Below are 115,343 nucleotides of genomic sequence, written 5' to 3'. Positions count from 1 at the left end.
CTGAGGACGCACGAGGGCGCCGCACGGCACGTCATGACCACGTACCGTCCGGCGCCCTCGTCGGATGTCGAGCGGGCCTACGCCTGCTTCTTGGACTTGTCGAGCACCATCACCAGGCCGGTGATCACCAGGAACAGCACCAGCGGAGCGGCCACGAACAGGCCGAGGGTCTCGACGACCTCCAGCTTGGGGGCCGGGTCGTCACCGTCGTCGCGGGTGAGCGCGAGCGCGGGGGACGACATGAGCAGCATCATCAGCGTCGTACCGGCCGCGACGGCGCCGGCGCGCAGGGCGTTCTTCTTGTCCACGGTGCAAAAGTAGCGAACGCCTAAACCGCACGCGCGCCCGGGGGTGCCGTACGGGCCCCGACCCGCTCCGCGAGCAGCCGCAGCAGGTCGTGCGCGCGGGGCGAGGCGGCCAGGTCCTCCAGGGCGAGCGGCTGGCCGTCCGGGCCCGCGACCGGCAGCCGCCAGTTGGGGTACTGGTCCCAGGTCCCCGGCAGGTTCTGCGGCCGGCGGTCCCCGACGGCGTCCGGCAGCCACACGCCCACCATCCGGGCCGGGGTGGCAGCCAGGAAGCGGTGGAAGGCCCGGATCTCGGTCGCCTCGTCGCCCGGCCCCTCCGGCAGGTACCCGAGCCGCTGGAGCAGGCCCAGCCACTCGGCGGTCTCGGCCGTGTCCCGGCTCCGCTCGCGCTCGAGGTCGCCGGAGAGCAGGCCGAGCCGGTGGCGCAGCGTCACGTGGTCGCCGGAGAGCCGGGCCGCGGTGGACGGCAGGTCGTGGGTGGTGGCGGTGGCCACGCAGTCGGCCCGCCACTCCTCCGGCGGCAGCGGCCGGCCGGTGCCGGTCCAGTCGCGCTCGAACCAGAGCACCGAGGTGCCCAGCACCCCGCGCCGGGCCAGCGCCTCCCGCACGCCCGGCTCGACGGTCCCGAGGTCCTCCCCCACGACCGCCGCCCCGGCCCGGTGGGCCTCCAGGACGAGGACGGCGAGCATCGCCTCGGCGTCGTAGCGGACGTACGTGCCCGCGGTCGGCTCCCCGCCCTGGGGCACCCACCACAGCCGGAACAGGCCCATGACGTGGTCGATCCGCAGCGCGCCCGCGTGCCGCAGCAGTTCGCGCAGCAGACCCCGGTACGGGGCGTAGCCCTCGGCGGCCAGGACGTCGGGGCGCCAGGGCGGCAGGCCCCAGTCCTGGCCGCGGGAGTTGAAGGCGTCGGGCGGGGCGCCCACCGACATGCCGGCCGCGAAGACGTGCTGCTGCGCCCAGGCGTCGGAGCCGTCCGGGTGGACGCCCACGGCGAGGTCGTGCACGAGGCCGATCGTCATCCCGGCCTGCCGGGCGGTGTCGGCCGCCTCGGCGAGCTGCCGGTCCGTCAGCCAGGCGAGCCAGCAGTGGAAGTCGACCCGGGCGGCCAGCTCCGCGTCGGCGCGGACCGCCGCCTCGGCGGTCCGCGGGTGGCGCAGCCGCTCCGGCCACTCGCGCCAGCGGTGCCCGTACCGCTCGGCGAGGGCCTGGTAGGTGGCGTGGTCCTCCAGGGCCCGGCCGCGCTCGGCCAGGAAGTCGCGGTAGGCGGCGCGGCGGCCGGGGCCGAGCTCGACCGCGTGGACCAGCTCCAGAGCGCGCCGCTTGGCCTCCCAGACCGCGTCCCGGTCGATCAGCGCGCCCTTGCGGAGGACCCGTTCGCGCAGTTCGGTCGCGTCCGCGAGGATCCGGTCGAGCTCCTCGCGGCGGGCCGGGTCGACGTACGGGTACTCGGGGACGTCCTCGACCCGCAGATGGACCGGGTCGGGGAAGCGGCGCGAGGAGGGGCGGTAGGGGGAGGGGTCGGTGGGTGCCCCGGGCACGGCCGCGTGCAGCGGGTTGACCTGCACGAACCCGGCGCCGTGCGTGCGGCCCGCCCAGTCGGCGAGCTCACGGAGGTCCCCGAGGTCGCCCATGCCCCAGGAGCGGGCCGACAGCAGCGAGTAGAGCTGGACGAGCAGTCCGTACGTCCGGCCGCCGGGGCCCGGCACGCGCGCGGGGGCCACGATCAGGGTGCTGGTGCCGCCGCGTCCGTCGGGGGCGTGGGCGGCGAGCCGGTGCACGCCGAGCGGGAGGCCGCTCCAGTCGGGCCCGGTGACGGTCCGCCCGTCCTCGGTGGTGACCGTGAGCCGGGTGCCGGGCGGCAGGTCGTACGGGAGCCCCGCGGGACCGTCCTCGGCCTCTGCCGCCCGGGACGCCGCCCGGCCGCGCGGCCGGTCCTTCGCCCCGCCCTGCCCCTCGTCGCACCAGTGGACGACGGTGGGGGGCAGCAGACGCTCCTCGGCGGCCCGTTCGGCGGCGTCGAGCGCGGCGGCGAGCGCCTCCGGCGTGGACGCGTCGACGTCCAGGGCGCGCAGGACCGCCACGACGGTGGCGTCGGGCACGTCGACCGTGACGCCCGCGGAGGGGGCGTACTCGGTGGCGACGCCGTGCAGGGCGGCGAGACGGGCCAGGGTCACGTCACACTCCTGGGGACTCCGAACCGCCGGCGGTGGCGCGGGCGGTGGGTTCGCTGGTCAAGGGCGCCGCCTCCATGAGGGACGGCTCGCTGGTGAGGGGCGCGGCATGGGCGAGGGGCGGCTCGCTGGTGAGCGGCGTTCCCTGTGCCGGAACCCGTATCGGATTCCTCAGGGCATGGCCTGCCCGTTTGCAGGCGTGGTCGGTGGCGGTCACGGGATCTCCCGGTTCGTCTCGACAGGTAAGACAGCAGGACAGCAGAGGGAGCCCTACCCATCGGTCCCCGTTTTACCGGTGGATTTTGGTGAAACCGTGCCACCTCGCCGAAAGACCGCCGGGCAAAGCAGACAGTTCGACCAGCCGCATTGACACTCCGTCGGCCCGGGTGGTGGGCTCGTAACCCGGTCGTGACCCACGTGATCCCAGGGGAGAGGAGTCCCGCGTTGGCTCTCGGGCACCTCGCGCGCAGGAAGCGGACCGCGACGGCCGTCGCCGCGGCGGTCATCGGCGGCCTCCTCGGCGGCGCCGCACCCGGCGTCGCGCACGCGGCACCCGGCACGCCGGTCCCTCCGGCCGCCTCGCCCCACCGGCAGCCCGCCGCCCTCCCCTCCGTGTGGCCCCGGCCGCAGTCCCTGACCAGCACGGGCCGGGCGGTGCCGCTCGGCTCCGAGGTGACGCTGCAGGCCGCTCCCGACGCCGATCCGTACGCGCTGACCGCCCTGCGCCAGGTCCTGGAGGCCGCCGGGGTGCGGACGGTGCACACGGCGCTGCCGGGCCGCGGCCCGCTGATCCGCCTGGGCGACACCGTCGAAACGGAAGCGGCGCTGCGCGCCCTGCGGGTCCCCGAGCGCGGTGATCTGCCGGACGGCGGCTACCGGCTCGCCACCGGCCGCCTCCAGGGCCGGGACACCGTCGTCCTCGACGGCGTCGGCACCGACGGACTCTTCCACGCCGTCCAGACACTCCGTCAACTCGCCGGCACGCACGGCGTGCTGCCGGGCGTGGTGGTGCGCGACTGGCCCGGCACCGCCGTGCGCGGCGTGACCGAGGGCTTCTACGGCCGTCCCTGGTCGTCCGCCGACCGGCTCGCCCAGCTCGACTTCCTCGGCCGCACCAAGCAGAACCGCTATCTCTACGCGCCCGGTGACGACCCCTACCGCCAGGCCCTGTGGCGCGAGCCCTACCCGGCGGCCGAGCGGGCCGCCTTCCGGGAGCTCGCCGCACGGGCCGCCGCCAACCACGTGACGCTCGCCTGGGCCGTGGCCCCCGCGCAGGCCATGTGCCTGTCCTCGGACGCCGACGTGCGGGCGCTCCAGGCCAAGATCGACGCCATGTGGGAGCTCGGCGTGCGCGCCTTCCAGCTCCAGTTCCAGGACGTCAGCTACAGCGAGTGGGGCTGCGACGGCTCCGCCGACGCCGACGCCTTCGGGCGCGGCCCCGAGGCCGCCGCCCGCGCGCACGCGCACGTGGCGAACGCCCTCGCCCGCCACCTCGCCCGGCGCCACCCCGGTGCGGCGCCGCTGTCGGTGATGCCGACGGAGTACTACCAGGACGGCGTCACCGACTACCGCACGGCGCTCGCCGGCGCGCTCGACCCCTGGGTGCAGGTCGCCTGGACCGGTGTCGGCGTGGTGCCGCGCACCATCACCGGGCGAGAACTGGCCGGGGCGCGCGAGGCGCTGCGCCACCCGCTGGTGACCATGGACAACTACCCGGTCAACGACTACGCCCAGGACCGGCTCTTCCTCGGCCCCGCGACCGGACGCGAACCGGCCGTGGCCGCCGGTTCGGCCGCGTTCCTCGCCAACGGCATGGAGCAGGCCGCGGCCTCCCGCATCCCGCTCTTCACCGCCGCCGACTTCGCCTGGAACCCCAAGGGCTACCGGCCCGACGAGTCGTGGCGGGCCGCCGTCGACGAGCTGGCCGGACCGGACCCGAAGGCCCGCGAGGCGCTGCGGGCGCTCGCCGGGAACGACGCCTCCTCGATCCTCGCCCCGAAGGCCGAGTCGGCTTATCTGAAGCCGCTCACGGCCGCCTTCTGGGCGAGCCGCACCGGCGCCGCCCCGGCCGTGCGGGAGAAGGCGGCGCGCGAGCTGCGGGCCGCGTTCACCGTGATGCGGCAGGCGCCGGACCGGCTGGAGGGCACGGCGGGCGGCGCGCTCGGCATGGAGGCGGGGCCGTGGCTCGACCGGCTCTCCCGGTACGGCGCGGCCGGCGAGACGGCCGTCGACATGCTGCTCGCCCAGGCGCGCGGGGACGGCGCCGCCGCCTGGCGGGCCCAGCTGGACCTGGAGCGGAGGCGTGCGGAGCTGCGGCCGCAGGACGTGACGGTCGGCAAGGAGGTCCTGGACGGCTTCCTCGCGCGGGCGGCCGCCGAGGCGGCGGCCTGGACGGGCGCCGACCGCGGCCGCGCCCCCGGCGAGCGGGCGGACGTGGCGGAGGACGCGTACACGGTCCGCCTGGAGCGTCCTCGGCCGGTGGAGACCGTGACCGTGATGACCGAGCCGGGCTCCGAGGGCGTCCTGGAGGCGTACGTGCCGGGCGAGGGTTGGCGGCGGCTCGGGCCGCTCGCCGCGTCCGGCTGGACGCAGGCCGACCTGAAGGGGCTGCGGGCGGACGCGCTGCGGATCGCGTGGAGCGGCGGCACGCCGCAGCGGGTGCGGTCGCTGGTGCCGTGGTTCGCCGACGAGCCGCGCGCGGGCCTGGAGCTGGCCCGCGCGGAGACGGACGCCGAGATCGGGGGCCCGGCCCAGCGGGTGGACGTGACCCTGGAGGGCCGGCGGGCCGCCGAGGTCCGCGGGCCGCTCGCCGCCCGGCCGCCGAAGGGGATCGCGGTGCGGCTGCCGAAGGAGGCCGTGGTGCCGCGGGGCGCGCGGACGACGGTGCCGATGGAGGTGTCGGTGGCGGCGGACGTGCCGGCCGGTTCGTACGCGGTCCCGGTTTCGTTCGCGGGCGAGGAGCGGGTCCTGACGGTCCGGGCCTTCCCGCGCACGGCGGGCCCCGACCTGGCCCGTACGGCCACGGCCTCGTCCTCCGGCGACGAGACGCCCGACTTCCCGGCCGCGCACGCCCTCGACGGCGACCCGGAGACCCGCTGGTCCTCGCCGCCGGCGGACGACGCCTGGTGGCAGATGGAGCTCGCCGAGCCGGCCCGGATAGGGCAGGTGGTGCTGCACTGGCAGGACGCCCACGCCTCCCGCTACCGCGTCCAGGTGTCCGCCGACGGCCGCACCTGGCGCACGGCCGCCACGGTCGAGGGGGGCCGCGGCGGGCGCGAGGCGGTCCGCATGGACGCGGCCGGCACCCGCTTCCTGCGCGTGCAGGGCGAGGAGCGGGCGACGGAGTACGGCTACTCGCTGTGGGCGGTGGAGACGTACGCGGTGGCGGAGCCGTCGCCGGGCGAACCCCGGGACGCGCGGGGCGACGCGCCCGAGGAGGAGCCGGGCGGACCGTCGCCCGACTCCCCGTAGCGACCCCCGGGGGCCCCGCAGCGGCTCCGGGGCACGTCCGGCCGACGCGCGGGGGCCCGGGAACGCGAAGGGCCCGGCTCACCCCGTCGTCACGGCCCCCTGCGGGTGGGGGGCGGTGGCGACCGAGTCGATCCGGGCCAGGACGTCGTCCGCGCCGTACGGCTGGAGGTAGGGCAGCCACCGCGGGTCGCGGTGGCCGGTTCCGATGATCCGCCAGGCCAGACCGGACGGCGGGGCGGGTTGGTGCCGCAGCCGCCAGCCCAGCTCGCGCAGGTGCCGGTCGGCCTTGACGTGGTTGCAGCGGCGGCAGGCGGCCACCACGTTCTCCCAGGCGTGCGTCCCCCCGCGGCTGCGCGGAATGACGTGGTCGACGCTGGTTGCGACGCCACCGCAGTACACGCAGCGTCCGCCGTCGCGGGCGAACAGGGCTCTGCGGGTCAGAGGAACGGGCCCCCGGTAGGGGACCCGCACGAACCGCTTCAGCCGCACCACACTGGGCGCGGCGATGACACGGCTCTCGCTGTGCAGGAAGGCGCCGGACTCCTCGAGGCAGAGGGCCTTGTTCTCCAGGACGAGGACGAGCGCGCGGCGGAGCGGTACGACGCCGAGCGGCTCGTACGACGCGTTGAGGACCAGGACGTGCGGCACGGATGCCTCCTATGACGCCGGCGGCGCGTGGCTCGCGCCGGGACGAAACTGCTCTCAGTCTCTCCTCATGCCTGGCCGGTGCGCCACCACGTGAGCGTCACGGCCCCTGGGTGTTCTCGACCACATCGGCACGCATCCGGGAGTCTTCCCCGGCCGCGGTCCGTCTCTCCCTCTGCACACGTCGACCGGGGTACCACCGGTCCCCCGTTAGTGTGGATGAATTGCGAACGCCTTCCTGGAGGTCCCCCGTGCTCCCCGTGTCCTGGTCCGCCGCCCCGCGCGCCGCCGACGACCCGACGCAAGTGCCGGTGACGCTCGACGAGGCGGCCGAGAAGGCCACGAACGCCGCCGGCTGGGTGGAGCAGAACTGGTCCACCTGGCTGAACACCGGGCTGAAGATCCTGCTCATCCTGGTCGTGGCGTTCACCCTGCGGATGCTGGTCAGGAAGGCGCTGACCAAGCTGATAGACCGGATGAACCGGTCGGCGCAGGCGGTGGAGGGCACGGCCCTGGGCGGTCTGCTGGTCAACGCCGAGCGGCGCCGGCAGCGCTCGGAGGCGATCGGCTCGGTGCTGCGGTCGGTGGCCTCGTTCCTCATCCTCGGCACGGCCGGGCTGATGATCCTGGGCGCCTTCAAGATCGACCTGGCGCCGCTGCTCGCCTCCGCCGGTGTGGCGGGCGTGGCGATCGGTTTCGGCGCCCGCAATCTCGTCACGGACTTCCTCTCGGGCGTCTTCATGATCCTGGAGGACCAGTACGGCGTGGGTGACTCGGTCGACGCTGGGGTGGCGTCCGGCGAGGTGATCGAGGTCGGCCTGCGGGTGACGAAGCTGCGCGGGGTGGACGGCGAGATCTGGTACGTCCGCAACGGCGAGATCAAGCGGATCGGCAACCTCAGCCAGGGCTGGGCGACGGCCGCGGTGGACGTGACGGTCCGCCCGACGGAGGACCTGGACCGGGTCCGCGAGGTGATCCTCGAGGCGACCGAGGCGATGTCCAAGGAAGAGCCGTGGAACGAGCGGCTGTGGGGCCCGGTGGAGGTCCTGGGCCTGACCGAGGTGCTGCTGGACTCGATGACGGTCAGGGTCTCGGCGAAGACGATGCCGGGCAAGAAGCTCGGCGTGGAGCGCGAGCTGCGCTGGCGCATCAAGCGGGCGCTCGACGCGGCGGGCATCCGTATCGTCGGCGGCGTCCCGGCCCCGGCGGACGAGTCGGCCGCCGACCCGACGGCCGGCATGGCCGCGCCGTCGGCCTTCGCCTCCCCGGCCTCGCCGCAGTCGGCGGCGGCCACGCCGCTGCCGAAGCCGGACCTGAACAAGTAGTCCCGTCGTCGCGACGCGAGGGGCGCCCCTGGTGAGGGGCGCCCCTCGCGTCGTACGGCCCGCCGAAGCGGGGGCGGCGGGCCGGTGTCTTCCCCCGAAGAAGGGCCGGGTCCGTGGCGGCCGGGCGGCGTCGCCGGGGAGGATGCCGTCCATGGCCGTCGACAAGGACCTTCTTCCCGCACGTGCCGCGCAGGCGGGCCCGTTCGCCTTCGCCGCCGGGGCGGCCGTCGGCGTGCTCGGCGGAATGATCGGGCTCGGCGGGGCGGAGTTCCGGCTGCCGCTGCTGATCGGTGTCTTCGGCTTCGCCGCGCTGTCCGCCGTGATCCTCAACAAGGCGATGAGCCTGGTGGTGGTGCTGGCCGCGCTGCCCGCCCGCACGGCGGCCGTCCCCGCCTCGGAACTGGCGGCGCACTGGCCCGTCGCGGTCAACCTGCTGGCGGGCAGCCTGGCGGGTGCCTGGGCGGGTGCGACCTGGGCGGTACGGATGCGGGGCGCGACCCTGTACAAGGTGCTGGCGGCGCTGATGGTGCTGATGGCGGGCGCCCTGGTCGCCACGCACAGCACCACGGCGGGCGCGCTCGCGCTGCCTGCGTGGGCGCGGGTGACGTGCGGGGTCGCGGCCGGCTTCGGCATCGGGGTGGTCGCGGCGATCATGGGCGTGGCCGGGGGCGAACTGCTGATCCCCACGATCGTGCTGCTGTTCGCGGTCGACGTGAAGACGGCGGGCAGCCTCTCCCTGCTGGTCTCCCTGCCGACCATGCTGGTGGCCTTCGCCCGCTACAGCCGCGACGGCAGCTTCGCGGTTCTGTCCACCCACCGCCGCTTCGCCGTGGTGATGACAGCCGGCTCGATCACCGGCGCGCTGGCGGGCGGCCTCCTCGTCGGCGTGGTCCCCGGCGCGGTGCTGGTCCCGGCCCTGGCGGTGGTCCTCCTGATCTCGGCGGTGAAGGTGGCCCGGCACGCCTGACCGCTGCGCGGGCTCGGGCCCGGCGGGCCCGCTCGTCACGCCCGCGACCGCCCCGCGCGACCGGGACCCGGGCGCCGCGCGGGGGCGTGAGCCGCGTAGTCGCCGTGCTCCTGGGTATTGACGGCCCGCTGACCTCCGTCTTACCTTCCTCCCAACCCAATAGGAAACTTTCCTAACAGTGCAGCTCGTCAGCGAGGCAGGTGGCGCGTCCATGGCCGGTACGACCCCGGGAACCCCAGGCACCCCCGGCACCCCCCGGGTGCTGCGGGCCATGAACGACCGGGCCGCGCTCGATCTGCTGCTCGCGCACGGGCCGCTGTCGCGCACCCGCATCGGGAAGCTCACCGGCCTGTCCAAGCCGACCGCCTCGCAGCTGCTCGCGCGCCTGGAGGCCGCCGGGCTCGTCGTCGCCACCGGCACCACCGAGGGGCGGCCCGGACCCAACGCGCAGTTGTACGCGGTCAATCCGCGGGCCGCCCACGCCGCCGGGCTCGACGTCAGCCCCGAGCGGATCCACGCGGCCGTCGCCGACATCACCGGCGAGGTGGTGGGCGAGTTCCGGCTGCCGACACCGGGGCGGGGCGCCGAGGACGTGGTGCGGCAGGTGGTCGACGCCCTCGACGGGGCCGTCAAGGACGCCGGGCTCGCCCTCGGAGACGTACACCGCCTGGTCATCGGCACCCCCGGCGCCTTCGACCCGGCGACCGGGCGGCTGCGCTACGCCTCCCACCTGCCCGGCTGGCACTCCCCCACCCTCCTCGAGGAGCTGGCCTTCGCCCTGCCGATGCCGTTCGAGTACGAGAACGACGTCAACCTCGTCGCCATCGCCGAACAGCGCCTGGGCGCCGCGAGCGGCCACGAGGACTTCGTCCTGCTGTGGAACGAGTCCGGCCTCGGGGCCGCCCTCGTCCTCGGCGGCCGGCTGCACCGCGGCTTCACCGGCGGCGCCGGGGAGGTCGGCTTCCTGCCCGTGCCCGGCACCCCGCTCGTCCGGCAGGTCGCCAAGGCCAACTCCGGCGGCTTCCAGGAGCTCGCCGGGGTGCAGTCCGTCCCCCGGATCGCCAAGGCCGTCGGGATCCGCACGGCCGAGCAGCCGTACGTGGAGGTCGCGGCCCGGCTGCTCACCGAGGCCGCCGAGCGCCACGCCGAGGACGAGCGCCACGCCCGCCTCCTCGACGCCTACGCGGAACGGCTCGCCACCGGGCTCGCCGCCCTCGTCGCCGTGCTCGACCCCGAACTGATCGTGCTGTCCGGCTCCGCGGTCACCTCCGGCGGCGAGCCGCTGCGCGCCCGCGTCCAGGCCCAGCTCGCCGATCTGGCCGCCTCCCGGCCCCGGCTCGTGCTCGCCGCCGTCGACCGGCACCCGGTGCTGCGCGGCGCGCTCGAATCCGCCCTCGCCGCCACCCGCGACGAGGTCTTCGACACCTCCCGATAGGCCCCGCCCGCTCCGCCGTCCTCCACCGTCCTCCGCCGTCCCGCCCGTCCCACCCGTCCCAGGGAGAACCCGTCATGCCCGCACGCCACCGCAGGCTCGCCGCCGCCGTCGCCGCGACCGCCTCCCTCGCCCTCTTCACCTCCGCCTGTACCGGCTCCGCGAACAACGGCGCGACCGACGACCCCGAGGCCGACACCCGGATCACCTTCTGGCACGGCTGGTCCGCGCCCTCGGAGGTGAAGGCCATCAACGACAGCGTCCGGCGCTTCGAGCAGGCGCACCCCAACATCAAGGTCGACGTCGTCGGCAACATCAACGACGACAAGCTCAACCAGGCGCTGCGCACCGGCGGTTCCAAGGGGCCCGACGTGGTGTCGTCCTTCACCACGTCCAACGTCGGCAAGTTCTGCTCCTCGGGCGCCTTCGCCGACCTCGGCCCCTTCATCGAGAAGTCGAAGCTGGACCTCGGGAAGATCATCCCGAAGACCCTGCTCGACTACACCCAGTTCGAGGGCAAGCGCTGCGCGATGCCGCTGCTCACCGACGCCTACGGCCTCTACTACAACAAGGACGCCTTCAAGAAGGCCGGCCTCGACCCCGAGAAGCCCCCGAGGACCTACTCCGAGCTCCTGGCCACCGCCAAGAGGCTCACGAAGACCAAGGGCCCCGGCTACGAGCAGCTCGGCTTCATGCCGAACTACCACGGCTACGAGACCACCACCGAGCACTACCTGGGCAGTTGGGGCCCCTCGTACTTCGACGCGAACGGGAAGTCCGCCGTCGCCACCGACCCGGCGTTCGCCGAGATGATGACCGTCCAGAAGAAGATGGTCGACGAGCTCGGCGGCTACGCGAAGCTGGAGAAGTACCGCACCACCTTCGGCGACGAGTGGGGCGCCAAGCACCCCTTCCACACCGGTCAGGTCGCCATGCAGCTCGACGGCGAGTGGCGGCTCGGCATGGCCACCGACGCCAAGGTGCCCTTCGAGATCGGCGTCGCCCCGATGCCCGTACCGGACGCGCGGGCCGCCGACTACGGCAAGGGCTTCCTGTCCGGCACGATCATGGGCATCGCCCCGCAGAGCCGGAAGCAGAACGCCGCCTGGGAGCTGGTCAAGTTCATGACCACGGACACCGAGGCCGTCGTCGCCTTCGCCAACGGCATCCGCAACGTGCCCTCCACCTTCGGGGCGCTGAAGTCCCCGAACCTGAAGTTCGACCCGCGCTTCAAGACCTTCCTCGACATCGCCCAGCACCCGAAGTCCAACACCCCGGCCGGCGCGGTCAACGGCGCGGCCTACCTCAACACGATCCAGGACTTCGCCCTCCAGTACGAGAAGGGCGCGGTGACCGACCTCAAGGCCGGTCTGGAGCGGACCGCACGGCAGATCGACACCGACATCGCCAAGGCGAAGTGACCGCATGGGCACGATCACTCTCCGGTCGAAGCGCCGCCGCGCGGCGCTTCGCACGGCGGCCTTCCTGTCGCCGTGGCTGATCGGCTTCGGCGTCTTCTTCGCCTACCCGATGGCCTCGACCGTCTACTTCTCCTTCACCCACTACGACGGCTTCGCCGACCCCACGTTCAACGGCCTGGACAACTGGACCTACGTCTTCTCCGACTACCCCATGTTCTGGCCCGCGCTGCGCAACACCCTGTGGCTGGTGGTCGTGATGGTGGCCTGCCGGGTCGCCTTCGGACTCGGCGTCGGCCTGCTCATCACGAAGATCAAGACGGGCGCCGGGGTCTTCCGCACCCTGTTCTACCTGCCCTATCTGGCCCCGCCGGTCGCGGCGACCCTCGCCTTCGTCTTCCTGCTCAACCCCGGCACCGGTCCGGTCAACTCGGTCCTCGAAGGGCTCGGCGTCCCCGCCCCCGCGTGGTTCAACGACGCCGCCTGGTCCAAGCCCGCGCTCACCATGCTCGCGGTGTGGGGCGTCGGCGACCTCATGGTCATCTTCATGGCCGCCCTGCTCGACGTGCCGAAGGAGCAGTACGAGGCCGCCGAGCTGGACGGCGCCTCGGCGCTCCAGCGCTTCCGCTACGTGACCCTGCCGAACATCTCGCCGATCGTGATGTTCGCCGTGGTCACCGGCGTCATCCAGGCCATGCAGTACTACACGCAGCCGCTGGTGGCCGGAAAGGTCGCCTCCGGTGTCATCGGCGGCTCCGGCCAGCAGTTCGAGCCCGGCTACCCGGACAAGTCCACGCTGACCCTGCCACAGCTCGTCTACAACCTCGGCTTCCAGCGCTTCGACTACGGCGCCGCCTGCGCCACCGCCCTCGTCCTCTTCGCCCTGGCCATGCTCTTCACCGGGCTGCTCATGCGCCGCCGCGGCGGTCTCGTCCAGGCAGGTGACTGACCCTTGAGCCAGGTACTCGACACCCCGAAGGCCCCGGCCGCCGCCCCCGTCCCCGGGCCGTCGCCCGCCGCCCGGGCCGCCCGCCGCAAGACGGTCCTGCACTGGATCGCGGTGCACTCGCTCGGCGTGGCCGCCGCCCTGTTCTTCGTGCTGCCGTTCGTCTTCGTGCTGCTCACCTCGCTCATGAGCGACCAGCAGGCACTCACCCGCGACCTCACCCCGGACACCTGGCAGTGGGGCAACTACGTCCGCGTCTTCGAGACGCCGGGCTTCCTCACCTGGTGGCGCAACACCCTGCTGTACGCGGGGCTCGGCACCGTCCTGACCGTGCTGTCCTCGATCCCCGTGGCGTACGCGCTGGCCAGGTTCCGCTTCCGCGGCAGCCGGCTCGCGCTGATGCTGGTCATCTCGATGATGATGCTGCCGCCGCAGGTGGTGATCATCCCGATGTACCTGTTCTGGGCCAAGCAGCTGGACCTGTCCGGCACGCTGTGGCCGCTGATCATCCCGATGGCCTTCGGCGACGCGTTCTCCATCTTCCTGCTCCGCCAGTTCCTGCTGACCATCCCGAACGAATACCTCGACGCGGCCCGCGTCGACGGCTGCGGCGAACTGCGCACGCTCGTGCGGATCGTCCTGCCCATGGCGAAGCCGGGCATCGCGGCCGTCGCGCTCTTCCAGTTCTTCGCCGCGTGGAACGACTACTTCGGGCCGCAGATCTACGCCTCCGAGAACCCGGCCGCGTGGACCCTGAGCTACGGCCTGGAGTCCTTCAAGGGCGCGCACCACACCGACTGGAATCTGACCATGGCCGCGACCGTCCTGGTCATGGCCCCCGTGATCCTCGTCTTCTTCTTCGCCCAGAAGGCATTCGTCGAGGGCGTCACACTGACCGGAGTGAAGGGCTGACTGATCGTATGAAGCTCGCTGTCGTGGGGGGCGGCTCCACCTACACCCCCGAACTGATCGACGGATTCGCGCGGCTGCGCGAGACCCTGCCCATCACCGAACTCGTCCTCGTCGACCCGGCCGCCGAACGGCTCGACCTGGTCGGCGGCCTCGCCCGGCGGATCTTCGCCCGGCAGGGCCACCCCGGGACCGTCGTCACCACCTCGGACCTCGACGCGGGCGTCGACGGCGCGGACGCCGTCCTGCTCCAGCTGCGCGTCGGCGGACAGGCCGCCCGGGAGCGGGACGAGACCTGGCCGCTGGAGTGCGGCTGCGTCGGCCAGGAGACCACCGGCGCCGGCGGCCTCGCCAAGGCACTGCGCACGGTCCCGGTGGTCCTGGACATCGCCGAGCGGGTCCGCCGGGCCAACCCGGACGCCTGGATCATCGACTTCACCAACCCCGTCGGCATCGTCACCCGGGCGCTGCTCCAGGCCGGCCACAAGGCCGTCGGCCTGTGCAACGTGGCCATCGGCTTCCAGCGGAAGTTCGCCGCCCTGCTCGGCGTGACCCCGGCCGACGTCCACCTCGACCACGTCGGACTCAACCACCTGACCTGGGAGACGGCCGTACGGCTCGGCGGCCCGGAGGGCGAGAACGCGCTGCCGCGGCTGCTGGCCGAGCACGGCGACGCCCTCGCCGACGACCTGCGGCTGCCGCGCTCCCTGATGGACCGGCTCGGTGTCGTCCCCTCGTACTACCTGCGCTACTTCTACGCGCACGACGCCGTCGTGGAGGAGCAGCGCACCAAACCGTCGCGCGCGGCCGAGGTCGCCGCGATGGAGAAGGAGCTCCTGGAGATGTACGGGGATCCGGCGCTCGACGAGAAGCCGGCGCTGCTGGCGAAGCGCGGGGGCGCCTTCTACTCGGAGGCGGCCGTGGACCTGGCGGCCTCCCTCCTCGGCGGGGGCGGATCGCCGTACCAGGTGGTGAACACGTACAACCGCGGCACGCTGCCGTTCCTGCCGGACGACGCCGTCATCGAGGTGCAGGCGGCGGTCGGCCGCGGCGGTGCCTCGCCGCTGCCGGTCGCGCCGCTCGACCCGCTGTACGCCGGGCTGATCGCGAACGTCACCGCGTACGAGGACCTGGCCCTGGAGGCGGCGCTGCGCGGCGGCCGCGACCGGGTGTTCAAGGCGCTGCTCGCGCACCCGCTGGTGGGGCAGTACGCGTACGCCGACGGGCTCACCGACCGGCTGATCGCCAACAACCGGGAGCACCTGGCGTGGGCGTGAACGGAGCGCTGCTGGCGATCGACGCCGGGAACAGCAAGACCGACGTCGCGGTCCTCTCCCCGGGCGGCCGCGTCCTGGGCGAGGCGCGCGGCGGCGGCTTCCAGCCGCCGGTGGTGGGAGTGGAGACGGCGGTCGACCGGCTCGCGGAGATCGTCGGCCGGGCGTGGGCGGCGGCCGGCGGCGCCGGGACACCACCCGGTTTCACCTATGTGGCGGCCTGTCTCGCCAACGCCGATCTGGCGGTGGAGGAGGAGGGGTTGAAGGCCGCCCTGGAGGCGCGCGGCTGGAGCCGTTCCGTCCTGGTCCGCAACGACACCTTCGCCATACTGCGGGCCGGGATCGACGAGCCGCGGGGCGTGGCCGTGGTGTGCGGGGCGGGGATCAACTGCGTCGGCATGACCCCGGACGGGCGGACCGCGCGCTTCCCGGCGATCGGGAAGATCTCCGGCGACTGGGGCGGCGGGGGCGGCCTGGCCGAGGAGGCGCTGTGGTGGGCCGCGCGCGCCGAGGACGGCCGGGGCGAGCCGACCGCGCTCGCCCGCACCCTGCCCGCACACTTCGGCCTTCCGACGATGCACGCGCTGATCGAGGCGCTGCACCTGGGGCGGATCCCGGCGGTGCGCAGGCACGAACTGGCGCCGGTGCTGTTCCGTACGGCCGCTGAGGGCGACCCGGTGGCCCGGGCGCTGGTCGACCGGCAGGCCGAGGAGGTCGTGGCCATGGCCTCGGTCGCGCTCGGGCGGCTCGGGCTGCTCGACGAGGCGGCGCCGGTGGTGCTCGGCGGCAGCGTGCTGGCCGCGCGGCACCCGCAGCTGGACGGCCGGATCGCCGAACTGCTCGCCGTGAAGGCGCCGAAGGCGCGGGTCCGGGTGGTGACCGCGCCGCCGGTGCTCGGCGCCGGGCTGCTCGCACTCGACGCGTGCGGCGAGGGGCCTGAGGCGGCGGCGCGGCTGCGGGAGCACTACGGGGCCTGAGCCGTCGGACGAGACGGGTGCGGGGCGTCCCTTCCGGGGCGCCCCGCACGCGTGTTCACCCGTTCGAGGACGTTCGGGGCGGAACCGATTCCGGCCGGGCGACGTATTCAGAGTGAAGGGGGTGGATGACGGGTTCGCCTGCGGAAGCGACGGAGGCATGGGGCACGATAGGAACAAGATCGCGTCATTTCCGGTGTGCGCGGCGGGCACTGCGGCCATACTGCTGGCCGGGTAGTCGTCCGCCGTCCCGCCGACAGGACGGGTCGACGTCTCAGACCGAGGGGGAGGTCACGTGACATACCCGCCGAACGCGCCCGCCGCCTCGGCGGCGCAGGGCACCGCCGGCGCGCCCGCGCGGCCGGTTTCCGGTGTGCCCGCGCAGCCGTCGGCGCCCGGGGCCGTTCCTACGCCCGCGGCGCCCGGCGCCTGGGCGGAGGGCCGGGAGATCCTGCGCCGGGCCGCCACGACCGAGCCCGGCCGGCTGCGGATCCTGGGGGCCGTGCTCGCCCTGCTCGTGGTCGCGTTCGGGGCCGTCACCGCCTTCGAGGTGGCCGACCGTGCCTCGTACGCGGACGACGTGGTCGGCCGCAGCCAGCCGCTGAGCGCCGACGCCGCCGACATCTACCGCTCGCTCGCCGACGCGGACGCCACCGCCGCGAGCGGCTTCCTGGCCGGGCCGCAGGAGTCCGCCCAGATCCGCAAGCGGTACACCGACGACATCACCACCGCCTCCCGACTGCTCGTCAGGGCCGCCGCCAGCACGGACGCCGACGGCGAGTCGGCCCGCGAGATCGCCACGCTGAGCGAGCACCTGCCGCGCTACACGGGCCTGATCGAGCGGGCCCGCGCCGCCAACCGTCAGGGCCTGCCGCTCGGCGGCGCCTATCTGCGCTACGCCAACCAGACGATGACGCAGGCGCTCCTGCCGGCCGCCGAGCGGCTGTACGCGGCGGAGACCGAGCGACTGCGCCAGGACGACGACGAGGCCCGCGCCTGGCCGTTCCTGTCGCTCGCCCTCGGGGTGCTGGCGCTGGCCGCCCTGGTGGTGGTCCAGCGCCGCAACTACGCGATGACCAACCGGGTCTTCAACCGCGGGCTGCTGGCCGCGACGGCGGCCTGTGTGACCGCCCTGCTGTGGCTGCTCGCCGGCCACGGCCTGGCCAGGGCCGGTCTGAACGACGCCCGGGAGCACGGCCAGGAGTCCCTGCAGGTGCTCAACGAGGCCCGGATCAGCTCCCTGAAGGCCCGCGCCAACGAGAACCTGACGGTGGTCGCGCGCGGCGCCGTCCTCACCGAGGACGGCAAGCAGGACAAGTACGAGGCCGACTACGCGAGCAGCGCGGCCGCCCTGACCGCCGCCCTGGACGACGCCCGGCGGCTCGCCGACGACGAGGCCGGCCGCGCCCCCCTGACGGAGGCCGCGGCCCGCACCGGTGAATGGCGCCAGCGCCACGGGCAGGCCCGGGAGCTGGACGACGCGGGCGACTTCACCGGCGCCATGAACCGGATCATCGGCAGCTCGCAGTCGACCGGCCAGTCCTTCGACCAGGTCGACGCGGCCCTCGGCCGGGCCCTGGCGCACGAACAGGACGAGTTCACCCGCGCCGCCGAGAACGGCCGGGACGCGCTGACCGGCCTGCCCCTGGGCGCGGCCGCGCTCGGCGTGCTGGCCGCGGCGGGCGCCGTGACGGGCATCAACCGCAGACTGTCGGAGTACCGGTGAGAGGGGGCGGGATGCCGGACGGCGTCGAGCGGACGAACGGTACGGGCCGGATGCCGGACCCGGTGCCGAAGGGCGCGCCACGCGCCCGGCGGCCCGCCGGACGGCTGCGGGGCTGGGGCGGTGTGGGGTCCATGGCCGTGGCCTGCGCGCTGACGGCCTCGCTCGCCCTGGTCGCGCTGCCGCGCACCGCCGCCGACGAGGGCGGGCGCGGCGGCGGTCCTGGCCCCGGCGTGGGCCGGGGCGTGCAGGTCAGCGCGGAGAGCGCCGAGACCTGCCGCACCCCCGAGGCGTCGCTGCGCCCGTCGGGCGCCGACGGCCCCTCGGTGACCCGCATCAAGAACCGCGGCAAGCTCGTGGTGGGCGTCGACCAGTCCAGCTACAAGTGGGGGTTCCGCACCCCGCCCACCGTCACCCGGCTGCCCGACGGCACGGTGAAGGAGGAGCCGGGCCGCCTGGAGGGCTTCGACATCGACCTGGCGAAGGCCATCGCCAAGGCGATCCTGGGCTCCGAGGACGCCGTCATCTTCCGCACGATCCCGACCAACCAGCGCATCGCCGCGCTGGAGAGCGGCAAGGTCGACCTCGTCGTGCGGACGATGACGATCAACTGCAAGCGCATCCAGCAGGTGGCCTTCTCCACCGCCTACTTCGAGGTGGGCCAGCAGGTCCTGGCCCCCAAGTCCTCGCCCGTCACCGGCTACGACACGTCGCTGAGCGGCAAGCGGGTGTGCACGGCCGAGGGCTCCACGGCCTACGAGGCCCTGGAGGAGAAGTCGTTCGGCGCCGTCTTCAAGGAGGCCGGCGACGGCACCAAGGACGACCCGGACCTGCTGACCGTGCCCAACCAGCTGGACTGTCTGGCCCGGCTCCAGATGGGCGAGGTCGACGCGGTCGTCACCGACAACGCGCTGGCCGCCGGGCAGGCCGCCCAGGACCCGGCCGTCGAGCTCAAGGGCAGCCGGTTCACCACCGAGTACTACGGGGTGGCGGTGAAGCTCGGCAACGACGACCTGGTCCGCCGGGTCAACCAGGTCCTGGTGCAGTACCGGCAGGGCCCGTGGCAGGCGGCGTACGCGAAGTGGCTGAAGGCGGACCTGCCCGGCATCGCCGGGCCGCCCGCCCCCACGTACAAGTAGAACGAGAGGTGATCGATGGGCGTCGCGGGACTCCCCGGGCCGGTGATGGACCGGGACGAGGTGGACCGTGCGCTGGCACGGCTCGGCGCGGAGCACAAGGCGGTCGAGGACTCGCTCCTCGCGCTCCAGGACCACGCCGGCCGGAGGCTGCTCGAAGGCGCCGAGCTGACCGGCACGACCCGGGACCGCTGGCAGGCCACCGAGCGGACGATCACCCTGCTGTGGACGTACTTCGACGCGTACACGGCCGCGCTGCACGACGCCCGTGAGGTGCGGTCCCGGCGGCGCTGGCCGGGCCGGGAGGAGCTGGCGGAGCTGACCGACCGGCTGCGCGGCGAGAGCGTGCACGTGTCGGGCGGGGCGAGCGAGCAGGCCCTGCTCGCCGAGCGGTTCACCCTCGACGGGCTCGTGCGGCGGATGAACGAGCTGTACGCGGCCTCGCTGGACGTGGTGGTCACCGCCGACGCCGTGTGGTCGGCGCTGCCCGCGCGGATAGACCTGCTCGCCGCCGAGCTGGGCCGGACGCGGTCGCTCGCGCACTCGGTCGGGGTGCGGCCCGGGGAGCATCCGGCCGGGGACGAGCTGGAGGCCATCACGGCCGAGCTGTCCGCGCTGCGCGCCCAGGTGGTGTCCGATCCGCTGGCCTTCTGGCGTCCCGCCGAGGGCAGTTCGGCCCCCGGCGGCGGGCGCCCGGACACCACGCGGTACGACACGGCGGCCCGCGCCCTGGAGGACGTCCGGCGGGAGATCGAGGCGGTGCTCCAGGTCCGGCAGGACTCGGAGGACCGGCTGCTGCGGCTGCGCGACGTGCTGTCGCGGGCGGACCGCACGCTCGCCGAGGCGCGGGCGGCCCGCGGCGAGGTCCTCGCGAAGATCGCCGCCTCGGAGGTGCCGGCCGTCAGCGGACCGCCGACGGCGCTCCAGGAGCGGCTGGCGACGGCCGCGGAGTACCGCAGGCACGCCCAGTGGCACCGGCTCTCCCCGCTCCTGGACGCCCTGGAGCAGGAGGCGGAGGACGAACTGCTGCGGGCCCGCGCGTCGTTGACGGCGGTGACCGCGCCGTTGGCGGTCCGCGCCGAGCTGCGCGGCCGGCTCGACGCGTACAAGGCGAAGGTGGCCCGGCTCGGCGCGGCCGAGGACCCGCTGCTGGTCGAGCGGTACGACACCGCCCGCCGGATGCTGTGGAGCGCCCCGTGCGATCTGCGGGCCGCCGAGCAGGCGGTGCTGCGCTACCAGCAGGCGGCGGCGGAGACACTGTCGGGACCGAGGGACGGCAGGGGGAGTCAGTGGTGAGCGGGGAGTCCGGAGTGAGCAGCTGTCAGCGTCCGTCGTGCGAGGGCTCGTACGAGGACATGGGAGGCGGCGAGCTGTACTGCGACACCTGCGGGCTCGCCCCCGTGGTGGCGCCCGGCGGCATGCTGCGGTCGACCCGTACGGGGGTGGCGGTGCCCGGCGCCGGCACGGCCGGGCGCGGGTCGCAGTCGGCCCGTTCCGCCTCGGCCGCCTCGTCGCGCACGTCCTCGCACGGGTCCTCGCGCTCGGCGCGTTCGGCGGCGTCCCGGCGTTCCGTCTCCGGGCGGCTCTCGCGCTCGCTGTCGGGGCAGAGCACGGCCCGTTCGGTGTCGGTGCGCAGCTCGGGTTCGAGCAGTGGCCAGTCCGGGCGGGGCCGGCTCGGCGCCGGTCTGGTGACGGTGCCGGAGGTGCCGCGGCCCGACCCGCGGGCCGCGGTGATGGCGAAGCCGGAGGTTCCCGAGAGGAAGCGATTCTGCTCGCGCTCGGACTGCGGCGCCCCGGTGGGCCGTTCGCGCGGCGACCGGCCGGGCCGCACGGAGGGCTTCTGCACCAAGTGCGGCCACCCGTACTCGTTCGTGCCCAAGCTGCGCGGCGGGGACGTGGTGCACGGCCAGTACGAGGTGGTGGGCTGTCTCGCCCACGGCGGACTCGGCTGGGTCTACCTCGCCGTCGACAAGGCGGTCTCGGACCGCTGGGTGGTGCTCAAGGGCCTGCTCGACACCGGTGACCAGGACGCCATGGCCGCGGCGATCTCCGAGCGCCGCTTCCTGGCGGAGATCGAGCACTCCAACATCGTCCGCATCTACAACTTCGTCGAGCACCTGGACCAGCGCACCGGCTCCCTGGACGGCTACATCGTCATGGAGTACGTCGGCGGCAAGTCCCTCAAGGAGATCGCCAACGAGCGCCGGACCCCCGACGGCCGGCGCGACCCGCTGCCCGTGGAGCAGGCGTGCGCCTACGGCATCGAGGCGCTGGAGGCCCTGGGGCACCTGCACAGCCGCAACCTGCTGTACTGCGACTTCAAGGTCGACAACGCGATCCAGACCGAGGACCAGCTGAAGCTGATCGACATGGGCGCGGTCCGGCGGATGGACGACGACGAGTCGGCGATCTACGGCACGGTCGGCTACCAGGCGCCGGAGGTGGCCGAGGTCGGCCCGTCGGTGGCGAGCGACCTGTACACGGTGGCGCGCACCCTGGCCGTGCTGACCTTCGACTTCCAGGGCTACACGAACGTGTTCGCGGACTCGCTGCCGGAGCCCGACGGCATCGAGGTCTTCCGTACGTACGAGTCGTTCTACCGCTTCCTGGTACGGGCCACCGACCCGGACCCGGCACGCCGCTTCGCCTCCGCCCAGGAGATGGCCGAGCAGCTGACCGGTGTGCTGCGGGAGGTCGTGGCGCTCCAGTCGGGCCGCCCGCGCCCCGCCCTGTCGACGCTCTTCGGTGCCGAGGTGCGGGTCACGGACACCGAGCTGTTCGCGGAGCTCAACGACGACGTGTCGGTCCTCGGGGCGCGCGAGGTCCGCCGCGGGCGCCGCAAGGCCCTGCCGGCGTCGGTGAGCGGGCGGGCCGGCAGCTTCCTGCGGATGCTCGACGTGCCGGCGACGGCGCTCGCGCTCCCGGTGCCGCGGGTCGATCCGGGCGACCCGAACGCCGGTTTCCTCGCCGGTCTGCTGGCGGCGGCCCCGGCCGAGCTGATCACCGCCCTGCACGCGGCGCCGGTCGCCTCGCTCGAACTGCGGCTGCGGGAGCTGCGGGCGCGGCTGGAGATGGGCGACCTGGGGGCCGCCGGGCAGGCGCTCGCCACCCTGGAGCAGGGGTACGGCGACGACTGGCGGGTGGTCTGGTACCGGGGCGTCACGTCCCTGATCGGCGGCGACCGGGAGAGCGCGGCGCTCTCCTTCGACGCGATCTACGACGCCTTTCCCGGCGAACCGGCGCCCAAGCTGGCGCTCGGCGTGTGCGCCGAGGTGCTCGGGCAGCTGGACAACGCGGCGGAGTACTACCGCCTGGTGTGGGCGACCGATCCGAGCTACGTCAGCGCGGCCTTCGGGCTCGCGCGGGTGCAGCTGGCGGCGGGCGACCGGGCGGGCGCGGTGCGCACCCTGGAGTCCGTGCCCGAGTCGTCCATCCACTACACGGCGGCCCGGGTCGCCGCCGTACGGGCCCGGCTGCGCCGGCGGCCCGCGAACGAGCCGCTGGGCGACGACCTGACCGCCGCCGCTGCGCAGGTCTCCGCGTTGCAGGGCTTCGGCCTCGACGCGGTGCGCCGCGAGCAGTTGTCCACGGAGGTGCTCGGCACGGCGCTGGACTGGGTGCTGTCCGGGAGCCCCGGCGGGGACCCGGCCGGCACGGTGCTGCTCGGCAGTGCACTGGACGAGCGCGGACTGCGCTTCGGCCTCGAGCGCTCGTACCGGGTGCTCGCCCGGCTCGCCCAGCGCGGCGAGGAGAGGATCGAACTGGTGGAGCGGGCCAACCGCTTCCGCCCCAGGACGTGGGTGTGAGTATGTCCCTGAAGCCCAAGGCCCCGCATCCCCTGGGCACGTGCCCCGAGTGCGCGGAGCCGCTGGAGTCCGGCGACCGGTTCTGCGGGGCGTGCGGATACGACCTGTCGGCCGCGGCCCCGCAGCCGGACCGCCCGACGGTGCCGATCGCGCTGCCCGTGGACTGGCCGGAGCCGCCTCCCCGGGACCCGGCCTCCCTCACGACGGCCACCCAGCACCCCGGCGAGCTGCCCGGCACCGACTCGGGCGGCCGCGACCTCCCGACGGTCCCGGTCCGCACGGACGAGGTCCCGGCGGAGCCGGTGGTTCCGGCGGAGCCGGTGGTTCCCGCGGAGCCGGTGGTTCCGGTGGAGCCGGTGGTTCCGGCGGAGCCGGTGGTCCCGGCCGCCTCGGCGGGGACGGCGGGCACCTCCGCCGGGGACGGGCACGGGCCCGGGGACTCGGACGAGGGCGCGAACCGGGACGGCGCTGAGGACGGGGACGGGGACTTCACCCTTCCCGCGCCCGATCCGCGCGCCGCGCTGCAGGCCCGGGGCCAGGCCCGGGAGACGGCCCCCGCCGCCGCGCCCGGAGACGCGCGGAAGGTGTGCGTCGCGTGCCGGACCGGGCGGGTGGACCGGGACGGGTACTGCGAGCACTGCGGCCACGCGCAGCCGCGCGAGCGGGACCACATGGAGGAGGAGCTGTCCTGCGTGGCCGCCGTGAGCGACCGCGGGCTGCGCCACCACCGCAACGAGGACTCCTTCGCCGTGGCGTCGGCCGCGCTGCCCGACGGCTCCCCCGCCGCGCTCGCCGTCGTCTGCGACGGCGTCTCCTCGGCGACCCGCCCCGACGAGGCGTCGGCCGCCGCCGCCTCCGCCGCGAGCGCCGCGCTGGTGGCGGCGCTGCCCCGCGGGACCCACCCGCAGCAGGCCATGCACGAGGCGATCGTCGCCGCCGCCGAGGCGGTCAACGCCCTCGCGGAGCCGGCCGGCGCCGACCGCGAGCACCAGAACGCCCCGGCCTGCACCATCGTCGGCTCGATCGTGGCCGGCGGGCTGCTGGTCGTCGGCTGGGTCGGCGACAGCCGTGCCTACTGGGTGCCGGACGACCGCACCTCGCCGCCCGCCCGTCTCACCGAGGACGACTCGTGGGCCGCGCAGATGGTCGCGGCGGGCCTGATGAACGAGGCGCAGGCGTACGCGGACGAGCGCGCCCACGCCATCACCGGCTGGCTGGGGGCCGACTCGTACGAACTGGAGCCGCACACCGCCGCGTTCAAGCCGGACCGGGCGGGCGTGGTCGTGGTGTGCACCGACGGCCTGTGGAACTACGCGGAGGGCGCGGACGACATGGCCCGGGTCCTGCCGGGGGACGCGTCCGCCCGTCCGCTGCACGGCGCCCAGGTGCTGGTGGGCCACGCCCTCGACGGCGGAGGGCACGACAACATCACGGTCGCGCTGCTGCCGTTCGCCGTTCCGTCCCCCGGGGCAGGATCCGCCTAGCCCGCGCTCCGCCGCCGCCCACGGACGGTCCCCCGCCCCCGACTTCCCTTCCCTCCCTCGTGAGCCGAGGAGCCGAATCACCCATGGCCAACTTCGCCAAGCCGACCGGGCCGCAGTTCTCTGTGGACGTGTACCAGAACGAGTACCTGCCGGAGGGCGGTCGGGACGTCAACGCGATCGTCACCGTGACCTCCAGCGGCGGCGGCACCGCCGGTGCGGCCCTGCCGGCCGCCGCCGGCTCCGCCGCGGTGGTCCTGATGCTCGACTGCTCCGGGTCGATGGAGTACCCCTCGTCCAAGATGCGCGGGGCGCGCGAGGCGGCCGCCGCCGCCATCGACACGCTGCACGACGGCACCTCCTTCGCGGTCGTGGCCGGCACCCACGTGGCGAAGGAGGTCTACCCCGGCAACGGCCGCCTCGCCGTCGCCGACGCGCGCACCCGTGCCGAGGCCAAGACCGCGCTGCGCCGCCTGAGCGCGGACGGCGGCACCGCCATCGGGACCTGGCTGCGCCTGGCCGACCGGCTGCTGTCCTCCGCCGACGCCCGCATCCGGCACGGCATCCTGCTCACCGACGGCCGCAACGAGCACGAGACCCCCGAGGCGCTGCGGGCCGCCCTGGACCACTGCTCCGGCCGCTTCACCTGCGACGCGCGCGGGGTGGGTACCGACTGGGACGTCGAGGAGGTCCGGGGCATCGCCTCGGCACTGCTCGGCACGGCCGACATCGTCGCCGATCCGGCCGGTCTCGCCGAGGACTTCACCTCGATGATGGAGAAGGCCATGGGCAAGGAGGTCGCGGACGTCGCGCTGCGCCTGTGGACCCCGGTCGGCGTGGAGATCGCCTTCGTGAAGCAGGTCGCCCCCACGGTCGAGGACCTGACGGGCCGGCGCACCGAGGCGGGCCCGCGCGCCGGGGACTACCCGACCGGTTCGTGGGGCGACGAGTCCCGCGACTACCACGTGTCGGTCCGGGTCCCGCAGGCCGCGGTCGGGCAGGAGATGCTGGCCGCCCGGGTCTCGCTGATCGTCCCCGACCCGGCGGGCGGCACGCCGACGACCCTGTCGCAGGGGCTGGTGCGGGCGGTGTGGACCGACGACATGGCGATGTCGACCTCCATCAACCCGCAGGTCGCGCACTACACGGGGCAGGCCGAGCTCGCCGACGTCATCCAGCAGGGCCTCGATGCCCGCAAATCGGGTGATTTCGACGGCGCGACGGCCAAACTCGGGCGCGCGGTGCAGCTGGCCGCGGCCTCCGGCAACGCCGATACCGCGAAACTCCTTTCGAAGGTGGTGGACGTGGTCGATGCCGCGACGGGTACTGTGCGGTTGAAGGCGAAGGTCGCGGAAGCGGACGAGATGACTCTCGAGACCCGCTCCACCAAGACCGTTCGCGTGAAGAAGTAAGCCGCGAAGAAGCAGCGCGTGATGACGTGACGAGAGGGGGAAGCACCGACATGCCGACCTGCCCGAACGGACACCAGTCGGTCTCCGACGACTGGTGCGAGGTCTGCGGCCACCGCATGGCGGCCGGGGCGGGTGCGCCGACGGGTGCCGTGCCGCCGCCTCCCCCGCCGCCGCCCGCGTACGGCTACCCCGGCCCCGGTGGCCCCGGCGCCCCGGCGCCGCCGCCGGGCGCTCCCGCCCCCGGGGGCTACGACCCCAACGCGACCGCGCAGGCCGAGCTGTGCCCCCAGTGCCGCACCCCGCGCGAGCACATGGCGCCGTTCTGCGAGGAGTGCCGCTGGAACTTCCTCACGAACACGGCGACCTCGTACACGCCGATCGCACCCCCGCACGCGCAGCCGGGTCCGGGCGGGGCGCCGCAGGGCCCGCCGCCCGGCCTGAACCTGCCGCCGGGCTTCCAGTCGCCGCCGCGACCCGCGCCGCCGCAGCAGCCCGACCCGTACGAGTACCAGGGCTCGCGGCCCTCGCAGGTGAACCGCCCGGCCGAGCCGCTGGGTGCCGACGCGACCCACCACCAGGGTCCGCCGCAGCGCCCGCCGATGGCCCCGCCGCAGGGGCAGCCCGGCCACCAGGCCCCTCCCGGCCACCAGGCACCCCCGGCCCACCAGCCGCCGCCCCCGGCTCCGCAGGGCTTCCACCAGGCACCGCCGCAGCCCGCACCGCCGCAGCCGCGCGCGGACGACGACTGGATGCTGCCGCCGCCCTCGGCGCCGCAGCCGCCGCCCCAGGCTCCGGCCCCCGGCCCGGACGGCCGGCACCCCGGCGCCCCGCCGAGCCCGCAGGGCCCGCACGGCCCCGGCCCGGCTCCGGCCCCGCAGGGCCCGCCGCAGCCCGGTCCGTCGCAGCCCGGCCCGCCGCAGCAGTTCCAGGAGCAGCCGCGGCCGCAGGCGAGCTGGACCGCGGTGATCGGTCCGGACCGCGACTACTTCATGGCGATGATGCAGCGCAGCGGCCCGGAGGCGTCGGGGCTCAACCTGCCCGCGTACTCCCCCGAGCAGCACGTGCCGCTCCAGGGCAGCCAGGTCAGCATCGGCCGCCGTCGCCACTCCACCGGCGAGTCGCCCGACATCGACCTGTCGGTGCCGCCGGAGGACCCGGGCGTCTCGCACCAGCACGCCGTGCTGGTGCAGCAGCCGGACGGTTCGTGGGCGGTGGTGGACCAGAACTCCACCAACGGCACCACGATCAACGGCTCGCCCGACCCGATCCAGCCCTACGTCCCGGTCCAGCTGCGGGACGGCGACCGGGTGCATGTCGGCGCCTGGACGACGATCACCGTCCGGCGCGGCTGACTCCGCGACGGCATCAGGGCTCCGGCAGGGGCCAGGCGTACGGCCCCGCGGGGTCGTCCAGCCAGGCCCACTGCCGGCCGCCGCTCACCGTCACCCCGAAGCGCTCGCGCTCCGGCCGCCCCTCGTGCTGCCAGAGCGCGAGCGCTTCGCGCGTGTCCAGGGCCTCCCCGGCCAGGCCGGTCAGGAACGCGAACCCCTCGTCCTCGCCCACCCGCCGCGGCAGCCCGGACGTGCGCCGGGGCGGGGCCGGGCGGGCGCCGCCGCCGCGCAGGGCGACGAAGTAGGCGGAGGTGGCCAGGAACCGCCCCTCCGCGTGGCCGGGGTCGCGGACGCCGAGCAGGAGCAGCCCGGTGGACAGCGGGGTGAGGACCCGGGCGCCGGGCCGGCACTGGCCGAGCCAGGAGTACGGGACGGAGCCCACCGCGCAGGTCGCCACGATCCGGTCGTACGGGGCGCGCTCGGGGCAGCCCCGGGCGCCGTCTCCGGTGACCACGGCGGGCCGGTGGCCGGCGGCGGCGAGATGGGCGCGGGCGGACTCGGCGATCTCCTCGTCCAGGTCGACGGTGGTGACGTGGTCGTCGCCGAGGCGGTGGCAGAGCAGGGCGGCGCCGTATCCGGTGCCGGCGCCGATCTCCAGGACGTCGTGGCCGTCGCGGACGTCGAGGGCCTGGAACATCCGGGCCATCAGGGAGGGCTGACTGGCGGAGGAGATCAGCTCGCCGTCCCGGACCCGGGTGGCGAGGGCGGTGTCCCGGTAGGCCCCGCTCAGCCAGCGGGCGCGGCGGGCCGGGTCGGGGTCGCCGGACCAGAGCCGTTCGTAGCCGCCGGGTCCGGCGACGTAGTAGGAGGGGACGAAGAGGTGGCGCGGCACGTGGGCGAAGGCGGCCTTCCAGGCGGGGTCGCCGAGGGCGCCGTACGCCTCGATCGCGCGCACCAGCGCCCGCCGCGCCCGCGCGCCCTCCTCGGCGAACGCGTCGTGCGGTGGGCCCATGGGTCCACTGTGCTGCGGACCGCCGTCCTCCGGCCACCGCTCGGGTCCGGTCGGCGGTCGCTCCTGGTGGCGGTCCCTCCCGGTGGCAGTCCCTCCTGGTGGCGGTCCCTTCCGGTGGCCGTCGCGGTGGCCCGGCGGTCGCTTCACGGTCAGGGGTCCTAGACCTCCGGTCCTCGGCCGGGGCATCTGAGACGATGGAACGGTGAACGAGATTCCGCGCGGCACGCTTCAGGAGCAGACCTTCTACGAGCAGGTGGGTGGCGAGGAGACCTTCCGTCGCCTGGTCCGCCGCTTCTACCAGGGAGTCGCCGAGGACCCGCTGCTGCGGCCGATGTACCCGGAGGAGGACCTGGGTCCGGCCGAGGAGCGGCTCGTGCTCTTCCTCATGCAGTACTGGGGCGGACCGCGCACCTACAGCGACCACCGCGGCCACCCCCGGCTGCGGATGCGGCACGCTCCGTTCACGGTCGACCGCGCGGCCCACGACGCGTGGCTGCGGCACATGCGGGCCGCGGTGGACGAGCTGGAGCTCGCGCCGGAGCACGAGCAGCAGCTCTGGCACTACATGACCTATGCCGCCGCCTCGATGATCAACACGGCGGACTGACCACCCGCTCCCGGACGAACACATTCCGGTGAGGGGACGCCGATTAACGGTCACGATCGCATCAAGGTCGATCCGAAAGCGGTTTCCAGACCCGATGCCCTCTGAAACCATCCTCTGAACGTTCGATCGTGAACGATCACGGTGTTCTCAGGGGGGAAACGGGTGACGGGCTTTGTACTCCTGCGGGTCAGGGCGCACCGCCTCCTCCTGTCCGCCGCCCTGCTCTCCGTCCTCCTGACCACCGCGGTCCTCGCCACCCTCGCCGCCTTCTCCGGCTCCATCGGCGACGCCGCCCTCCAGGGCACCCTGCGCGGCCGCTCCGCCCCCGCCGCCGCCCTCGTCGTCACCAGCCAGGTCCCGGCCGCCCAGCGGGCGAGCGCCGACGCCGCCGTCCGCGAGGGTGCCCGGCGCACCTTCGACGGCCTGCCCGTCACCCTGCGGAAGCTGGAGCGCTCCGGCACGTACGCGCTGCCCGGCGGTCCCGGGCCCGCCGACGCCCCCGGGAGCGAGCCGGACCTCACCCACTTCGCCGCCCTCGACCGCTCGCGGATCGCCCTGGCCTCGGGCTCCTGGCCGAAGGCGACCGGCCCGCGCGACCCGGTCGAGACCGCCCTGCCCGAAGAGGCCGCCAAGAGGCTCCGGATCACCCCGGGCACGGTCCTCGACCTCAGCGACCGGCTCGGCGGAAAGACGGTCAGGGCCCGGGTCACCGGCGTCTACCGCCCGCTCGACACCGCCGACCCGTACTGGCAGCTCGACCTGGTCGGCGGGCGCGGCGTGAAGACCGTCGTGTTCACCACCTACGGCCCGCTGCTCGCCGACCCCGCCGTCCTCGGCTCGGGCCGGTTCACCACCGGCGACACCGCCTGGCTCGGCACCGCCGACTTCACCGGCGTCACCACCGGCCGGATGGACGCCCTGCGCACCGCCGCCACCGAGGGGCCCCAGGCGATCGCCGCCGACACGGCCCGCTTCGGTGCCACCGTCACCGCCCGGACCTCCCTGCCCACCGTCCTGGAACAGACCGACCGGGCCCTGCTCGTCTCCCGCTCCACCCTCTCCATCGTGGCCGTGCAGCTGGTGCTGCTCGCCGCCTACGCCCTGCTGCTCGTCGCCCGGCTGCTGAGCTCCGAACGCTCCGGCGAGACCGAACTCCTGCGCGCCCGCGGCGCCTCCCGCCGCCGGATCGCCGCACTGGCCACCGTCGAGGCCCTGCTCCTGGCCCTGCCCGCCGCCGTCGTCGCCCCGCTGCTCGCCAGCCCGCTCACCCGGCTCTTCGCCGACCGGTCGGCGCTCGGCGCGCTCGGCCGGCTCGACACCGCTCCCCCGCTCACCGTCTGGCTGGTCGCCGCCGCGGTCGCCCTGTGCTGCGCCGCCGCCGTCGTCGCCCCCGCGTTCGCCGCCGGGGACGGCGGTGTCGTCACGCTGCGCCGGGGCCGCTCCGCCGCCCTGCCCGCGCCCGTACGGGCCGGCGCCGACGTGGCCCTGCTCCTCGTCGCCGGCGTCGCCTACTGGCAGCTCGACCGGCAGACCGGCGAGAGTGGCGGCGCGCTCGCCGGCGACCGCTCGGGCGACCTCGGCATCGACCCGCTCCTCGTGGCCGCGCCCGCCCTGGCCCTGCTCGCCGGCACCGTCCTGACGCTGCGTCTGCTGCCGCCCGCCGCCCGGCTGGCGGAGCGGCGAGCGGCCGGCGGCCGGGGACTGTCGGCGGCGCTGGCCGGCTGGCAGTTCAGCCGCCGCCCGCTGCGCGGCGCGGGCCCGGTGCTGCTGCTCGTCCTCGCCGTCGCCATGGGCATGCTGGCGATCGGACAGAGCGACTCCTGGGACCGCTCGCAGCGCGACCAGGCCGACTTCCGCACCGGTACGGACGTCCGCCTGCTCACCCCGGGCTCCGGCGAGTCCGCCGAACGGCTCGCGGACCTGCCCGGGGTGCGGCAGGCGGCGCCCGTGCACCGCACCACCACCGACGTCACCGGCCGACAGGCGACCGTCCTCGCCATGGACACCCGGAACGCCGCCGACGGCATCCGGTTCCGCCCCGACCTCGCCGACGGCACGCCCGCCGGGCACCTCGCCTCCGTCATGCCGAAGGCCGGACGCCCCGCGGGCCTCCCGCTCCCCGCCGGCACCCGCGCCCTCACCGTCGACCTGCGCGACACGGCACCGCCCGGGACGCCCGCCACCGAGGTCACCGCCCTCCTGGAGGACGCCTTCGGCGCCCCCTACCGCCGCCGGCTCGGCAGCCTGCCCGCCGACGGGCGCCCCCACCGGCTCACCGTGGCGCTGCCCGGGGCGGGCGACGGCAGCCGCTCCCCCGGTCCCTTCGGGCTGGCCGGTCTGGAGATCGGCGGCCGGGCCGAGGAGGGCCGCGGCGGGCCGCGCACCCTCACCGTCGAACGGATCGCCCCCGTCGGCGCCGACGGCCCCGGGCAGCCGTTCGACCTGCGCAGCGCCCTGAGCGCGTGGCGCAGCGCGTACACCCGGGAGCCCGCCGCCGGCGGCCGGCCCGAGGACGATCCGGTGAGCCGCCCGGCGACCGCCGGCTCCCCCTTCACCGTCTCCTTCCACGGCGGCTCCACGGAGGCGGGCCGCAGCGGCTCAGGCCGCTCCGGCGCCGACCCGTACCTGCTGACGCTGAGCGCCCCGCGCCCCGCCGCGGCGCAGCGGATCCCGGCGCTCGTGACCGAGGCGTTCGCCGGCGCCGCCCGGGCCAAGAAGGGCGACACCGTCGGCGTCACCCTCGGCGGGGTCACCCTCGACGTGGAGATCACCGCCGTCGTACGGGAGCTGCCGACCGCGGGGCCCGGCGCCCGGACCGTGACCGCGACGACACCCGCCGCCCTGCCCGAGGACGGCGGCGCGCTCCTCTTCGACCTGTTCACCGCCAACCGGGCCCTCGCCGCCTCCCGCACGGTCCTGACGCCCACCGAGTGGTGGCTGGCCACCGAACCCGGGCGGGCCGCCGAGGTCGCCGCCGCGCTGCGCGCCCGCCCCGACACCGACCCCGCGCAGGTCCTGGTACGGGACGAGGCCGCCGCCGACCTCCTCGGCGACCCGCTGGGCGCGGGCCCCCACTCCGCCCTGATGGCGGTCGCCGCGGCGGCGGCCGCGCTCGCCGCCGTCGGCTTCGCGGTCGGCTCGGCCGGTTCGCTGCGCGAGCGGTCCGCCGAGTTCGGGGTGCTGCGGGCCCTCGGCGCGCCGCGCCGCCGGCTGGCCCGGCTGATCGCCGCCGAGCAGGGCCTGCTCATCGGCATCGGCCTGCTCGTCGGCGTCGCGCTCGGCACCGTCCTGACCCGGGCGGTCGTGCCGCTCGTGGTGCTCACCGCCCAGGCCGACCGGCCCGTGCCCGACGTCCTGGTCCAGCTGCCCCTCGCCCACGTGGCGCTGCTGCTCGCCGGCGTCGCCGCCCTGCCGCTGCTGACCGTCGCCGCGATCGCGCTGCGCCGCACCGACCCGGCCGTCAGCCTGCGCACCCAGGGGGGCCACTGATGCCCGGCCCCCGCGCGCCGCAGCCGCCGACCACCCCCGCCCGCGGAAAGGCGAACGCCATGCCCCGCAAGCCCGCCCGCGCCGTGGCCCCCTGGGTCCGCACCCGGCTGCGGACCGCCCCGGGCGCGGCCCTCGCCTACGGCCTGCTCGTGCTGGTGACGGCCTTCCTCGCGGCGGCGCTGCCGCGGGCCGTCGACACGTACGAGACCGAGGGCCTGTGGCACGCCGTCGACTCCGCCGAACCGCGCCGCACCGCGCTGTCGCTGACCACCCGGGTCGAGGCCCACCTCGGCCCGGCGGCACAGGCCGCGCAGCTCACCCCGCAGAGGCTGCGCGCCACCCGGGACCGGCTGGTACCGCTGCTGCCCCCGCCGCTGCGCACCGATCCCGCGAACTCCGCGTACGGCGTGCACACGACGAAGCGGACACCCGGCCTCGACCCGTGGCTGCCGCAGCCCGACGGCCTGCCGCCCGAGCTCGTCCTCGACGCGCCGTCCGACCTGGCCGCCCACTCCACCCTCACGGCCGGCCGCCTGCCCGGAGCCGGTCCGGGCGGCGCCATGGAGGCGGCGGTCACCGCCAGGACCGCCGAGGCGCTGCGGCTGAAGGTGGGTTCCGTCGTCCACGTGCCCGGTACGGACGGCACGCCCGAGCCGATCACCGTCACCGGCATCGTCGAGCCCCGGGAAACAGCCAACGGCTACTGGGGGGTGGACCCGCTCCTGCACACCCCGCTCTTCTCCGCCAAGGGCACCTCGGAGATCAAGTGGTACTGGACGGCGAGCCTGCTCGTGGCGCCCGAGAGCGCACCCGGGCTGCTCACCACCCTCGGCGAACCCGAGCAGTACTGGCGGTTCGCGCCCGACGTCGGCCACCTCACCGCCCAGGACAGCGACCGCCTCGCCGCCGCCCTCGACTCGGCGGACAGCGGCCCCGGGCGGGTGAAGCTGCGCCAGGTCCTCGGTGACAACGGCGGCTTCACCACCGGCCTCGACGAGATCGTCACCGACTACGCCGGGATGCGCGACGCCATCGCCGCGGTCGTCGCCGTCGCCGCCTTCGGCATCGGAGCCGTCGCGGCCGTGGTGATCGTCATGACCGCCGGGCTGTTCACCGCCCGGCGCCACGCCGAACTCGCCCTGCTGCGTTCCCGCGGCGCCTCCCTGACCGGCATCGGCGGCCGGCTGCTCGGCGAGACCGGCGCGGTCGCCGTCCCGGCCGCCGTGCTCGGCCTGCTGCTCGCCCTGCCGGTGGCCGGCGCCGGTGCCCGCTTCTGGCCCGCCTGCGCGGCCGCCGCGGCCGTCGCCCTGCTCGCCTGGCTGGTCCTGCCGCTGCGCGCGGTCGTCCTGCACCGCCGGCCCCGGCTGCACGGCGGGCGCGAGGATGTGGTCTCCGCCCGGCCCTCCACCGGCCGCACGGTCGCCGAGCTCACCTTCCTCGTCCTCGCCGTCGGGGCGGTCACCGCGCTGCGCCGCCGCGGCACCGCCGACTCCGGTGACCACCTGGTGAGCGCCGCGCCCGTCCTGGTCGGCCTGATCGCCGCGTTCGTGCTCGTACGGCTGTATCCGCTGCCGCTGCGCTGGGCCGCCCGGCCGGCCCGCCGCATGCGCGGCGCGGTCGGCCCCCTCGCGCTCGCCCGGGCCGGACGCTCCTCGTCGACCGGCGCGCTGCCGCTGCTCGCGCTGCTGGTGGCGCTGACCACGGCCGCGTTCGGCGGCTCCGTGCTCACCGGCATCTCCGAGGCCCGCGACCGGGCGGCGCTCCTCGCGACCGGCGCGGACGCCCGGGTGCACCAGGAGCTGGAGATGACGCCGCTGCCCGCCGGAGTGGCCGAGACGGTACGGCGCTTTCCCGGCGTCGGCGAGGTGGCGCCGGTGCAGATCGAGTTCGGCCTCGAACTGCCCGACCACCAGGGCACCGTCGACAACGGCATGGGCGCGCCGCTGATCGGCGTCGAGCCCGCCTCGTACGCCCGGCTGGCGGCCCGCACCGGCTTCGGACCGTTCCCCGCCGGCCTGCTGGGGTCCACCGGCACCGGCGGGCCCGCCCACACCGGCGACAACACCCGGGTGCTGCCGGTGATCGCCTCGCCGCGGGTCGCCGAACGGCTGGGCCGGGCGCCCATCGAGATCACGGCGGCCGCCGGCCGGTTCCACGTGAAGGTGGTCGCCGTCCGCGCGGCCACACCGGCGCTGCCCGACAAGGACTTCCTCCTCGTCAACGGCGCCGACCTCACCAACCGGGCACCCACCGCGCTGCTCGTGAGCGAGCGTGCGCCCGGTGCCCTCGACGGGCCGGCGCTGCGCGCCGCGGTCACCGCGAAGGCCGGGGGCCTGCGGGTGGCGCTGTCGAAGGAGCAGCGGGCCGGCTACGTCGACTCGCCGATGCAGACCGGTGCCGAACGGATCTATCTCACCGCCCTCGGCGCGGGCGCCGGATACGCCGTCCTCGCGCTGATGCTCTCGCTGCTCCAGGCCGCGCCCGAACGCACCACGCTCCTCGCCCGGCTGCGCACCATGGGCCTGACCCGTCGGCAGGCCAGGCGGCTGCTCGGTCTGGAGGCGCTGCCGCAGGCGTTGCTCGCGGCGGTGGGCGGCGCGCTGGTCGGCTGGGCGACGATCCTGCTGCTGTCGCCGGGAGTCGACCTGGCGCGGCTCGCCCTGGGCGGGGCACCGGACGAGGCGATGGAGCTGGGGGCGGCGCTGCGGGCGGACGTCTGGTCGCTGGGGCTTCCGGCGGTCGCCGTGGTGCTGCTGGCGTCGGGGGCGGCCCTGGTGCAGGCGTGGTGGGCATCCCGCAGGGGCTCGATCAGGGAACTCAGGGCAGGAGACGCACGATGACGACGACCACGGGGACCACAGGGACCACGGGGACCACGGGGACCTCGGCGGCTTCCGGCAGCGGGGGCCGCGCGGGTGCCGGAGGCGCCAGTCTGGCGGAGCTGGAGCGGCGGGCCGCGGCCCGCCGCGACCGGCCCTCGTACGGCCACGACGCCCTGATCGCCTGCGACCGCCTGGTACGGATCTTCACCACGGACGGGGTCGAGGTGCAGGCCCTCCAGGGGCTGGACCTGCTGGTGAAGGAGGGCGAGCTGATGGCCCTGGTCGGGGCGTCCGGTTCCGGCAAGTCGACCCTGATGAACATCCTGGCCGGCCTCGACGTGCCGACCGCCGGCGCCGCGAAGGTCGCCGGCTGCGACCTGCTCGCCATGGACGGCAAGGCGCGGCTGCGCTACCGCCGCGAAGTGGTCGGCTTCGTCTGGCAGCAGACCGCCCGCAATCTGCTGCCGTATCTGACGGCCGCCCAGAACGTGGCCCTGCCCATGCAGTTGGCCGGTGGGAGGAAGAACAGGGCCGGGCGGGCCGAGGAGCTCCTGGCGATGCTCGGCATCTCCGAGATCCGCGACCGGCGCCCGCACCAGATGTCCGGCGGCCAGCAGCAGCGGGTGGCGATCGCCGTCGCCCTCGCCAACGACCCCTCGGTGCTGCTCGCCGACGAACCGACCGGCGAGCTGGACTCGGCCACCGGCGAGCAGGTCTTCGCGTCCTTCCGCCGCGCCAACGAGGAGCTGGGCACGACGATCGTCATCGTCACCCACGACCAGGCGGTCGCCTCCGAGGTCCGCCGCACGGTCGCCATCCGCGACGGCCGCACCTCCTCCGAGGTCCTGCGGCGCACCGAGGTGGACGCGGAGGGGCAGGAGTCGCTGGTGGCCCGGGAGTACGCGATGCTCGACCGGGCAGGGCGGCTGCAGCTGCCCGCGGAGTACACCGAGACGCTGGGCATGCGGCACCGGGTGGCGCTGGAGCTGGAGCGGGACCACATCGGGGTGTGGCCGGACGACGCGGACCCGGACGCGGGCGCCCGTACGGGGACGGGCACGGATCCCCACGGCGCCCGCTGAGCGGACGGCGGTCGGTGCGCGCCGCGGCCGGCGCCCGGGCGGGAAACCGCGCCGGAGCCGTACGCGTCCCCGTATCCGGGGGTGACGCATGAGGAAGTCTCTGGCGTGTCTCGGCGCGGTCGTGGTGCCCTCGGGGGCCGGTCTGCTGCTGCACCTGTGGGCGGGCTGGAGCATGCGCAGCCCCGTGCGCGTACCGACCCTCCTGGCGGTGCTCGCCGGCCTGGTCCTGACCGCCGTCGCCCTGCTCGCGCACAACGCGCTGTTCCGCGAGGGCGGCAGCATCGCCGCGGTGGTGCTGCTGGTGGCGGGTCTGGGCGCGGTGTGGGTGGAGGCCAGGGACTCCCGGGTCCGCGCCGAGGTCGTGACCTGCGAGATCACCGGCAAGGCGCGGGCGACGTACCACCCGACCTTCGGCGAGGGCGCCCCGAGCGACATGTGGCTGTACCACCATCCGCTCGACTGCCCCGGCGGCTACCCGTCGGAGTTCACCGCCGAGGAACGGATCGGCGAGGCGGGCAGGACGGTCCGCATCGCCTATGACCCGGCCCGTCGGATGGACCCGGTCCTGGAGAAGCACAACAAGCCCAGCGGGTCCCCGGTCGTCCCGTCGATCCTGCTCGCGCTGTCGGTGGTCGTCTCGGTCGTGACGATCGTCGGGGAGGGGTGGACCGACGTCGGCAGGCCGGGCGCATGAGCCCGGCAGCCGTGTTCCGGAGGCCGCACGTCTCGGGGAGACAGGCGAGGCGCGACTCGAGGTCCAGGTGCGGCCGGTGCGCCCCGCGCTCCCGCGCCGCCTCGGCGGCGGACCGTACGAGCGCGACGCCGAGCCCCCGGCGGCGCTGGTCGGGGCGGAGGGTCACGTCCCGCAGGAAGGCGTGCGCGCCGCCGTCACGGACGACCTGTCCCTGGCCGACGAGCCGGTCGCCGCGGCGCGCGGTGACAGGCGGCAGGCGGCAGACGGCAGGCGCCGGGCGAGCACCGGTCCGACGTCGGTGTCCGGTGGCCGGGCCGGGAAGCGCGGAGGATCCGGTCGGCTCGACGGCGGTGAGCCTGGCACCCGACGCCGGGCAGCGGCTCGACGGCGGTGAGCCAGGCGTCGACGCCGGGCAGCGGCTCGGCGGCGGGTGCCGGGGCCACGACGTTCGCGTGACCCCGGTCCGTCACCGGGCCGGGGCCCCCGGGCTGACCGTGAGCGACATCGGGGCGCTGCGCAGCGCGACCGAACCGTAGGGGGTGCGCAGCCGCAGCCAGGGGCCGGCGGCGAACAGCACCACCGGCAGGTCCTCGCCGGGAAGGTCCGGCAGGAAGCCGAGCGACTGGGCCGCGTGGACGGCCCGCAGCGGGAGGCCCGTGTCGGCCAGCGTGCGGGACCATATCTCGCGGCCGATGCGGTCGCGCTCGGCCCGGGTCCGCCGCTCCTCGGGCAGGGCCTCGTCGCGGGACCGGAACTCGGTCACCGCCGCGGCGACCGCGCTGCGCATCGCGGCGGCGGGCGGCAGCCCCGGGACCGGCTCCCAGCCGCCGCGCGGCGGCAGGAGGCCGGCCCAGGGCGGGCCGGTGACGGCGCCGGGCACGACCGCCTTGCCCGCCGACTCCTCGATGCCTTCGAGGAGCTCACCGGCGGACACCGTCACGTCCAGCGCCACCGCGTCGACGAGCCGCGCCGTGCGGATCGCCAGCACCTCGAACGACGGGGGCCGCCCGAAGACGGCGAGCGCGCCGCCCTCGCCCGCCTGGAGGCGGACGGCGGCGGCGCGGTCGTAGTGGAGCAGCCGGCGCAGGAAGGCGGCGAGGCCCGCCGCCTCCCTGGGGTCGGCGAAGTGCAGCGGCGCGATGGCGGTCATGGCGCGGACGTCATCCCGTCGTCGACGTACTCCTGGAGGAACGCCCGCTCCTCCTCGGTGATCCGGCGCGGGCGCTGCTCCTGGAGGTCGAAGGGCACGACGACCGTCGACGCCCGCACGTACGTCACGTCCGGGTCCTTGATCTCGTACGCGATCGTCAGCGACGCCGCGCCGATCTTCTTGACCCAGGACTCGACGGTCACCGGCTCGTGCCGGTGGACCAGCGGGCGCAGGTAGTCGATCTCGTGGCGGGCCACGACGGACCCGCCGGAGAACGACGGGCTCCCGTTCCCCGGCGCGAGCCGGAACATGAAGTCGATCCGCGCCTCCTCCAGATAGCGGAGGAAGACGACGTTGTTGACGTGCCCGAAGGCGTCCATGTCCGACCAGCGGAGGGGACAGGAGTAGATGTGTCGTGCCATGCGGCGGTCAGCCTCAGCCTCGGGTCAGCTTCTTGTAGGTGGCGCGGTGCGGACGGGTGGCGTCCGGGCCGAGCCGCTCGACCTTGTTCTTCTCGTACGACTCGAAGTTGCCCTCGAACCAGAACCACTTGGAGTCGCCCTCGTACGCCAGGATGTGCGTGGCGACCCGGTCGAGGAACCAGCGGTCGTGGGAGACGACCACGGCGCAGCCGGGGAAGTCGAGGAGCGCGTTCTCGAGCGAGGACAGGGTCTCGACGTCGAGGTCGTTGGTGGGCTCGTCGAGGAGCAGCAGGTTGCCGCCCTGCTTGAGGGTGAGCGCCAGGTTCAGGCGGTTGCGCTCACCGCCGGAGAGCACACCGGCCGGCTTCTGCTGGTCCGGGCCCTTGAAGCCGAACGCGGAGACGTAGGCGCGGGACGGCATCTCGACCTGGCCGACGTTGATGTAGTCCAGCTCGTCGGAGACGACGGCCCACAGCGTCTTCTTCGGGTCGATGTTGGCGCGGGTCTGGTCGACGTAGGAGATCTTGACGGTCTCGCCGACCCGGATGTCGCCGGAGTCCGGGGTCTCCAGGCCCTGGATCATCTTGAACAGCGTGGTCTTGCCGGCGCCGTTCGGGCCGATCACGCCGACGATGCCGTTGCGCGGGAGGGTGAAGGACAGGTCGTCGATGAGGACCTTGTCGCCGAAGGCCTTGGAGAGGTTGTTGACCTCGACGACGACCGAGCCCAGGCGCGGGCCCGGCGGGATCTGGATCTCCTCGAAGTCCAGCTTCCGCATCTTGTCGGCCTCGGCGGCCATCTCCTCGTAGCGGGCGAGGCGGGCCTTGGACTTGGCCTGGCGTCCCTTGGCGTTGGAGCGGACCCACTCCAGCTCTTCCTTGAGGCGCTTCTGGCGCTTCTCGTCCTTCTTGCCCTCGACCTTGAGGCGCTCGGACTTGCGCTGGAGGTACGTGGAGTAGTTGCCCTCGTACGGGATGGCGCGGCCGCGGTCGAGCTCCAGGATCCACTCGGCGACGTTGTCCAGGAAGTACCGGTCGTGGGTGATGGCCACGACGGTGCCCTTGTACTGGGCGAGGTGCTGCTCGAGCCAGTTCACCGACTCGGCGTCGAGGTGGTTGGTGGGCTCGTCGAGCAGCAGCAGGTCGGGGGCCTCGAGCAGGAGCTTGCAGAGGGCGACGCGGCGCTTCTCACCACCGGAGAGGTTGACGACCGGCCAGTCGCCGGGCGGGCAGCCCAGGGCGTCCATGGCCTGCTCCAGCTGGGCGTCGAGGTCCCAGGCGTTGGCGTGGTCCAGGTCGTCCTGGAGCTTGCCCATCTCCGCCATGAGCTCGTCGGTGTAGTTCGTGGCCATCTCCTCGGCGATGGCGTTGAACCGGTCGAGCTTGCCCTTGATCTCGGCGACGCCGTCCTCGACGTTCTCCAGGACGGTCTTGGACTCGTCGAGCTTCGGCTCCTGCATGAGGATGCCGACGGAGTAGCCGGGCGTGAGGAACGCGTCACCGTTGGAGGGCTGCTCCAGACCGGCCATGATCTTCAGCACGGTGGACTTACCGGCACCGTTCGGGCCGACCACACCGATCTTCGCACCGGGCAGGAAGCTCAGCGTCACGTCATCGAGGATGACCTTGTCGCCGTGCGCCTTGCGCGTCTTGCGCATGGTGTAGATGTACTCAGCCAAGAGAAACCGTCCGGCAAAGAGTGAGTGGGCAGATAGACCCCATCTTGCCTGACCGAGCCCCATCGGCGGAAACCAGTACCTGGGGGACCGCTTGACCTGGGCCTTGTGCGGCGTCGCGGTGACGGTCCGGTCACGTCCGGTGCCCAGCGGGTGCCGGACCCGCCTCCGGGAGGACGGGCGCGGGCAGCGGAACGGCCCCGCCGCGCGGTGCGCGACGGGGCCGTCCGGTGGGGCCGCCGCTCAGGGGCGGCCCCGGGGTGCTGCGGGTGCCTTACTGGCCGGCCGCCTTCTTCTTGCGGAGGAAGAACATCGCGCCGCCGCCGATCGCGACGAGCGCGACGGCGATGCCGGCGATCATCGGGGTGGCGTTGGAGCTACCGGTCTCGGCGAGGTCGCCGCCACCGGTGGTGGAGCCGGTGGTGCCGCCGGCGGTGGTGCCGCCGGTGGCCGGGCTCTGCGACGGGGCCGGGGTCTCGGACGGCTTCGGGCCGGGGGTGGAGGTCTTGCAGTCCAGGACGCCCTCGACGACCTTCTCGAAGCCGTTCGGGCCGGTGATCGTGTACTTGTACGCGGCGTCCTCGGCGACCGGGACGGTCACCGTCTTGGACTTGCCGGCGGCGATCGTGTGCTTCACGCCGCCCAGCTCGAAGACCCAGTCCTCGTCGCCCTTGTTGGAGACGGTGACGTCCACGCCGCCCTCGGCGCAGTTCTCCTTGAAGTCGACGGCCGGGACGGGGCCCTGCTTGGCCCAGGTGGCCTCGATCTGCGCGCTGACCGTGGACTCGCTGCTGCCGGCGAGGATCAGGGTCTGCTTGCGCTCCTTCGTGGTGCTGGCGAAGGCGCGGCCGATGGAGGCCTTGGTGGAGGCCTGCAGCTTCACCTTGGCGGAGCCGTCGCCGGCGCCGGCCGGCACGTCGAGGTAGATCTCGTCGCCGTCGTCGACGGAGGTGACGGCCTTGCCGTCCTTGTCGACGACCTTGACGCCCTCGGGGGCGCCGGGGACCAGGGAGACCTTGGTCGCGCCCTTGGCGGCGTTGGTGGTCACCTTGGCGGGGCCGAGACGGCTGCCCGACTTGCCGGCCAGGGAGGTCGGGGAGACCTCGAGGGAGGCCGTCGGCTCGGAGAGCTGCGGCGCCTTCTCGGCCTCGGCGAGGAGGTACTTGGTCAGCTTCTCCGCGTCGTCGTCCTGAGGCGTGGCCTCGACGTTGTCGGAGTAGTGCCAGATCGCCGCCTGGGTCGCCGCCGCGGCGGTGTCCTTGGTCAGGCTCTTGGCGTCGGCCTTCTTGGCCAGTGCGTCGAGGTCGTTCACCTCGGGGTACGAGTGCTGCAGGATCCAGCGGATCTTGCCGGCGTTCTTGTTGTCGTGGAGGGTCGACTCGTCCCAGCCGACCTCCTTGTACGTCGTGCCCGCCTCGGTACCGGTGAACAGGTCGATGCAGTACGCCTTGAGCGCACCGCCGCCCTTGACGTTGAGGTTGAAGAGACCGCCGTTGTAGGCCTCGATCTCTTCCTTGCCGTCATGCTTCACCTTGATGTCGATCTTGCCGACATCGACGAGCTGACCCAGCGTCGCGTCGACGCCGCCACCGTTGGTGGAGCTCTCGTCGGCCACCGCCGGGCCGGCGACGGCTATCGCGCCCGCCGCGACGAGGCCGGAGACCACGGTCGCGGCGGCAAGGCGGGCAACGCCGCGCCTCCGTACAGAAAACATGGATTTCCCCTCCGGGCAGGCTGCTCCGCGTCATCGATCGATACGCGTGGGGGGAGCACCCGCCAGCAGACTCACTGACCCACTGGAAGCAAGCGCCTCATGAGTACCCGGGAATCCTAGAGACGGGGAAGCCCCCCGTGTCCCGTCGTACGGTCTGATAACCATTCCGACTCGAAATCGTTATCAGCGGCAGTAGTTGAGCATAAAACCGCAGGTCACGGTATCGACAAATCCCCATGACCAACCGTCAGGAGACGGCTACGGCGGGCGATTGGGCTCCTTCCGCCGCAGGTGGCGGGGTCTGCCAGAGGTCCGGGGCCACCATATCCGGAGCGCGCTGTTCCGGTACGGGAGTCGAGGGGGCCGCCGCCGTGTCGGTGCCCTGGCGCACCGCACGGCGGAAGGCGGCCGTCCCCCGGGTCAGGTCGTGACCCACCGCCAGCGCGTCGACGTCCACGAAGGTCTTCCGGCGCCCGTCGTGCTCCTCCTCCCGCACCCTCAGCCGGCCGTGCACCACCAGCGGCTCCCCCACCGAGACCGAGGCCGCCAGATTCGCGCCCAGCGAGCGCCAGGCGGACACCGTGTAGAAGCTGGTCGCGCCGTCCGTCCACACCGCCCGCTCGCGGTCCCAGCGACGGGCCGTGACCGCGAAGCGGAAGCGGGCGACCCCGCCCGTCACCGTCTCCCGGAACTCCACGTTCGTCGCCACGTTCCCGACCAGGGTCACCAGCGTCTCGTTCATCTGCCCACTCCTCGGCTCGGCTTGCGTCCACGCTCTCGGCACTCTCGGTGCTCTCGGCGATCTCGGGATCCATGCTGGACCCGGCCGGAGAAACCCGCTGAAGCCTGTGGACACGCGGACGACTGTGGACAAGTCCGCCACCCGAACGAGTGATTCCGCCTCGCCCCCCGCCCCATCCCGCCCCCCCCTCCTCACCTCCCCCACTCCTCACCTCCCCCACTCCTCACCTCCCCCCTCCTCACCTCACCCGCGCGCCGCCCGTCCTCGCCGGACCGAAGCGCGTCCCGCCGAACCCGCCGGCGCCCATGCGCCCCGCCCCCGCGCGCCCGGCTCCGCCGCCCGCGATCCGGCTCACGACCCGCGTCGCGCCCGAGGCCGTCACGTACTGCTCGCGCACCTCCCGGTAGCGCATCAGCTCCGCCGCGATCGGGTCGAGCACCCGGGCCCGGCCGCAGGCCGCCGCCGCCTCGCGCAGCCTGCGTTCGGCCTCCTGCCCGTAACGCCGCGCCGGTCCCCGTACGGCCGCCGCACACGCCCACTCCACCAGCGGGCCGCCGACGATCCCGGTGACCATGATCAGCACCGGCGGCCACAGCAGCGGCTCCACGACGCCCGCGATCTGGCCCGCGAGCCACAGGGCGCCGAAGATCTGCAGGAAGGTCATCACCACCTGCGCGAGCACCGCCGCCGGCCACCACGCCGGACGGGGCGGCCGGGCGGCCGGGTCGCCCATGGTCGCCGTCAGTTCGTCCAGGGCCTCCGGAAGCCCTTCGGCCCCCCGCTGCGCCGCCTCGCGCACCGCCTGCGCCCACGGCACCGGCAGCCCGCGGGACGCCTCGTCGGCGACGATCCGCACCGCCTGCTCGACGCGTTGACGGGCAGTCAGCTCGTCCTCGACCGGGGCGTGGAGGCGCGGATCGGTGCTGCCGTGCGCGCGGATCCGCTCGTACCACCGGTAGAGCCGCAGCCACGGGGTCCCGCAGGCGCGGATGGCGCCCCGCCGCCAGACCCGTTCGGCGGCCTCGCCCGCCGCTCCGGCCCCGACCGCGACCGCGAGCCGGTCGGCGAACTCCTCGCGGGCCCGTTCGCCGAGCCCGGCCCGCCCGTCGGCCACGTACACCGGCCGCAGCCGGGCCGCGGCGGCGTCGATGTCGGCGGACAGCCGGCGTTCGGGCGCGGTGCGCTCCTGGACGAACCGGCCCAGCATCTCGCGCAGTTCCGGCACCCCTTCCCCGGTCAGGGCGGAGAGGGACAGGACCGTCGCGCCGGGCTCGCCGTGCTCGCCGAGCGCCACGCCGTCCTCGTCGAGGAGGCGGCGCAGGTCGTCGAGGACGAGGTCGGCGGCCTCGGTGCCGAGCCGGTCGATCTGGTTGAGCACGACGAAGGTGACCTCGGCGTGTCCGGCGAGCGGCCGCAGGTAGCGCTCGTGCAGGGCCGCGTCCGCGTACTTCTCCGGGTCCACCACCCAGATGACCGCGTCGACGAGGCCGAGCAGCCGGTCGACGGTGTCGCGGTGGGCGGTGACCGCCGAGTCGTGGTCGGGCAGGTCGACCAGGACGAGTCCCTGGAGGTCGGCGTCGGCCGCGCCGCCCGCGAGCGGCCTGCGGCGCAGCCGCCCGGGGATGCCGAGGCGGTCGAGGAGGCCGGCGGCGCCCTCGGACCAGGTCAGCGCGACCGGGGCGGCGGTGGTGGGGCGGCGCAGTCCGGTCTCGGAGACCGGAACGCCGGCGAGGGCGTTGAAGAGGGTCGACTTGCCGCTGCCGGTGGCGCCCGCGATGGCCACGACGGTGTGCCGGGCGGACAGCCGCTGCCGGGCGGCGGCCTCGTCGAGGACCCGGCCGGCCTCGGCGAGCGTCTCGCCCTCGACCCGCGTACGGGACAGGCCGACGAGTTCGTGCAGCGCGTCGAGCCGGGCGCGCAGGACGCCGCCGTAGGCCCCGCCGAGGGGTGGCAGGCCGTCGCCCTCCTCGTCCTCGGAGCCCGGCGCGCCGGCCGTGCCCGGGGCCGTGGCCGTACCTCGCTGGTCCCCGGGGGCGGCCCGGCCGGCCGCCCGCCGCGCGATCAGGCCGTCGTCCCAGCGACGGCCGCCGTCACCTTCGCCGCCACGATCGGGTCCGGGGGCGGGACCGGATACGGGAGCGGGACCGGGTCCGGGAGCGGGACCGGGTCCGGGAGCGGGACCGGATCCCCGGGCGGGATGCCCGTCAGGGGCGGGGGCGCCGGTGGCGGGGGCGCTGGTGGCGGCTCGGGCGGCCGGGTGCTCGGGGCGCTCGGGGGCCGCCGGACCGTCGGGCCGCGCCGGACCGGTCGGTGCCGCCGGATGGTGCGACTCCGTCGGTGAACGGGTCGGTTCCGCCGGCCCTACGGGGTCCGCCGGAGTGACCGGAGTGACTGGAGTGACCGGCGTTACGGGGGTGGCGGGGCTCGCCGGGGTCACGGGGCCGGCCGGGTTCCCCGGAGCCGCCGGTGTCACCGGGGCACCCGGAGTCCCCGGCCCCACCGGCGTGCCCGGACCCACGGAGTCCACTGCGTCCACTGCGTCACTTCTCCTTCTGCAGTAGCGAGAGCGCGGCGATCAGCTCGGCCTGCGGCTCGGGGGTCACGTCGAGGGCGTCGAGGGGGGCGAGACGCCGGTCGCGTTCGGTGTGCAGGGCGCGGTCGACGTACGCGGCGACCAGTTCGCCGCCCCTGTCCCGCAGGCGCAGGGCGCCCTGGGCGCCGAGGAGTTCGGCGAGCCGGTCGCCCGCGGCCCGGGTGCGGCGGCCGCCGAGGAGGACGGCGGCGAGGAGGGCGGTGAGCGTCTCGGTGTCGGGGTGGGAAGCCGCGGCGCCGCGCCTGGCCCCGCGCCCGGTGCCCCGCCCGGAATCCGGTCCGGAACCGACCCCGGAACCGGCCCCGGAGCCACCCGCGGCTCCTCGCCCGGCTCCCCGTCCGGTCCCCCGGGCCGGTCCGCCCGCGGCCGACAGGCGTTCCGAGTCCCGTACCTCCTCCTCGACCATCTCCTCCAGGACGCGCCGCCAGCGCCGTACGGTCATGGCGATCCGCTCGGCGGCGTCCCGGCTCTCGTCGGGCGCCCCCGGACCGACCCGCGCACCGCCGCCCGGCACGAGCGCGCCCGCGGCCGGCTCGCGGCGCCAGGCGTCCCGCACCCGCTCGTCGGCGGCGGCGACGGCGCACTGCACGAGCGCGGCCAGGGACTCGACGAGGGCGTCGAGGAGTTCGTCGGCGGTGCTGTCGCGCGGATAGCCGCGCCAGCGGGTCCGGGCGTCACCGGCGAGGACGGCGCCGCGCCGCACCAGCTCCCCGACCCGCCGCCCCTGTTCCTCGTACGCCGCCTCGACGGCCCCGCCCAGGCGTACGGCCGCGGCGTACTGGGCCGCGACCGCGCCGGCGAGCTCGGGCATGCGGGTGTCGAGGGAGTCGAGCACTCCGGAAGCGGTCCGGCCGACGGCCTGCTGACGGGCGGCCGGGTCCTGGGCGCAGTGGGCGAGCCAGGCGCGCAGCGGAGCCACGGCGTTGTCGGGCAGCAGCCCGCTGCCGCCGCCGGTGGACTCGGGCAGCTCGGGGATGGTGAACCGGGGCAGGTCCCCGAAGCCCGCCTTGTCGAGCAGCGCCTCGTACTGCCGGGAGACCTCGCCGATGACCTGGTGGGGCACGCGGTCGAGGACGGTGACGAGGGTGACGTCGTACTCCTTGGCGGTACGCAGGAGGTGCCAGGGGACCGCGTCGGCGTAGCGGGACGCGGTGGTGACCATGACCCAGATGTCGGCGGCACAGATCAACTCGGCGGCCAGGAGCCGGCTCTCGACGACGAGCGAGTCGATGTCGGGCGCGTCGAGGAGGGCGAGCCCGCGGGGCAGGGTGGCGGCCGTCTCGACCCGCAGGGCGTTGTCCTCCGGGGGCTCCTCGGCGGGGTGGTCGTCGTCCTGCTGGGGCAGCCAGACGCGGGTCAGCTGGGGCAGCACCCGCATCCCGGCGAACCAGTGGTGGTCCTCCGGGTGGCACACCAGGACCGGCGTGCGGGTGGTGGGTCTGAGCACCCCGGCCTCGCTGACACGCCGCCCCACGAGCGAGTTGACGAGGGTGGACTTCCCGGCTCCGGTGGACCCGCCGACGACCGCGAGCAGCGGCGCGTCGGGATCCTTCAGCCGCGGCACCAGGTAGTCGTCGAGCTGAGCGAGCAGCTCGGCCCGGGTCTGCCGGGCCCGCGGGGCGCCTGGGAGGGGGAGGGGAAGACGCACGGCGGCGACACAGTCGCGCAGGGCGGAGAGTGCGTCGATCAGCTGAGGCCGTTCGTCCAAGGTCACCACATGCGAAGAATGCCCAATTTTGGAGCCTTTTTGAAGCGTATTGACACCCTGCGCGCCGACCGAACGGATGTAGCCGGGGACCTCAGGCATAACGAGTGCACAACACCCGGCCCGAGTGGCGCGAAAAGCGCTGCGCGAATCGCACCTGCCTGCGATTATCGGACCGCTTCACCGAACCTCCACATCGTGCCACGCAGGTGAAGCACCCGGGCCAGGGCGACGGGAGCCCTATCCTTGACCCGGCCACATCGGCCCCCGTAGCTCAGCGGATAGAGCAGGTGCCTTCTAAGCACTTGGCCGCAGGTTCGAGTCCTGCCGGGGGCGCTCAGCGCCAGACCCTCCTTCGGGAGGGTCTTTTTACTGGTCAGGCGCGCTTCCCCCGCTCGCCGCAGGCCGCCGGGCACTCCCCCGGCAGTCGCGGGAGGTGTCCGGCGGGGCCCGGCTGGCCCCGGGTCCTCGCGGGTGGCCGCGGAGAAGACGCGGCGAGGCTCTCGGGCAGCCCGTGTCCGACCGGATGCCGTAGCGCATCCGGCTGCCCGATGCGCATCTTCAGGTCATCGCCCTCCCGTCGAAGCGGCGGCCTCCGGGGCGCCCGCAGCACCGGCGTGCCCGGGAGGTCCGCCCGGAGGCGGGCGCCGGCCGGCGGTCACGGCTCCGGGGCGAGGCGTTCGACCGCCACCAGGGCGGCGTCGTCGCCGAGGTGGCCGCCCGCGTGGGCCTCGAGGTCGGCCCGCAGGTGGGCGAGCAGGGCCGGCGGGTCGGCGTCGGTCCAGGCGGTGAGGCGCTCGGTCAGGGGGTAGAACGCGCCCGCGTGGTCGCGGGCCTCGACGACTCCGTCGGTGTAGAGGAGGAGCACGTCACCGACGTCGAAGGGAAAGGTCTCCACCGTCACCTCGGGCACGAGGAGGTCCGACAGGCCCAACGGCGGGCTCGCGTGGGCCGTTTCGAGCGGGATCACCCGTCCCCGCCGCAGGAGCAGCGGCGGCGGGTGGCCGCGGTTCACGAGTCGTACGACCGGCTCGTGGTCGGGGACGTCCAGCACCAGCGCGGTCACGAAGGCCTCGTGCGGGTCGTCGGCCGCCCGGCCGGCGCGGGAGCCCGTGCCCGCGCCCTCCGTCTCCTCCGCCGAGCCGACACCCTCCTCCAGGTGTCCGACGACCTCCGGCAGGTCGTGCTCGCGGCGGGCCGTGACCCGGAAGGCGCCCAGGACCAGCGACGCCTCGCTGATCGCGTCGAGGCCCTTGCCGCGGGCGTCCCCGATGAGCAGCCGCGTCCCGGTCGCCGTACGGGCCGCCGCGTACAGGTCACCGCCCATCTGCGCCTCCTCCTCGGCGGCCAGGTAGACCGAGGCGATGCGCAGCGGCCCCGTCCGGTCGGGGAGGGGGCGCAGGACGACGTTCTGGGCGGCCTCGGCGATGGAGCGCAGCCGCGTCACCCTGCTCTCGTCCTCCTCGCGCAGGTGCGCGAAGAAGGTCACGATGACCGAGATCAGGACGAGCGCGATGATCTGGTAGGTGTGGTTGAGGTCCGTGAGGCTCGTCCGCACGACCGCCACCACCGCCTGGGCGAGGACCGCGACCGCCCCCACGAAGGCCGTCATGCGCGGCCCGGCGAACGACGCCGTCACCGCCGGCGCGGCGATCAGGAACGGTCCCAGGTGCACCTCCGGCGGCGACAGGATGTCGACCACCGTGACCGTCGCGATCAGGCCGAAGGGCACGGCGAGCAGCGCTCCGCCGCCGCGCCGGGCGAGGCGGGGGAGGAAGGAGCGCCGGCGGGCATCCATGGACCAGGCATACCTCAGCTGACGGCGCCTGTCCTGTTGCCGGGCACCGCCCGGCCGCTCCGCCCGAGGGGAGCGGGCCTCACTCCGAGGTCGTGGCGAGGAGGATCTCGGCGGCCGAGGTCACGTTGTCCGCGCGGACGGCGCGGGCCATCGCCTCGCGGGCCAGGTCGGTCGGCGTGTGCGGAGGGACGACGAGGAGCGCGAAGTGGTCCTGGTCGCCTCGGGTGATCAGGACGGTGTCGTCGCCCACGGGGTACGAGTCCAGCCGCACGACCCGGTCGCCGACGACCAGGCGGGTGGGGACCTCCTCCCAGGCGTCGGTGTCCAGGCCGATCCTGGTGACCGGACCGATGTGGGCGGTGAGGGCCTCGATCAGGGCCGGCAGTTCGGCGGCGACGTGGCGGGAGCGCGGCCACCAGGCACCGTCGAGCACGCCCTCGCGGGAGTGGGTGGTGCGCAGGCGCAGGACGGCCGTCCCGGGGCGCACCGCGCGGTGGATCTCGTCGGGGAGGAGCCGGGAGGGAGGGGGGTCGACGGCTGCGGCCATGATCGGTTCGCCCTGTCTGTGCGGTGCGACGGCCCCGTGCGCAGCGTTCGTGACGCCGGAGCGGTCGGTTCGGCGCTCTGTCACCGTGCTTTCCGCTCTGCCACCGCGCTTCCCACCGTACTCCCCCGGCCCCCGGTGACCCGGTCTGAGCAGGGCGGACGCGCCGGATCAGGCCCCTGGCGGCGACCGGGGACGGCGAGGGCCTGCTCCCGCCCCGTAGCGGGGTAGACACATGATGTGAACACGACGTTCGACACTCCGCGCATCGTGCGGTTCCTCCGGGAAGCGGTCCGCGCGCAGGTCTGCCCCGGCGCCGCCTGGGCCGTCGGCGACGCCCGTGGCCCCGTGGCGGGCGGCGCCGTCGGGACCCACGACGGGGCGGGCGGGCTGCCCACCCGCCCCGACACGCTGTTCGACCTGGCGAGCCTCACCAAGGTGATCGCGGTGTGGCCGGTCGTCGGCACGCTCGTCGAGGACGGCAAGCTCCTGCTCGACGCGCCCCTGGGCTCCTTCTGGCCCGAGGCCGCCGGGCACCCGCTCGGCGACGTCACCCCGCTGCACCTGCTCACCCACACCGCCGGGCTGCCGCTGCGCGCCAACCTCCGCGCGCTGTACGGCACCGATCCGCAGGACGTACGGGACGGGGTGCTGCGCGAACCGCTGCGGCGGCGGCCGGGCGAGGCCGTCGAGTACACCGACCGGGCCGCGCTGGTCCTGGGCTATCTCGCCGAGCACCTCACCGGACTGCCGCTGGCGCGGCTCGCCGCGGACCGGGTGTGGGCGCCGCTGGGCATGACGGGGACCCGTTTCGGTCCGCTGCCGCCGGCGCTGGCCGCGCGCTGCGCGCCGACGGAGTACGACGAGGAGACCGGAGCCCATCTGCGCGGCACCGTGCACGACTTCTCCACCCGGCTGCTCGGCGGGGCCTGTGGCATCGCGGGCGCCTTCTCCACCGCCGGGGACCTGGGGCGCTTCCTGCGGCAGGTGCTCGCCCCGGTGCGGCCGCCGTTCGGGCCCGAGTGGGTGGCGGCGTCGCTGCGGGTCCGCACCGGCGAACTGGCCCCGGCCCGCGGGCTGTTCTGGCACCTGGCGCCCGGCACGGCGGTACGGGACGACGTCTGGGTGCACTACGGCTTCACCGGCACCGGCATGTGGGTCAGCCCCTCGCGGGGCCGCTGGGCGGTGCTGCTCACGAACAAGCTGTACTTCACGCGCGCCACCGGTCCCGTGACGGCGGTGCGCGACGCGTTCCGGGAAGCGGTGTTCGCCCCGTTGTGACCGGAAGCGGCCGGGCTCGTTGCACGCCGTAAACGATCGAGGGATGCGAGGAGGCGCGGCGATGGGAGACGAGCGGGCGGTGTTGGTCGAGGAGCCGGTCCGGGAACGGGACGAGCGGGCGACCGGCGAGGGCGGGGCGGGCGCGGCCGGGAGACCGGCGGCCGGGCGGCCGGGTGCGAGCGGCGGCGCGGTGCTGGGCGACGCCGCGGCCGTACGGCGGGCGGCGGAGGATCTGGAGGCGGGCTGCGCGGTGGTGCACGGCTTCGCGGCGATCTACGCGCTGACCGCCCGCCCGGACCGCGAGGTCGTCGCGCGGGTCCACCGGATGACGGGCCGCCCGGAGGGGCGGCCCGGCGGCGTCACCACCGTGCCGGACGCCCTCCCCGGCCTCTTCGACTGGACCCGGCTGCCGGCCGAGCTGCCGCGACGCCAGGTCAGGGCGCTGATGGAGGAGCTGTACGAGCTCGGCCCCTTCGGCTTCCGCGGACCCGCCGCGGACCGGCTGCCGCCCCATCTGACGTCCGGCCCGGACGGGATGAGGGCCGTTCAGGTGATCGCGCCCGGCCGGCACTGCCCGTCGAACGGCTTCCTCCACGCGGCCCTGGACCGGACCGGCGCGGAGTACCTGTTCATCACCTCGGCGAGCCGTTCGCGGCAGCTTCCGCACTGGCGGGCCGACGAGGCCGCCCGGGACTTCCGGCACGAGCCGTGGGTACGGATCCTGGCGCACGCCGACGAGTCCGCGGCGCGGCTGCGCCACCCGCACCACACGCCGGTGACGACGAGCATGATCTCGTTCGACCGTTCCGCCGGGTTCGGCCGGGCGGGGCTGCCGGCGCTCACCCTGGAGCGTCAGGGCTCCCTGTCGGCCGAGCACATCCGGTCCGTCGCGGCGAACCACGGCTTCGCGCTCGTCCTGGCCCCCGGGGCGCGGGGCCCCCGGCCCGACCCGCGCCCGTACGCACCGCCCGCGCCGTCCGTGCCGGGGCGCCGTTCCTGAGCGGGACCGCCCCGGTGACCGCCGTACGCGCCGTCCGTGCCGGGGCGCCGTTCCCGAGCCGGACCGCCCCCGTGACCGCCGTACGCGCCGTCGCGCCGTCAGTGCCGTACGAGTGCCACGCCGAGCCAGACGGCACCGAGGCCCGCGGCGATGCTGCCCGCGACGTTCGCCACCGCAAGGGCCCGCGCCCCGCCCTCGTACAGCTTCAGCGTCTCGTACGAGAAGGTGGAGTACGTGGTCAGGGCGCCGCACAGGCCCGTGCCGAGGAGCAGACCGGCCCGGGTCGAGGCCACGCCGGTCAGCAGGCCGAGGACGAAGGATCCGACGACGTTCACCAGGAAGGTGCCCCAGGGGAAGACCGTGTCGTGGCGGGCCCGCACCGCGCGGTCGGTGAGGTAGCGCAGGGGCGCGCCGACGGCGGCACCGGCGACGACGAGCAGCCAGTTCACTCCTGCGGCTCCCGGGCCCCGTACCGCACGGCCGCGCGGGTGGTCGCGACGGCCGCCCACACGGCGGCGAGCGCGAGGAGCGCGGTCGCCGCCAGGTAGAGCAGACCGCGCGCGGCGTCTCCGGCGGCGAGCAGCCGCTGGGTGTCGAGGGCGTAGGTGGAGAAGGTGGTGAAGCCACCGCACACCCCCGTCCCCAGGAAGGGCCGCAGCAGCGGATGGGGCGCGCCGAAGGTCTCGGTGGCGAGGACCATCAGGACGCCGAGGGCCGCGCAGCCGGTCGCGTTGACGGTGAGGACGGTCCAGGGGAACGCGCCGGCCGGCGTCGGCCAGACGAGGGTCGCGGCGTGGCGGAGGGTGGCCCCGAGGGCGCCGCCTGCGGCGACCGCTCCGACCGCCGGGAGCTGTGCGCGGAATCCCATGGCACCAGACTAGGGCGCGCCGGGCGCCCGGCCCTGGCGGGGACGGCCCTGATGGGACGGGGTGGGAAGCGAGGCGCACAGGCACGGACCCCGGCCTGGGGCATTAACCGGAGTCCGGCCCGTGCTGCCTCGCCCCGATGGTCCGGGCGCGGCGGCGCACGGGTCAAAGGCGGTCCGGCGAGTCTGTCAGATACCCCCCACGGGGATGGGGGCGGCGCGAGGGCCGGGACGCCGCGCGAGCGGGGGCGGGACCCCGGGGGCCGGGACGCCGCGCGAGCGGGGGCGGGGCCGGAGGCCGGAGCGGGGGCGAGCGGGGGCGTGGCCGGGGGGCGGTGGTCCGGCCACCATCCGGCGGCCCAGACGGGTGCCGGGTACACCTCGTGCCCACGGCGGCGACGCGCGACCGTGGAGGTGCAGCGGGAGGGAGCTGCTCAACCCGTAGGGCAGGAGTGTCGTGAGTACATCCGTCGCAACCAGGTTCAGGACCGTCACCGCGCACCGGGACGCGGCCGCCGATGACGTGTACGGCGAACTCTGCGCCGCGCTCTTCTCCGGTTTCCCGCGCCGCGACCAGCGGTTGAAGGCCGAGCAGTACCTGCGCGGTCTGCTGACCGCGCAGGGCCGCAAGTCGATCCGCAACATCGCCGCGCAGATCGGCGGCCCGGCCGCCGAGCAGAGCCTGCACCACTTCATCTCCAGCTCCACGTGGGACTGGCGGCCGATGCGGGCCGAACTCGCCCGCTACCTCCAGCAGAACAGCGCCCCGCAGGCCTGGGTGGTGCGGCCGATGCCGATACCGAAGGCCGGCCAGCACTCGGTCGGCGTCGACCGGCGCTTCGACCCCGAGCGGGGCCAGGTGTTCCGCGGGCAGCAGGCGTTCGGCGTCTGGTTCGCCGGCGAGGAGACCAGCGTCCCCGTCAACTGGCGTCTGTTCCTGCCCGATCCGTGGGTGAAGGACCGCACGCGGCGGGACCGGGCGGAGGTGCCCGAGGGCGCGGCCGAGGAGACCCTGGAGGAGTGCGCGGTCAACGCGGCCCTCGACACGGCCCGCTGGCCCGACGTGGCCCGCAAGCCGCTGCTGCTCGACATCCGCGGCGGCCCCGGCCGGTCGGCCCTGCACCGGCTCGCGCTCGCGGGCGTCCCGGTCGTCGCCCGGATCGGCACGGGCTGCCGGCTGACCGTCGCCGACCGCTCGCTGCCCGGCTTCGGCGCCGGACCGCTGACCGCGCTGCAGATCCTGGAGTCCCTCAAGGGGCTGCGCCGCCCGGTGAGCTGGGTGGACGCGGCCGCGGGGATGCGCACCTCGCGGACCTCCCTCGCCACCGCGGTCCGCGTCACCCTGCCCGTACCGGCGGGCGAGCGGCAGCGGCCGCTGCTCCTGCTGGGCGAGTGGGACGACCCCCGGCGCTCCCCGGCCCGGCTGTGGATCACGGACCTGACGGGCTCGTCGGTCGGTCCGCTGCTGCGGCTGACGAAGCTGTCGCGGCGGGTCGAGCGGGACTTCCGCGCGGTCGGTGAGGGCGCGGGCCTGCGGGACTTCGTCGGCCGCTCGTTCCGCGGCTGGCACCGGCACATCACGCTGGCCTCGGCGGCGCACGCGGCGACCGTCCTGGCCGCCGGGTGGGACACGCCGTACGGCTCCGTCCAGGACCGTTCGGCGAGCTGACCTCCTGTCCGCGCCCCGTTCCGCTGTCACGCGGGAACGGGGCTCCCCCCAGGACTGGGGCCCGGGAGTTGGGGCTTCCGGGCCCCGTACACACGTACGGGCACCGGTGGGACGCACACGCCGGTGGGACTCGGGGCTGCTTCGGCTCAGGCGCCGGTGGGACGTACACGCCGGTGGGACCCGGGCTCCGGTAGGACTCGGGCTCCGATGGGACCCGGGCGCCGCTGGGACGCACGCCCTGGCGGGCTCAGGCGCCGGCCGGGCGGTCCGCCGCCGTCGGGGCCGACGGGCGGGGTTCGCCCAGGGCGGCCCGGCGGCGGACGAGCACGTCACGGGTGCGCTGGAGGCGCAGCGCCAGCTGCACCTCCAGGACCTGGCCGGGCTTCTGCCACTCCGGGCCGAGGAGTTCGCCGATCCGCTCCAGGCGGCGCGAGACGGTGTTCGGGTGGACGTGCAGTGCCTCGGCGGCGTTGGTGGGGCTCGCGCCTGAGGCGAAGTACGCCTCCAGCGTGCGGGTCAGATCGGTGAACCGCTCGGCGTCGTAGTCCAGTACGGGGCCGATCGCCGACTCGATGAAGCCGTCCACGTCGTGGTCGTCCGAGAGCAGCAGCCCGAGGAAGCCGAGGTCGTCCACGGACGCGGCCGCGCCCGTGCCGCCGAGCGCGCTCATCGCGTCCAGGCAGCGCATGGCCTCCTGGTACGACCGGACCACGCTGTCCGGGCTCCAGCCGGGCCCGGCGGCCCCCACCGAGACCGGGTGGCCGAGCAACGGGGCGAGCTCCCCCGAGACGGCCTTCGCCGCGGCCGAGGCGTCCACCCCGGGCAGCAGCAGGACGATGCAGCCGCCCTGCACCGTCTTCAGGCCCCCCATGCGGTACGCGTACGAGGAGGCCCACACCACCGCGCGGCCCTGCTCCCCGCCCTCCGGCCGGGCGACGACGAGGACGTGCGGCTTGCGCAGGTCGATGCCGAGGCGGCGGGCGCGCTGGGCGATCTGCTGCGGGGCGTGCTGCGGTTCGGCGAGCAGGTCGTCGAGGAGCTCGTCGCGGACGGGGCCCTCGGCGACGGCGGTGGAACGCTGGATCAGGAGCAGGAAGGCGACGGCCTGGGCGGCCAGTTCGAGGAGCCGCTCGTCCTCGCCGGTGAGCGGGGTGGCCGCGCGGACGACGAGGACGCCCAGGTCCTCGGAACCGGCGATGACCGGCGCGACCCAGGTCCGCCCGTCGTCCGCGGGGCCCTCGCCCGCGCGGGGCTCGGGGACGCGGTCCTGGCCGTCCCGGCACTCGGCGTCGCCGCCGCCTCCGGTGAGCACGGGACGGCGGCCCGCGTGGGCGTCGAGCGACGCCTTGGCCACCGCCTCCTCGTCGAGTCCCGTGATCTCGCCGGTGGAGGCGAGCGTGCGGCCCCCGGGGTCGCGGATCACGACGCAGGCGTCGAGGGCGTCCCCGGCGGCCTTGGCCACGTTGCTCAGATCGCCGCCGGCCAGGATGAGGTTCATGATGCGGCGGTGTGCCTCGCCGATGTACCGCATGCGGGTGAGGGTGGTGCGGGCCCGGGAGCTGTCCCGTTCGAGTTCGGTGACCTCCGCGCGGGTCTGGTCGAGCAGTCCGGCCTTCTCGGTGGCGACGGCGGCCAGGTCGGCGAGGGAGGTGAGCAGCCCCAGCTCGCCCGCGGTGTACCGGCGGGGCCTGCGGTCGGCGCCGTAGAGCAGCCCGAGGACGGTGTCGCCCGCACGCAGCGGCACGACGACGACGGCCCGCAGGCCCTGGTCCCGGACGACCGTGTCGACGCCGGGCGTGTGGGCGAAGCGCTCGTCCACGAGGTAGTCCTCGGTCCACACGGGCGCGCCCAGGACGTGGACGAGCCCGCCGAGCCCTTCCTCCTCGAAGGCGCCGGGGCAGGCGGCCGGGCCGGTGCCGGTGCCGGTGAGGGCGCCGTCGGTGCCGTGGACGACCCGGACGCCGTGCGGGCCGCGCAGGGTGACGCAGGTCAGGTCGAGTCCGAGGAGCCGGCGGGCCCGGCGGGCGATGCTCCGGAGCAGCCCGTCGAGGTCGTACGGGAGGGTCAGGTCGCGGGCGGTGTCGGCGAGGGCGTCGAGGCCGGCCTCGCGCTGTTCGCGGCGGGCCAGGGAGCGCCGGACGCCGGTGGCGAGCTGAACGGCCCGTTCCAGAGCGGCGACTTCGGGTGCCGGCAGGCCCTCCGCACGGGCCCTGTCGAGGAGTTCGGCGAAACGCTCCTGTGGCGCCTGCTGGGCCAGCAGCTCCAGTACGGCGAGCGCGCCGGCGCCACCGCTCCCGTCCGCGCCCTGGTTGGACATCCTCAACTCCCGCTGCCGAGCAGAACCGGGTGCCGCTGTGGAAACCCGTACCGCTGGCCGAAACTAGAGCGGCCGTGGACGGCGGTCAACGGTGAGATCGACCACTTCGTTCCCGTCATCGCCGTTCCCTCTCCATACCGCCCCTTCGGCCCTTTCCGTCCCCTGCCGCCCGCGCCACCGCCGGCTCAGGCCGACGCGGCCGCGAAGGAGGGGACGGGCCGGGGAGTCCGCGACCAGGAGGCCGGGGTCTGGGGGTGGGGCTGCGCGTGGACCGGGGGCAGGGCGTGGGCGTGGGCCGGGGCGGCGGCCTGGGCGTAGGCATGGGCCTGGGCCGGCACGCGGGGCCGGGCGGTGTCCCGGACGGTCAGGAGCGTGCGGTGGAGGCGGCGCAGCCGCGCCGAGGGTTCGCGGCCTCCGTCCCGTTGGAGGGCCGCGCAGAGTCTGTGGAACGCCTCCAGGGCGTCGTCGGTGCGACCGGAGCGCAGCAGGGCCACCATGAACTGGGCGTGCAGCGACTCGTTGACGGGGTGCCGGGCGGCGAGCACCGCGAGCTCGGGCACCATCTCGGCGTGCCGGCCGAGGCCCAACTGGGCCTCCACCCACTGGTCGAGGACGCTGAGCCGGGACGCCTCCAGGCGCTCGATCTCCGCACGCAGCCGTGGCCCGGCGTCGACACCGGCGTACGGCTCGCCGCGCCAGAGGGCGAGGGCCTCGCCGAGGCGGAGCGCGGCGCGCGGCAGGTCACCCGCTTCCATGGCCCGGTATCCGGCGCCGGCCGCGCGCTCGAACTGCCAGACGTCGTGGGAGCCGCCGCCGGTGTCGAGGCGGTAGCCGCCGGACTGGGCGGCGAGCACGGTCTCGGCGGTGCGCCCGTCCCCGTTCCGCCCTCCGTCCCTGCCGCCGTCCCGGCCGCCGGGGAGGGCCGTGGCGATCAAGGACCGCAGGCCGAGGATGTGGGAGTGGAGTTCGGCGCGCGCTCCGCGCGGCGCACCGGACGGCCACACCTCCTCCATGAGGACGGAGACCGGGACGATCTGGTCGGCACCGGCGGCGAGCAGGGCGAGCAGTTGTCGCGGCGCGGCGGCGGTCGGGGTGACCGACACCCCGTTCTCGCGCACCGAAAGTCCCCCCAGGATCCGGACGTCCACCTTGCCCCCTCAGCATCTGCACGGGATGACCCTCGACGATTAGAAAAGAGACCGCCGTGCATGTCAATAAGAAACCGGGCGGTACGGAAAGACTGACCCTCGCGGACGGAAATATTGCCCGCTTTACCCCGGTTTGCGACCATCAAGGAAGCGTGAGGAGGGGGCGAAACGTACCCGGTGATCCAGTTACTGGACCCGCGGGTATGCTTTGGGGGTCGTTTTCGGGCAGCGGTGCGGGTGCCTTCTGGCCAGGGTCATCAACAAACCAGCACGGCGGTTTCTTTTGCGCTCCCATGATGCGCCGCCCGACCCGCGTACTCCAGGGGGCCCTCGGCCGGCCGGGCGAGACGGCGGGCCGCCGTGCGGCGGCCAGGGCCGAGGTGAGGGCAGGTCGTGGGGGTGTTGGGGGGCTTCGAGGGCGCGCGGGTGGGGTCGCGGGAGGGGTCGCGGGAGGGGTCGCGGGCGATGCCGGTGGGCACCGTCAGGAAACGACCTCTTCCGGGGTGACGCCGTCCGACGCGCCGAGGCCGAGGGCCCGGGCACCGCGGCCCGGCTCCAGGTCGAGCATGGTGAGCACCGACGGGACGACGATGCTGGGCAGTAAGTGGTGGTAGAGCGCCGACGCCCAGCGCTCCAGCGAGGACCGGTCGCCCTCCAGGGCGTGGGTCATCAGGTTCAGCCCCGCGTAGGCCCCCACGACGAGGGGGGCCACCTCCTCCGGGTCCGCGTGCGGCAGCAGTTCGCCGCGGTCCTTGGCCTCGTTGAGCAGGCGCAGGTTGATCTCGGTCCACTCCCGGTACGGGCCGCTGCGGTTGAGGTCGTGGGCGCCCTGGTCGAGGGTCAGCCGCACGCTGCCGCTCAGCACCCGGTCGCGGGTCAGCCGGTGCGCGAACACCATGCCGACGTCGACGAACTCCTGGACCTTGGAGATCTGCGGCGGCGCCGTGGGCACGACCGACACCTGGGCGTCGATCACCGCGTGCGCGAGGTCTTCCTTGGAGTCGAAGTGGAAGTACAGCGCGCCCTTGGTCACTTGGGCCAGCGCCAGGATGTCGGAGAGCTTGGCCGCCTCGTAGCCCCGCTCGTCGAAGACGGCGGCGGCCGCCTCCAGGATCGCCTTGCGGGTGCGGATCGCCCGATCCTGCTTCGCCATGGGAGTCACGTCCCTCTCATCGCCCGAACCGGCATCCCGGTGGCAGAAAACAAACCTAGGGGTACCTATTTTCCGGCAGCTGGAAGATACCCGAAGCCTTGTTCGCAGAGAACCCGCGCATCTCGCCGTCCCTCTCCACACTCCCCTGACCTGGCGCTTTGACACCACGCCCCCACACGAGAACGTCAGGTCGGGCGCCGGGCGGGACCTGACGCCCCGTCCGGAAGGCGGCCGATGTCACGCTGGGCGACGGGAAAACCGACCCGACGGTCGCGTCGCCGGAGGCGCGGCCCGACGGGAGCACCTCACCGGACCCGGCCCGGGACGACCGCCGGGCCCGGGCCGCCCCGGTCAGGCGGGGAGGACGGCCGAGGCGGTCAGCAGACCGAAGGAGGCCGTGATCAGCAGCGTGCGGACGCGGTGGAAACCGTTCCAGCGCTTCTCGAAGGCGGCCCGCACGGCGGCCGGCGGCTCGTCCGTCGACTCGGCGGCGGCGAGGGCCGTGTTGAGCGGGATGTTGCCGCCCAGGGTGACGAGGTGGTTCGCCACCGCGCACACCAGCCCGGCCGCGACCAGCCACGTCTGCGGGCCGGTCCGCCCGTCCACGGGCACGGCCAGGGCCGCCGCCGGGAAGGCGGCGACCCCGAGGAAGACGAGCAGGAACAGCGGCCTCGGCACGTACTCGTTGATCCGCCGCATGGCGCGGACGAACTCCTCGTCCGACAGCCGGGCCAGGGCCGGCATCACACCGGTTCGGAAGATCAGCATGAAGCCGGCGTAGAGCCCGGTGGAGACGACGGCGAGAGCGAGCAGCAGGGCGGCCATGGGCACCATGATGCCGATCAGCCGGCGTACGGGTCGGTGGAACCGCCCAGCCCGTCGGCCCGGCGGATCGCCTCCGCCAGCTCCTGTACGGACGCGGAGCGCGCCCGCTCCGCGAGGGCGCCCGCCCGCGCGGCGAGGCTCGACAGGGCGGGCGCGCCGGGCACCGAACCGCCGCGCAGCCGGTCGGCGAAGTAGGCCGCGATGGCCGTCAGCTGGAGGCTGTCGTGGCCGTCGCCCCAGATGGGGGCGGTCAGCGCGGCGGTGTCCGCCGCACCGGAACGCTCGTGCGGGGCACGGGTGGCCGGGTCGAGCCAGCGGACCGTGGCGGTGGCCACCCGCCCGCTCCTGCCGGGCCGCAGCTTGACCGCGTACAGCGCCGTCACCGTGTGCCCGGCGCCGATCTCGCCGCCGTCGACCCGGTCGTCGCGGAAGTCCTCGTCGGCGACCTCACGGTTCTCGTAGCCGATCAGCCGGAAGCTCTCCACGGTCCTCGGATCGAAGGCAACCTGTGCCTTGGCGTCGCGTGCGCGCAGCTCGACGTGGCCGGGCAGCTGGTCGACGAAGACCTTGCGGGCCTGGCCGGGGGTGGAGACGTACGTGGTGGACCCGTCGCCCTTGTCGGCGAGCTTCTCCATGAAGGCGTCGCCGTACTCGCTGCCGACGCCGACGCCGAAGAGCGTGATCCCGTACGCGCGGCGCTCCTTGTCGATCCGCTCCAGGATGCCCTCGGCGTCGGTGTCGCCGGTGTTGGCGAGGGCGTCGGAGAGGAGCACGACCCGGTTGGTGGCGCCCTTGCGGTGTCCTTCGACGGCGACGTCGTAGCCGGTGCGGACGCCCGCCTCGACGTTGGTGGAGGAGCTGGTGGCGAGGGCGTCGACGACGTCGTGGACCCGCGCGCGGTTGCCGCCGACCCGGGTCATGGGGAGTACGGTCTCGGCCTCGGAGCTGAAGGTGACGAGGGCGACCGAGTCGTCGTCGCGGAGGCGGTCGGCCAGCAGCCCGAGCGACTCCTTGACGAGGTCGAGCCTGCCCGGCTCGGCCATCGACCCGGAGACGTCGACGACGAACGTGAGGGCGGCGGGCGGGCGTTCGCCGTCGCTCGGCCGGGTCGCGAGCCCGATCCGCACCAGCGACCAGCCGGCGGCGTCCGAGCGGGCGCCGTCGACGGTGACGCTGAAGCCGTCGTCCTTCGGCCTCGGGTAGTCCGGCTTGAAGCTGTTGACGAACTCCTCGGGCCGTACGTCCGCCGGGTCGGGCAGCCGGCCCTCGGCGAGGGCGCGGCGGGCGTAGCCGTAGGAGGCGGTGTCGACGTCGAGGGCGAAGGTGGACAGCCGGTCGGGGGCCTCGGGCGCGCCGGGGGCCTTCGAGGCGGCCGGAGGCGGGGGGCGCGGCGCGGTCGGGCGCGGCGCGGTCGGGCGCGGCGCGGTCGGCGCTCGTACTGGTGTGGCTGCCGGAGCCGGCGCAGCCGGTGAGCAGCAGGACGCCGGCGAGCAGTCCCGCGCCGATCCTTCGCTTCATGAGCATCTCCCCGTAGAGGCATGGCACTTGTGAATGTGACGTCCGGGAGCCCCGGAAGGAGCAGACGAAGGGGTTGCGGAACGATCTCAATGCGGCAACGGCGGCGACGGCATGCCGTGGTGGCAGGGACTCGCCATCCTTGTCAACAGGGGTTGTCACCGTATGCGTTCGCATGCGTACATGGAGTGGCACATCGTTCGGGCGGGGGTGGTCACCGGTGGCAGAGACTGCGGGCTCCGTGATGCTGGCCCGTTCGGCGATGGGCCGGGCCGGGCCGGAGCTTCAGCGTCCGCCCGGGCGCCCCGTGCGGGGCACGCGGCGGGTCAGCGCCGCGCTCGCGGGGCTCGCCGCCTCGGCCCGGCACGAGTTGCTGACCTTCGACGATCCGGCCGCCTCCGTGTCGCATGCGATTCCCGAGCCGTTCCTGGAGCTGGCAGGAGCGTGCATGCGGGCGGCGGTGGAGCGGGCGAGCGAGGTGCGTCGCATCGTGCCGCGTCACGCCGTTCCGCATGTGGCGGACGCGGTGCGGGTGCCGGGGCGGGCGCGGGTCGCCGAGTCCATCCCGTTCAAGATGATCGTCGTCGACCGCACGGTCGCGGCGGTCCCCCTCGACCTGCGGCTCCACTACAACGGCCTCCTGCTCATCCGCGACCCGGTCGTGGTCGAGGCCCTGGTCCGCGCCCACCACGCCGCCTGGGACACCAGCCAGGAGCTGGCCGGCCTCACGCCCCCCTCCCCCGACCTCCCCCCACAACTCCGCCCGGTCCTCGAGGCCCTCCTCGCCGGCCTCACCGACGAGACCGCCGCCGCCCGCCTGGGCATGTCCCCGCGCACCTACAGCCGCCGGGTGGGCGAACTGATGTCGGCCCTGGGCGCGACGAGCCGCTTCCGCGCGGGGGCGGAAGCGGCTCGGAGGGGGTGGGTGTGAGGGGTCAGAAGCAGCCCGACCTGAGCGGGTGCGCATCCCACTCCGTTAAGCCGATCCCTTTCATCTTGTCGTCACACGCCGACGGCCGCTGCCGTCACCGCGCAGACCAAGGATGCGAGAAGGCAGACATCGGAAACCACGTCCGTCGTGATGCGCTTGGACAACACGTCGATCTTCGAGGAACGTCTTCCTGATCGAATGTGTGCTTCGACACGTTGGGCGCCGCGCTCGGCAGATCCAACGAAGCTGTCGATCAGCGAGCCGCCGAAGCCCACCGACCTGACTTCCTCGCCACTGGTGGTCACGATGACCAATGTTCCACCCTGCGTTCGCTCAGCACGAGCAGCAACTCCTACCGGGATGGAATGGGTAATCAGTGGATTGACAACTTGAATCCCATTCGAGGTCATGACAACCCGGGAACACCAGATGCGTCGCACCAAGGAAATCAAGGCGAAGCCGGCTGCCATCACCGCAAGTGCATCACCGTCGATCTCCCGTTTCGATCCGAGCGCTACCCACAGAATGAAGAGAAGAATGACGGAAGGAATGACGAGCGAGAGAATCCGGAAGGATTTTCGTTGCAGAGTTACGGGGCGTTCCACGCCCATTGCACCCCCATCGTTCGGCGTTGCAGGTGGCCACGAAGCCCACTGCCTCATGACCACCGCTGTCACACGACCCTAGCAACCTCCGGCATAGGATCCGAGACTTGCGTTACTCGCACCGCAGAAGGCGGTATTGAAAGCGGCGTTGAGCCCCATGTTTCCGTAGGTTGCGCCCCAATCGATGGCCCCCTTCGGATTGTTTACCGTCGTCCATGACTTCGGGCTGCCGCCGACCCCGCGCACTCCAGGGACCTTCGTCTTGATTGCCTGTGGGACTCTCGAAATGGCGTTGGCGCCGTACGCTTCAGCCCATGTCGCCGCACCGCCAACCGACCGTCCTACCCCGGCGGCTACGCCTCCTCCAACGGCAGTCCAGGCCAAGTCCTTCCCAAGGGCAGCAACATCCGCTTCACCGGTGAGTGCGTAGTCCACTCCGAACTTGCCAACCGCGATGACAGCACCAGCAGCGATGCAGGCACCGGCTGAAGCGATCACACAAATACCGAAGCCGACAACCGGAAGCACCCGGTTCTTCCACCCGTCCCAGGTGGCGAAGGTGTCATGGAACCACCCTTTGTCCTCCGCCTGGCTCTTCCGCGCCGCCTCCGCGGCCCGCCGCTCCGCCGCGCGCTTGTCCGCGGCCTTCCTCGCCGCCTCCACCTGCTTCGCGTCGTAGTGGTAGACCTTGTAATGCCGCGGGTTCGCCCGGTATGCCCTGTACTTGCGCTGGGAGTCCGCGTCCGTGCGGGCCGTCTGATGCCAGTCGTAGGAGCCGTTCTTCTTGGTGTAGTAGCCGGTGGTCATGCCCCGTTCCTTGGCCCAGTAGTAGTCCGCGACGCCGTTGCCGCCCACCGGGCCGTCCGGGCGGAGGCCCGTCGGGTCGGACTTGGTGACCGGAGAGTTGTGGGCGTAGCTGTAGGCGTTCATCTGAGCCGGGTCCTGGGGGTCCATGATCGGGTCGACCGAGATGAACTTGCCCAGAGACGGGTCGTACTCACGGGCTCCGACGTGGGTCAGGCCCGACTGGGTGTCGACCGTGCCGCCGACGAAGCCCTGGTCGCTCGGCCAGGTACCGGTCGACGCACTGCGGGCGTTGCCGTAGGGGTCGAGGCGACGGCGGGTGACGAGGCCGGTCGCGGCGGCGATGACGACGAGACCGGTGCCCTGATGGTCGGCACCCTGGAAGTACAGGTCGCCGTCGTCCTGGCGGACCGCGATCGTCTGGCCGGCGAAGGAGTAGTAGCGGGTGCCTTCGACGGCGGTACCGCCGGCCGGGAGCTTCAGTTCCATGCCGGGGAGGTAGAGCGTGGTGCCCGAGAGGTCCTGACGCACGACGCGGTTGCCGTCTGCGTCGTAGAGGAAGGTGGACACTCCGCCGCCCGGTTCGGTGATCTTGGCCGGCTTGCCCTCGGCGTTCCACTCCACCTTCTGGGTGTCCGTGCCGAAGGTGCGGGTGTCCGTGTTGCCGCTCTCGTCGTAGTGGTACGTGGACGTCCGCGGGCCGGCGGGGCCGGTCTCGGTGACCTTGGTGACGGCGTGCGGGCCGGCGGCCTCCTCTCCGTAGGTGAAGGTGCGGGTGGTGTCCTTCGACGCGTCGAGACCCGGGTCGTGCGTGACGTCCTTGGTCCGGTTGCCGATGGAGTCGGTGACGTAGGACTTCCAGTACGAGGCCGGGCCGCCGAGCGGGTTGGCGCCGGGCGCAGCGGCACAGGCCGCGGGGGCCTTGCCGTCCTGCGTACTGCCGACCGTGCCGGAGCCGGTCGCCGCGTCGCCGGTGGCCGCCGGAGTCCACGCCTCGGCGAGGCGCTGCCCGGCGTCGTAGGCGAAGCACTGTACGTCGGCGACGGCCTCGGCGGTGTCCGTGATGGACATGACGTTGCCGGACTGGTCGTAGGAGTAGGCGGTGGCCTTCGCCGGGCCGGTGACGCCCTCGATGTCGACGGTCGAGCCGATCAGCCGGTCGGTGCCCTTCTCGTACGTGAAGGACTGCTGGACCGTGCGGCCATTGCCATTCGACAGGACCAGGCCCTTGAGCTGCCCCGTGGGGGTGTACAGGGTGTCCTTGACGTAGCCGGACGTCGAGCTCATCGTGTCGGGCCGGCGCAGCTCGTCGTACGTGTAGGCGAACGTCTCGACAGGCAGCTTGCCCGCCGCCGGCATGGCCGTGCTGGTGACGTTGCCGTCGAGGCCGTACATGGTGGTGAAGGAGTACGTCCCCTGGAGCTTGCTGTCGACGCCTGCGGCGACGTAGTAGTCGGTCCGCTCGGGCCGGTAGAGCGCGTCACGGGTCTGGACATAGGTGGAGTAGGCCTCGACGCCGTTGACGTACCGGATGGAAGCCCAGGGCTGGCCCAGGTAGCCCGTGTTGTCGTACAGGTTCTCGGTCAGCCTTGTGCCGGTCCCCGCGTCGCCCTCCCAGGTGCCGGTCTCGCGGCCGAGGGCGTCATAGGTGATGGAGATCTTCTTCTCACGTGCGTCCAGGGTCCACTTGGGCCGGTCGAGGTTGTCGTACTCGGTGGTCGTGGTGCCCGCGTCCGGGTCCTGGACGGAGGTCTTGCGCCCGAGCTGGTCGTAGCCGTAGCGCCAGGTGTTGTTCTGGGAGTCGGTGACGGACTCCAGCTGGCCGCGCTTGGTGTATGTGTACCTGATGGTGTCGTACTGGGTGCCGGGGCCGACCGGCTCCGGCGACGTGGTGCGGTAGTGGCGAAGCTCCTTGACCCGCCCGTGGATGTCGTTGATGGTCGTCGTGGGTACACCGCCGACCGGCGGGTCTACGTGCACCGCAGTGCCGTCGTAGGCGGTGGTCGTGCGCCACTGCTCGACGCCGGCGACGAGGGAGATCTCGGCGGTGGTGCGGCCGAGGCCGTCGTACTCGTAGCGGGTCTGTGAACCGGTCAGCCCGTCGGCGACGAGGATCAGCTCGTCCGACGGCGCCTGCGCCGCGTTGTAGGTGGCGTTGGACTTCTTCGTCTTCCCCGTGCCGTCGTACCAGGTGTCGCTGACGAGGCTGGTGCCGCCGGCGCCCGGGCTCTGCGTCTGCCGTGGACGCAGCAGGCTGTCGTAGAGCTGGTAGGTGGCCTCGTACGATCCGTCGTTCCGCAGCGTTTCCGTCTTGACCGCGACCGGCTTGTCACGGTGGACGTTGTAGGAGTACTTGACGCTCGGGGTGGAGGTCTTGGCCCGGTTGGCGTGCCAGACCGAGATGAGCCGGCCGAGCGCGTCGTACGCCAGATCGGTGCGCTTCTTGTTGGGGTCGGTGACGCCGCTGGCCGCGCCCCAGGCGGGGGCGTAGTCGGTGACGGTGACGTGACCCAGCGCGTTGGTGACCGTGGTCCTGGTCAGCAGGCCGTTGGTGTCGGTGTAAGTGGTCCTGGTCGGCTTGAGGTCTGCGTCCTTGACCAGCGTCGGACGGCCGAAGCCGTCGACCTCGGTGGTGCTGGTGACTTGGTAGGTCGGAGTGGTCCCGTCGTGGGCGGTCAGCCGCTCGCTCTTGATGACGTCACCGGCGGTGTTGTACGTCGTCTTCTCGTCACTGACGACCTGCGTCCTGCGGTCCGGGGTGACGCCGCAGTGGACGGTGACGGTCTCCTTGCGGGAGACCTGGTCATAGACGTGCTGGGCCGGGACGTCGGCGTACGAGGGCCGGACGCACTTGTCGTCATCGGTGGTCGTGACGTCGCCGAAGTCGTCGGTGTGCTTCAGGCGGGTGCCGGGGACGGTGGTGTCGTAGGTCGGTACGGACTTGGTCTGGGTCCAGGTGTTGTCGGACTGCAGGTGGTAGACGCGGGTCGCGCCCGGAGCGACGACGGTGGCCTTGGTCGTGGCCCAGGTCTTCGTCTGGGTCGCGGTCTCCGTCTTCCACGGCTCGGTGATCGTCTTGGAGACCGCCTTGCCGCCGACGGCCAGGTCGTAGGCCTGCTCCTCGATCTCGACGCCGGTGAACTCCTTGCTGCCGGTGTACTCGACGCCGGTGGAGTCCTTCACCTTTTCGACACGGGTGCTCGTGGTGGTCCCGGGGAGCTTGTCGCCGTCGAGGCCCTGGAGATAGGTGTAGTCGGTGCGGGACCTCATGGTCTGGCCGTTGCCACCGGTGACGGTGACCTTTCCGTAGCCCTGCCACTGGCTCCAGGTCAGGTATTTCGGGTCGGTGATGCCGTTGGGCTCGGCGTACCGCCAGCCGGCGGGGCCCGCGTAGGCGTAGCGGGTGACGAGGTCGTCGCTGCCGCCCGTGCGGTCGGTGTCGGTGATCTGCTCGACGACGTACTTGTGGAACCAGTCCGTCTTGGCGTCGGCCGCGCCCGGCGGGGTCCAGATGACCGGGTAGCAGCGCTTGGTCGAGGACCCGGGCTGCGGCAGCGTGGTCGGCGTGCACTCGCGGGGCGCGTAGGTGATGTCTAGCTGCGCGCCGGTCTCGCTGGTCACGGTGGTGAGGCGGAAGCGGTAGAACGGGTCGGTGTTGTCGGTGTCGCTGTCGACCCGGTTCATCTTGGGCTCGCCACCGAACGTCACGGACGGCAGCGGGGCGGTGCCGCTGCCGGCCCGGCCCTCGTGGTCGATCTGGGACAGCCAGAGGGACTTGGTGGCGTCACCGTTGTCCGTGAAGAGGTGGGTGAACTTCCAGGAGTCGATGTCGTCGTACTCACCGGCGACCGCGCTGGTACTCATCTGCGTGGTGATTCCGGTGAGCCGCTTGGTCGTCCAGAAGGTTTGGGTGCTCTGTGCCAGGGTGCACTTGGTGTTGGCGGCGCAGTGCCGGTCGACCGGGGTATCGAGCCATCGTGCCGCGTTGGCCGTCGTGAACTTGGCCGGGGCGCAGTCGAACGTCGCGTCCGGAAGGCAGCGCTCGACGGTGGTGAAGACGACGCGCGCCGGAGCCTTGGTGGAGTAGACGGCGTTGTCGCGCTGACCGTAGTCGATGCGCTTGACGAAGCCGGCGCGGTGGTACGCGGTGCCGTTGACGTCCGTCTTGCCGTTCAGGGCGTAGTGGTTGGTCTCCGGCGTGTAGAAGTACGACCTGACGTCGCCGTGCCGGTCCTTGACGTAGTCGAGGTTCCATCGCCAAGCCTGCTTGCAGTGGGCGCTCGCGAAGGTGGCGTTGTAGCAGGGCTCGCCCGAGTCGTCACCGAAGACGGGTGCCGTCCAGGTGGACTGGGTCTCCTCCTTGCCCGTCGTCCAGCCGGGGAGCCGGTTCAGGCCGAAGTAGTACTCCGTACCGTCCGTCGTGGTGATCTTCCAGTACTCGCCGTCGTTGTCACCGTTGCCGGTGGCGTAGGTCGAACCGTTCAGCTTCTGGATCTTGGCGCCGTTGTCGTTGGCGAAGTACCAGCTGCCGTCCTTGTCGCTCTTGACGAGCGTGGACGACTGGCCGTTGAGCATGACGGTGGCGTTGTCGTACGCCCAGCACTGCTCGCCGGATCCGGTGTGGCCGTCGTCGGAGCAGGGTTTGTAGGAGCGCTCGATGTAGTCCGGCTCGTAGCCGAATCCTTCGCCGATCCAGGATCCCTGGTTGTTGGTGGCGGCGGTGCGGCCGTCGGCGGACTGGGACGAGTAGCCGAGCTCGATGTTGGGCGCGATGTCGCCGGGGGTCGGCACGGTGCGCAGCGGATACGACCAGGAGAAGCCGCCCGAGGAGTTGTTGACCGACCAGCTGGCGGAGGGTGCGAGCTGCGTGGCCTTGAAGTTGCCCTTCGCGGAGGAGGCCGTGGGCGTCAGCGCGTACACGACGGTCGTGGGGGCGTTCGCCGAGGTGGCGGTGACATCGGCGCTGACCGTGCGGGTTTGGGTGTCGTTGACGGCGGCGAGGGTCTTCGGGGCGGCCGTACAGTCCTTGCTGCCGGGTGCCGCCGTCAGGACGCAGGCGGGCAGCTGGACCAGGGTGAGCCGGGACCCGTAGGCGCCGCCGGCACCGTCGGCGAAGGCGGAGTAATCGAGGGACAACCGCACCGGTGCGGCGCTGGTTCCGGCGTCGGCGCGCGCGACGGTGAGAAGGGCGGCTCCGCCCCAGGGGGCCGCCTTGTCCCGGCCGAGGGAGGTGATCCTCACCTTGGCGGGAGCGGTGGCCGGCGGTGTGTGCTGCCCCGCGGCCGCGCGGTTCTTCGTAGTCGTGGGTGCGACGGTGACGGGCAGTCCGCCGATGCGGGTCTTGGCCGCCTGCTGGGCGGGGGCCTTCACCGTACGGCCGTCGGCTGCCTTCGCCCAGCCGGAGGCGGCGGACAACGTGACTTCGGCACTGGCTCGAGCAGGCCAGGAGACCTCGCCCAAGGTCTTGACCGCGGCCTTCCTGGCGGCGTCCGCGGGCAGGGGCTTGGCCTTCCCGGCGTGCTTGCCCTTTACGGGGTCAGGGTTCCTGGAGAACCCCGGGAGGCCGGCAGCCTCCGCCTGAGGTGTGACTGCTTGGGCGACGCCGCCCGAGAGGGCCAGCGTCAGGACGAGGACCATGCCGGACAACGCGCTTCTTGGCATGCGCGCGCCCAGCGGTCGACCGCTTTGGGGCATGACGAGACTCCGATGAGAGGTCGGAAGGAAGAAGGAAAAAGTGGTGGCGCCGAACGCCGAACCGGCCGGGCGATCTCCGAGGAGAGCCGCCCGGCCAGGCCGACCGAACTAGAGATTCGGTTCGGGCGTCACGTTGTTCAGCATCGAGATCACGGTCGGAGACAGCCCACCGGCGTAGGCCCGCACCTCGTCCACGGCGCCGGACAGGTACTGGCCGGCCTTCACCGAGCGACCCACCTGGAGCCCGCCGGGGGAGGCCCACCCGGCCGGGTCCTCAACGGTGACCTGAACCGGCTCACCGCCGTCCACGTAGAGCCGCAGGTTCCGCGTCACCGCGTCGTAGACGACCGCCAGGTGGTTGCCGCTGCCCGTCGCGGAGGGCAGGGCGTCAGCGTTCGCCAGCTCCGTTGTCTTGGCCGTGGCGCTGTCTCCGGCGGTCAGTGTGAGCTTGAAGCGCTTGGTCGCACCGTCGTAGCGGACCGCGAGCCGGTCGGTGTTCTGCCCCGGGAGGGACAGGATCGTCTGGGTCGTGGTGGAGTCGACGTTCGTCAACCGCACACGAGCCGCCACCGTGAAGCTCTTGTCGCCGCCCACGACCGGCGCGCTGGTGTACGCGTGGTCGTTGACGCCGTCAAGAACCACGTGGCCGTTGCCGGAGAGAGCCACCGGGTCGCGATGAGCAAGCCTGCGGTAGACCTTCGCCTCGTCGTACAGAGCCAACGGGGCGCCCGTGCTTTCGATGTTCGGCACCTTGCCGTCCACGGCGTCGGTCTCGAAGTCCCAATACGCCTTGCGTGCCGGCCGGACCGTCTGGAATTCGGCGATCTCACCGGTGGTCACGGGTCGGTTGTAGACCCGCACCTGGGACATGTCACCCGCGAAGGGGGCACCGTAGGTACCGTCAATCTTCGCCCGGCCGATCTGGAAGGCACCCGTCGCCGCCCATGAGGTGCTCCGCTCGGCCGTCGCGGTGGCCGTCGGAGTCGCCGGGTCACCGTCGTCCACGTACAACCGGAGCTGCGGCACGGCGGTGTACTTGGTGTCCAACACACCCGTCAGATGGACCCACTCGTCGACCGCGGCGGCGCCGGCGTCGACCCGGGCCGCGTAGCGGGTGTTTGCCGTGCCGTCCGCGTCGGGCGCGGAGAAGGCCCAGGACTTCGTGGCGGCGTCGTAGCCGAGCACGAAGCCGGCCTGGTCGGTGCCGTCCTGGCTGAGAACCGTCATGTCACGGTCGAGGGCCGCCGGCTTGACCCAGGCACTCACCGAGAAGCCCAGCGTCGTGTCGACGACGGAGGCGTCCTCCGCCGGAGCCTGCTCGTCGGCAGTGGTGAGGTAGGCGAGGGACGTACCGTCGAAGCGCGCCACCGGGTCGGACTTGCCGCCCCTGCCGGCCACCTGGAAGGTCACGCCCGTACCGGGGTGGGCAGGGGAGCTGCCCACCTCGTCGAGAGCCTCCGTGCTGCCTTCGGGGTCGGCGAGGCTCCACTGGGCGATCCGCCCGCTCGCGACCAGGAAGCTGTACGTCGTTCGCGCGCTCGTGTGCCCGGCACCGTCGACGGATTCGACCCACAGGGTGTGGCGTCCTGCCCAGGTCGGGGTCCACGTCAGCATCAGGCCGCTGAGGGCGACGCGCGTCGTGGGCGGGGCGTCGTCAAAGCTGTAGCGGAAGCTGGCCACGTCCTTGTCGGCGGGAGTGATCCTGAACACTCCCATGCCGCCGATGCCGTCGCGCCACTGGTTGTCGTCCTTGTACGGCGTGCCCGTGACGATCGGCCTGGCCGGGATGGTTGAGTCGCGCCGTACGACACAGCGGCCGGCACCGTTGGCGGAGCTCCAGGGCCCCCAGGCATCGCCGTCGAAGGCGCGGGCCTGCCAGGAGATCGTGGTGTTCTCTGGGATACCGGACACCCACTTGCCGGCCAGCGCGGTCATGCCGTCGGCGCCATACACGAAGGAGACGTCCGCGACGTTGTTGGCATGCTCGTTGTTCAGGTAGTAGATGTGGCTGGACGGCCGCCAGACACCCGTGCTGTCCGTGCCGTCGCCGTTCCAGTCACCCACGACCGGCTGGTCGCCGACGCTGCCGTAGTGGATCTCGTAGCTGTTACCACCGGCGCTGTTGAAATTGCGGATGTAGAAACGGCTGATCGCTCCGTAGTACATACCGACCGTGTCGAGGCCGTCGCCGTTCCAGTCACCCACCAGCGGGGTCATGCCGTCGGCGCCGTACACGAAGGAGACGTCCGCGACGCTGTTGGTGTGCTCGTTGTTCAGGTAGAACATGTGGCTGCTTGGGCGCCAGACGCCGACGGTGTCGACGCCGTCGCCGTTCCAGTCGCCCACGACCGGGAGGTCGCCCGCGCTTCCGAAGGCGAAGTCGATGTTGTCCGGACCCGCATTGTTGTCCCGCAGGGCGAAGGTCCGCGTTGCCGGGTCGTAGGTACCCAGGGTGTCGAGTCCGTCGCCGTTCCAGTCGCCGACGAGGACCTTCCTGCCCGTGGCGTCAAACGGGATCTGCGCGGTGTTGGGACCCGCGGTCGGCGTGGAGCGCTGGTAGACCATCTTCGTCGTCGGGTAGTACATGGCCGGACCCGTGGGCGCCGGCGGCGCGGTGACCTGGTGGGTGAAGTGCGTGCCCGCGTTCGGTGCCTTGTAGCCGGTCTCCGCGAAGTAGCTCTTCTCGACGTTGGCCGCGTCGCGGTAGAAGACCTGGTACTGCATCTTCACCGGGTCGCTGGACGTCGCCGTGTGATCGGGGTCCCTGGCCTCGGCGCGCAACTGCGGCAGGCCGTCCACGTAAGGCGCCTGAGCCGGGTCGGTGACGCACCTGCCCCCCGGTTCGAGCTCATGGTGGCGTTGGCGACCTGAAGCGGCGGCGTGTTGTAGGTGATCGACAGGTAGGCGTTGCCGCAGATGCGCTTCCATCCCGCGTACGCTGTCTCGTCACCGGCGCGCAGGCCGAAGGACATCGTGTTCCAGCCCCCGGCGGCCGCCGCGCGGACGTCGGTGAGGACCGCGCCGTTGCTGAAGTGGAGGTTCGCCTGGCTGCCGCAGGTGGTCGGCACGATCTTCTGGTTGACCCTCAGCAGCTGGTTGGTCCAGTCGTCGGAGGTGTTGGAGTAGTTGCTGGACTCCGTGACCGTGTAGTTGGCGCCGCCGACCCGGTACAGGTCGATCGGCTCGGCCCGGAAGTCGTTCCAGTAGACCTTCGCCACGCGGGCGGAGAAGGTGCTGCTGAGGATCTGCTTGCCCTTGTAGAAGCCCATGGGGAAGCTGAACAGCAGCCGGCGCACACCGATCCCCGAGCACGAGGCAGGTGTCTGGTCGACGGGGCAGAGGCCCACGCCCGCGTCGCCGGAGTACTTCCAGTCCTGCTCGTTCGGCATGCCCGACATCACGCCCGTCCAGGCGGTGGTGCCGGTGGTGCGTGGGGTCGGGTCGATGACGACCGGATAACCGGTGTTCTTGCCGCGCAGCAGTTTCAGGTCGGGCCTCAGGGTCAGCTTGCCCTTGGCGACGTCGATGCCCACCCTGGCCTTGCGGCCGCCGTCGGCCGCGTCGAGGGCGGGCCTCGGGTGTACGGCGCTCGGTCCGGTGTCCTGCGCGGCCGCGGCACGGGCCGGCGCGACGGGGGCGGCCGAGTCCCACATGGACGCGCTGCCCGACTCGAAGACGGTGCCGCCGACGGCGGAGTCGACGGCCTGGACAGCGCCACCCGGCGTCTCCTTGACGGTCAGCCCCTTCGTCGAGAGGCCGAGTTCCAGGGTGTCCAACTCCGGATTGGCGGCGGCCTCGGCCGTCTTGACGACGAAGTAGTGTGAGAAGCCCTCTATACCCGCGCGGACCACGAGGTCGACGCCGGGCAGCACCTCCGCGTAGGTCGCGGTGTCGGCCTCGACCTTCGGCGTCGGCAGCGCACCGCCGGGCCAGGTGAGGGCGTACTCTCGGCCGATCCGGCTCATCCGGGCGAACGGTCCGTTGCCGCCGCCGGAGAACTCCAGGTCTACGGTCGCGGCTTTCGGAGACCAGGTGCCGTCGCCGTTGTCGACGAGGGTGGCGTCGACGGGCACCCAGCCCTCACCTCGCCGCGTGCGCACAGGCTGGGTGTACTCGCGCGCGCTGAACGACCCGTCGGCGTTCGCGAAAACGTCACGCCGCTCATCACGGAGGCTGGTGACCTCGACGGCGTGACCGCTCTTCTTGGCGGCGGCCTTGGCGAGCTCCTCGCTGGGTGCCTCGCCGCTCTGCGCCGCGGCGGCGACGGCGCCCGCCCGCAGGACGGCGTCCGCCTGTTGTGCGGCGACGACCTCCTGCGCGGTGGCCGGCAAGACTGCAGTGCCGCCCGCGATGACAGCCGTCAGCGTCGTGATGACGGCCCCGTATGTCGCTCTGCGGCGACGTCTTCCCCACCCCATAAGGCCCCCCAGCCTCGTTGAACGTGCACACGGTTCGTGCACGCGACGAGGACGCTACCCAGGCTGCCGGAGGAGCGGTGGGGTGATCTTTTGAATCGAACCGGCAGATCTCTTTCGATTGGTGACATACAAGGCGGCGGCCGCTCACCTCCCCTCCTCCTCACATCGCGCACACAACCGGACGCAGAATGCCAGCTCAGAAGCCCGAAAAAGTCGACCTAGAGACAAAGTGGGGTGCCGATCAAGGGAAATGGCATGTGAACATCACGTGTTCGATTCTTGTACGACTTCGTCAAGTCGTTGGAGATCAGGACACGATGTCCTTCCGCGCGAAGCCCCGGAACGCCAGCGCGAACAGCACCAGGGCGTAGGTCACCGAGATCGCCGTGCCCTTGGCCATGCCCGACCATTCCAGGTGGGGCTGGAGGGCGTCCGCCCAGGCGAACTGCCAGTGGGCCGGGAGGAAGGCGCGCCAGTCGCCGAGGGCGGTGACCGCGTCCAGGACGTTGCCGATGATGGTGAGGCCGACGGCGCCGCCGACCGCGCCGAGGGGAGCGTCGGTGCGGGTGGAGAGCCAGAAGGCGAGGCCCGCCGTGACGAGTTGGGAGACGAAGACGAAGGCGACCACCAGGGCCAGGCGGGGCAGGGCCTCCGCAGCCGGGAGGGAGCCCCCGGTGGGGAGTTGCAGGGGGCCCCAGCCGTAGGCGACCGTGCCGGCGGCCAGGGCGACCAGCGGGAGCAGCAGCATGGCGGCGGCGCTGAAGGCGAGGGCCACCGCGAGCTTGGACCACAGGAGTCTGGCGCGGGGGACGGGTGAGGCGAGCAGGTAGCGCAGGGACGACCAGCCGGCCTCCGAGGCGACCGTGTCCCCGCAGAACAGGGCCACCGGGATGACCAGGAGGAAGCCCGCCGAGACGAAGAGGCAGGTCGCGGCGAAATTGGCTCCGGAGGCGGTCGCCGTGTCCATGAGGGTGATCCGGCCGTTGCGCGCTCCGTCCGGGGAGCCGCCGATGGCGAAGGCGACGATCAGGACGAAGGGCAGCGCGGCCAGGATCAGGCCCATCACCAGCGTCCGGCGGCGCTTCAGCTGGCGTACGGCCTCCACCCGCAGCGGCAGGGTGCGCCCTGGCGCGTATCCGGGAGCGGCTGCGGTGGCGGCGGCGGTCATGCGGTCTCTCCGATCAGGGTCAGGAACGCGTCCTCCAGGCGGCGGTGCGGGCCCACCCCGGTCACCGGCACGTCGAGGCGGACCAGTTCGCCGATCAGGGCGGTGGGCCCGGCCACTCCGGCGGCGTCGAGACGGACCAGCAGGCCGCCGTCCACGCGTACCGCGCCGAGCTTCTCCACCACCGCGTCAGGCACCGGGCCGCCGAGGGTGACGAGCAGGGTGTCGCCGGAGCCGGTGATCTCCGCGACCGGGCCGGCCTGGACCAGACGGCCCCGGTCCATCACCACGAGGTGGGTGCAGGACTGTTCGACCTCGGCGAGCAGATGGCTGGAGACGATGACGGTCCGGCCGCCGGCCGCGTAACGGATCATCACCTCCCGCATCTCACGGATCTGCGGCGGATCGAGGCCGTTCGTCGGCTCGTCCAGGATCAGCAGGTCCGGCAGGCCGAGCGTGGCCTGGGCGAGGGCGAGCCGCTGCCGCATGCCCTGGGAGTAGGTGCGGACGGCGCGCTCCAGGGCGCCGCCCAGGTTGGCGATCCGCAGTGCCTCGTCGAGGTGGGCGTCCTCGGCCGGGCGGCCGGTCGCCTTCCAGTACAGCTCCAGGTTCTCCCGTCCCGACAGGTGCGGCAGGAAGCCCGCGCCCTCGACGAAGGCGCCGACCCGGGAGAGCACCGGCGCGCCCGGGCGGATCGCCTGTCCAAAGACCCTGATCTCGCCCTCGTCGGGGGTGATCAGGCCCATCAGCATGCGCAGCGTGGTGGTCTTGCCGGCGCCGTTGGGTCCGAGCAGTCCGAGGACCTGCCCCTGTTCCACGCGGAAGGACAGGTCGCGGACGCTGTAGCGGTCACCGCCCTTGTACTTCTTGGTCAGGCCGGTGATCTGGAGCGGGACGTCCGCGAGGGCGGGGTCGGGGGCCGGGGCGGCCGTCCGGCGCCGGGCGGTGAGCAGCAGCCCCGCCGCGACGACCGCGCCCGCCGCCGGCAGGCCCCACACCCACCACGGCAGCCCCGCCGCCTGGGTCGTCACGGCCGGCGCGGTCGGCACGGTGAGGGGGCCGCGGACGGCGACGGTGTACGTGGCGGGCGTGGCCGGCGAGGCGTAGCCGAGGTCGGTGGCGGCGAGGACCAGGCGCAGCCGGTGCCCGGCGGCCACCTCGTGGTCGACGGCGGGCAGGGTCAGCGTGACCTCCCGGCCCCGCGCGGCGCCCTCGACCCGGAGGGGGGTGACGAGTTGGGCGGGCAGTACCTGCTGCCGGCCGTCCGGCCCCACGTCGTACACCTTGGCGAAGAGGACGGCCGAGCCGTCGGCGGCGGTGGAGGTGACCCGGACGCGGACGGTCGGTGCGCCGGTGACGCGGATCGGCGCGCTCTGCGGCCGGGCGTCGAACGCGGCGAACTGGCCGGGGAAGTCGAGCGAGAGACCGCCCACGCCGAGCGAGGACAGCTGGGAGAGGCCGCCGCCGAGGCCCGGTACGGCCGACAGGGCGGGCGGGCTGGCGCCGGCCGGGTTGGCGAAGGAACGCGGCGGTCCGGCGAGCGGGACGGAGACGGGCGCCGCGGCGAGACCGGGGTAGCGCTCGGCGGTGGCACCGCGCAGGGTGGCCCGGCCGTCGGTGGAGTCGACGCCTCCGGTACGGCTGACGCGGAAGGCGGGTCCGGTGTCGGCGGACGCGTCCCGCCTCAGGTGGCGGTCGAACCAGGCGGTGATCCGGCCCTGGACGCGCTCGGTCTCGCGGTCGCCGCCGTCGTGGCCGCCGGACGTCCAGTCGACGGCGACGGGCGCGCCGCCCGCGGCGATGGTCCTCGCCATGGCGTCGGCCTGGTCGAGGGTGAAGAGGGAGTCGGCCTGTCCCTGGACGATCAGCGCGGGCACCTTGATGCGGGCGCCGACGGCCGAGGGGCTGCGGGCCTCCAGGAGCGCGCGGGCGGCCGGATCGGGCTTGCCGGACACGGCGACGCGCTGGTAGAGCGCGCACACCTCGGGGCTGAAGCGACCGCAGGCGTCGTGGGCGGGCATCGTCCTCTCCGCTGCCCCGCCCGGCTCCGCGACCCCGCCGCGCTCCGCTGCCCCGCCCGGCTCCCTGCCGCCCTGGCGAGCCGCCGCTGCCCCCGGCTCCTGCGTGCCCGCCGAGAAGAAGATGCCCGCCCACAGCTTCTTGAAGACGCCGTTCGGGAAGAGCGCGTCGGCGAGGTTCCAGTAGGTGATCTGCGGGGCGATGGCGTCGACGCGCGCGTCGTGTCCGGCGGCGAGCAGCGAGACCGCACCGCCGTAGGAGGCGCCCGTGATGCCGACGCGCGGGTCGCCCGGCCTGTCGAGGAGCACCTCCGGGCGGCCGGCGAGCCAGTCGACGAGCCGGCGGACGTCCTTGACCTCGCGTTGCGGGTCGTTGAGGCCGATCTGCCCGCCGGAGGCGCCGAAGCCGCGGGCGGACCAGGTGAGCACGGCGTAGCCGTCGCGGGCGAGCTGCTCGGCCTGGGCGCGGACGTCGTCCTTGGAGCCGCCGAAGCCGTGGCCGACGAGGACGGCGGGGCGACGGCGGTCGCCGGCGCCCGCGGTGAAGTACGAGGTGTCGATCCGTACCCCGTCGAGGTCGAGCATCCGGTCGGCGCGCCGCACGGGCGCGGGTTCGTCGGAGGCGACGGCTGTCCAGGTGCCGGCGCCGCCCGCGAGCAACGCGAGGGCGGCGCCGATGGCGGCCCACCGTGGGAGGCCCGGGCGGGGAGGTCGCAGCTTCATGGGTCGAGCCTAGGCGTCGGCGCGGGTCCGCTCGGCTGCCCGGGGGCGGAGCCCGGCGGCCTCCTCAGGTCGTACGCAGTACCGTCCCCGTACACCAGGCGCGGTACGGCGGTGCGGACGGGAGGTCCGGGTGGAGGTCCAGGTGGAGATCCGGCGGGCGACGACGGTGGCGGAGCTGATGGCGGCGGGGCACCTGTACGACGCGCCGCCGCGGGAGGAGTGGGCCGCGGACTTCCTCGCGGCGCCGGGGCACGTGCTGCTGGTGGCGTACGCGGCGGACGGCTTTCCCGCCGGGTTCGTGTCGGGCGTCGAGATGCGCCATCCCGACAAGGGCGTGGAGATGTGTCTGTACGAGCTGTCGGTGGACGAGGCGCACCGGCGGCGGGGCGTGGGGCGGGCGCTCACGGAGGCGCTGGCGGCCCGGGCGCGGGCGCGGGGCTGTCACGGGATGTGGGTGGGGGTCGATCCGGACAACGGGGCCGCGCTGCGGACGTACGGGGCGGCGGGGGCGGTGGACGAGGGGGCGTTCGCGATGCTGGCGTGGGAGTTCGGCGGTGGCGGGGTGAACGGCCACTGACGCCGTCTTGTGCGGCACATGACAAAGGGGTGACCCTGGGGAGCACCATCACGTCCCCGCGACCGCGCCGGACGCGGTGCCCGTACGCGCCCATGGCCCCACCCCGAGGCCCGTACGGCCCCGGTGCCCCCACGACGAGAGGTTCAGGTGCCCCAGCCGATGTCCTCCACCACCCGCCGCCTCACCGCGCTCATACCCGTGGTCGCGCTCGCCGCCGGCCTCCAGTTCGCCGCCTCCCCCACCGCGCAGGGCACGCCCGTCGGCGACCTGCGGACGGCCCCGGCGTCCGTCGCGATCGACGACAGCTGGATCGTCGTCCTCAAGGACGGTTCCACCCGCGCCGCCGACCTCGGCGTGACGCCGAAGCACGAGTACCGGGCGGCGCTCAAGGGCTTCTCCGCCACCATGTCGCGGGCGAAGGCCGCCGCCCTGGCCGCCGACCCCCGCGTGGCGTACGTCGAGCAGAACGCGACCGTACGGGTCGCCGACACGCAGACCGGCGCGACCTGGGGTCTCGACCGGATCGACCAGCGGGACCTGCCGCTGTCGACGACGTACACGTACGACACCACCGCGTCGAACGTCACCGCGTACATCATCGACACCGGCATCCGCACCTCCCACGCCGAGTTCGGCGGGCGCGCGACGGTCGGCACGGACACCGTCGGCGGCGGGCAGAACGGCCAGGACTGCCAGGGCCACGGCACGCACGTCGCCGGCTCGGTCGGCGGCGCGAAGTACGGCGTCGCCAAGGGCGTGAAGCTGGTGGCGGTACGGGTCCTGGACTGCAACGGCTCCGGCACGACCGCCGGGGTCATCGCGGGCGTCGACTGGGTGACGGCCAACGCGGTCAAGCCGGCCGTCGCCAACATGAGCCTGGGCGGCGGGGCCAACACCTCGCTGGACAACGCGGTGAAGCGCTCGATCGCCTCCGGCGTCAGCTACGCGATCGCCGCGGGCAACGGCAACATCCTCGGCTGGCCCGCGAACGCCTGCAACTACTCCCCCGCCCGCGTCCCCGAGGCCATCACGGTCGGCGCGACCGACTCCGCCGACAAGCGGGCCTCCTTCTCCAACTACGGGACCTGTGTGGACCTGTTCGCGCCGGGCGTGGGCATCACGTCGGCGTGGAAGGACAACGACACGGCGACCAGCACCATCTCCGGCACCTCGATGGCCACCCCGCACACCGCGGGCGTCGCGGCCCTCTACCTCGCCACCCACCCGACGGCCACCCCGGCCCAGGTGAGCAGCGCCCTGGTCGCCAACGCGACCTCCGGCAAGGTCCAGGACCCGAGGACCGGCTCCCCGAACAAGCTCCTGTACGCGCGCTGGTGACCGTCGCGCGCCGATGGCGGCGCGCACTGCCGTCCGCGGCCGGAACAGGCACCGGCCGCGGACGGTCCACAATCGTCACCGTCGCCCGACGGCCGGACCCCCGGCGCCGGCCGAGGCGACGGAGAGGAAGTGACGCCGGTGTCCGGCCTGGATTTCCACGCCCATGTCGCCGCCCGCGGCGACGTCCTGGGCGTCGGTGTCGGCGCGGAGCCCGAGGAGTGGGAGCGACGGCTCGGGAGCGACTTCGTCGACGACCGGGACCGGGCCCTGCTGCGCCGGGACTACGGGCTGGTCGAGCTGTCGTTCCAGCAGCAGCGGGACGGCTCCTGGCCGTGCTTCGGCGTCAGCGTCCCGATCCACCGGCTGCGGTGGGACCCGGAGTCGGCCGTGCCGCCGGCCTTGCGGAGCGCGTACGGCGACTTCGGGCCGTCCGTCCGCCTCGGTGACCTCACGGCCGCCGTCGCAGCCCTGGGCGGCACGGTCGAACCGGACGACGACGGCACGGACGGAGCGGAGGGCGGCGGCACGACCTCGGACTTCCGGCGCTACCGCGTCCGCGAGTCCGGCGTACGCCTCTTCGTCCGTGCGGCACCGGATCTCCCGCCGGCGCTGTCCCCGGTGACACAGCTCAGCGTCTCCCCCGCCTGGTGGGGTGCCGTCACCGGCTGACGGATGCGGGGCCCGGCGACCCGGACGGTTCGGGGGGTCGGGGGGTCGGGGGGTTCGGGGGGCTCGTACGGCACGTACGGCACGTACGGCTCGTACGGCTCGTACGGCTCGTACGGCACGTACAGCTACGACAATTCCGACGGCTCCGGCCCCACCACCCGCCCGAGGAGGCCGTCCTCGGCCGGGTACGGCCGCTCCTCGGGCAGCAGCCGTCCGGCCTCCGGCAGGCGCCCGTCGCGCACCAGACCGTGGATCTCCCGGGCGAGCGGGGTCACGTCACGGATGCCGACGGTCCACTCGTCCGCGTAACGGCGGGACGCCTCCCCGGCCAGGCCCAGTTGCAGCGAGCGGTACGGCAGCGGGCGCAGGTGCGGGTCGCGCTCCGGGTCCCACTGGACCCGGGCCGGTGACCGCTTCAGCTCGCGCTGCCAGGCGGCGCGGTCGGTGTGGAACCCGCGGACGTAGTGGGACAGGCAGGCGTGACGCAGCGCCCACTCGAAGCCCTCGCGGGTGATCTCCACCGCGAGCACCGTCTCCTGGCCCTCCTTCAGTCCCCATCCGCAGCGGTACATCATCCACAGGAACGAGGGCTTGATCCAGGTCATCCGGTCCCGCTTCCACACGGCGGGGAAGCGGCCGTCGCGGGCGGCCGCGAGGCCGATCTCCGGGCGGTACGCCTGGTAGACGGTCACCGTGGTGTCGGTGTGGACGGCGCGGATCTGGTACTTCGGCGGAACGGACATGGCCCCCAGGATGCGCGGTCGCGCGCCCCGGGGGCCAGTCGGTTTCGCGGTGCTCAGTGGTTGCGCGGGAAGCCCAGGTCGACGCCGGCGGGGGCCTCGGACGGGTCCGGCCAGCGGGTCGTGACGACCTTGCCGCGGGTGTAGAAGTGGACGCCGTCGTTGCCGTAGACGTGGTGGTCGCCGAAGAGGGAGTCCTTCCAGCCGCCGAAGGAGTGGTAGCCCACCGGCACCGGGATCGGCACGTTCACGCCGACCATGCCCGCCTCGACCTCCAGCTGGAAGCGGCGGGCCGCGCCGCCGTCACGGGTGAAGATGGCGGTGCCGTTGCCGAACGGCGAGGCGTTGATGAGGGCCAGGCCCTCCTCGTACGTCTCGGCGCGCAGCACGCACAGCACCGGGCCGAAGATCTCGTCCCGGTACGCCTTGGCCGAGGTCGGCACGTGGTCGAGGAGGGACAGGCCGATCCAGTGGCCGTTCTCGTGGCCGTCGACGGTGTATCCGGTGCCGTCGAGGACGACCTCGCAGCCCTCGTCCGCCGCGCCGTGCACGTAGGAGGCGACCTTGTCGCGGTGGGCGGCCGTGATGAGCGGGCCCATCTCGGAGGTCGGGTCGGTGCCGGGGCCGATCTTGATCTTCTCGGCGCGCTCGCGGATCTTCTGCACCAGCTCGTCACCGATCGCGCCGACCGCGACGACCGCGGAGATCGCCATGCAGCGCTCGCCGGCCGAGCCGTACGCCGCCGAGACCGCCGCGTCGGCGGCCGCGTCCAGGTCGGCGTCGGGCAGGACCAGCATGTGGTTCTTGGCGCCGCCGAGCGCCTGGACGCGCTTGCCGTTCGCGGACGCGGTGGTGTGGATGTACTTCGCGATCGGCGTCGAGCCGACGAAGGAGACGGCGGCGACGTCCGGGTGCTCAAGGAGCCGGTCCACGGCCACCTTGTCGCCGTGGACGACGTTGAAGACGCCGTCCGGCAGGCCGGCCTCGGCGAGCAGCTCGGCGATCTTCAGGGACGGCGACGGGTCCTTCTCGCTCGGCTTCAGGATGAAGGTGTTGCCGCAGGCGATGGCGAGCGGGAACATCCACATCGGCACCATCGCCGGGAAGTTGAACGGGGTGATGCCGGCCACCACGCCCACCGGCTGGCGGATCGCGGCCACGTCCACCCGGTTGGACACCTGGGTGGACAGCTCGCCCTTGAGCTGGGTGGTGATGCCGCAGGCCAGGTCGACGATCTCCAGGCCGCGGGCGACCTCGCCGAGCGCGTCGGAGTGGACCTTGCCGTGCTCGGCGACGATCAGCTCGGCGATCGCGTCGCGGTTGGCGTCGAGCAGCGCGCGGAAGCGGAAGAGGATCGTGGTGCGCTGGGCCAGCGAGGAGGTGCCCCAGGTCTGGTAGGCGGCCTTGGCGGCGGCGACGGCGGCGTCGACCTCGTCGACGGAGGCGAGCGCGACGCGGGTGGTGACGGCGCCGGTGGCCGGGTCGGTGACCGGGCCCCAGTTGCCCGACGTGCCTTCGACGGTCTTGCCACCGATCCAGTGGTTGATGGTCTTCGTCATGACGACATGCTCCTTCTGGCTGCTACAGGTGGCGGCGTCGGGCGGTGACGTGCCGGTCGTACTCCTCGCGGGCCCTGACCGCCGACGAGCGGGTGGAGGTCTCGGCCACGGGCACATCCCACCACGCCTGGGCCGGGGGCGGGCCCGACACACTGTCTGCCGTTTCGGTCTCGACGTAGACACATGTGGGAACCGTCGCCCGCCGTGCATCCGCGAGGGCTTCTCGCAGGTCACGCACGGTGCGGGCGCGCAGCACCCGCATGCCGAGGGAGGCGGCGTTGGCGGCCAGGTCGACCGGGAGCGGCGGTCCGGTGAAGGAGCCGTCGGGGGCGCGGAGGCGGTAGTCGGTGCCGTAGCGCTCGGCGCCGACCGCCTCCGACAGGCCGCCGATGGAGGCGTAGCCGTGGTTGTCGAGGATGACGACCTTGATGGGCAGTTCCTCCTGGACGGCGGTGACGATTTCGGTGGGGTTCATCAGGTACGTCCCGTCGCCGACGAGGGCCCAGACGGGCCGGCCGGGGGCGGCGAGGGCGACGCCGATGGCGGCGGGGATCTCGTATCCCATGCAGGAGTAGCCGTATTCGACGTGGTACTGGTCGGCGGACCGGGCCCGCCACAGCTTGTGGAGGTCGCCGGGGAGCGAGCCGGCGGCGTTGATCAGGATGTCGTCCCCGGTGACCAGGGTGTCGAGTACGCCGAGCACCTGGGTCTGGGTGGGGCGGGCGTCTGCGTCGGGTGCGGCGTAGGCGCGGTCGGTCCGGCGCTGCCAGTCCTCCTTGGCGGAGGCCCACCGCGCCGCGTCCCGGTGGTGGCCGCCCAGCCGCTCGGTGAGCGCGGTGAGCCCCTCGCGGGCGTCGGCGACGAGGGACCGGGCGGCCTGCTTGTGGGCGTCGAAGGCGGTGATGTTGAGGTTGAGCAGGGGGGTGTCCGGGCCGAAGAGGGTGCCCGAGGCGGTGGTGAAGTCGGTGTGGCGGGTGCCGACGCCGATGATCAGGTCGCTGGCGCGGGCGAGTGCGTTGGCGGTGGCGGTGCCGGTGTGGCCGATCCCGCCGACGTCGCAGGGGTGGTCGTGGGGCAGGACGCCCTTGCCGGCCTGGGTGGTGGCGACGGGGAGGCCGGCCCGTTCGGCGAGGGTGCGCAGGGCGTCCTCGGCTCCGCTGTACTTCACGCCGCCGCCCGCGATGATCAGCGGCCGTTCCGCGGCTTCGACGGCGTGGACGGCGGCGTCGAGTTCGGCGGCGTCGGGCCGGGGCCGGCGGACGGTCCAGGTCCGCTCGGCGAGGAACTCCTCGGGCCAGTCGTACGCCTCGGCCTGTACGTCCTGCGGCAGGGCGAGGGTGACGGCCCCGGTCTCGGCGGGGTCGGTGAGGACCCGTACGGCGGCGAGCGCGGCCGGGATCAGCGCCTCGGGGCGGGTGATCCGGTCGAAGTACCGCGACACCGGGCGCAGGCAGTCGTTGACCGACACCTCGCCCGCGTAGGGCACTTCGAGCTGCTGGAGGACGGGGTCGGCGGGCCGGGTGGCGAAGGTGTCGCCGGGCAGCAGCAGCACGGGCAGCCGGTTGACCGTGGCGAGTGCGGCGCCGGTGACGAGGTTGGTGGCGCCGGGGCCGATGGAGGTGGTGACGGCGTGGACCTGGAGGCGGCGGGACTGGCGGGCGTAGCCGACGGCCGCGTGCACCATGGCCTGTTCGTTGCGTCCCTGGTGGTACGGCATGAGGCCGGGGTGTTCGACGAGCGCCTGCCCGATGCCGGCGACGTTGCCGTGGCCGAAGATGCCCCAGGTGGCGGTGAACAGCCGCTGCCGTACGCCGTCGCGTTCGGTGTGCTGCGCGGCGAGGAAGCGCACCAGTGCCTGGGCGACGGTCAGGCGGCTCACTCGTATCCCTCCGTGTGGTCGGGGTGGAAGCTGATCCGCCATTCCCGCTCGGGCCCGGGGCCCGCCATGACGTTGAGGTAGTACAGCGGGTGGCCGGGCTGGGCGATGGACGGGCCGTGCCAGCCGTCCGGTACGAGGACGGCGTCGCCGGTGCGGACCTCGGCGAGGAGTTCGGCGCCGCCGGGGCGTGAGGGGGTGATCCGCTGGTAGCCGTAGCCGCCGTCCTCGCGTCGCGGATCGCGGCTCCCGGAGAAGACCTCGTAGTAGTAGATCTCCTCCAGGACGGATTCCCGGCCGGGGTGGTGCTCGTCGTGCTTGTGGGGCGGATAGGAGGACCAGTTGCCGCCCGGGGTGACCACCTCGACGGCGATCAGCCGGTCGCAGTCGAAGGCGCCTGCGGCGGCGAAGTTCCGCACCTCGCGGGCGCGGTTGCCGCTGCCGCGGATCTCGACGGGAACCTCCGGCGCGGGGCCGTAGCGGGCGGGGAGTCGTCGCTCGCACTTCGCTCCTGCCAAAGCGAAGCGGCCTCCCGCACCGGAGGCGATCTGGGCGTGGGCGCTCCTCGGCACATAGGCGAAGTCCGAGACCCCGTCGAACACGTCGGCCCGGCCCACGAGTTCGATGATTTCCCCGTCGACGCGCACCGTACCGCCCCCGGACAGCGGAAGCACCACCCATTCGCTGTTCCCCGTCAGGTACGTGTGGGTCCCGCCGGGCGGGAGGTCGACGACCCGCAGCGAGCTGTGCGTCCAGCCGGCCCGCTCGGGGTCGATGTCGACGGCGTACGGGCCGCGGGCGGCCGTCCCGGCGGGCAGGTGGAGGGAGGGCGTCGAGCGCGTGGTGTCCATGGTCCTCTCCCTACCCGTCGACCGGGCGGCTCTCGCGGTGGCGCGCGGGGACGGAGCCGGTTCCGGTGGCGAGGGCGAGGGCGATCTCGTCGTCGTGGGGCATCGCGGGCGCGCAGGCGAGCCGGCCGGCGACGATCGCGCCCGCCGCGTTGGCGTAGCGCAGCGCCTCCTCCAGGTCGCGGCCGGCGAGCAGGGCGTGGGCGAGTGCCCCGCCGAACGCGTCGCCCGCGCCGAGGCCGTTGACCACCTCGACCGGCAGCGGCGGGACCTCGGCCGCGGTGCCGTCGGCGGCCAGCGCGAGGACGCCCTTGGGTCCCTGCTTGACGACGGCGAGCCGCACTCCGGAGGCGAGCAGGGCGCGGGCGGCGGCGTAGGGCTCGCGTTCGCCGGTGGCGACCTCGCACTCGTCGGCGTTGCCGACGGCGACGGTGGCGTGCCGCAGGGCCTCCCGGTAGAGCGGGCGGGCCTCGTCGGCCGGAGCGGGGCCGTCCCACAGGGCGGGCCGCCAGTCCAGGTCGAGGACGGTGAGCGCGTCCGGGGCCGCGCCGTCGGCCCGTTCCTGGAGCGCGCCGAGGGTGGCGGCCCGGCTGGGCTCGGCGCTCAGGCCGGTGCCGGTCACCCAGAGGGCGCGGGCGGCTCGCAGGGCGGGCAGGTCCAGTTCGTGGAGGTGGATCTCCAGGTCGGGGGCCTTGGGGCGGCGGTAGAAGTGGATCGGGAAGTGGTCGGGCGGGAAGATCTCGCAGAAGGTGACCGGGGTGGGGTACTCCGTCACGTCCGTGACCCAGCGGTCGTCCACCCCGAACGCCCGCAGCTCGCGGTGGAGGTAGTCGCCGAAGGGGTCGGCGCCGGTGCGGCTGACCAGAGCGACGCTCCGTCCGAGGCGGGCGGCGGCGACGGCGACATTGGCCGGTGAGCCGCCGAGGAACTTGCCGAAGCTCTCCACCCGGGCCAGCTCCACCCCGGTCTGCAGCGGGTAGAGGTCCACGCCGAGGCGGCCCATCGTGATCAGGTCGTACGGTCGGTCGTACGGCTCCGCCGTCATGCCACGCACCTCTCCTCGGCCCCGCCGGGGGCCCACGTCCCAGGTCTATCCACGGCTCCCTGCCCTGTCAACGCCGTGCCCGTGGGCGGGGACGCGGGTCCGGACGGTGTCTTGACGCTCGTCGCGGACCCCATCCAAGGTTGCATGCATGACGAACCCGACGAACCGGTCGCCGCTGTCCCGTATCCGCATCGGTTCCGCCCCGGACTCCTGGGGCGTGTGGTTTCCCGACGACCCCCTCCAGGTGCCCTGGCAGCGGTTCCTCGACGAGGTGGCGAGCGCCGGTTACGAGTGGATCGAGCTCGGCCCGTACGGCTATCTGCCCACCGACCCGGCGCTCCTCGCCGAGGAGACCGCCCGCCGGGGCCTGAGGGTGTCCGCGGCGACGGTCTTCACCGGGCTTCACCACGGCCCGGCGGTCTGGGAGCGGACCTGGGCGCACGTGGCGGAGAACGCCGCACTGGCCCAGGCGATGGGCGCGGAGCACCTGGTGGTGATCCCCTCCTTCTGGCGGGACGACCGCACGGGCGAGGTCCTGGAGGACCGCACCCTGACCTCCGAGCAGTGGCGGCACCTGACCGGCTTGACGGAGCGGCTCGGCTCCGAGGTCCGGGAGCGCTACGGCCTGCGGGTCGTCGTCCACCCGCACGCCGACACCCACATCGACGGCGAGGAGAACGTCTCCCGCTTCCTGGACGCCACCGATCCGGACCTGGTCGCGCTCTGTCTGGACACCGGTCACTACGCCTACTGCGGCGGGGACAGCGTCAAGCTGATCGAGACCTACGGCGAACGCATCGGCTACCTCCACCTCAAGCAGGTCGACCCGGCGGTCCTCGCCGAGGTGGTCGCCGAGGAGGTGCCGTTCGGCCCGGCGGTGGCGCGCGGCGTGATGTGCGAACCGCCGTCGGGGGTGCCGGCCCTGGAGCCGGTCCTGGCCGCCGCGCAGGCCCTGGACGTGGACCTGTTCGCGATCGTGGAGCAGGACATGTACCCCTGTGATCCGGACAAGCCCTACCCCATCGCGGTGCGCACCCGCCGTTTCCTCCGCTCCTGCGGCGCCTGATCTCTTGCGTCAGTCGCGTCACGTCCGTCGCCCCTTCGTCACGCTTATCTCGATTACGCGGGTTTTCCGTCACAGCCGGTCGACAGGCGTTCTCCTCCCGTCCGAAGCGGGCGTTCACCGGGCACAGGCTCAGTGATCACCAGCCAGTGATCGCCAGTGACCACCAGTGACGCCCGCCAGCTCCCCCGACGGAACCCCCGCCGCCGCTGCCGGGCACGCAGGAGAGGTGCCACGCATGACGGACAGAAGGCTCTGGTCGTACAAGGACATCGCCGCGCACATCAAGGTGCAGCCGGACACGGTCCGCTCCTACCGGAAGCACGGGCTGCTGCCGGCCCCCGACCACGTCGAGTCGGGCAAGCCCTACTGGTACGCGGACACCATCCGCGCCTGGGTGGCCAAACGGCCAGGGAACCGGAACCGCCGGGACTGACCCCCGCCCCGGCGTCCGTCCTCCAGGGCCCCCGGGCGCTATCCGGTCTTCTGCGGCACCCGCTCCGGCGCGGGTGCCCCGGGTATCGCGCCGCCCTCGCTGATGCCGAAACGGTCGTGGAAGCGGCGCAGCGGCCCGGGGGCCCACCAGGTGAGGCGCCCGGTCAGCTTCATCACGGAGGGGACGAGCAGGCTGCGCACCACCATGGCGTCCATGAGGACCGCGAGGGCGACGCCGAGGCCGAGCATCTTGGTGTTGGTGACCCGCGAGGTGCCGATGGCCACCATCACCACGGCCAGGATCACGGCCGCCGCGGTGATCAGCCCGCCCGTGCGGCGCAGTCCGAAGCGGACGGCGTGCTCGTGGTCGCCGGTGGCGTCGTACTCCTCCTTGATGCGGGAGAGCAGGAACACCCCGTAATCCATGGACAGTCCGAAGGCCACGCAGAACATCAGGACGGGCAGGGTGGTCTCGATGTCCCCGGTGGGGGTGAAGCCGAGCGGGCCGGAGAGGTGGCCGTCCTGGAAGACCCAGACGGCCGCGCCGAACATGGCCGTGAGGCTGAGCGCGTTGAGCACGACCGCCTGGAGCGGGATGAGCAGGCTGCCGGTGAGCAGGAAGACGAGCACCAGGGTGACGACGACGATGATGCCGGCCGCCCAGGGCAGCCGCTCGCCTATGGCGTCCTTGGAGTCGACGAGCACGGCCGCGGCGCCGGTGACGGAGGTGTCGAAGGGGGCCTCGGCCGCGCGCAGTTCGCCGACCACCCGCTGGGCCCCGGCGCCGACGCCCTCACCCTCGGGGACGACCGTGAAGTAGGCGTGGGTCCGCTCGCCGGATCCGGAGGTGACCGGCCCGTCCACCCGCGCGACGCCGTCGAGCCGCTCGATCCGCTCCCGGTACGCGGCGTACTGCCCGGGAGTGGCGGAGCCCTCGGCGAGCACCGTGAGCGCCCCGCCGGGGCTGCCGGGGAAGCCCTCGCGCAGCTGGTCCTGGACGACCCGGGACTCGGCGGCGGCCGGGAGCTGGCGGTCGTCGGCGGTGCCGAACCGCACGCCGAGGAAGGGCAGTCCGAGCAGCACGAGTCCGGTGGCGGTGGCGACGGCGAACAGCGGTGCCCGCCGCATCACCAGGGCCGCGGTCCGCGCCCAGCCGACGCCGCCCTCCTCCTCCGCCCCCGCACGGGCGCCCGCACCGGCCCGCGCGGCCAGGTCCACGTCCGTCGCCGCACCCGAACCGGCGCCCGGCCCGGCGCCCGGCTCGGTGCCACCGGCGCCCGCCCGGGGCGCGCGCCGGAAGACCCGGCGCAGGTCCAGGGCGTTGACCCGGTCGCCGAGCAGCACGAGCGCGGCGGGCAGCAGGATCAAGGCCGCAGCGGCGGCGAGGAGGACGACGGCGATGCCGGCGTAGGCGAAGGAACGCAGGAAGTACTGCGGGAAGACCAGCATCGCGGCGAGCGAGACGGCGACGGTGAGGGCGGAGAACAGCACGGTCCGCCCCGCGGTGCGCAGGGTGGTCGCGACGGCGGTCCTGGTGTCGGCGCCCGCGGCCAGCTCCTCGCGGAAGCGCCGGACCACGAACAGGGCGTAGTCGATGGCGAGTCCGAGGCCGAGGGCGGTGGTCAGGTTCTGGGCAAAGACGGAGACGTCGGTGAACTCGGTGAGGCCGCGCAGCACGGCGTTGGTGCCGAGGATGGCGACGATGCCGATGCCGAGCGGGAGCAGGGCGGCGACGGCGCTGCCGAAGACCATCACGAGCAGGACGAGGGTGACGGGCAGGGCGATCAGCTCGGCCCTGAGCAGGTCCTCCTGGATGGTCGTCTGCATCTCGTGGCGGACGGCGAGCGGACCGCCGACGGAGACCTCCACGGGTCCGTGGCTGCCGCGGAACTCGGGGGCGAGTCGCTCCAGGGTCTCCCCCGCGGCCTTCTCGTCGCCGTCGATCCGGGCCGCGATCACGGCCTGGCGGCCGTCCTCGGAGCGCAGCGCGGGGGAACCGGTCGCCCAGTACGAACCGACGCCGTCGACGTCCGGCCGGGCGTCGAGCCGCTCGGCGAGCCGCCGGGCCTCGGCGGCGACGGCCGGGGCGTCGACCCCGGCGTCGCCCGCGTCGACGAGCAGCAGCAGATTGGGCTGGGAGGCGGGGAACTCGCGCTCCAGGACCTCGACCGCGTACGTGGACTCGGCGTCCGGGTCCTCCCAGCCGCCGCTGCCCATCCGGTCGGCGACGCCGCCGCCCGCGAGGACCGCGAGCGCGGTCAGGACGAGGGCGACCAGCAGCGTCAGACGTGGCCGCGCCGTCACGAACCGCGTCCAGCCGCCGGGTGCACCCCCGGTCAGCTGCCTTTTCTTGACTTCGGTCATGACGCGGTGTCCCCTTCACCATGACCCGTGCGCGCGCTCTCCCGGCGGGGCGCAGGGGTCGCCCATTGCCCAATAGACTGACAAACACGAGCGATCACTCGCGTTCCCTAAGAATGCGAGCGACCTCTCGCGTTTGTCAATCGCGTTCAGAGAGCTGGGGACGACAGCCATGCCCGAGGACAGGCCCGCGGAGAAGTCCGGGGAGAGGACCGGGGAACCGAAGCCGCGCCGCCGCCAGGCCCGCGGCGAGCGCCGGATCGCTCAGCTGCTCCAGGCCGCCGCCGACGTCTTCTGCGCCTACGGCTACACGGCGACCAGCACCAACGCGATCGCCCGGGAGGCGAGCGTCTCCCCCGGCACGCTCTACCAGTACTTCCCGAACAAAGAGGCCATCGCCCTCGAACTCGGCGACCGGCTGCTCGCCCAGATGCGGGAGGCCCACGGCCAGGCGTTCACACCCGAGAACCTCGCCCTTCCGCTGCCCGAGCTCCTCGACGCCGTCCTCGACCCGCTGATCGAGTTCAACTGCCAGAACCCGGCCTTCCTCGCCCTCATGCACGGCTCCGAGATCCCCGGCCGGATCGCGGAGGAGCACGACGCCCTGCACGCCTCGCTGCTCGCCCGGGTCGGAGACCTGCTCGGCCACTACCTGCCCGACGGCGACCCGGCCCAGCACGCCCGGATCGCCGACATGACCTTCGCGATCGTGAAGGCCGGACTCGCTCTGATCCTGGCCGCACCCGAGGGACCCGAGCGGGACGCCGTGATCACCGAGACGAAGACGGTGCTGCTGCGCTACCTCGACCCGGTCATCGGCCGCGCGCTCACCACGATCCCGAGCCCGTGACCAGCCCGGCGGGCGGCGGGGGCCCGGACGCCCGCCGGGCCCGCAGCCTCAGCGCGAGCAGGGGGAGGGCGAGCACCGAGACCACAGCGCACCGGCAGGACGGCGCCGAGGACGGTGCCGGTGAGCGCACCCGCATGAACACACCCCGATGAACACGCCCGGTTCACCGGGCTTCGCCCGGCCGAGGACGTCGGGGCCGCTCAGGGTGCCGAGGACGGTCACGAAGACGGCGAGCGGGACGGGAAGCATCGGCCACGCGACGGGCCGGCAGCGGCGCCAGGACGGCGACCGCCGAGATCAGGATCAGCACGGTCATGGACTCCGGCCCGGCACCTGGAGCGGACACGCATGCAATCCATACCCCCTAGGGGTATAATCTATGCTAGTACGGCGTACGGCCCCGCGCACCGGCGGGGCCCCGCACCGCAACGCCCCCAGAGGAGAACGTCATGACCGCCGAGACGAAGACCGAACTGACCACCGTCTACCAGGTCAAGGGCATGACCTGCGGCCACTGCGAGGGCGCGGTCACGAGCGAGATCTCCGAGATCGACGGCGTCTCCTCCGTCAAGGCCGTGGCGGCCACCGGACAGGTCACCGTCGTGTCCGCCGCCCCGCTGGACGAGGAGGCCGTCCGCGCCGCCGTCGACGAGGCCGGGTACGAACTGGTCGGCCGCGCCTGAGCCCGCCGCTCGCCGCAAGCCCACCGCAGGGCCGTACGGTTGCTCCGTACGGCCCTGCACCCGTTGGGAAACACTGATGACCTCCACGATCACCGAGCTGACGATCGGCGGGATGACCTGCGCCTCCTGCGCGGCCCGCGTCGAGAAGAAGCTCAACCGGATGGACGGGGTGACGGCGACCGTCAACTACGCCACCGAGAAGGCGCGCGTCGAACACCCCGCGGAGGTCACGGTCGGCGACCTGATCGCCACCGTCGTCCGTACCGGCTACACCGCCGAGGAACCCGCACCGGAACCGGAACCGGAGGAGCCACGCCCGCAGGAGGGCACGGACCCCGCTGCCGTACGGGACGAGGACCCGGAGCTCGCCTCGCTGCGGCAGCGGCTCACCGTCTCGGCCGTCCTCGCCCTGCCCGTCGTCCTCCTGGCGATGGTCCCCGCCCTCCAGTTCGAGCACTGGCAGTGGCTCTCCCTCACCCTCGCCGCCCCGGTGGCCGTCTGGGGCGGGCTGCCCTTCCACCGCGCCGCCTGGACCAACCTCCGGCACGGCGCGGCCACCATGGACACCCTGGTCTCCGTCGGCGCCCTCGCCGCCTTCGGCTGGTCGCTGTGGGCGCTGTTCCTGGGTGACGCCGGCATGCCGGGCATGCGGCACGACGTCGGCCTCACCGTCGCCCGCGAGCACGCCGCGGGGACGATCTACCTGGAGGTCGCCGCCGGAGTCGTCACCTTCATCCTGCTCGGCCGCTACCTGGAGGCCCGCGCCAAGCGGAAGGCCGGTGCCGCCCTGCACGCCCTGCTGCGGCTCGGCGCCAAGGACGTGGCCGTGCTGCGCGACGGCGCGGAGGTACGGATCCCGGTGGCCGCCCTCGCGGTCGGCGACCGCTTCGTCGTACGGCCCGGGGAGAAGATCGCCACCGACGGCACCGTCACCGAGGGCGCATCCGCCGTCGACGCGTCCCTGCTCACCGGCGAGTCCCTCCCCGTGGACGTCACCCCCGGCGACCCCGTCACCGGCGGCTGCGTCAACACCTCCGGACGGCTGGTCGTACAGGCCGGCCGGGTCGGCGCCGACACCCAGCTGGCCCGGATGGCGCGGCTCGTCGAGGACGCCCAGAACGGCAAGGCCGAGGTGCAGCGGCTCGCCGACCGGATCTCCGCCGTCTTCGTGCCCGTCGTCCTCCTCGTCGCCCTCGGGACCCTCGTCGGCTGGCTCCTGCTGACGAGCGACATCACGGCCGCCTTCACGGCCGCGGTCGCGGTGCTGATCATCGCCTGCCCGTGCGCCCTGGGGCTCGCCACCCCGACCGCCCTCATGGTCGGCACCGGCCGCGGCGCCCAGCTCGGGATCCTCATCAAGGGCCCCGAGGTCCTGGAGTCCACCCGCCGCGTCGACACCGTCGTCCTGGACAAGACCGGCACCGTCACCACCGGCCGCATGGAGCTCGTCGGCGTGCACGTGTACGGCGGCGCCTACGGCACGGGGCGCGCCGACGAGACCGAGCTGCTGCGGCTGGCGGGCGCCCTGGAGCACTCCTCCGAGCACCCGGTCGCCCGCGCCGTCGCGGCCGGCGCCGCCGCCCGGGTGGGCGAGCTGCCCGTACCGAAGTCCTTCGAGAACGTGCCCGGACTCGGGGTGCGCGGCTCCGTCGACGGGCATCTGGTGGTCGTCGGGCGGGCCGCCCTGCTCGCGGCCGAGGGGATCGAGGTGCCCGGCGAGCCGCGTCCGGGAGTCGTGCACGTCGCCTGGGACGGGCGGGCCCGCGGCACCCTGACGGTCGCCGACTCGGTCAAGGAGACCAGCGCGGAGGCGGTCGCCCGGCTGCGCGCCCTGGGCATGCGGCCGGTGCTGCTCACCGGGGACGGCCGGGCCGTGGCCGAGGAGGTGGCGGCGGAGGTCGGCATCGACGAGGTGATCGCCGAGGTGCTGCCGCAGGAGAAGGTGGACGTGATCCGGCGCCTCAGGGCCGAGGGCCGCACGGTGGCGATGGTGGGTGACGGGGTGAACGACGCCGCGGCGCTCGCCGCGGCCGATCTGGGCCTGGCGATGGGCACCGGCACGGACGCGGCCATCGAGGCGAGCGATCTGACCCTGGTCCGCGGGGACCTGCGGGTCGCGGCGGACGCCATCCGGCTCGCCCGGCGGACCCTGGCCACGATCAAGGGCAACCTCGGCTGGGCCTTCGGCTACAACGTCGCAGCGCTGCCGCTCGCCGCGGCCGGTCTGCTCAACCCGATGATCGCCGGACTCGCGATGGCCTTTTCGTCCGTATTCGTGGTGACCAACAGCCTGCGGCTGCGCCGCTTCCGCTGACGTCTCCCCACGAATTCACCTCCATGTGATGCACAGGACCTTCACAAAGAGACCTAGATCACAGATATTTGGGGGTAACCATCTGGGCTGTTCGCGAGTCTAAGTGGGCGATGCCAAGAACGTCTTGGGGGACGTTCATGGGATGTCTTGGGGGACGTCCCAGGCAAGCGCGGCCGGGGCACGTGCACCGGGGAGCTTTGAGCGGCCCTCCCGTACGTACCCCGGCAGACCGCGCGAGCAGACGCCCGGCCCGGATCCCGTGGGGGGAATCCGCACCGGGGATATGGAAAGCGCCCCGCTCGCCGACCCGTGGGGGGATCGGCGGCGGGGCGCTTTCGCCATCCGCGGCGGCTGAGGTCAGCGGGCGTCGGCCGGGACGAAGTCGCGCTCGACCACGCCGGTGTAGATCTGGCGCGGGCGGCCGATGCGGGAGCCCGGCTCCTTGATCATCTCGTGCCACTGGGCGATCCAGCCCGGGAGGCGGCCGAGGGCGAACAGCACGGTGAACATCTCGGTGGGGAAACCCATCGCGCGGTAGATCAGACCCGTGTAGAAGTCCACGTTCGGGTAGAGGTTGCGCGAGACGAAGTAGTCGTCGGAGAGCGCGTGCTCCTCGAGCTTCAGCGCGATGTCCAGCAGCTCGTCGGACTTGCCGAGCGCCGACAGGACGTCGTGCGCCGCCGCCTTGATGATCTTGGCGCGCGGGTCGAAGGACTTGTACACCCGGTGGCCGAAGCCCATCAGGCGGACGCCGTCCTCCTTGTTCTTCACCTTGTTGATGAAGGAGTCGACGTCGCCGCCGTTGGCCTGGATGCCCTCGAGCATCTCCAGGACCGACTGGTTGGCGCCGCCGTGCAGCGGGCCCCACAGGGCCGAGATGCCGGCGGAGATCGAGGCGAACATGTTCGCCTGCGAGGAGCCGACCAGACGCACGGTGGAGGTCGAACAGTTCTGCTCGTGGTCCGCGTGCAGGATCAGCAGCTTGTCGAGCGCGGAGACCACGACCGGGTCGAGCTCGTACTCCTGGGCCGGGACCGAGAAGGTCATCCGCAGGAAGTTCTCGACGTACCCGAGGTCGTTGCGCGGGTAGACGAAGGGGTGGCCGATCGACTTCTTGTACGCGTACGCCGCGATCGTCGGCAGCTTGGCGAGCAGCCGGATCGTGGAGAGGTGGCGCTGCTTCTCGTCGAACGGGTTGTGGCTGTCCTGGTAGAAGGTGGACAGCGCGGAGACCACGGAGGACAGCATCGCCATCGGGTGCGCGTCCCGCGGGAAGCCGCGGAAGAAGTTCTTGACGTCCTCGTGCACCAGCGTGTGCTGGGTGATCTCGTTCTGGAACGTCGCGAGCTCGTCCGACTTCGGCAGCTCACCGTTGATCAGCAGGTACGCCACCTCCAGGAAGGTGGACTGCTCGGCCAGCTGCTCGATGGGGTAGCCGCGGTACCGCAGGATGCCCTTCTCGCCGTCCAGGTAGGTGATGGCGGATTTATAGGCGGCGGTGTTGCCGTACCCGCTGTCCAGGGTGACCAGACCGGTCTGGGCTCGGAGCTTCCCGATGTCGAAGCCCTTGTCGCCGACGGTGCTCTCGACCACCGGGTAGGTGTATTCACCGTCCGCGTACCGCAGTACTACAGAGTTGTCGCTCACGTCATCCCTCACCGACGTAGTGCCTCTTCTTCGAGGTGCCCTGACTGTCTCTACCATCCCCCATTTGGCTCAGGAGAGTGCACTCGGGGTCGACCATTGGGCCAATCGGCGGCACTCAGTGCCGCCAACCTGCTCATCCTGCCCCCTTCGCCCCGGTTCCGGAAGTCCTCCGTGATCTTTCACACGAGGGTGCCCCCTGTGAGCCGGTGCGCGAGTGCGGTAAAGCGGCGCCCGGCCGAGACCGTACGCACCGCCTGTGCGATCGCCCGGCGGGAGCCCACCAGGACGACGAGCTTCCGGGCCCGGGTGACGGCCGTGTAGAGCAGGTTCCGCTGGAGCATCATCCAGGCACTCGTGGTGACCGGGATCACCACGGCCGGATACTCGCTGCCCTGCGAACGGTGGATGGTCACGGCGTAGGCGTGGGCCAGCTCGTCCAGCTCGTCGAAGTCGTACGGCACCTCCTCGTCCTCGTCGGTGCGCACGACGAGCCGCTGCTCGACCGGGTCGAGGGAGGTGACGACGCCCACGGTGCCGTTGAAGACGCCGTTGGCTCCCTTCTCGTAGTTGTTGCGGATCTGGGTGACCTTGTCGCCGACGCGGAAGACCCGGCCGCCGAAGCGCTTCTCCGGCAGGTCGGGGCGGGCCGGGGTGATCGCCTGCTGGAGCAGCCCGTTGAGCGCGCCCGCACCGGCGGGGCCCCGGTGCATGGGGGCGAGGACCTGGACGTCCCGGCGCGGGTCGAGCCCGAATCTGGCGGGGATCCGGCGGGCCGCGACCTCCACGGCCACCCGGGCGGCGTCCTCGGTCTCCTCCTCGGCGAAGAGGAAGAAGTCGGGAAGGCCGGTCGTCAGGGGCGGCTCGCCGGCGTTGATCCGGTGCGCGTTGGTGACCACTCCGGACTGCTGGGCCTGCCGGAAGATCCGGGTCAGCCGGACCGCCGGGACCGGGCCGCCCGGGGCGAGCAGGTCGCCGAGCACCTCGCCGGCGCCCACCGAGGGCAGCTGGTCCACGTCCCCGACCAGGAGCAGATGGGCACCCGGCGCCACCGCCTTGACCAGCTTGTTCGCGAGGAGCAGGTCCAGCATGGACGCCTCGTCGACCACGACCAGGTCGGCGTCGAGCGGCCGGTCCCGGTCGTAGGCGGCGTCGCCGCCCGGCTTCAGCTCCAGGAGCCGGTGGACGGTGGACGCCTCGGCCCCGGTCAGCTCGGCCAGCCGCTTGGCGGCCCGGCCGGTCGGCGCCGCGAGCACCACCTTGGCCCGCTTCGCCCGGGCCAGCTCCACGATCGACCGGACCGTGAACGACTTGCCGCAGCCGGGGCCGCCGGTGAGCACGGCGACCTTACGGGTCAGGGCGAGGCGCACGGCCTCCTCCTGCTCCGGCGCGAGGGAGGCCCCCGTCCGGTCGGCGAGCCAGGCCAGCGCCTTGTCCCAGGCCACGTCCTGGAAGGCCGGCATCCGGTCCTCCGCGGCGCCGAGCAGGCGCCGGACCTGCCCGGCGAGGGACAGCTCGGCCCGGTGGAAGGGGACCAGGTACACGGCCGTGACCGGCAGCCCCTCCGGGCCCGGCACCTTCTCCCGCACGACCCCCTCGGGGTCCTCGGCGAGCTCCCCGAGGCAGTCGATGACGAGGCCCGTGTCGACCTGGAGCAGCTTGACCGCGTCGGCGATCAGCCGCTCCTCGGGCAGGAAGCAGTGGCCTTGGTCGGTGGACTGCGACAGCGCGTACTGCAGGCCGGCCCGCACCCGGTCGGGGCTGTCGTGCGGGATGCCGACGGCCTGGGCGATCCGGTCGGCGGTGAGGAAGCCGATGCCCCAGACGTCGGCGGCGAGCCGGTAGGGCTGGTTCCGCACGACGGAGATCGAGGAGTCCCCGTACTTCTTGTAGATCCGCACGGCGATGGAGGTGGAGACGCCGACGCCCTGGAGGAAGACCATCACCTCCTTGATCGCCTTCTGCTCCTCCCAGGCCGCGCCGATCAGCTTCGTCCGCTTGGGGCCGAGCCCGGGCACCTCGATGAGCCGCTCCGGCCGGGTCTCGATGACGTCGAGGGTGTCCGTCCCGAAGTGGTCGACGATCCGCTCGGCTATGCGCGGGCCGATGCCCTTGATGAGGCCGGAGCCGAGATAGCGGCGGATGCCCTGGACGGTGGCGGGCAGGACCGTCGTGTAGTTCTCCACGGTGAACTGCCGCCCGTACTGCGGGTGGGAGCCCCAGCGGCCCTCCATCCGCAGCGACTCCCCCGGCTGGGCGCCCAGCAGCGACCCGACGACCGTGAGGAGGTCACCGGAACCCCGGCCGGTGTCGACACGGGCGACGGTGTACCCGTTCTCCTCGTTGGCATAGGTGATCCGCTCCAGGACACCTTCGAGCACCGCGAGATTGGACATGATCCGACGGTAGCGAAGGGCTCGGACACCGCGCGGTCCCTGTGGACAACCACCTGTGGACAACCACCTGTGGACGACGCCCGGCGGACTCCGGCCCGGGGCACTGCACCCGGTCGGGGGACGGCGCCCCGGCCGCCGGGGCGGTCTCCCCGTCGTCACGCCCGGCGGCCTGGCCGGCGGAGGGCTGGTCGGCGACGGCCTGACGGCGGGTGTCCTCGCCAAGCCGGCCAGGCCCGCGGCCGACGCGGTCGCGAAGCACCGGCCCGCCGGTCCCGGCCGTCCCCGGTCGATCGAGCTCCTGGTCCCGGTCGTCCTGGCCGTGCTCACCAAGCGCGCCCCGGGCAGGAAGGGCGGCGGCCCCGGGGGCGTCCTCGGCGGCGGCCGACGCTGAACCGGCCGCCGGACAAAGGCCCCGCCAGGCCGCGCTCACGCCACGCGTCTGCGGCACGTCTTCTTCGTTGCACCTGGGAAGATCACCGTGGCAGCATGCAGCGGTGATGGATAACGGGGAAGAGATACCAAGGCCGCGCCAGGTCTCCAGGCTGGCCGAACTGGCCGAGGCCGGCACCGTGTTCCGGCCCGCGCCGCGCTCCGCGCCCGACGCCCGGCCCGACGCGGACGCACACACCGGCGCCGCCGCGGGCGCCACCGCGAGCGTCGGCGCGGGCGAGACCGGCCACCGGAACGGGACCGGGACCGGCCACCGGAACGGGACCGGCGGCGCGACCGGCGGCGGGACCGGGGGCGCGACCGTTCCGCAGGACCCGACGGGCGGCGGGACCGGGGGCGCGACCGTTCCGCAGGACCCGACCGGCGCACCGGAACTCGACCACGAGCGGTTCGCCGAGCTGCTCGCCCTGTTCCGCAGCACCGCCGTCCTCGTCCCCCTCGACCCGTACGGCAGCCTGTGGACCGCCGAGCAGAACGGCGTGCGGTGGATCTGCGCCTTCTCCGACGAGGCGGCCCTCGCCCGCTTCGCGTACGCGCAGCAGGACGCCGCACGCGCCTGGGACTACCGGACCGTGCTCGGCTCCCGGCTGCTCGACCAGATGGTGCCGATGCTGCCCGGCCCGGCCGGGGTGGCGCTCGACGCGGGCAGTCCGGACGGCATGCTCTTCCCGCCCGTCCGGGGCATCGTGCCGGACGCGGTGGCGGTGGACACCGAGGGGCACGCGGGCTACGGCGGCGCCGGCGCGGCCATCGGCGGACATGAGGAGCCCATGACCTACGGGGGGACGCGATGAGCGGAAGCGATCCGCTGCTGGAGGCACCGACCTGGGCGCTGGTGGAGATCGCCCGCGGCATCGACCTGGCGCACTCCGAGCTGAAGGACCTCGGCATGATCGGCGAGGCATCGGCCGGCCGCGGCTTCTCCGATCTCGCCCTGACCGGCCTGGAGCTGGGCCACGGTGGGCTCACCTCCGAGTTCGAGACCTTCTGCAACCGGTGGGAGTGGGGCGTGCGCGCGCTCACCCTGCGCGGGAACGGCTTCGCCCAGGGAGTCGGCCTGTCGGTGGGGGCCTTCGCCGAGCAGGAGCAGTACGTGAAGGACACGTTCAAGATCGGTGTGAACGCGCTCAACGGCAACCCTCACCTGTCCGAGGACGAGGTCAAGCAGATGAGCTGGGAGACCATCCGCGACCAGCACATGTGGGACAACGCGGACTGGAGCGGCCAGTCGTTCGAGCAGGCCCACGCAGAGGTCAAGCAGACGTGGAAGAACACCGGCTACGACGTCATGGACGCCCAGCTCGACTCGATGGAGCGGTCCGGCCTGGTCGACCCGGCCGTCCGTGACCGGATGGACGAGCAGCTGAAGCGGGACCTCGACCCCGACCAGGCCACCGTCGACCAGGCGGAGGAGCCGCGCTGGGGAGAGAGGCGCTGATGGGCATCGGGGGACTCGGGGCACTCGGCGACCTCGTCGACAAGGGCGTGGACCTGGTCGACAAGGGCATCGACAAGGGCAAGGAGGTCGTCGGCGAGGGCGTCGACTACGTCACCGACAAGGCCGGCGAGGGGCTGCGGCACTACGGCTACGACGGCGTGGCCGAGGCCGTCGAGGACTGGGGCGACGAGACCGCGTCCTCGCTGGGCGCGGAGGTCGGCGAGAAGCAGCTCGGGCAGACCGAGGAGGCCGACGAGCTGATCCACGGCAAGCCGGAACGGATCACCTCGGCGGTCAAGAACCTGCGGGACTTCAAGCAGGCGTTCGACCTCGTGGGTTCCGGCATGAAGCAGCTCGACGCGAGCCACTGGCACGGGGCCGCCGCCGACGCGTTCCGCAAGCGGTTCGAGACCCTGCCGCTGGACTGGCTGCGCGCCGCCGACGCGTTCGGGGACGCCGCCCAGGCCCTGGAGACCTACGGGAAGACCGTCACCAGCGCCCAGGGCAAGGCCCGGGAGGCGATCGCCCTCTACAAGGAGGCGAAGGAGGACTACGAGCGGGCGGCCGACGCGTACGAGAAGAAGGCCAAGGCGTACAACGACGCCCGCACGAGCGACCATCCCCTGCCGCACCCGGGCGAGTTCAGCGACCCGAGCACGGAGAAGCGCCGGCGGGCGCAGGAGGTGCTCGACGACGCCCGCAAGGCGCGCAACGAGGCCGCCGAGGCCGCGAAGACGGCGGTCAGGGCGGCGATGGCGCACGCGCCCAAGGAGCCGACCGGCCGGGACAAGCTCAAGTACGAGCTGATGGACCACGGCCTCGCCCAGGGCATCGAACTGGCCCATTTCGGCGGCGGCATCATCAAGGGCACGGCGGGCCTGGTCAACTTCGTGCGCTCGGTGAACCCGCTCGACCCGTACAACGTCACCCACCCCGCCGAGTACTACAAGGGCGTCAACATGACGCTCGCCGGTCTCGCGTCCACCGTCGCCAACCCCGACCGCGCGCTGAAGAACGCCTGGGAGGCGGCCAAGGGCGACCCGTCCGAGTTCTTCGGGCGTCTGGTCCCCGAACTGATCGGCACCAAGGGGACGGGCCTGGTCCGGGGCGGCCTGCGGGCGGGGCTCAAGGGCGGTGTCGACGTCCCCGGCTCCGGACGGAGGGGGCTCGGCGACGGCCTCGACGGTCTGACGAGCCGCGGCTCCGGCGGCGAGATCCCGTCGCACGCGGACGTGAAGCGGGCCGTCATCGACAGCAAGCCGGAGCCCATCAAGGACCGCAAGTGGTCCGACGACGACGGGCGTTACTACGCGAGCCAGGTCCTCAAGGGCGGTCGCGCGGACGGCGAGACGGTGTTCGCCGGGCACGGCTACATGGAGCGCTACGCGGGCGAGACGGTCGTCCCCGAGGGCACGACCATCTCCTTCTACATCCCGCACGCCGAACGGCTCCCCGGTCTCAACGGAGTCGCCGTCGAGGGCGGCTCCTACCCGGGCGGGGCCGTGGAGACCTTCGGTCCCGGCGACCGCATCCCCGACTACACGCTCGCGCCGCCGGAGCCCAAGGGCGGCGGAGGATTCACCGTGTACGAGAATTCGACCACGGTCGCGAAGCGTACGAACCTGAGCGAACTGCTCAAGGAGAACATGGGCAACGTCCACTGGGCGGCCTGCCGGGAGCTGGAATGAGCGGCGACGGTGGCAGTGGCGGCGGTGGCAGCAGCGGTACGGGGACGGGAAGGAACGGCACGGTGAGCACGGACCGGCGGCAGCACGGAGCGACGTGGACGCTGACCTCGGTGGCCCTGGTGGTCAGGGGGCCCGCCCTCGACCCGGACGCGCTGACGGCGAGGCTCGCCCTCCGGCCGACCGCGACCCGGCCGCCGGGGCCGAGCCGCTGGGGCCCGCCGGACGACGTCGACGGCGAATGGCGGCTGCAGTGCGACGAGCGCACCACCCGGGACTTCGCGGCGCAGCTCGACACGGTGCTGACGGCGGCCGAGCCGTACGCGGAGCAGTGGCGCGCCCTCGTGGCCGAAGGGGTCTCGGTCGCGCTCGTGGTCAGGGGGTACGTGGACAACGACTCCCAGCTCGCCCTGACCGCCGAGGAGATGCGCCGGGTGGCGCGCCTCGGCCTGCCCCTGACCCTGACCCCCAGCACGAGCGAACGGTGAGCGCCATGTGGACCTCGATCACCACCTCCCTCGCCGTCACGGGCGCCGATCTGGACGCCTCGGCCGTCGAGTCCGTCCTCGGCTTCGCCCGCCCGGCGGCGGAGCGCACGACCGGCCTGTCGGTCCACCACGGGCCGGGCTGGTGGGCCCTCACCGTCGACGAGGCGCTGTCGTCCGAGCTGGAGGGGCAGGTCACGGCCCTGGCCGGCCTCGTCGGGGAGCACCTCACCGGCATCGGCGCGCTGACCGCCGCCGGCCGCCTGGTGCAGGTCGCCGTGTCGGGCACCGTGGACCGCGGCGGCCCGCTGACCCTGTCGCCCGAGGCGGCCACCCGCCTGGCCGCACTCGGCCTGCCGGTGTCCTTCACGACCCTGACCCCGGACAACGCCCCGTCGGAGGACCCCCTGGACTGGCTGTCCTGAGGCCGCGCGCCCGGGGCAGGGAGGGCCAGTCGTCGCCGGTCGGCTTGGCCGCACCCCTCCGTGCCGGGGGGCGGGTGCGCGTTTCCCGCCCCGTGGCCCCGGCCGTACGGGCGCTCAGGCGCCGCGCGGCCGGGGTGGTCAGACCGCGAGGAACGCCTCGCGGGTCTCCTCCAGCACCTCCGCGCCGTCCCTGACCCACAGGGTGTCGTTGAAGAGCTCGACCTCCACCGGTCCGGTGTAGCCGGCCTTCTCGACGAGCGCGGCCCAGGACGTGAGGTCGATCGCGCCGGTGCCCAGCTGGCCGCGGCCGTTGAGGACTCCGGCGGGGAGCGGGGTGGTCCAGTCGGCGAGCTGGAAGGAGTGGATGCGGCCGGCGGCACCCGCGCGGGCGACCGCGGCGGGGGCGCGCTCGTCCCACCACAGGTGGTAGGTGTCGACGACCACGCCCACCTGCTCGGCCGGGAAGCGTTCGGCGATCTCCAGGGCCTGGTCCAGGGTGGAGACCGCGCAGCGGTCCGAGGCGTACATGGGGTGGAGCGGCTCGATGGCGAGGCGTACGCCCCGCTCCCCCGCGTACGGGGCGAGGACGCCGATCGCGTCGGCGATCAGGGCGCGGGCGGCGGGCAGGTCGCGGCTGCCCGGCGGCAGGCCGCCGGAGACGAGGACGAGGGTGTCGGTGCCGAGGGCCGCCGCCTCGTCGACGGCCGCCCGGTTGTCCTCCTCCCAGCCCTCGCGCGTGAAGAAGCCGCCCCGGCACAGGGTGGTGACGGTCAGCTCCGCGTCCCGGACGAGCGCGGCGGCGGCCTCGACGCCGTACTCCCGCACCGGTTCGCGCCACAGGCCGACGCCCGGGACGCCGAGGCGGACGCAGTGGGCGACCAGCTCGGGCAGCGGGAGCTGTTTCACGGTCATCTGGTTGATGCTGAAGCGGTCGGGGTTCACCGGGGGACTCCGTACACCGTGAGGAGGGACCGCATCCGCGACTCGGCGAGCGCGGGGTCGGGGAACAGGCCGAGGCCGTCGGCGAGCTCGTACGCGCGGGCGAGGTGCGGCAGCGAGCGGGCGGACTGGAGGCCGCCGACCATCGTGAAGTGGTCCTGGTGGCCGGCCAGCCAGGCGAGGAACACCACGCCCGTCTTGTAGAAGCGGGTCGGCGCCTGGAAGAGGTGCCGGGCGAGCGGGACCGTCGGGTCGAGCAGCTTCCGGAAGCCGTCCCGGTCGCCGGTGTCGAGCACCCGGACCGCCTCGGCGGCCAGCGGGCCCAGCGGGTCGAAGACGCCGAGCAGGGCGTGGCTGAAGCGCCCGCCGGCCGAGGGCTCCTCGCCCGCGATCAGCTCGGGGTAGTGGAAGTCGTCGCCCGTGTAGCAGCGGACGCCGTCGGGGAGGCGGCGGCGCAGGGCGACCTCGCGGCCCGCGTCGAGGAGGGAGACCTTGATGCCGTCGACCTTGTCGGGGTGGGCGGCGATGACCTCCAGGAAGACGTCGGTGGCGGCGTCGAGGTCGGCCGAGCCCCAGTAGCCCTCCAGGGCCGGGTCGAACATCGGGCCGAGCCAGTGCAGGATCACCGGTTCGCTCGCCTGCCGCAGCAGATGGCCGTACACCTCCGCGTAGTCCTCGGGGTCCTTCGCCTCGGCGGCCAGCGCGCGGGAGGCCATCAGGATCGCCTGGGCGCCCGACTCCTCGACGACGGCGAGCTGTTCCTCGTAGGCCGCGCGGATCTCGGCCAGGGACCCGGCGGTGAGCTGGTCGGTGCCGACGCCGCACGCGATCGATCCGCCGACCGCCTTCGCCTCGGCGGCGGAGCGGCGGATCAGCTCGGCGGCCCCGGTCCAGTCGAGGCCCATGCCGCGCTGGGCGGTGTCCATCGCCTCGGCGACGCCGAGGCCGTGGGCCCACAGGTGGCGGCGGAAGGCGAGGGTGGCGTCCCAGTCGACGGCGGCCGGGGAGTCGGGGGTGGTGTCGGCGTACGGGTCGGCGACGACGTGCGCGGCGGAGAAGACGGTCCGGGAGGTGAACGGGCCGCCGGGCGCGAGGGCCAGGGGTTCGGTGCGCGGCGCGTACTCCTGCACGCCGCCGCCCGCCCGGGGGAGCCGGATCACAGCGTGACCTCGGGGACCTCGAGGCGGCGGCCCTCGGCGGCCGAGCGCAGGCCCAGTTCGGCCAGCTGCACTCCGCGGGCGCCGGCGAGCAGGTCCCAGTGGTAGGGCTCGCCGAGGGAGACGTGGCGCAGGAAGAGTTCCCACTGGGCCTTGAAGCCGTTGTCGAAGGCGGCGTTGTCGGGGACCTCCTGCCACTGGTCGCGGAAGGACTCGGTGACGGGAACGTCCGGGTTCCAGACCGGCTTGGGGGTGGCCGAGCGGTGCTGGACGCGGCAGCCGCGCAGGCCGGCGACGGCGGACCCGTGGGTGCCGTCGACCTGGAACTCGACGAGCTCGTCGCGGTGGACGCGGACCGCCCAGGAGGAGTTGATCTGGGCGACGGCGCCGCCCTCCAGCTGGAAGATGCCGTACGCGGCGTCGTCGGCGGTCGCCTCGTACGGCTTGCCCTGCTCGTCCCAGCGGCGCGGGACGTGGGTGGCGACGTGCGCGGTGACGGAGGTGACCCGGCCGAAGAGCTCGTGGAGCACGTACTCCCAGTGCGGGAACATGTCGACGACGATGCCGCCACCGTCCTCGGCGCGGTAGTTCCAGCTGGGCCGCTGGGCCTCCTGCCAGTCGCCCTCGAAGACCCAGTAGCCGAACTCGCCGCGCACGGAGAGGATCTCGCCGAAGAAGCCGCCGTCGATCAGCCGCTTCAGCTTGAGCAGGCCGGGGAGGAAGAGCTTGTCCTGGACGACGCCGTGGCGGACGCCGGCGTCGCGGGCGAGGCGGGCGAGGGCGAGGGCGCCGTCGAGGTCGGCGGCGGTGGGCTTCTCGGTGTAGACGTGCTTGCCCGCCGTGATGGCCTTGGTGAGGGCCTCGACGCGGGCGGAGGTCACCTGGGCGTCGAAGTAGAGGTCGACGGTGTCGTCGGCGAGGACGGCGTCGAGGTCGGTGGACCACTCGGTCAGTCCGTGGCGTTCGGCGAGGGCGCGCAGGGCGGGCTCGCGGCGGCCGACGAGGATCGGCTCGGGCCAGAGGGTCTCGCCGTTCCCGAGATCGAGTCCGCCCTGTTCGCGCAGGGCGAGGACCGAGCGGACGAGGTGCTGGCGGTAGCCCATGCGTCCGGTGACGCCGTTCATGGCGATGCGGACCGTTCTGCGTGTCACGAAGCTTCTTCCTCTCCCCGGCGGCCGTGTCTCGGGTGCGAGCACACGAGGGAAAGCACCCCATGGAAAGCGCTTTCTACCGCAGAGGACGCTAGCCTGCCGACAACACCGCGGACAAGGGCCCTGGAGGTACGCACGCGATGACCGTCACCCTGGCGGACGTGGCCGCCCGCGCTCGGGTCTCCCCCGCCACCGTCTCCCGCGTCCTCAACGGCAACTACCCGGTCGCCGCCGCCACCCGGGAGCGCGTCCTGCGGGCGGTCGACGAACTCGACTACGTGCCCAACGGCCCCGCGAGCTCCCTCGCCGCCGCGACCTCCGACCTGGTCGGGATCCTCGTCAACGACATCGCCGACCCCTTCTTCGGGATCATGGCCGGGGCCGCGCAGGGCGCCATCGGGGAGAGCGGGGCGGGGCGCGCCGGGGGCGAGAAACTGGCGGTGGTCTGCAACACGGGCGGCTCGCCCGAACGCGAACTCACCTATCTGACCCTGCTCCAGCGGCAGCGGGCCGCCGCCGTGATCCTCACCGGCGGATCCCTGGAGGACGACGCGCACCTGGCGGCGGTGACGGCCAAGCTGGCCCGGCTCGCCGAGGCCGGCACCCGGGTGGTGCTGTGCGGGCGGCCGCCGCTGGGGGCGGACGCGGAGCACGTGGGCGCGGCGACCCTCGCCTTCGACAACCGGGCCGGGGCGCGCCGGCTCACCGAGCACCTGCTGTCGCTCGGGCACCGGCGCATCGGTTACGTGGCCGGGCCGGCGGACCGCACCACCACCCGGCACCGCCTCGAAGGCCACCGGGAGGCGCTGCGGGTGGCCGGGGCGGCCGAGGGGCCCACGCTGCACGGGCCGTACGACCGCGCCTCCGGATACGACGCGACGGTGGAACTCCTGCGCCTGGACCCCGCACTGACGGCCGTGGTCGCGGCCAACGACACGGTCGCGCTCGGCGTGTGCGCGGCCCTGCGCGACCGGGGCCTGAGCATCCCGGGCGACGTCTCGGTGGCGGGCTTCGACGACCTGCCGTTCTCGGTCGACGCGGTCCCGGCCCTGACCACCGTACGGCTGCCGCTGCACGAGGCGGGCGCACGGGCGGGCAGGCTCGCGCTGGGAGCGGAGGCGGCGCCTCCGGGGGGGGCTCGCGACGATTCCGGCGGAGGTGGTGGTGCGGGGGTCGACGGGACGGCCGCCGGAGTAGGGGGTCTCACCGCTGCCGGTGGGAGTCGACGACGCACGGAGGTCGAGCCGACGGCCGCCAGGGGCACCGGGAGCGCGGCGGGGAGCCGACGGCCGCCGGGGACACCGGGAGCGCGGCGAGGAGCCGATGGCCGCCGGGAGCGCGGCGAGGATCTGATCCCGTCCCTCGAAGGGCGCGAGAGCGTGGCCGCGCCGGACGGGTCTCCCCGCTCCCGCGGGTGATCAGGCGTTCGACCGCCCCGTCAGGCCCGTCGCGTCCAGGACGGCGTCCACCGTCTCCTCGACCGTCTGGTCCGCGTTGTCGATCCAGACGCCCTGATCGGGGAGTTCGGCCCGCATGGCCTCGTCGAGGAAGGCCCAGTTCGTGGTCAGCTTCTTGTGGCGGGCGTTGTTGCGCTCCCAGGCCGTGTCGGGGCCGGGGGCCAGGACCACCACGCGCAGGGTGCCCGACGTGAACTGCGCACGGTAGAAGTCGAGGTGGGACCGGCGGACGACCACGTCGTCGATGACCGGAAGGAAGCCGGCCGCCACGAAGCTGTCCGCGAGGAGGCAGGCGTGGCGGGCCCGGAGCAGGATCTGCCGGTCGGCCTCCGGGTCGCCGTCGGGGGTCGGCCAGTGACCGCCTCGGACGATCAGCTCCTGGAGGTGGTCGACCTCGATGTGCGCCGAGCGAGGGAAGCGGGCCGCGAGGGCCGCCGCGACGGTGCTCTTTCCGCTGCCGGGGATGCCGACGAGGAGGACCGCTCCGGGGGCCGGTTCGGCGCTGTCGACGACGACGTGCTCGAAGGTCATGCGGGGCGGCCTCTCAGCACCGTACGGTCACTTGCGCGTGACACAGTAGCCAGGCTCGCCCGGCGCGTCGATCACGTACTCGGCGCGCAGGAGGTAGTCGGCCGGCCCGCAGGAGGACGCGTCCGCGACCCGGTACTCGGCGAGCGGTGAGCCGCAGTCCACCTTCAGCAGCTTCTGGTCGGGCCACTCAGCCTCGTTGCGGACGCAGTCGCCGACGGACAGCGCCACCGGCTCGTCGTCGCCGCCCGCGAGCAGCCCGATCAGCAGGAGCACGGGGATCGCCGCCAGGACGAGCGCGAACGGGGTGAGGACCAGCATCGCGGGCGCGCGCAGCAGCACGCGCCGCCCCGGGTCCAGGGGCGGCCGGTGCGCGCCGGAGGGCTCGGGCAGCCGGCGCAGGGCCGAACGGGCGCCGAAGACGTTGCCGAGCACGATGAAGGGCGTGACGAAGAACGACAGCAGGCCCCACCAGCCCGTCACCAGCGTCTCGGAGGTCATCTTCCGGTAGACGGCGAGGCCGCAGGTGCGGCAGAGGGCGGCGCGCCGGGTGACCGTGCGCATGATGACGAGCATGCCCTGGTGCGAGCGGACCGTCACCGCCGCCGTGGGCTGCGCGCCGCACACCTCGCAGCCCTGGGGCCCGGCGGGGCCGGCTCCCCACGGCTGTTGCCCGTACGCGGGGGGCTGCTGCCCGTACGGGCCCGGGGCCTGCCCGTGGGGCTGCTGGCCGTACGGGCTCGGGGCCTGGCCGTAGGGCTGTTCTCCGTAAGGCCGTTGCCCGTGGGGCTGCGACGGTCCGTACGACTGCGGCTGCCCGTACGACTGCGGCTGCGGCGGCTGGTTCACGGTGCTGTTCCCCCGTTCGGCGTCGGAACCAGCACCCTAGCCTCCGCTTCCCCGGCCGCCTTGCGCGGCGTGGAGGACAGCGAGGTCAGCGCCACTCCCCCGACGAGCAGCACCGCCGCGCACCACCGCAGGGGAGAGATCTCCTCGCCCAGGAAGAGAGCCGCCGAGGACATCCCGAAGACCGGGACGAGCAGCGAGAACGGCGCGACGGAGGAAGCCGGGTGACGGCGCAGCAGCCAGCCCCAGGCGCCGAAGCCGAAGACGGTGGCGACCCAGGCGATGAAGACGATCACGCCGACGCCCACCGGGTCGAGGTCGCGCAGCGCGGCCAGGTCGCGCTCGGGGCCCTCGACGAGCAGGGAGAGCGCGAGCAGCGGCAGCACGGGCACGGTGCTCACCCAGACCATGAAGTTGAGCGCGTCGGGCGGGGCGGCCTTGCGGGTGAGGACGTTGGACACGCCCCAGGCGACGGCGGCCGCGATCACCAGCAGGAAGCCGGTCAGCGAGCTCGACGCGCCCTCGTCGACCGCCGCGACCCCGATGCCGGCGAGGGCGACCGCCATGCCGGTCAGTTTGACGCGGCCGGGCCGCTCGCCGAGCGCGAGGAAGGCGAACACGGCCGTGAAGACGGCCTGGACCTGGAGGATCAGGGAGGAGAGGCCGGCCGGCGCGCCCATGCTCATGCCGGTGAACAGCAGCCCGAACTTGGCGACGCCGAGGGCCAGTCCGACTCCCACGATCCACTTCCAGGCGACCTTGGGGCGGCCGACGAAGAACACGGCGGGCAGGGCGGCCACGAGGAAGCGGAGCGCGGAGAAGAGCAACGGCGGGAAGTGGTCGAGGCCGAGGTCGATGATGACGAAGTTGACTCCCCAGAGGGCGGTGACCAGGGCGGCGAGGGCGACGTGGGAGGGGCGCATACCGATGAGGATCACCCGGCCGAACCATGTAGCACCAGCACGGATTCCTTCATGGTTGGATGAAGCACCGCTACATGGAGGAGGCGCACGTGCTGGATCTGGGACGTCTGCGGGCGCTGCACGCCGTCGCCGTGCACGGTACGGTCGGCGCCGCGGCCGCCGCCCTCGGCTACACCCCCTCGGCGGTCTCCCAGCAGATCGCCAAGCTGGAGCGGGAGACCCGTACGACCCTGCTCGAACGCAGCGGCCGGGGCGTGCGGTTGACCGACGAGGCGCACCAGCTCGCCGACACGGCCGAGCGGTTGCTGTCCCTGGTCGAGGAGGCCGAGGTGCGGCTCGAGGAGGGGCGCGGGCTGCCGGCGGGCCGGCTGCGGATCGGCTGCTTCCCGAGTGCGGCGCGCGGCCTGATGCCGTCGGCCCTCGCGGACCTGGCCCGCCGCCATCCGTCGCTCGACGCCCGTCTGTCGGAGGTGGACCCGCACCTGTCGGTGGACCTGGTGGCGCGCGGGGTCCTGGACCTGGCGGTGGCGCACGACTGGGACATCGCACCGCTGCCGGTGCCGCCGGGCGTGGAGCAGGCGGTGATCGGTGACGACGTGTGCGACATCCTCGTGCCGCGGGACCATCCGCTGGCGGAGCGGGAGGCGGTGCGCCGGGAGGAGCTGGTGGAGGAGCGGTGGATCGTCCAGCCGCCGGGGACGGTGTGCCACGACTGGCTGATCCGCACGCTGCGGGCGGTCGGGTACGCGCCGCGGGTCGCCCATCAGGCGGAGGAGAACAACACGCAGGTCGCCCTGGTCGCGGCCGGCCTCGGGATCGCCCTCGTCCCGAGGCTGGGGCGCGGGCCGCTGCCGCCGGAGGTCGTGCCGCTGCTGCTCGATCCGGTGCCCAGGCGTCGGCTGCGGGCGCTGTGGCGTACGGGCGCGGCACGGCGGCCCGCCATCACGGAGACCGTCCGCACGCTCCAGGCTCTCTGGCCCGAGGTCGCGGCGGCCGGGTGACGGGGCCACCCACCGCTCAGCCCCCTCGCGCGGGCCGCCACCGAGGCCGACCGGCCGCCACAGTCCGCGATTCTTGCGCCGATCCTTGACCTGGCAGTTACTTTCCGGCTATCCGTGGCACCTTGGCAGTTTCCTTCACGGAAGGAGCACCAGTGCACGACCCCGCCCCCGCCCCCTCCCGACGCACCCTGCTCACGGTGACCGCCGCCGCGGCCGCGGCCGCCCTCACCGGGGTGACCGCCCTGACCACCCCCTCCCACGCGGCCGACGCCGGCCGGGACGACCGGCTGCGCGCCCTCCTCTCCCGGATGTCCCTGGAGGAGAAGGTCGGCCAGCTCTTCGTCATGCGGGTCTACGGCCATTCCGCCACCGCCCCCGACCAGGCCGACATCGACGCCAACCTCAAGGAGATCGGCGTCCGCACCGCCGCCGAGCTGATCGAGCGTTACCACGTCGGCGGCATCATCTACTTCGCCTGGGCGCACAACACCCGCGACCCGCACCAGATCGCCGACCTCTCCAACGGCATCCAGCGGGCCGGTCTCGCCCAGGCCACCCCCGTCCCGCTGCTCATCTCCACCGACCAGGAGCACGGCATCGTCTGCCGGGTCGGCGCGCCGGCCACCCTGCTGCCCGGCGCGATGGCGCTCGGCGCGGGCGGCTCGCACGCCGACGCCCGCAAGGCGGCGCAGATCGCGGGCGCCGAGCTGGCGGCCGTCGGCATAAGGCAGAACTACGCGCCGGTCGCCGACGTCAACGTCAACCCGGCCAACCCCGTCATCGGCGTCCGCTCCTACGGCTCCGATCCCGAGGCCGTCGCCGGCCTGGTGGCCGCCCAGGTCAAGGGCTACCAGCGGGCGGGGGTCGCGGCGACCTCCAAGCACTTCCCCGGCCACGGCGACACGGCCGTCGACAGCCACTACGGGCTGCCGACCATCACCCACACCCGCGCGCAGTGGGACGAGCTCGACGCCCCGCCGTTCCGCGCGGCGATCGCCGCCGGCATTGACTCGATCATGACGGCGCACATCGTCGTGCCCGCGCTCGACCCCAGCGGGGACCCGGCGACGCTGTCCCGCCCGATCCTCACCGGCATCCTGCGCGAACAGCTCGGCTACGACGGCGTGGTCGTCACCGACTCGCTCGGCATGGAGGGCGTGCGCACGAAGTACGGGGACGAGCGCGTCCCCGTCCTCGCGCTCAAGGCGGGCGTGGACCAGCTGCTCAACCCGCCGAACCTGTCGGTGGCCTGGCACGCGGTCCTGAAGGCCGTGCGCGACGGCGAGCTGACCGAGGCGCGGCTCGACGAATCGATCCTGCGGATCCTGCGGCTCAAGGCGAAGCTGGGCCTGTTCAAGGACCCGTACGTCAGCCACGCCGAGGTCGACCGGACGGTCGGCACCGCCGCCCACCTCGCGCACGCCGACCGGATCGCCGAGCGGACGACCACCCTGCTGGTCAACGAGGGCGGCTTCCTGCCGGTCAGCCGGCGCAGCCACCCCAGGGTCCTGGTCGTCGGCGCCGACCCGGCCTCGCCGTCCGGCACCACCGGCCCGCCCACCACCACGCTGGCCGGCGCGCTGACCGAACTGGGCTTCACCGCACGGGCCCTGTCGACCGGGATCACCCCGACGGCGGCCCGGATCGAGGAGGCGGTGGCGGCCGCGGCCGGCCAGGACCTGGTCGTCGTCGGCACCTACAACGTGTCGGCGGCCAGCCCGCAGCGCACCCTCGTCGCCCGGCTCGTGGCGACCGGCGTGCCCGTCGTGACGATCGCCATCCGCAACCCCTACGACGTGGCCCGGATCCAGGGCCAGCGGGCCACGCTCGCGTCGTACTCCTGGACGGACGTCGAACTGCGCGCGGCGGTACGGGTGCTGGCCGGCCAGGCCGAGCCGCGCGGGCGGCTGCCGGTGCCGGTACAGAGCGCGCAGGACCCGGCGAAGGTGCTCTTCCCGGTGGGCCACGGCCTGACGTACGCCTAGCGGCACGGCCGCGGAAAGCGCGGAGCCGGCGCCCCGTCGGAGGACGGGACGCCGGCTCACGCCGTACGGGCGGAGGCGGAGCGGCACCTACGGGCCGCGTCGGAGCGCCCCCGACGGGGTCGCGCTCCCCGCCGATGGCCTACGGGCGCACGCCGTGCTCCCGGGTCGCTTCCTCGTCGACCGGGCGGTCGAGGCGCGCGTCGAAGCGGGCCAGCGGCTCCGCCGCCCGCACCGCGGGGGCGTCGACCCCGGCCCAGGCGAGGATGCGGGCGGTGGCCTTGGCCTTCTCGGCCTCGACGAGACCGGCCACGTTGGCGCCGTGGTTGGCACCCGGCGCGTAGTAGACGTAGCTGTCCCGGGCGCCCTTGCCGAGCCGGAAGGGCTCGGCGCCCCACGGGTCGTTGGCGCCGTAGACGAACATCATCCGGTCGGCGTTCTTGCGGACCCAGTCGTCCACGTCCCGCATGACCCACGGCTTGAACCGCATCGGGATCTCCTGCGGCACGAAGGCGCGGGCCGGCTGGTAGCCGTAGCGGCTCAGGCCGTCCAGGTGCGGCTGCCGGATGCTGGGCGAGCCGAGCTCGGTGGCCGCCTGGTAGTAGTACGGGGTGTAGTACTCCAGGCCCTGGTCGGTGTAGGCGGACCAGCCGGCGTAGGCGTCGATCGTCTCGTAGACGGTGTCGTCGCTCGCGGTGGCGGCGGCCGGGACCTGGTCGCAGACGTCCTCGCCGTAGTACTGCCAGAAGCCCCACACGAAGTCGAGGACGACGGCCTCGTACGCCTTGTCGACCGAACCGAGGGTGTTGAAGGTGTACCCCTCGGTCTTCGCCCAGTTCTCGAACTTCTTCTGCAGCGGCTCGCGGCGGACCAGGGCCTCGCGCTGCATGGCGTTCAGGCGGTCGCGGCACTCCTTGGTGCCGACGTTCTCGAAGAACCGGTCGTAGGCCGAGTCCTCCTTGTCGACCACGTCGTTGGGCGCCACGTAGGCGACGACGCCGTCCATGTCCCGGGGGTAGAAGCGCTCGTAGTAGGTGGCCGTCATGCCGCCCTTGGAGGCTCCGGTGGAGAGCCACTTCTTGCCGTAGACGCGCTTCAGCGCGGTGAAGATGCGGTGCTGGTCGCTGGCGGCCTGCCAGATGTCCAGCTTCGACCAGTCGGCGGGCTGCGGCCGGGACGGCGTGAAGAACCGGTACTCCATGGAGACCTGGTTGCCGTCGACGATCCGGGTCGGCTCGCTGCGGCTCGGGGTGGTGCTCAGGCCGTAGCCGCTGGTGCGGAAGACGGTGGGGCGGTCGGTGTCCTTGTGGAGGACCGAGATCCGCTGCTTGAACGTGCCCGCCCACGGGCGGCGGTGGTCGACCGGCTGCTCGTACTCCAGGACGAAGAAGCGGTAGCCGGCGTACGGCTTCTCCTCGATCAGGCTCATCCCGGGTATCGCCAGGATGCGGTCCTTGATGTCCGTGGTCTGCGCGTCCGCGCTCGGTGAGTCGGCGACGGCGGTGCTGCCGGACTCCGGTTCCGCGGCGGTAGCCACACCGGTCGAGCCGACGGTGCCTATGAGCACCGACAGCGACAGCAGCCATCTGAGCGACTTGCGCATTCACCCTCCCCTTGGTTCACAACGGTGTCGCGAACCTAGCGGGATCATGTGGGGGCCGCCAGACCTGATGGGGACTTACCTGTGGATGCGCACAGGATCGCCGTACGGATCCGGCCGCCGTCGCCCGTCGCGGCACAGGACGTCTCAGCACAGCACCCAGCCGGTGGACGTGCCCCGGCCGGCGACGGAGGCGGACGCCCGGACGCAGCGGTTGAGGGCGTGCACGGTCACCGGGCCGGCCTGGCGCGTGAAGCGGCCGGCGTTGACCGCGGCCCGTCCACCGCGCGGCTGGAGCGAGACCGACATCTGCTGGAGCGGCCCGGGCCGCTTGGTCACGGCCAGCGCGCACACGTACTGCCGGGTGCGGTAGAGCCGCAGCTCGCCGGTGGCGAAGCCGATGGTGCGGGTGGGGCGCCCGTGACACACGGACGCGGCGTCGGCGGTCCCGGAACCGGGCCCGGCCACGACGAGGACGCCGACGGCGAGGGCCAGGGCGAGCAGGTACGCGGAGAGCCTGCGGACCACCGCCACCGGAACCCCACCGAACACGTGCACCCCTCCCCGGGTCCTGCCGTACATGCTTACGACGCGGCGGGGACCGATTCGGTTGCCGGGGCCACCCGGCGGATCAGCCCGGGCACCCCCTGGAGTGATCCGTCTCACACCCCGTCAGGGCGGCCGGGGGCCCGGTGTCCTGTGGCCGAACACCCGGAGACGCAGGCGGGACCTCACAGGTCAGTACACCTGGCCGGCCGGGCTGCCGCCGGTGAAGTGGGCGAGGACCAGGGTGAGGAAGGTCGCCTCGGCGCCGGCCATGGTCCAGAAGGCCGCCTTGCGGACCGGGGCGAACGGGGCGCCGGCCGGGGCGCACAGGGCCGTGATCCAGGCGGCGGCCGCGACGGCGAGGGAGAGCGGGGTCAGCCAGGACGGGACGTCGCCGCAGGTGCCCTGCATCACGCAGCGCGTGCCGCTCTCGGAGGCGAGCGCGAGGACCACGACCAGGAAGGTGGCCGGAATCAGGCCGAGGCCGGTCCACAGGGCGCGGATGCGCAGCCGGCGCGCGTCGGAGGGTGCGGAGGCGGGAGGGGCGGCGGGGGCCGTCTGTTCGTCGTTCATGGGAACGATGGAATCGGCCCCGCCGCCGCCCGGCATGAGCGGCCGTACTCAGATCGCCTCGGCACCCGCCGGGCACGGCCGCCCGTACCCGACCTGCCCCGTCGGCCGTCGGGCACGGCCGCCCGTACTCAGATCGCCTCCGCGCCCGCCCGTTCCTCCTTCGCCGGCCGGTCGGCCCCGTCGGCGGGCTCGCCGACGAAGGTGCGCCACAGCTGCGCGTAGCGGCCGCCGCGGGCGAGCAGTTCGTCGTGGGTGCCGTCCTCGGCGATCCGGCCGTGGTCCATGACGATCACCCGGTCGGCGCGGGCGGCGGTGGTGAGGCGGTGGGCCACGACCAGGGTGGTGCGGCGGCCGGCCAGGCGGTCGGTGGCCGCGTTGACCTGGGCCTCGGTGGCCAGGTCGAGGGCGGCGGTGGCCTCGTCGAGCAGCAGCACGTCGGGGTCGACCAGCTCGGCGCGGGCCAGGGCGATCAGCTGGCGCTGGCCCGCGGACAGGTTCCGGCCGCGCTCGGCGACCTCGTGGAGGTAGCCACCGTCGAGGGTGGCGATCATGTCGTGGGCGCCGACCGCCCGGGCCGCCGCCTCCACCTCCGCGTCGGTGGCGTCGGGACGCCCGTACGCGATGGCGTCCCGGACCGTCCCGGCGAACAGATACGCCTCCTGCGGCACGACGCCGAGCCGGTGCCGGTACGCGGTGAGGTCGAGCTCGCGCAGGTCGGTGCCGTCCGCGGTGACCCGCCCGCCCGTCGGGTCGTAGAACCGGGCGACCAGCTTGACCAGCGTCGACTTGCCCGCGCCGGTCTCACCGACGAAGGCCACCGTCTGGCCGGCCGGGATGCGCAGGTCGATGT

The 115,343-nt window shown here is 73.5% G+C and carries 85 protein-coding genes, 1 tRNA gene and 4 pseudogenes (2 of these 90 running past the window's edge); 44 read left to right on the top strand and 46 right to left on the bottom strand.

Features of this window, described 5'->3' with window-relative positions; all coding sequences use genetic code 11:
- Positions 1 to 4, top strand: the final stretch of a protein-coding gene (locus ABD954_RS22650) for a MarR family winged helix-turn-helix transcriptional regulator (protein ID WP_345488238.1). Its footprint begins 494 nt before the window's first position; 4 of the gene's 498 nt are visible here — the last part of the coding sequence; its start codon lies off the left edge, out of view; the stop codon is at positions 2 to 4.
- A gap of 73 nt (positions 5 to 77) precedes the next feature.
- Here ABD954_RS22650 and ABD954_RS22645 read toward each other — a convergent pair whose 3' ends face one another.
- The 3 genes from ABD954_RS22645 to ABD954_RS33650 are packed head-to-tail and all read right to left on the bottom strand — an operon-like array spanning position 78 to position 2,741.
- Positions 78 to 308 (bottom strand): hypothetical protein, encoded by a 231-nt coding sequence (locus ABD954_RS22645; protein ID WP_345488236.1) that lies wholly within the window; start codon positions 306 to 308, stop codon positions 78 to 80.
- Positions 309 to 328: 20 nt separating this feature from the next.
- On the bottom strand, positions 329 to 2,482 hold the full coding sequence (gene malQ / locus ABD954_RS22640; protein WP_345488234.1) for a 4-alpha-glucanotransferase: 2,154 nt from the start codon (positions 2,480 to 2,482) through the stop codon (positions 329 to 331).
- A gap of 1 nt (position 2,483) precedes the next feature.
- Positions 2,484 to 2,741, bottom strand: a complete 258-nt coding sequence (locus tag ABD954_RS33650; protein WP_382745830.1) for a hypothetical protein — start codon at positions 2,739 to 2,741, stop codon at positions 2,484 to 2,486.
- Between the two features lie 182 nt (positions 2,742 to 2,923).
- Between ABD954_RS33650 and ABD954_RS22635 the strand changes: the two genes are divergently transcribed.
- On the top strand, positions 2,924 to 5,950 hold the full coding sequence (locus ABD954_RS22635) for a glycoside hydrolase family 84 protein (protein ID WP_345488232.1): 3,027 nt from the start codon (positions 2,924 to 2,926) through the stop codon (positions 5,948 to 5,950).
- Between the two features lie 78 nt (positions 5,951 to 6,028).
- On the opposite strand, the gene ABD954_RS22630 is transcribed toward ABD954_RS22635, so the two are convergent.
- The gene (locus ABD954_RS22630) at positions 6,029 to 6,598 is read right to left on the bottom strand and encodes an HNH endonuclease (protein WP_345488230.1); all 570 of its coding nucleotides are present in this window, start codon (positions 6,596 to 6,598) and stop codon (positions 6,029 to 6,031) included.
- 257 nt (positions 6,599 to 6,855) lie between these two features.
- Here ABD954_RS22630 and ABD954_RS22625 point away from each other — a divergent pair, with 257 nt between their 5' ends.
- From ABD954_RS22625 to ABD954_RS22555, 15 genes are all read left to right on the top strand, one after another.
- Complete coding sequence (locus ABD954_RS22625; protein WP_345492400.1) at positions 6,856 to 7,920, top strand: mechanosensitive ion channel family protein; 1,065 nt, start codon at positions 6,856 to 6,858, stop codon at positions 7,918 to 7,920.
- Between the two features lie 151 nt (positions 7,921 to 8,071).
- Positions 8,072 to 8,887 carry a sulfite exporter TauE/SafE family protein gene (locus ABD954_RS22620; RefSeq protein WP_345488228.1) on the top strand — a complete coding sequence of 272 codons (816 nt, stop codon included), beginning with the start codon at positions 8,072 to 8,074 and terminating at the stop codon, positions 8,885 to 8,887.
- A 211-nt stretch (positions 8,888 to 9,098) separates the two neighbouring features.
- A complete protein-coding gene (locus tag ABD954_RS22615; RefSeq protein ID WP_345488227.1) occupies positions 9,099 to 10,322 on the top strand; it encodes an ROK family transcriptional regulator in 1,224 nt (407 codons plus the stop codon).
- Between the two features lie 74 nt (positions 10,323 to 10,396).
- The gene (locus ABD954_RS22610) at positions 10,397 to 11,740 is read left to right on the top strand and encodes an ABC transporter substrate-binding protein (protein WP_345488225.1); all 1,344 of its coding nucleotides are present in this window, start codon (positions 10,397 to 10,399) and stop codon (positions 11,738 to 11,740) included.
- 4 nt (positions 11,741 to 11,744) lie between these two features.
- Positions 11,745 to 12,686 carry a carbohydrate ABC transporter permease gene (locus ABD954_RS22605; RefSeq protein WP_345488223.1) on the top strand — a complete coding sequence of 314 codons (942 nt, stop codon included), beginning with the start codon at positions 11,745 to 11,747 and terminating at the stop codon, positions 12,684 to 12,686.
- Positions 12,687 to 12,689: 3 nt separating this feature from the next.
- A complete protein-coding gene (locus tag ABD954_RS22600; protein ID WP_345488221.1) occupies positions 12,690 to 13,595 on the top strand; it encodes a carbohydrate ABC transporter permease in 906 nt (301 codons plus the stop codon).
- An 8-nt stretch (positions 13,596 to 13,603) separates the two neighbouring features.
- Positions 13,604 to 14,869, top strand: coding sequence for a 6-phospho-beta-glucosidase (locus tag ABD954_RS22595; protein ID WP_345488219.1), 1,266 nt, complete (start codon positions 13,604 to 13,606; stop codon positions 14,867 to 14,869).
- On the top strand, positions 14,860 to 15,843 hold the full coding sequence (locus ABD954_RS22590) for an N-acetylglucosamine kinase (RefSeq protein ID WP_345488217.1): 984 nt from the start codon (positions 14,860 to 14,862) through the stop codon (positions 15,841 to 15,843). The genes ABD954_RS22595 and ABD954_RS22590 overlap by 10 nt, the downstream gene beginning before the upstream one ends.
- A 292-nt stretch (positions 15,844 to 16,135) precedes the next feature.
- Positions 16,136 to 17,566 (top strand): hypothetical protein, encoded by a 1,431-nt coding sequence (locus tag ABD954_RS22585; protein WP_382745805.1) that lies wholly within the window; start codon positions 16,136 to 16,138, stop codon positions 17,564 to 17,566.
- Positions 17,567 to 17,616: 50 nt separating this feature from the next.
- Positions 17,617 to 18,702 carry a glutamate ABC transporter substrate-binding protein gene (locus ABD954_RS22580; RefSeq protein ID WP_345492395.1) on the top strand — a complete coding sequence of 362 codons (1,086 nt, stop codon included), beginning with the start codon at positions 17,617 to 17,619 and terminating at the stop codon, positions 18,700 to 18,702.
- Between the two features lie 15 nt (positions 18,703 to 18,717).
- Positions 18,718 to 19,995, top strand: coding sequence for a coiled-coil domain-containing protein (locus ABD954_RS22575; RefSeq protein ID WP_345488215.1), 1,278 nt, complete (start codon positions 18,718 to 18,720; stop codon positions 19,993 to 19,995).
- 59 nt (positions 19,996 to 20,054) lie between these two features.
- Positions 20,055 to 22,505 (top strand): serine/threonine-protein kinase, encoded by a 2,451-nt coding sequence (locus tag ABD954_RS22570; RefSeq protein WP_345492393.1) that lies wholly within the window; start codon positions 20,055 to 20,057, stop codon positions 22,503 to 22,505.
- Positions 22,506 to 22,507: 2 nt separating this feature from the next.
- Complete coding sequence (locus ABD954_RS22565; protein WP_345492391.1) at positions 22,508 to 23,989, top strand: PP2C family protein-serine/threonine phosphatase; 1,482 nt, start codon at positions 22,508 to 22,510, stop codon at positions 23,987 to 23,989.
- A gap of 83 nt (positions 23,990 to 24,072) precedes the next feature.
- Positions 24,073 to 25,398, top strand: coding sequence for a vWA domain-containing protein (locus ABD954_RS22560; protein ID WP_345488213.1), 1,326 nt, complete (start codon positions 24,073 to 24,075; stop codon positions 25,396 to 25,398).
- Between the two features lie 50 nt (positions 25,399 to 25,448).
- Positions 25,449 to 26,750, top strand: coding sequence for an FHA domain-containing protein (locus tag ABD954_RS22555; protein WP_345488212.1), 1,302 nt, complete (start codon positions 25,449 to 25,451; stop codon positions 26,748 to 26,750).
- A gap of 13 nt (positions 26,751 to 26,763) precedes the next feature.
- Here ABD954_RS22555 and ABD954_RS22550 read toward each other — a convergent pair whose 3' ends face one another.
- Positions 26,764 to 27,741, bottom strand: a complete 978-nt coding sequence (locus ABD954_RS22550; protein WP_345488211.1) for a methyltransferase domain-containing protein — start codon at positions 27,739 to 27,741, stop codon at positions 26,764 to 26,766.
- 202 nt (positions 27,742 to 27,943) lie between these two features.
- On the opposite strand from ABD954_RS22550, the gene ABD954_RS22545 reads away from it, so the two are divergent.
- From ABD954_RS22545 to ABD954_RS22525, 5 genes are all read left to right on the top strand, one after another.
- Entirely contained in the window at positions 27,944 to 28,348 is a 405-nt protein-coding gene (locus tag ABD954_RS22545; protein ID WP_345488210.1) for a globin, read from the top strand.
- Positions 28,349 to 28,510: 162 nt separating this feature from the next.
- Positions 28,511 to 31,837, top strand: a complete 3,327-nt coding sequence (locus tag ABD954_RS22540) for an FtsX-like permease family protein (protein WP_345488209.1) — start codon at positions 28,511 to 28,513, stop codon at positions 31,835 to 31,837.
- A gap of 59 nt (positions 31,838 to 31,896) precedes the next feature.
- Positions 31,897 to 34,677: an FtsX-like permease family protein gene (locus ABD954_RS22535; RefSeq protein ID WP_345488208.1), complete on the top strand. Its 2,781-nt coding sequence runs from the start codon at positions 31,897 to 31,899 to the stop codon at positions 34,675 to 34,677.
- On the top strand, positions 34,674 to 35,741 hold the full coding sequence (locus ABD954_RS22530; protein WP_345488207.1) for an ABC transporter ATP-binding protein: 1,068 nt from the start codon (positions 34,674 to 34,676) through the stop codon (positions 35,739 to 35,741). Before ABD954_RS22535 ends, ABD954_RS22530 begins: the two co-directional genes overlap by 4 nt.
- Before the next feature lie 88 nt (positions 35,742 to 35,829).
- The gene (locus ABD954_RS22525) at positions 35,830 to 36,435 is read left to right on the top strand and encodes a hypothetical protein (RefSeq protein ID WP_345488206.1); all 606 of its coding nucleotides are present in this window, start codon (positions 35,830 to 35,832) and stop codon (positions 36,433 to 36,435) included.
- An 85-nt stretch (positions 36,436 to 36,520) separates the two neighbouring features.
- On the opposite strand, the pseudogene ABD954_RS22520 reads toward ABD954_RS22525, so the two are convergent.
- The 8 genes and pseudogenes from ABD954_RS22520 to ABD954_RS22485 all read right to left on the bottom strand — a co-directional run.
- Positions 36,521 to 36,691, bottom strand: a pseudogene (locus tag ABD954_RS22520) (GNAT family N-acetyltransferase); the annotation flags it as partial.
- Positions 36,692 to 36,901: 210 nt separating this feature from the next.
- Positions 36,902 to 37,585: a DUF8010 domain-containing protein gene (locus ABD954_RS22515; protein WP_345488204.1), complete on the bottom strand. Its 684-nt coding sequence runs from the start codon at positions 37,583 to 37,585 to the stop codon at positions 36,902 to 36,904.
- Positions 37,582 to 38,007, bottom strand: coding sequence for an acyl-CoA thioesterase (locus tag ABD954_RS22510; protein WP_345488203.1), 426 nt, complete (start codon positions 38,005 to 38,007; stop codon positions 37,582 to 37,584). Before ABD954_RS22510 ends, ABD954_RS22515 begins: the two co-directional genes overlap by 4 nt.
- 13 nt (positions 38,008 to 38,020) lie before the next feature.
- The gene (gene ettA, locus ABD954_RS22505; protein ID WP_345488202.1) at positions 38,021 to 39,685 is read right to left on the bottom strand and encodes an energy-dependent translational throttle protein EttA; all 1,665 of its coding nucleotides are present in this window, start codon (positions 39,683 to 39,685) and stop codon (positions 38,021 to 38,023) included.
- Positions 39,686 to 39,956: 271 nt separating this feature from the next.
- Positions 39,957 to 41,396 carry a Cys-Gln thioester bond-forming surface protein gene (locus ABD954_RS22500; protein WP_345488201.1) on the bottom strand — a complete coding sequence of 480 codons (1,440 nt, stop codon included), beginning with the start codon at positions 41,394 to 41,396 and terminating at the stop codon, positions 39,957 to 39,959.
- 247 nt (positions 41,397 to 41,643) lie between these two features.
- Positions 41,644 to 42,138 carry a single-stranded DNA-binding protein gene (locus ABD954_RS22495; RefSeq protein ID WP_345488200.1) on the bottom strand — a complete coding sequence of 165 codons (495 nt, stop codon included), beginning with the start codon at positions 42,136 to 42,138 and terminating at the stop codon, positions 41,644 to 41,646.
- A gap of 238 nt (positions 42,139 to 42,376) precedes the next feature.
- Entirely contained in the window at positions 42,377 to 44,203 is a 1,827-nt protein-coding gene (locus ABD954_RS22490; protein ID WP_345492389.1) for a GTPase, read from the bottom strand.
- A 475-nt stretch (positions 44,204 to 44,678) separates the two neighbouring features.
- Positions 44,679 to 46,439, bottom strand: a complete 1,761-nt coding sequence (locus ABD954_RS22485; RefSeq protein ID WP_345488199.1) for a dynamin family protein — start codon at positions 46,437 to 46,439, stop codon at positions 44,679 to 44,681.
- Positions 46,440 to 46,699: 260 nt separating this feature from the next.
- On the opposite strand from ABD954_RS22485, the gene ABD954_RS22480 reads away from it, so the two are divergent.
- Positions 46,700 to 46,772, top strand: a tRNA-Arg gene (locus ABD954_RS22480).
- A gap of 322 nt (positions 46,773 to 47,094) precedes the next feature.
- On the opposite strand, the gene ABD954_RS22475 is transcribed toward ABD954_RS22480, so the two are convergent.
- Both ABD954_RS22475 and ABD954_RS22470 read right to left on the bottom strand, forming a co-directional pair.
- A complete protein-coding gene (locus ABD954_RS22475) occupies positions 47,095 to 48,234 on the bottom strand; it encodes a PP2C family protein-serine/threonine phosphatase (protein WP_345488198.1) in 1,140 nt (379 codons plus the stop codon).
- A 79-nt stretch (positions 48,235 to 48,313) separates the two neighbouring features.
- Positions 48,314 to 48,781, bottom strand: a complete 468-nt coding sequence (locus tag ABD954_RS22470) for a DUF5994 family protein (protein ID WP_345488197.1) — start codon at positions 48,779 to 48,781, stop codon at positions 48,314 to 48,316.
- 237 nt (positions 48,782 to 49,018) lie between these two features.
- Between ABD954_RS22470 and ABD954_RS22465 the strand changes: the two genes are divergently transcribed.
- Positions 49,019 to 50,059 carry a serine hydrolase domain-containing protein gene (locus tag ABD954_RS22465; protein WP_345488196.1) on the top strand — a complete coding sequence of 347 codons (1,041 nt, stop codon included), beginning with the start codon at positions 49,019 to 49,021 and terminating at the stop codon, positions 50,057 to 50,059.
- Positions 50,060 to 50,120: 61 nt separating this feature from the next.
- A complete protein-coding gene (locus ABD954_RS22460) occupies positions 50,121 to 51,059 on the top strand; it encodes a hypothetical protein (protein WP_345488195.1) in 939 nt (312 codons plus the stop codon).
- Positions 51,060 to 51,157: 98 nt separating this feature from the next.
- On the opposite strand, the gene crcB is transcribed toward ABD954_RS22460, so the two are convergent.
- Positions 51,158 to 51,508: a fluoride efflux transporter CrcB gene (gene crcB, locus ABD954_RS22455; RefSeq protein ID WP_345488194.1), complete on the bottom strand. Its 351-nt coding sequence runs from the start codon at positions 51,506 to 51,508 to the stop codon at positions 51,158 to 51,160.
- Complete coding sequence (locus ABD954_RS22450; RefSeq protein ID WP_345488193.1) at positions 51,505 to 51,927, bottom strand: FluC/FEX family fluoride channel; 423 nt, start codon at positions 51,925 to 51,927, stop codon at positions 51,505 to 51,507. Before ABD954_RS22450 ends, crcB begins: the two co-directional genes overlap by 4 nt.
- 454 nt (positions 51,928 to 52,381) lie before the next feature.
- Here ABD954_RS22450 and ABD954_RS22445 point away from each other — a divergent pair, with 454 nt between their 5' ends.
- Complete coding sequence (locus ABD954_RS22445; RefSeq protein ID WP_345488192.1) at positions 52,382 to 53,593, top strand: IS701 family transposase; 1,212 nt, start codon at positions 52,382 to 52,384, stop codon at positions 53,591 to 53,593.
- Between the two features lie 247 nt (positions 53,594 to 53,840).
- Here the strand turns inward: ABD954_RS22445 and ABD954_RS22440 are convergent, their stop codons facing one another.
- The 5 genes and pseudogenes from ABD954_RS22440 to ABD954_RS22420 all read right to left on the bottom strand — a co-directional run bounded on the left by ABD954_RS22440 (position 53,841) and on the right by ABD954_RS22420 (position 60,560).
- The gene (locus ABD954_RS22440; RefSeq protein ID WP_345488191.1) at positions 53,841 to 55,910 is read right to left on the bottom strand and encodes a helix-turn-helix domain-containing protein; all 2,070 of its coding nucleotides are present in this window, start codon (positions 55,908 to 55,910) and stop codon (positions 53,841 to 53,843) included.
- Between the two features lie 185 nt (positions 55,911 to 56,095).
- The gene (locus ABD954_RS22435) at positions 56,096 to 57,058 is read right to left on the bottom strand and encodes an AfsR/SARP family transcriptional regulator (RefSeq protein ID WP_345488190.1); all 963 of its coding nucleotides are present in this window, start codon (positions 57,056 to 57,058) and stop codon (positions 56,096 to 56,098) included.
- A gap of 481 nt (positions 57,059 to 57,539) precedes the next feature.
- A complete protein-coding gene (locus tag ABD954_RS22430) occupies positions 57,540 to 58,211 on the bottom strand; it encodes a ScbR family autoregulator-binding transcription factor (protein WP_345488189.1) in 672 nt (223 codons plus the stop codon).
- A 351-nt stretch (positions 58,212 to 58,562) separates the two neighbouring features.
- Positions 58,563 to 59,036 carry an anthrone oxygenase family protein gene (locus tag ABD954_RS22425; RefSeq protein ID WP_345488188.1) on the bottom strand — a complete coding sequence of 158 codons (474 nt, stop codon included), beginning with the start codon at positions 59,034 to 59,036 and terminating at the stop codon, positions 58,563 to 58,565.
- A 17-nt stretch (positions 59,037 to 59,053) separates the two neighbouring features.
- Positions 59,054 to 60,560: pseudogene (locus ABD954_RS22420) on the bottom strand (vWA domain-containing protein).
- Between the two features lie 211 nt (positions 60,561 to 60,771).
- Here ABD954_RS22420 and ABD954_RS22415 point away from each other — a divergent pair.
- The gene (locus ABD954_RS22415) at positions 60,772 to 61,482 is read left to right on the top strand and encodes a helix-turn-helix transcriptional regulator (RefSeq protein ID WP_345488187.1); all 711 of its coding nucleotides are present in this window, start codon (positions 60,772 to 60,774) and stop codon (positions 61,480 to 61,482) included.
- 71 nt (positions 61,483 to 61,553) lie between these two features.
- Here the strand turns inward: ABD954_RS22415 and ABD954_RS22410 are convergent, their stop codons facing one another.
- From ABD954_RS22410 to ABD954_RS22385, 6 genes are all read right to left on the bottom strand, one after another.
- Positions 61,554 to 62,087, bottom strand: coding sequence for a hypothetical protein (locus ABD954_RS22410; RefSeq protein ID WP_345488186.1), 534 nt, complete (start codon positions 62,085 to 62,087; stop codon positions 61,554 to 61,556).
- A 78-nt stretch (positions 62,088 to 62,165) separates the two neighbouring features.
- Positions 62,166 to 68,306, bottom strand: coding sequence for an RHS repeat-associated core domain-containing protein (locus ABD954_RS22405; RefSeq protein ID WP_345488185.1), 6,141 nt, complete (start codon positions 68,304 to 68,306; stop codon positions 62,166 to 62,168).
- Between the two features lie 387 nt (positions 68,307 to 68,693).
- On the bottom strand, positions 68,694 to 71,384 hold the full coding sequence (locus ABD954_RS22400; protein ID WP_345488184.1) for a LamG domain-containing protein: 2,691 nt from the start codon (positions 71,382 to 71,384) through the stop codon (positions 68,694 to 68,696).
- A complete protein-coding gene (locus tag ABD954_RS22395) occupies positions 71,312 to 72,916 on the bottom strand; it encodes a hypothetical protein (RefSeq protein WP_345488183.1) in 1,605 nt (534 codons plus the stop codon). The genes ABD954_RS22400 and ABD954_RS22395 overlap by 73 nt, the downstream gene beginning before the upstream one ends.
- Before the next feature lie 394 nt (positions 72,917 to 73,310).
- Positions 73,311 to 74,171, bottom strand: coding sequence for an ABC transporter permease (locus tag ABD954_RS22390; RefSeq protein ID WP_345488182.1), 861 nt, complete (start codon positions 74,169 to 74,171; stop codon positions 73,311 to 73,313).
- Positions 74,168 to 76,909, bottom strand: a complete 2,742-nt coding sequence (locus ABD954_RS22385) for an alpha/beta fold hydrolase (RefSeq protein WP_345488181.1) — start codon at positions 76,907 to 76,909, stop codon at positions 74,168 to 74,170. The genes ABD954_RS22390 and ABD954_RS22385 overlap by 4 nt, the downstream gene beginning before the upstream one ends.
- A gap of 142 nt (positions 76,910 to 77,051) precedes the next feature.
- Between ABD954_RS22385 and ABD954_RS22380 the strand changes: the two genes are divergently transcribed.
- From ABD954_RS22380 to ABD954_RS22370, 3 genes are all read left to right on the top strand, one after another.
- On the top strand, positions 77,052 to 77,486 hold the full coding sequence (locus ABD954_RS22380; RefSeq protein ID WP_345492387.1) for a GNAT family N-acetyltransferase: 435 nt from the start codon (positions 77,052 to 77,054) through the stop codon (positions 77,484 to 77,486).
- Between the two features lie 159 nt (positions 77,487 to 77,645).
- Positions 77,646 to 78,824, top strand: coding sequence for a S8 family peptidase (locus ABD954_RS22375; protein ID WP_345488180.1), 1,179 nt, complete (start codon positions 77,646 to 77,648; stop codon positions 78,822 to 78,824).
- A gap of 138 nt (positions 78,825 to 78,962) precedes the next feature.
- Positions 78,963 to 79,493: a hypothetical protein gene (locus tag ABD954_RS22370; RefSeq protein ID WP_345488179.1), complete on the top strand. Its 531-nt coding sequence runs from the start codon at positions 78,963 to 78,965 to the stop codon at positions 79,491 to 79,493.
- Positions 79,494 to 79,618: 125 nt separating this feature from the next.
- On the opposite strand, the gene ABD954_RS22365 is transcribed toward ABD954_RS22370, so the two are convergent.
- The 5 genes from ABD954_RS22365 to iolC are packed head-to-tail and all read right to left on the bottom strand — an operon-like array spanning position 79,619 to position 85,561.
- Positions 79,619 to 80,236, bottom strand: a complete 618-nt coding sequence (locus tag ABD954_RS22365) for a DUF4291 domain-containing protein (RefSeq protein WP_345488178.1) — start codon at positions 80,234 to 80,236, stop codon at positions 79,619 to 79,621.
- A 53-nt stretch (positions 80,237 to 80,289) separates the two neighbouring features.
- On the bottom strand, positions 80,290 to 81,792 hold the full coding sequence (gene mmsA / locus ABD954_RS22360; RefSeq protein ID WP_345488177.1) for a CoA-acylating methylmalonate-semialdehyde dehydrogenase: 1,503 nt from the start codon (positions 81,790 to 81,792) through the stop codon (positions 80,290 to 80,292).
- Between the two features lie 22 nt (positions 81,793 to 81,814).
- On the bottom strand, positions 81,815 to 83,713 hold the full coding sequence (gene iolD, locus ABD954_RS22355; protein ID WP_345488176.1) for a 3D-(3,5/4)-trihydroxycyclohexane-1,2-dione acylhydrolase (decyclizing): 1,899 nt from the start codon (positions 83,711 to 83,713) through the stop codon (positions 81,815 to 81,817).
- Positions 83,668 to 84,519 carry a 5-deoxy-glucuronate isomerase gene (iolB, locus tag ABD954_RS22350; protein WP_345488175.1) on the bottom strand — a complete coding sequence of 284 codons (852 nt, stop codon included), beginning with the start codon at positions 84,517 to 84,519 and terminating at the stop codon, positions 83,668 to 83,670. Before iolB ends, iolD begins: the two co-directional genes overlap by 46 nt.
- 10 nt (positions 84,520 to 84,529) lie before the next feature.
- Entirely contained in the window at positions 84,530 to 85,561 is a 1,032-nt protein-coding gene (gene iolC / locus ABD954_RS22345) for a 5-dehydro-2-deoxygluconokinase (protein WP_345488174.1), read from the bottom strand.
- Between the two features lie 148 nt (positions 85,562 to 85,709).
- Between iolC and ABD954_RS22340 the strand changes: the two genes are divergently transcribed.
- Together ABD954_RS22340 and ABD954_RS22335 are read left to right on the top strand one after the other, a co-directional pair.
- Positions 85,710 to 86,627: a sugar phosphate isomerase/epimerase family protein gene (locus ABD954_RS22340; protein ID WP_345488173.1), complete on the top strand. Its 918-nt coding sequence runs from the start codon at positions 85,710 to 85,712 to the stop codon at positions 86,625 to 86,627.
- A gap of 235 nt (positions 86,628 to 86,862) precedes the next feature.
- Complete coding sequence (locus ABD954_RS22335; protein WP_345488172.1) at positions 86,863 to 87,060, top strand: helix-turn-helix transcriptional regulator; 198 nt, start codon at positions 86,863 to 86,865, stop codon at positions 87,058 to 87,060.
- Positions 87,061 to 87,098: 38 nt separating this feature from the next.
- On the opposite strand, the gene ABD954_RS22330 is transcribed toward ABD954_RS22335, so the two are convergent.
- Positions 87,099 to 89,423, bottom strand: a complete 2,325-nt coding sequence (locus ABD954_RS22330; RefSeq protein WP_345488171.1) for an MMPL family transporter — start codon at positions 89,421 to 89,423, stop codon at positions 87,099 to 87,101.
- Between the two features lie 169 nt (positions 89,424 to 89,592).
- Here ABD954_RS22330 and ABD954_RS22325 point away from each other — a divergent pair, with 169 nt between their 5' ends.
- The 3 genes from ABD954_RS22325 (at position 89,593) to ABD954_RS22315 (ending at position 93,267) form a co-directional block, all read left to right on the top strand.
- Positions 89,593 to 90,270, top strand: coding sequence for a TetR/AcrR family transcriptional regulator (locus tag ABD954_RS22325; protein ID WP_345488170.1), 678 nt, complete (start codon positions 89,593 to 89,595; stop codon positions 90,268 to 90,270).
- A gap of 449 nt (positions 90,271 to 90,719) precedes the next feature.
- The gene (locus ABD954_RS22320) at positions 90,720 to 90,953 is read left to right on the top strand and encodes a heavy-metal-associated domain-containing protein (RefSeq protein ID WP_345488169.1); all 234 of its coding nucleotides are present in this window, start codon (positions 90,720 to 90,722) and stop codon (positions 90,951 to 90,953) included.
- A gap of 76 nt (positions 90,954 to 91,029) precedes the next feature.
- The gene (locus tag ABD954_RS22315; protein ID WP_345488168.1) at positions 91,030 to 93,267 is read left to right on the top strand and encodes a heavy metal translocating P-type ATPase; all 2,238 of its coding nucleotides are present in this window, start codon (positions 91,030 to 91,032) and stop codon (positions 93,265 to 93,267) included.
- A gap of 357 nt (positions 93,268 to 93,624) precedes the next feature.
- On the opposite strand, the gene ABD954_RS22310 is transcribed toward ABD954_RS22315, so the two are convergent.
- Together ABD954_RS22310 and recD2 are read right to left on the bottom strand one after the other, a co-directional pair.
- Positions 93,625 to 94,914: a citrate synthase gene (locus ABD954_RS22310; protein WP_345488167.1), complete on the bottom strand. Its 1,290-nt coding sequence runs from the start codon at positions 94,912 to 94,914 to the stop codon at positions 93,625 to 93,627.
- 179 nt (positions 94,915 to 95,093) lie between these two features.
- Positions 95,094 to 97,307: an SF1B family DNA helicase RecD2 gene (gene recD2 / locus ABD954_RS22305; protein ID WP_345488166.1), complete on the bottom strand. Its 2,214-nt coding sequence runs from the start codon at positions 97,305 to 97,307 to the stop codon at positions 95,094 to 95,096.
- A gap of 55 nt (positions 97,308 to 97,362) precedes the next feature.
- On the opposite strand from recD2, the gene ABD954_RS22300 reads away from it, so the two are divergent.
- From ABD954_RS22300 to ABD954_RS22275, 6 genes and pseudogenes are all read left to right on the top strand, one after another.
- Complete coding sequence (locus ABD954_RS22300; RefSeq protein ID WP_345488165.1) at positions 97,363 to 97,698, top strand: hypothetical protein; 336 nt, start codon at positions 97,363 to 97,365, stop codon at positions 97,696 to 97,698.
- A gap of 448 nt (positions 97,699 to 98,146) precedes the next feature.
- A pseudogene (locus tag ABD954_RS22295) lies at positions 98,147 to 98,551 on the top strand (SseB family protein); the annotation flags it as partial.
- Positions 98,548 to 99,195, top strand: a complete 648-nt coding sequence (locus ABD954_RS22290; RefSeq protein WP_345488164.1) for a hypothetical protein — start codon at positions 98,548 to 98,550, stop codon at positions 99,193 to 99,195. The pseudogene ABD954_RS22295 and the gene ABD954_RS22290, both read left to right, overlap by 4 nt.
- On the top strand, positions 99,195 to 100,883 hold the full coding sequence (locus tag ABD954_RS22285) for a WXG100 family type VII secretion target (RefSeq protein WP_345488163.1): 1,689 nt from the start codon (positions 99,195 to 99,197) through the stop codon (positions 100,881 to 100,883). The genes ABD954_RS22290 and ABD954_RS22285 overlap by 1 nt, the downstream gene beginning before the upstream one ends.
- A 62-nt stretch (positions 100,884 to 100,945) precedes the next feature.
- Positions 100,946 to 101,368, top strand: a complete 423-nt coding sequence (locus tag ABD954_RS22280) for a DUF4279 domain-containing protein (RefSeq protein ID WP_345488162.1) — start codon at positions 100,946 to 100,948, stop codon at positions 101,366 to 101,368.
- 5 nt (positions 101,369 to 101,373) lie between these two features.
- Positions 101,374 to 101,790, top strand: coding sequence for a hypothetical protein (locus ABD954_RS22275; protein ID WP_345488161.1), 417 nt, complete (start codon positions 101,374 to 101,376; stop codon positions 101,788 to 101,790).
- Between the two features lie 138 nt (positions 101,791 to 101,928).
- Here the strand turns inward: ABD954_RS22275 and ABD954_RS22270 are convergent, their stop codons facing one another.
- From ABD954_RS22270 to ABD954_RS22260, 3 genes are read right to left on the bottom strand one after another with little or no spacing between them, the layout of a single operon-like run.
- Complete coding sequence (locus ABD954_RS22270; protein WP_345488160.1) at positions 101,929 to 102,732, bottom strand: sugar phosphate isomerase/epimerase family protein; 804 nt, start codon at positions 102,730 to 102,732, stop codon at positions 101,929 to 101,931.
- A complete protein-coding gene (locus tag ABD954_RS22265) occupies positions 102,729 to 103,889 on the bottom strand; it encodes a dihydrodipicolinate synthase family protein (RefSeq protein ID WP_345488159.1) in 1,161 nt (386 codons plus the stop codon). The genes ABD954_RS22270 and ABD954_RS22265 overlap by 4 nt, the downstream gene beginning before the upstream one ends.
- Entirely contained in the window at positions 103,886 to 105,037 is a 1,152-nt protein-coding gene (locus ABD954_RS22260; RefSeq protein WP_345488158.1) for a Gfo/Idh/MocA family protein, read from the bottom strand. Before ABD954_RS22260 ends, ABD954_RS22265 begins: the two co-directional genes overlap by 4 nt.
- Positions 105,038 to 105,177: 140 nt before the next feature.
- On the opposite strand from ABD954_RS22260, the pseudogene ABD954_RS22255 reads away from it, so the two are divergent.
- Positions 105,178 to 106,234, top strand: a pseudogene (locus ABD954_RS22255) (LacI family DNA-binding transcriptional regulator).
- 221 nt (positions 106,235 to 106,455) lie between these two features.
- Here ABD954_RS22255 and ABD954_RS22250 read toward each other — a convergent pair.
- The 3 genes from ABD954_RS22250 to ABD954_RS22240 are packed head-to-tail and all read right to left on the bottom strand — an operon-like array spanning position 106,456 to position 108,791.
- Positions 106,456 to 107,025: an AAA family ATPase gene (locus tag ABD954_RS22250; RefSeq protein ID WP_345488157.1), complete on the bottom strand. Its 570-nt coding sequence runs from the start codon at positions 107,023 to 107,025 to the stop codon at positions 106,456 to 106,458.
- A 27-nt stretch (positions 107,026 to 107,052) separates the two neighbouring features.
- Positions 107,053 to 107,871: an LppU/SCO3897 family protein gene (locus ABD954_RS22245; RefSeq protein ID WP_345488156.1), complete on the bottom strand. Its 819-nt coding sequence runs from the start codon at positions 107,869 to 107,871 to the stop codon at positions 107,053 to 107,055.
- Entirely contained in the window at positions 107,868 to 108,791 is a 924-nt protein-coding gene (locus tag ABD954_RS22240) for an EamA family transporter (RefSeq protein ID WP_345488155.1), read from the bottom strand. The genes ABD954_RS22245 and ABD954_RS22240 overlap by 4 nt, the downstream gene beginning before the upstream one ends.
- Before the next feature lie 89 nt (positions 108,792 to 108,880).
- Between ABD954_RS22240 and ABD954_RS22235 the strand changes: the two genes are divergently transcribed.
- Both ABD954_RS22235 and ABD954_RS22230 read left to right on the top strand, forming a co-directional pair.
- Positions 108,881 to 109,792, top strand: coding sequence for a LysR family transcriptional regulator (locus ABD954_RS22235; RefSeq protein WP_345492385.1), 912 nt, complete (start codon positions 108,881 to 108,883; stop codon positions 109,790 to 109,792).
- A 152-nt stretch (positions 109,793 to 109,944) separates the two neighbouring features.
- Positions 109,945 to 111,777 (top strand): glycoside hydrolase family 3 protein, encoded by a 1,833-nt coding sequence (locus tag ABD954_RS22230; protein WP_345488154.1) that lies wholly within the window; start codon positions 109,945 to 109,947, stop codon positions 111,775 to 111,777.
- A gap of 139 nt (positions 111,778 to 111,916) precedes the next feature.
- On the opposite strand, the gene ABD954_RS22225 is transcribed toward ABD954_RS22230, so the two are convergent.
- The 4 genes from ABD954_RS22225 to ABD954_RS22210 all read right to left on the bottom strand — a co-directional run.
- The gene (locus ABD954_RS22225) at positions 111,917 to 113,377 is read right to left on the bottom strand and encodes an aminopeptidase (protein WP_345488153.1); all 1,461 of its coding nucleotides are present in this window, start codon (positions 113,375 to 113,377) and stop codon (positions 111,917 to 111,919) included.
- Positions 113,378 to 113,521: 144 nt separating this feature from the next.
- Complete coding sequence (locus tag ABD954_RS22220; RefSeq protein ID WP_345488152.1) at positions 113,522 to 113,926, bottom strand: hypothetical protein; 405 nt, start codon at positions 113,924 to 113,926, stop codon at positions 113,522 to 113,524.
- Between the two features lie 186 nt (positions 113,927 to 114,112).
- The gene (locus ABD954_RS22215) at positions 114,113 to 114,493 is read right to left on the bottom strand and encodes a hypothetical protein (protein WP_345488151.1); all 381 of its coding nucleotides are present in this window, start codon (positions 114,491 to 114,493) and stop codon (positions 114,113 to 114,115) included.
- A gap of 128 nt (positions 114,494 to 114,621) precedes the next feature.
- On the bottom strand, positions 114,622 to 115,343 hold the 3' portion of the coding sequence (locus tag ABD954_RS22210) for an ABC transporter ATP-binding protein (RefSeq protein ID WP_345488150.1). Its footprint extends 3,118 nt past the window's final position; only the last 722 of its 3,840 coding nucleotides appear in the window; its start codon lies off the right edge, out of view; the stop codon is at positions 114,622 to 114,624.

It is taken from the genome of Streptomyces roseoviridis (assembly GCF_039535235.1).
Lineage (GTDB): Bacteria > Actinomycetota > Actinomycetes > Streptomycetales > Streptomycetaceae > Streptomyces > Streptomyces roseoviridis.
Note: the sequence above shows the minus strand (reverse complement) of the source record. Positions and strands in the feature narration are given on the sequence as shown.

Coding starts and splice junctions, on each gene's coding strand:
- ABD954_RS22460 (WP_345488195.1), top strand. CDS start 50,121: ATGGGAGACGAGCGGGCGGTGTTGGTCGAGGAGCCGGTCCGGGAACGG.
- ABD954_RS22450 (WP_345488193.1), bottom strand. CDS start 51,927: ATGGGATTCCGCGCACAGCTCCCGGCGGTCGGAGCGGTCGCCGCAGGC.
- ABD954_RS22525 (WP_345488206.1), top strand. CDS start 35,830: ATGAGGAAGTCTCTGGCGTGTCTCGGCGCGGTCGTGGTGCCCTCGGGG.
- ABD954_RS22570 (WP_345492393.1), top strand. CDS start 20,055: ATGGGAGGCGGCGAGCTGTACTGCGACACCTGCGGGCTCGCCCCCGTG.
- ABD954_RS22615 (WP_345488227.1), top strand. CDS start 9,099: ATGGCCGGTACGACCCCGGGAACCCCAGGCACCCCCGGCACCCCCCGG.
- ABD954_RS22330 (WP_345488171.1), bottom strand. CDS start 89,423: ATGACCGAAGTCAAGAAAAGGCAGCTGACCGGGGGTGCACCCGGCGGC.
- ABD954_RS22575 (WP_345488215.1), top strand. CDS start 18,718: ATGGGCGTCGCGGGACTCCCCGGGCCGGTGATGGACCGGGACGAGGTG.
- ABD954_RS22580 (WP_345492395.1), top strand. CDS start 17,617: ATGCCGGACCCGGTGCCGAAGGGCGCGCCACGCGCCCGGCGGCCCGCC.
- ABD954_RS22320 (WP_345488169.1), top strand. CDS start 90,720: ATGACCGCCGAGACGAAGACCGAACTGACCACCGTCTACCAGGTCAAG.
- ABD954_RS22365 (WP_345488178.1), bottom strand. CDS start 80,236: ATGTCCGTTCCGCCGAAGTACCAGATCCGCGCCGTCCACACCGACACC.
- ABD954_RS22495 (WP_345488200.1), bottom strand. CDS start 42,138: ATGAACGAGACGCTGGTGACCCTGGTCGGGAACGTGGCGACGAACGTG.
- ABD954_RS22225 (WP_345488153.1), bottom strand. CDS start 113,377: ATGCGCAAGTCGCTCAGATGGCTGCTGTCGCTGTCGGTGCTCATAGGC.
- iolC (WP_345488174.1), bottom strand. CDS start 85,561: ATGACGGCGGAGCCGTACGACCGACCGTACGACCTGATCACGATGGGC.
- ABD954_RS22550 (WP_345488211.1), bottom strand. CDS start 27,741: ATGGGCCCACCGCACGACGCGTTCGCCGAGGAGGGCGCGCGGGCGCGG.
- ABD954_RS22470 (WP_345488197.1), bottom strand. CDS start 48,781: ATGGCCGCAGCCGTCGACCCCCCTCCCTCCCGGCTCCTCCCCGACGAG.
- ABD954_RS22610 (WP_345488225.1), top strand. CDS start 10,397: ATGCCCGCACGCCACCGCAGGCTCGCCGCCGCCGTCGCCGCGACCGCC.
- ABD954_RS22515 (WP_345488204.1), bottom strand. CDS start 37,585: ATGACCGCCATCGCGCCGCTGCACTTCGCCGACCCCAGGGAGGCGGCG.
- ABD954_RS22565 (WP_345492391.1), top strand. CDS start 22,508: ATGTCCCTGAAGCCCAAGGCCCCGCATCCCCTGGGCACGTGCCCCGAG.
- ABD954_RS22560 (WP_345488213.1), top strand. CDS start 24,073: ATGGCCAACTTCGCCAAGCCGACCGGGCCGCAGTTCTCTGTGGACGTG.
- ABD954_RS22285 (WP_345488163.1), top strand. CDS start 99,195: ATGGGCATCGGGGGACTCGGGGCACTCGGCGACCTCGTCGACAAGGGC.
- ABD954_RS22335 (WP_345488172.1), top strand. CDS start 86,863: ATGACGGACAGAAGGCTCTGGTCGTACAAGGACATCGCCGCGCACATC.
- ABD954_RS22620 (WP_345488228.1), top strand. CDS start 8,072: ATGGCCGTCGACAAGGACCTTCTTCCCGCACGTGCCGCGCAGGCGGGC.
- ABD954_RS22325 (WP_345488170.1), top strand. CDS start 89,593: ATGCCCGAGGACAGGCCCGCGGAGAAGTCCGGGGAGAGGACCGGGGAA.
- ABD954_RS22375 (WP_345488180.1), top strand. CDS start 77,646: ATGTCCTCCACCACCCGCCGCCTCACCGCGCTCATACCCGTGGTCGCG.
- ABD954_RS22535 (WP_345488208.1), top strand. CDS start 31,897: ATGCCCCGCAAGCCCGCCCGCGCCGTGGCCCCCTGGGTCCGCACCCGG.
- ABD954_RS22250 (WP_345488157.1), bottom strand. CDS start 107,025: ATGACCTTCGAGCACGTCGTCGTCGACAGCGCCGAACCGGCCCCCGGA.
- ABD954_RS22530 (WP_345488207.1), top strand. CDS start 34,674: ATGACGACGACCACGGGGACCACAGGGACCACGGGGACCACGGGGACC.
- iolB (WP_345488175.1), bottom strand. CDS start 84,519: ATGGACACCACGCGCTCGACGCCCTCCCTCCACCTGCCCGCCGGGACG.
- ABD954_RS22215 (WP_345488151.1), bottom strand. CDS start 114,493: ATGAACGACGAACAGACGGCCCCCGCCGCCCCTCCCGCCTCCGCACCC.
- ABD954_RS22475 (WP_345488198.1), bottom strand. CDS start 48,234: ATGGATGCCCGCCGGCGCTCCTTCCTCCCCCGCCTCGCCCGGCGCGGC.
- ABD954_RS22605 (WP_345488223.1), top strand. CDS start 11,745: ATGGGCACGATCACTCTCCGGTCGAAGCGCCGCCGCGCGGCGCTTCGC.
- ABD954_RS22340 (WP_345488173.1), top strand. CDS start 85,710: ATGACGAACCCGACGAACCGGTCGCCGCTGTCCCGTATCCGCATCGGT.
- ABD954_RS22275 (WP_345488161.1), top strand. CDS start 101,374: ATGTGGACCTCGATCACCACCTCCCTCGCCGTCACGGGCGCCGATCTG.
- ABD954_RS22430 (WP_345488189.1), bottom strand. CDS start 58,211: ATGGCGAAGCAGGATCGGGCGATCCGCACCCGCAAGGCGATCCTGGAG.
- ABD954_RS22500 (WP_345488201.1), bottom strand. CDS start 41,396: ATGTTTTCTGTACGGAGGCGCGGCGTTGCCCGCCTTGCCGCCGCGACC.
- ABD954_RS22425 (WP_345488188.1), bottom strand. CDS start 59,036: ATGGCCGCCCTGCTGCTCGCTCTCGCCGTCGTCTCCACCGGGCTCTAC.
- ABD954_RS22290 (WP_345488164.1), top strand. CDS start 98,548: ATGAGCGGAAGCGATCCGCTGCTGGAGGCACCGACCTGGGCGCTGGTG.
- ABD954_RS22390 (WP_345488182.1), bottom strand. CDS start 74,171: ATGACCGCCGCCGCCACCGCAGCCGCTCCCGGATACGCGCCAGGGCGC.
- ABD954_RS22595 (WP_345488219.1), top strand. CDS start 13,604: ATGAAGCTCGCTGTCGTGGGGGGCGGCTCCACCTACACCCCCGAACTG.
- ABD954_RS22510 (WP_345488203.1), bottom strand. CDS start 38,007: ATGGCACGACACATCTACTCCTGTCCCCTCCGCTGGTCGGACATGGAC.
- recD2 (WP_345488166.1), bottom strand. CDS start 97,307: ATGTCCAATCTCGCGGTGCTCGAAGGTGTCCTGGAGCGGATCACCTAT.
- iolD (WP_345488176.1), bottom strand. CDS start 83,713: ATGGCGGATCAGCTTCCACCCCGACCACACGGAGGGATACGAGTGAGC.
- ABD954_RS22385 (WP_345488181.1), bottom strand. CDS start 76,909: ATGAAGCTGCGACCTCCCCGCCCGGGCCTCCCACGGTGGGCCGCCATC.
- ABD954_RS22440 (WP_345488191.1), bottom strand. CDS start 55,910: ATGTCCAACCAGGGCGCGGACGGGAGCGGTGGCGCCGGCGCGCTCGCC.
- ABD954_RS22555 (WP_345488212.1), top strand. CDS start 25,449: ATGCCGACCTGCCCGAACGGACACCAGTCGGTCTCCGACGACTGGTGC.
- ABD954_RS22240 (WP_345488155.1), bottom strand. CDS start 108,791: ATGCGCCCCTCCCACGTCGCCCTCGCCGCCCTGGTCACCGCCCTCTGG.
- mmsA (WP_345488177.1), bottom strand. CDS start 81,792: ATGACGAAGACCATCAACCACTGGATCGGTGGCAAGACCGTCGAAGGC.
- ABD954_RS22315 (WP_345488168.1), top strand. CDS start 91,030: ATGACCTCCACGATCACCGAGCTGACGATCGGCGGGATGACCTGCGCC.